Source organism: Methanococcoides alaskense, assembly GCF_027594145.1.
In the GTDB taxonomy this organism is placed as follows: Archaea; Halobacteriota; Methanosarcinia; order Methanosarcinales; family Methanosarcinaceae; genus Methanococcoides; species Methanococcoides alaskense.
In genome coordinates this window covers 1-115343 of sequence record NZ_JAQFFK010000001.1, presented here as the reverse complement: position 1 = coordinate 115343, position 115343 = coordinate 1, and the positions used below count along the sequence as shown (strand labels likewise).

The window sequence follows — 115343 nt, the reverse complement described above, 5'->3', positions numbered from 1 at the left end:
ATCCTCCAACACGAGGAGCGTAAGTTTGCGGAAACTCTCGAACGTGGAAGAAGAATGATGGAGAAATCCGCCAGACATTACAAAGAGAGCGGTGAGAAAATGCCATTGGAAACCATCATCGACATGTATGACAGTCACGGTATACCACCAGAGATCTCAAAAGCGGTGGCATCGGATGCGGGTGTCGAGGTTGACCTGCCAGACAATTTCTATTCCCTTGTTGCAGACAAACATAGCCAGTCCGAAGAGAAGGAAGAGAAGGTAGTTCCTTTCGCTGACAGACTCTCAAGGTTGCCCAAGACGAAGAGACTGTTCTACGATGAGCCCAACAGAATGGATTTCGATGCAGTGGTCCTTGATGTGTTCGAGAACCACATAGTGCTTGACAACACCCTGATGTACCCTGAAGGCGGAGGACAGCCAGCAGACCACGGAAGCCTTACGGTCGAAGATGTTGTACTGAAAGTTGTTGACACCCAGATGTATGATGGCGTAGTTGTGCACACCATAGACGAGATAGAGGACGAGCTGCACATACGAAAAGGCGATATGGTGGTCGGCAGAGTTAATGAAAAGCGCCGTATGGCACATGCAAGACATCACACTGCAACCCATATAATCAATGATGCTGCAAGAGAAGTTCTTGGCAGCCACATCTGGCAGACAGGCGCACAGAAGTTCGCAGACCGTGCACGTCTTGACATTTCACATTACAAACGCATCACCCAGGAAGAGGCCAACCAGATAGAGCTTATTGCAAACCGCACGGTCATGAAGAACAAGCGTGTCATAAGCGACTGGATGGACAGGACAGAGGCCGAGCAGAAATACGGGTTCCGCCTGTATCAGGGAGGAGTACCCCCAGGAAAGATGATACGCGTGCTTCAGGTCGGAAACGATATAGAGGCATGCGCAGGTACGCACTGTACGAACACCGGCCTAGTAGGCCCGATAAAGATACTGAAGACAGAGCGCATACAGGATGGCGTAGAACGTCTGGAATATGCAGCCGGTGAAGCAGCAGTTGTTGCCATGCAAGATATTGAATCCCTTGTACGCGATTCATCTGAAACGTTGCGAGTATCTGCAGAACAGCTTCCTTCGACGATCGAGAGATTCTTCGATGAATGGAAGGAACTTAAGAAAGAGAACAACAAGCTCAAGGAAGAACTTGCACACTCAAGGGTCAGCCAGCTTGTCAACGATGCTGAAGATGTGAACGGGATTCGCATTATCACAAAGGCAATACCTCATGCTGACAGCGAAGATCTCACAAAGACAGCCGGAGAGCTTACACAGGAAAATGATGTTGTTGCAATCCTTATCAGTGAGATGGATGGCGTGAAGATCGTTGCAGCTGCCGGAAATGATGCTGTGAAAAAGGGTGTTAACGTTGGTGCCATAGTCAAGGAGATGTCAACGATGGTCGGCGGAGGCGGCGGAGGCCGTCCTAACATGGCACGCGGCGGAGGAACAGACCCTTCAGGCATGGACAATGCATTATCACGCAGTGTCGAGCTTTTGAAAGAACAGCTCAATTGAGAAGTTCACAAAACTTCAGAGATGCCTTTTGGCACTTGAAGCCAAACGCCCACAGGTCAGTGTTCCTGACCTGAAGGCATCTTTTTTACTTTTATATAGTTTTAATGCAAATGCATTCTTTTCTCTTTGAGCCATGTGCCACAAATATATCATTCACAAATGTCTTATCAACATAATGGAACATTTGTTGCCGATCTGAAAGTGTATATTCACATCTGAAAAGATAGGTTTTTTTGAAAAGGTTAATATTACAAAAAAAACAATAATGACCTAAGTAAGTGGATGAGGGTAAGATGTCTGAGGAAGAAACAACTAAGATCATAGAAACACTTTGTGAAGAACTGGCATCGAAGAACACACTGATGCTGGCACCTTTGAATGTGTTTAGCGAGAGAATGATCTATTTCTACACATATTCTGCACTTAAATGCAATCCTGAAAAGAACATTGTGTGGTTATGCCTGAAGACGTCAAGGAAACATGTGCTCGAAAAGTTCGAGGAGTACGGGTTCAAGATCAACGACCAAATTGAGAGAATGTGGTTCATTGATATCGAAGGACCAGGTAAGAACGACCCGAATACATTTTATTGCAAATCTGCAACCGATTACATCAAGATAGGGTCATATTCTTCGAAGATCTTCGACGATAAGCCGGGTTCCATCATGGTCCTTGATGACCTTACAGTACTCTCAAAGGATAACCTACAGGTAATTGAGAATTTTATCAAGTTCCTCGAGAGAAAAGTTCGTGATACTCAGGGAAGTATTATTTCAATGCTTGGCAAAGGCATACTTCCGCCAGAGACAGAAGGACTCATGCGCTCATTCTTCGATATTATAATAGACATTACAGAGAAAGGGAACTTTCACACTGATATTGGAATGAAGAGCCTTGATGTTCATTACGCCATCATTGACGGGAAGATCGATCTCGAATACACCCAGAAGAAGATAGATAAAGAAAGGCTCAAGATACTTGTAGTGGATGATGAGCCGGACATCCCAGAACTTATCAGGCTTTCACTTGCAACCGAACCTTACGATTTCATTGTGGCGTACAATGGAGAGGATGCGGTCAAGAAATCCATTGAGGAGCTTCCCGACCTTATACTATTGGACATCATGATGCCGGACATGGACGGATATGAGGTTGTCAAAAGGTTGAAAGAAGACCCGTATGCAAGGAATATTGCGGTCATAATGATATCTGCAAAGACCGAGATAGAGGACAAGCTTAAGGGAATGGAGCTTGGGATCGATGATTATATCTCAAAACCGTTTGACAAGAGGGAGATCAATGCCCGCATAAAGATGGTCATGAAAAGATTTGGCTGGGAACCGGAACTGGCCGAACAAAATTAATCATCTTTTCAACTTTTTTGGAACAAGCAATGATAATGTGCAATATTTGAGTTCCAACCAGATATTTTAAATATTCTAAAACCTCTCAATCTATCAAAATACATAGATACTTTTCAATAATAATTGGAGTGTTTTAATGACAATTCCTAAAGAATACGATTCTCACGAAATAGAAGAAAAATGGCAAAACGACTGGGATATGTCAATGTATCATTTTGACTGGAAAGACGAAAGCCGTCCCCAGTATATCATTGATACCCCACCCCCATACCCTACTGGAAATTTCCACATAGGGAACTCCCTTAACTGGTGTTATATCGATTTTGTTGCCCGATACAAGAGGATGCAGGGCTTTAATGTGATGTTCCCGCAAGGCTGGGACTGCCACGGCCTCCCTACCGAAGTGAAGGTAGAGGAAACCCACGGCATTACAAAGAATCAGGTACCACGTACAGAATTCAGGCAAATGTGTGAAGAACTGACCGTCGGCAACATCGACAAGATGAGAAAGACAATGCACCGCCTCGGTTTCTCAACTGACTGGAGCAATGAGTTCGTCACAATGGAGCCTGAGTACTACGTCAAGACACAGGCATCTTTTGTCAAGATGAAGGACATGGACCGTTTGTACCAGTCAGAGCACCCTGTCAACTGGTGTCCAAGATGTGAAACAGCTATTGCTTTTGCAGAGGTCGAATACGATTCAAGGGATACCAAGCTTAACTTCCTACACTTCGACAAGCTGGAGATAGCCACGACAAGACCGGAACTGCTTGCGGCATGTGTTGCCATCGCGATCAATCCAGAAGATGAGCGTTATAAGCAATACATCGGACAGACAATGAAAGTACCACTGTTCGGTCATGATGTAGAGGTCATAGCTGACAAGGACGTTGACCCAACATTCGGTACAGGTGCGGTCATGATCTGTACCTTTGGTGATAAACAGGATGTCAGATGGTGGCTAGAACACAAACTCCCGTTAAGGAAGGGAATTGACAAGAGCGGTATCATCACCGAGATAGCCGGGAAATACGCAGGAATGACAATACCTGAATGTAAAGCGGCTATTATCGAAGACCTCAAGAGCGAAGGGCATCTCTACGAGCAGAATACGCTTGAGCAGAATGTTGGAATGTGTTGGAGATGCAAAACTCCTATCGAGATCCTGTCCGAAAAGCAGTGGTTCGTTAAGATCGATAATGATGAGATACTCAGGACAGCAGATGAGATCGAATGGCTGCCTGAATATATGAAGGTCAGACTTCAGAACTGGACCAACACCATGGAGTGGGATTGGTGTATCTCACGCCAGAGGATCTTCGCAACACCAATACCTGTCTGGTATTGTAAGAAATGTGGCGAGGTCATGGTCGCTGAAGAGGAATGGCTTCCTATCGACCCTACACAACAGCAACCACCTGTGGCATGTAAGTGCGGCAGTGAGGATTTCGAACCGGAAGAGGATGTCCTGGATACGTGGATGGATTCATCCATCACTGCGTTACATGTTGCAGGATGGCTCAGCGATAAGGAGATGAGAAACCCAACACAGTTGCGCCCACAGGGACACGACATCATTCGCACATGGTCTTTCTACAGCATACTCCGTTCAATGGCACTTACTGGCAAGAAGCCCTGGGAATCCATACTCGTCAACGGAATGGTTCTCGGAGAGGACGGCCACAAGATGAGCAAATCCCTCGGAAATGTCATCTCACCTGAAGAGGTCATCAAGGACCATAGTGCGGATGCATTCAGGCAGTGGGCAGCAGTAGGTGGCTCCACCGGCTCCGATGTGATGTTCAGATGGAAGGATGTGGTATCAGCATCCCGGTTCTTCACTAAGATGTGGAGTATCTACAGATTCTCCATGTCACATATCGAAGACGAGCTTGCAGAGATCACGTCCGGCAAACCGGAGAAACTCAATGTCATCGATAGATGGCTTTTGAGCAATCTTAACAGGCTCATCAGTTCGGTCACCGCAAGCCTTGATGCATACCAGTTCGACGAGGCATACAAATCCATAAGGGGATTCGCATGGGAGACCCTTGCAGATAACTACATAGAGCTTGTGAAGTCCAGGCTGTATGGTGAGGACAAGGAAGCACGCAGGGCAGCACAGTACACACTGTATGTTGCCATTGATGGACTCTCACGCATGCTTGCACCATTTGCTCCGTTCTTTGCAGAGGAGATGTACTCAAGGATAGGAGAGGGAAGCATACACGTTCAGGAATGGCCAGCTGTTGATGAGACACTCATCGATGAGGATATCGAGAAGGACGGAGAGCTTATCAAGGACCTTGCGGGCAGTATCAGAAGATACAAATCCGAATCTGGTATGGCACTCAACGCACCCCTTGAAATGATCGAGGTATATGCATCCCTTGGAGATGCTTCAGACCTGACAGGTGTCACGAACTCGACCGTAGAGGTAATTAGCGGGGAGCCGGACTTTGAGCATGTGCCTGTGAACGTTAAGCCGAACATGGCCATCATAGGCCCGAAGTTCAGGAAACAGGCAGGGGCCATAATCAAGACCCTGACATCCATGGACCCTGTGGAAGTTGCAGAGATCATCTCAAAAGGGAACATCAACATCAATATAGATGGTGAGGATATCGAGCTTGAGCCGGAAAGTGTGGTCATTGAGAAAGAGGTCATCTCTGCCGGAAGGTCTGTTGATGTCCTTGATGTCAATGGAACTGTCGTAGTGATAGTTCGCTGACCAAAACAGTTATTTTCTGCCCCGCGATAGTTTTCTATAACTATTCGCGGGGGTATTATTACGAATTGTAAAGAATATAAAACTATTTTGATAGCTACCGACGGGTCTGTAAATGCAGAGAAGGCCGTAATGTCAGGATTGAAGATCGCATCCTCATGTGGCGCCAGTGTTCTTGCGCTGTACGTTATGGAGATGGATTCCGTCGGGATAACTCCTGAAACAGTGCACAGAGACTATCTCGCTTCAATGGAAGTCGCCGCCACTGAACACATGACAAGTGAGCAGTGGAGGGAATTTGCCCGTATCGCAGATGAGAAATGGAAAACTGAAAGGCACAAACATCTTATGGAGAAGGGAGAGAGGATCACCGCCTATGTAAAGGACCTAGGAAAGCCCCTCAACATAGATGTAAGGACCATTATCGAAGAAGGACATCCGGCAGCTACGATATTGAACACAGCCAAGAAAGAGAATGTGGACATGGTGGTGATCGGTACGCTTGGAATGACCGCAGACGGAACGTTCAAACTTGGTAGTGTCGCTGATAAAGTTATCAGGAACTCACCGGTGGAAGTATTAGCAGTCAGATAAAAAGAGAAGAAAAATTATAAAGCAGGCATTTAAAAGATCATGCCTGCTCTTTTGTAAGACGTGCTGCGATCTCCAGAGCAATTCCTGCCACTTCCACTGCATCCCTTCCGAGTACACGGACCATTGGTTCCTTGCCCACACCGCCTTCATCATAGATGATGACAGGCACACGACCATACGAGTCGATGGCATATGTCACACCCCAATCCATGGTGTGTGTGTCCTCAGGCTCTTCCTGACGACTGAAAGATGATATGGTAAGTCCCATGTCCTCACAGATGGCAAGCACGTTCTTAGAATAGTAAATATTCACTGCTGCACGCATACTGGGATCGAACTCCATCGCAGCCAATACTATACGTGCCACATGGCTGCTTGCACCCATGCTGACACATCCTACAACCTTGGGTTTGCCCTGAAGCTTCACTATCCTTCCGTTAACTGCAGCTACATCCTTCACTTCCCGGGCATGAGGGATAGCCATGGCGATATTACAACCGACCTCTGCAACAAGGCTGGCGAAGTTAACATCATCTTCCAGCATCCTGACAGCTTCCTCGGCATTCCTCAACACGCTTTCTTTTGCTGCCATTGTATGGAGATAGCCCATCTGGTTCACCGGACCCACGCCTTTGCCAATGTTCTTGCTCAAAAGGATGCCGTATTCTACGAACTCCTTGGCACCAATTGCGGCATCCTGAAGGGAATAGCCTCTTGCAAGATAGGCGGTTAGCGCTGATGAATAAGTACAGCCAGAACCATGGGTCCCACCTTCGATCAACTTGCCAGACACTTCTGTGAACTCATCGGTCACTGAATCGTAGACGAGGTCCACCCCATCGGAATGACCGCCAGTGATGATAACTGCCTTCAACCCGAGGGAAGCTATAGCTTTTGCAGCTTCCATGGCATCCTCACGGGTAGTTATGGACATACCTGAAAGGATCTCTGCTTCAATGATGTTAGGAGTTACAGCATAGCTTATGGGTAAAAGTTCATCTTTAAGGATAGATACAGCATCCTGTTCGAGAAGAACTCCACCTGCCTCTGCGGCCATCACAGGATCAACGACAATTTTAAGGCCATACATTTTCACACGATCTGCAACTGCCCTGACAATATCGGCAGATGAAAGCATACCGGTCTTTGCCCACCTGACGTCCATATCAGTGCATACTGCATCCATCTGGTCGGATACCACGGTTGGAGGTACCCCATAAGCACTCTGAACGCCTGTGGTGTTCTGTGAGGTCACTGAGGTAATAGCACATGCACCATGCACATACAGGGAAGAAAGGGTCTTGATATCAGCTTCAATACCTGCACCGCCGCCGGAGTCAGAACCGGCGATGGTCAATACAACGGGAATGATCCCCATCTCATCCATTTTTAAGCCTTCTCTTATCATAAGGTCTAGGATTGAACTTTTTGGATAAAAAACAAGTGGTTATTTAGAAGTGTAATTAGCAACTCGATGAGGAGGAATGATATATGACCTCAACTATAATAGGTTTGAAATGATATTACGCATTTCGATAGGTTTATATATTGTATTTACAACATTGGAGCTTCAAGTTAAGAACTAAACGCTTATCAAGTTCAAATACAACATAAGGAACTATAAATTATAATTTCATTACCACAATTGGGGCAATAGATATGGGAAACAGACCTCTAGATATATTGAATGATTCATTGAACACATCAGTGATTGTAAGATTGAAAGGCGCAAGAGAATTTAGAGGCGTACTTCAGGGATATGATGTCCACATGAACCTTGTTCTGGACGAAGCAGAAGAATTAAAGGACGGAGAGATCGTTCGCAAAATAGGTGGAGTTGTTATCAGAGGAGACAACGTAGTCTACGTGTCTCCGTAACCTATATGAACAATAGATGCGTCAGGAGAAATCCACGGATATAATTATTACAATTTACCAGCAGTAGAGATAGGCTGCAAAATACATATTATATAATACAAAAGGGTGATTAAAAGATGTCAAAAGGTACTCCATCAATGGGTAAGAGGCAGAAACGCACACATGCAAAATGCAGACGCTGTGGAAGCGTTTCACTCAACATCCATACAAAACAGTGCACGTCATGCGGATTCGGAAGAACATCACGCATGCGAAGCTACCAGTGGCAAAGAAAGTGTAAATTCTAATTGAATTTACTCATTTGGAGCATAAATGAAAGAAGAATGTGGTGTTGTCGGCGTATTGATGCATACAGCTGATACGAAGGCAAAACCCGCTTCACTCCAAATATATTATGCACTCTATGCTTTGCAGCATAGGGGACAGGAGTCCACAGGAATTACGGTAAAGAACGGTGATAAACTCAAGTCCATCAAGGGCATGGGTCTTGTCCCGGAAGTATATTCCAAGGATGAACTGTTGAAGCTCGAAGGTAGGCTCGGTGTCGGACATGTTCGATATTCGACCACCGGAGATTCTAACATAGTCAACTGTCAGCCTTTGATGGTGAACTTCAAGAATGGAAATCTTGCAATTGCGCATAATGGAAATCTTGTGAACGGACAGGAACTTCGGGATGAGCTGGAATCCGAAGGACGCATTTTTATAACTAGTTCTGACACAGAGGTCATAGCTCACCTTCTTGTCAAAGCATTGCTAATACACGACCCCCTTGAATCCATCAAGGAAGTTATGTCAATGCTCAAAGGTTCATATTCACTCGCCATTATGATAGATGATCGACTTTTCGCTGTGAGAGACCCACTGGGATTCAAACCACTATGCGTAGGAGAGATCGACGGCGGATATGTAGTTGCATCGGAAAGCGTTGCCATCGACACACTCAACGGTAAATTAACAAGGGATGTTAAAGCCGGCGAAGTTGTGGAGATAACGGAAAATGGTTTTGAAGGCCATCAGATGTTAACTGAAAAAAACTGTGCTCACTGTGTTTTTGAGTACATCTATTTTGCAAGACCGGATTCCATCATTGATGGTCAGCTTGTTTACAAGGTTCGCGAGCAGATAGGCAGAGAACTTGCAAAAGAACACCCGGTAGATGCGGATATTGTTTCTCCTGTACCAGACTCAGGAATCACCTCTGCAATAGGTTATTCTGATGAGTCAGGCATCAATTATAGAGAAGGATTGATGAAGAACCGTTACATAGGACGTACGTTCATCCTCCCGGGACAGGAAATGCGGGAAACAGCAGTTCGTCTTAAGATGAACACAATAGCTGAGAACCTCAGGGACAGAAAGGTCATCATCCTCGATGACAGTATCGTTCGCGGTACGACGTCCAGACGCATAATCGAGATGGTACGTAACGCAGGTGCAAAAGAGGTACATGCAAGGATAGGAAGCCCTGCCATTATTGCACCATGCTACATGGGCATCGATATGGCTTCAAGAGAAGAGCTCATTGCCGCTAAAAAGCCTCTTATTGACGTGAAAAATGCCATCACAGCAGATTCACTGGGATACCTCAGCATAGAAGGTCTTATCAAATCAATAGGTATTCACAAGGACGAACTTTGCCTGGGATGCCTTACAGAACGATATCCGATAAAGATAGTTGGCGAAAAGTGTTCTCGCTAACAGCTCATATCTGAAATATCAGCGAGCACCATCAATTAATTCATATACTCTTTTTTTGGAAATATGCCTCAATTTGTAACAACAAATAGCCTATCATTATACCGAGCACAGCTCCTGCCATCACGTCAGAAGGGTAATGCACACCTGCAAACACACGACTTAAAGCCATTGCAATTGCACCTGACCAAATAAGAATACCATATTTTTTTGCTACCGGATACAAGAACATAGCTGTTGCAAAGGCAGCTGTCGAATGTGCACTTGGCATGGAATAGCCTGAGGCTTCCACAACAAATCGAACATCTTCCGGACGGAGTACCATTAACTGTGATTTGATCAAGGCAACCGCCCCCACCAAGAACAGCATCATCGAACAATAATAGAGAGCTTTCTCCTTTGAGATCGATAAGAACAGAATAGCAGCTATCAATAGCCACAATATATCAGCTCCTGCCACTGACAAAAATACCACAATGGGGTCAAAACCAGCATAAGAGTTCAGGATGTACAGTATCTGAGCATCCAGGGATGAGAACGACATAAATAATTGTAGGAGCTGTATAGATAAACAATTTTGCAAGATACCGAGGTTGAACATGTCCGTAAAAAACAGATGGCAATTCTGGATAGATAGGGGAGGAACATTTACAGACATTATTGGCAGATCCCCCGAGGGAGAGACCATTACCCATAAACTACTCTCGGAAAACCCGGAACATTATGAAGATGCAGCAATTGAAGGGATACGCCAGATACTTGACCTCGGAGCAGATGAGCAATTGCCAACAAAGGACATTGAATGCATAAAGATGGGAACCACAGTAGGCACAAATGCGCTTCTTGAAAGAAAAGGCGAGAACTTTGCCCTTGTGGTAACCAAAGGGTTCAGGGATACCCTGAGAATAGGATACCAGAACCGACCGGACATATTTGCACTTGACATCAAGCTCCCCGAAGTCCTCTATAAAAGTGTTATCGAAGCTGAAGAGCGCTACAGTTCCAATGGTGAAGAGCTGGCACCCCTTGACGAGGACAGATTAAGGAAAGACCTTAAAGAACTTCATGATTCCGGAATACATTCCCTTGCAGTAGCCCTTATGCACTCTTATCGTTACCCGGAGCATGAGCTTGCCATTGAAAAGATAGCAAAGGAGATAGGATTCACACACATTTCCCTGTCCCATAAGATCAGCCCCCTCATAAAAATAATAGGACGCGGGGAAACGACAATGGTGGATGGGTATCTTTCGCCCGTATTGCAGCGCTATGTTGACAGGATACATTCAGTATTGCGATCCAATGGAGATGACACCAGCCTTTTGTTCATGCAATCCAACGGAGGGCTGACACAGGCGACCTCTTTCAGAGGCAAGGACAGCATCCTGTCAGGTCCTGCCGGAGGTATCGTGGGGGCAGCAACTGTATCAGAAGTTGCCGGATTCAAGGAGATCATAAGTTTCGATATGGGCGGGACTTCCACGGACGTAGCACACTATAACGGGGAATATGAGCGCTCATTTGAGAACGAGATCGATGGGATACACCTCTATTCGCCGATGATGCACATCCACACGGTCGCCGCAGGGGGCGGGTCTATACTGCACTATGAGAATGGAAGATTTCAGGTAGGACCTGATTCTGCAGGATCCGAACCCGGGCCTGCATGCTACAGGAAAGGCGGACCTCTGACGGTCACTGATTGTAATGTGATGCTCTCAAAAGTAATCCCAGAATATTTCCCACAGGTTTTCGGCGAGTCAGGCACATTACCCCTCGATAAAGGAACCGTTCACGCAAAGTTTGAGGAAATGGCATCGAAGGTCTCGGAAGGGTCAGGCAAGAACATATCCCCTGAAGAAGTGGCAGAGGGATTTTTGACGGTCGCTGTCGAGAACATGGGAAATGCCATCAAGAAGATCTCAACACAGAGAGGATACGATCTTAAAAGTTATACACTCTGTTGTTTCGGAGGAGCTGGCGCACAACATGCCTGCCTTGTCGCGGATTCACTGGGAATGAGCACGATCTTCATCCACCCATATGCAGGAGTCCTTTCAGCATATGGAATGGGTCTGGCAGACCAGAGAATGATACTTGAAAGGTCCGTGGAGAAGGACCTGAATGATACCACCATAGAGCAAATACGAGAGCTCTTCACTGAAATGGAAAATGAAGGCCGTCAGTCAATGCAGCAGCAGGGTGTCTCACCTGACAGACTCATCGCCAAAAAGAAAGTGCATGTGAGATACAGCGGCACGGACACTCCCATGGAAATCGAGTTCGGAAGTAGGAAGGAAATAACCACAAGATTCTTTGAGGCCCACAGGAAGCGTTTTGGTTTTGTAATGGAAAAGGAAATTGTGGTTTCAGCAGCATCCGTAGAGATGATCGGAGCAAATGAGATCCATGTGGAAAGAAAAAAGATGGAAACTTCCGAGAATGATTCAGGACCATGCGGAACGGTACAGATGTACACCGATGGAAGATACCAGACCGCAAATGTCTACGAACGCTGCTGTTTAGATGCCGAACATTCCGTAACAGGACCAGCCCTTATCATTGAAGATAATACTACGATAATTGTTGAACCATTATGGAAAGCGGACATAGATGCTCATGGCCATATCGTCCTCACGCGCACGGTGCCTCCAAAGGAGCATGTTGCCCTCGGGACAAAGGTCGATCCGATCATGCTTGAAGTGTTCAACAACCGGTTCATGTCAATTGCGCAGCAGATGGGCTATAGCCTTCAAAACACCGCATATTCGGTCAATATCAAAGAGAGGCTTGATTTTTCCTGTGCGATCTTCGACTAGGAAGGAAATCTCATCGCCAACGCTCCTCACATACCTGTACACCTGGGATCGATGGAAGAGTCCATCAAAGCAGTGATAAGGAACAGAAAGGGGAGAATGAATGAAAAGGATGCATATATGCTGAACTCCCCTTATGCCGGCGGCACACACCTTCCTGACATCACTGTTGTATCCCCGGTATTCTGCGGCTCTGAAAAAGTGCAGTTCTATGTTGCCTCAAGAGGTCACCATGCCGATATCGGAGGGATCAGCCCGGGTTCGATGCCACCTAAGAGCAGTTCCATCTTTGAGGAGGGGATATTGATAGATGATATCAAACTCATGGACAGGGGATATTTCAGGGAGACGGAAGTTATCGAACTCCTTAATAGTGGTGAGTATCCCGTACGCAATCATCACCAGAACATCGCGGACCTCAGGGCACAGGTCGCTGCGAATGAAAAGGGCATACAACAACTCGAGCAGATGGTGGAGAAATATTCGCTGCCAACGGTTGAGGCATATATGCAGCATGTGCAGGATAACGCCGAAGAAGCTGTGAGGAAGGTCATCGAGGTCCTGCATGACGGAGAATTCACTTACAAACTTGATGATGACAGCCATATTCACGCAAGTATCAAGATCGATAAGAGTGAACGCTCGGCAACCATTGACCTTACAGGAACGTCACCGCAACAGGATAATAATTTCAATGCCCCTGCATCCGTATGTAAGGCTGCCGTACTCTATGTTTTCCGCACTCTTGTAAAGGACAATATCCCATTGAATGCAGGATGTCTGAAACCTCTCAATATAATAATACCGGAAGGATGTTTATTGAACCCGTCCCACCCCGCAGCAGTTGCAGCAGGAAATGTGGAAACCTCACAGTATATCGTGGATACCCTCTATGGCGCACTGGGAATTGTAGCCGCATCACAGGGAACCATGAACAATTTCACCTTTGGGAATCAGGAATTCCAGTATTATGAGACCATATGCGGTGGTTCAGGTGCAGGAGACGGATTCAATGGAACCGATGCTGTACAGACCCATATGACGAATTCCAGGATGACCGATCCCGAGGTCCTGGAATTGCGTTTTCCGGTGCTCCTTGAAGAATACTCCATAAGGAAGGGAAGCGGAGGGGAAGGAGAATACTGCGGAGGAAATGGCGTTGTCCGTAAAATGCGATTCCTTGAGGAAATGAAAGCAGCAATAATATCCTCACATCGGAAATATCCTCCTTTTGGCTCGAACGGCGGTTCAGAAGCGAAATGCGGTAAGAATATGGTGATCAGGAAAGACGGAAGGACACAGGAGCTGGAACCAACCGCCGAAGTGGATATGGAAGAAGGGGATGTGTTCGTGATAGAGACTCCCGGTGGCGGCGGTTTTGGTAGAAAGGAATGATACTGATCTATTGAGAAAGCAGATTTTTGCTATCGGTTACACTGAATGGAAAAGGATGGGATTTTCCAAAGTACATTACACTGCATTAAACAGAATGTTAAAAGTGCAAGCCTTTACTTTGAATACTGCCTCCATAAAAGTTAATTAAGAAGAAGAGACCATTATATAGAAGGATAAAAATAAAGGACTTGATCATAATGAAACTTCAAAGTATAACAGTATTTTTTAAGATTATAGCAGTACTCATGTTAGGAATTTATATTGCCTATCATGTTAAACTCGCACTAAGCTAACTTTTGATATTCTGCCAATATCGAAAGAGAAATTGTAGCTAACACAAAGAGTTTTCAGCTCGAAGATTTCATTGTAAAACACTCATCAAGAATCTCATTCAGAGTATAGAGTGGCATATCATTTTTGAAGTATATATTTCATATTCTTTTCTTTCATTAGTGAAATTGGAGTATTGGAAAGGAAGCATGTTCAGGCTGATTCTGTTATTTATATTGGGAAGGAAGCCAATAATATTGAGATGCAGGAGTTGGAGAGCAATACTGTTGAGACGTATCACGATATTGAGAAGTTAAGAGAATTTGTACTTAATTTAACTCCTGTCGAAGCTAGAGAGATTGGGATTAAATACAGGAGTACGTTGAAGAAATTACAGGATAGAGTGAGAGAAGGTGACTTTAATCGTAATACAAAGGAGATACGAAAGATAATAAACAATATCATCTAAAAATACTATGGAAAGACTAATATCTAAGAATAAAGTAGTTTTTCGTATGACTGAAATAGAAGAAACTTCAAAAGCTATTGCGGAAACTGCAATATTTGGAACAAAAGCTCTTGACACTGGTGACAAGTTAGGCGGTTTCCTCTCAAATGTTTTTGGTGTTTCTATTGAAAATGCTGTAGGCATAATGGGCGATAAATTACAATATTTGAGATGGGAACGCCAAACCAGAATGATTGACAAAGTCAATGAATACCAAAAAGAAAATGATATTACAACAGTTAGACCAATTCCCCCTAAATTTGCAATACCTATGATTGAGAATGCGAGTTTGGAAGAAGACAACGATTTACAAGATATTTGGTGCAAACTCATTATAAATAGTTTAGACCCCAATTTTGATTCAGAAATTAGATATGCATTTATTGAAATTATAAAAAACCTTACTTCTACAGATGCAAAGATTCTAAAGTTTACATATGATTCAGCTTTAAAGTATTACTCACCTCAAATAAGCCTATCTGATCGTGATAGAATGATTAGGCGTATTACTAATTGTGGCATTTCTATAAGAGAAATTAAAATTGAATTTGACTTTACACACGAAGAAATTGGAATTAGTATTGACAATTTGTTAAGAGTCCGATGTTTGACAGATAACTCCTTGGAAGAATCATTTAGTGCTTTTGCTGAAGCACTCGACAAGTTGGAAGTGCTAAAAATGTCTTCATTTCCAACTCCTACATTCTCTATGACGAAGTTAGGAATTAATTTTGTGGAAGCCTGTCTAGAATTGTAAATCATATACAAAAGGTATTTTCAGATATTTTTTCAAACTTTCGATTGTGCATTCGGTTCACACAAGCGTAGTGTTTTTTCACGTTACCTATATCCCCGTTAGTTTATGCAAGGGGGTAAATTCAAACTATAGAATTCAAAATCCACACGCAAATATGACGAACATCTAAATTCTAAACACCCTCCACCTTTCACCCAAAAAATAACGCCACCCCCTCAAACATCCCTGAACAATTCCCTAAAATACCTTTCTGGTGCATTAAGGAAATCTTTTGTTATATTGTAGTGATCAGTATCCTCATATTCCACCTCTGCAATCTCATCTCCATCAAAATCAAGTATTTGCGAATTGGGATAGGCCATAAGTATAGGAGAATGTGTAGCAATGATGAACTGTGCCTTGCCACTCGATTCCATGTCATGTATGATCTTCAGCAGCGACAACTGACGCAACGGTGAAAGTGCTGCTTCCGGCTCGTCCAGAAGATATAATCCCTTGTGGAAACGATTGTTGAAAAGAGCCAAAAAAGACTCGCCATGAGAACTTGAATGAAGGGACTTGCCACCGTATGCATCGTATGCCCTCCCATCAGTCTTCTGAAGCTCATCGATATGGGAAGCAAAATTGTAGAACGTTTCCGACCTCAGGAAAAAACCTTCGTTGACCTTTGGCATCCATGATAAACGCAAATTCTTACCCAGAACCGAACCTGCTTTTTCAACATCATACACGTTGTTGCGGCTCCCTCCGGCAGTATTGAAACCAACTTGATCGGCTATGGCTTCTAAAAGTGTTGATTTGCCGGAACCGTTCTCGCCTACGAAGAACGTTACATTATTCTTTAGTTCCAATTCACGGAAATTTCTGACCACTGGTATTGTAAAGGGATAACTGCTAAGATCGACATCGTCTGAATATTTTAGTGAAATTTCCTTCAAAAACATTAACAGCCCTCATACAAATATCAAAAGAACTCAGCCAACGTTTTCTGACCTTTGTTCTCATGCAGGTTCCCCACACGCACACCAATACGGCGGATATTGACAGTACTGCTATCCAGCAATTCCCCCATTATCTTATAGGAAACTTCCCTGAGCACTGCCTTTTCAGCAATGGGATGATTGAGCGTATGGCTTTTGGTGACGGTCTTGAAATTAGAATATATGACTGTTATAGTGATCGACCTGAAAGAAACACTCCTTGCAGTGACCTTACTGAACACATCATCCAGAAGCTCATCAAGCAGGGAGAGCACCAGATCGCTTTTGCGGGTATCATGGGTAAGGGAGGCCATCCTGCCTATCTGGTCAGAACTGGTCTTCTCTTTAACAGGATCGTCATCGATGCCTGATGCAGCCATCTTGAGCCACGTACCCCGAGTCTTCCCGAAAACAGAGATAAGTTCCTGAACATCGCGCCCGGCAAGATCTTCCACAATATCAATACCCATTCCGGCAAGTTTTTCCTCTGTGACCTTTCCGATACCCCATAGTTTTGCCACAGGCATCTTCCTGAGGAAACCATCCACCTCATCCTCCCTTATGACAGTGATACCGTCCGGCTTCTGACGGGATGATGCCATCTTGGCGATTATCTTGTTAGGACCTATACCCACCGAACACGTAAGATCCTCCAGCTCCTTTACATCATCCTTGATGCTCTGTGCGATCTGCTGTGCCTTATCAAGATCTCCTCCTGAGGTAGCCGTCACTTCAAGGAAAACTTCATCGATACCTAACTTCTCAAAAAGTTCCCCGTCATTATCAGCATAGGACCTGATGATCTCCATTATCCTTTCCGAAACCTCAGAATATAACTGTTTTCTCACCGGTAAAAAAACAGCATCCGGTTTGACAGCTTTTGCAAGACGACAGGGCATGGCGGAATGAATGCCTGCATCCCTTGCAGTATAGTTGCAGGTGCTAACAGCACCCCCTTCCTCGCCACGATTGGAATACATACAGACAACAACTGCTTTTCCCTTAAGGGAAAGGTCTTCACGCTCTTCGATGGCAGCGTAGAAGTAATCCATATCTACATGAAGGATAATGCGGGACATTGTAAGAACTAGTATGTGTAAAGGCGGTTTAAAGGATTTGGTATGCGGAGTGAAAGTGAAAAGAACCAGGAACTCGCTCTTAAAAAGTAGAAAAGGAACAAGCATTAACAGAGAAATGCTTGTTGAGGTTCCTGAGGATCACTCTGTTACCACTACACTTGCATCCTTATCGAACGGATTGGTCCTCATTGAAAGTGAGAACAGGTATGGATAATTGACTTTCTGATACTTCATATAGGCCAACCATTCGCGGGAAAGCAAACCGTAGACCCTTTTGACATCCCCTGAAAGATGACGCCTGTCCGACTTGGGAAGGTCTGAAAGGTCCCCACGGAATTCCAGCTCTTCTGTCAGATGGAAAACGGCCCGGAGAAGTTCAGTAAAAGATTCATGCTCGAACATCACAGGATTCTGGAGCAGAGATACCATAAATCCTCTTTTGCTGATAATAGATGAAGCAAAAGGGGCAAGATCGATCTTGTTCATATCGACCTTATAAGTGTAGCTCTTAAGGAAAGTTCCAAGGTTTTTAAACTCATTTTCGGCCCATAGATCCTTTATAGCAAATTTATCCCTTACATCATCAAGCTCGGGATCAGCATCAGAGATGACTGTTAGAAGATCATTACCGATCTCACTGAAAAAACTTCCAATAATCATGTTGAGCTTTTCCATCTTATGCTTGTTCTCGATACTTTCAAGAAAATGATGAATTATCAAAGAAGCCAGCAGTACCTCTATGGGAACGAAGGCTATCCTTCCAATAAGATAGATGGAAATGTGATGCATGTCATGGAAGATCAGATAATGGATCAGGTGGAGGACAGCCGATACCAGCACAAGAGCAGAACCAAATATCACATATTTTGAACGCTTATTCATTTTATTACCCCATGTTATTTTCAACTTACAAAAAATTTATAAATAAATTACAGATGAAACATCATCATTCAAACCAGACTCGAAGGGCATAGCTTCGAAAGCAGACAAACGATACACTGAGGTTTTTTTGCATCACATACCCTGCGCCCATGAAGTATGAGTGTCATTGACAGATCGTCCCAGTCCTTTCGTTCTGCAAGCTTCATAAGATCCTGTTCTATCTTCTTCGGGTCAGTGTTCTCAGTAAGCCCCAACTTGCCGGAAACCCTTTTCACATGCGTGTCCACTGCAATGCCTTCCACCTTACCGAATCCCCTTGCAAGAACGATATTGGCTGTCTTTCGGGCAACTCCCGGAAGAGTTGTAAGCTCTTCCATGGTGTCCGGCACCTTGCCATTGAAATCCGAAATTATCAGTTGTGATGTCCTTTTGATGTTCTTCGATTTGGCACGGTAAAAACCGGTAGAATATATATCTTTTTCAAGTACGTCCAGATCAGCCGCTGCAAGAGACCCCACGTTCGTATATTTCCTGAACAGCTCATTTGTCACTTTATTGACCTGCACATCGGTACACTGTGCTGAAAGGATAGTAGCTATCAAAAGCTCGAACTCATTGCTGTAGTCCAGCTCAGGTTGAGGGTCAGGATATTCTTTTTTCAGGATAGACCATATACGGTCAAATTTTGCAGTATTGTCCATCGCTATCGCCAGAGAAACTTTGTTCACACCATACAAAACGTTTTGCATGATATGCCTGAGACATATTTATAGGATACAACAAAAATAAGTACTGGAGAACAGGGGGATGTTGACGTAGTGATCGAATATGTATTAAACTTCATAGATAACGCTCCAGATAGCCTGACCCTTCTGAAAAGCATTGATGAGACCGTATGGGGAATCCCTCTTCTTTCACTACTGGTCGGGACCGGGATCTATCTTACATTGAGCCTTGGTTTTATCCAGGTATTCAAATTACCATTGGCATTGCGCTATGTCATCAGGCCGGACAGATCGGACAAGAGTTATGCAGGGGACATTAGCAGCTTTGCAGCCCTTAACACCGCCCTTGCAGCTACCATAGGCACAGGCAACATCGTAGGAGTTGCCACAGCCATCAAGGTCGGAGGGCCGGGAGCACTTTTCTGGATGTGGCTGGCAGCATTTTTCGGAATGGCCACCAAATATGCCGAATCCATGCTGGCTGTCAAGTACAGGAAGATAGATGAGAACGGACAGATGTCAGGTGGGCCGATGTATTACATCACAAAGGGACTTGCCGGTAAGTTCTATGCACGCCCTCTTGCAGCTTTCTTTGCACTCAGTGGAATTGGTGTCGCATTCTTTGGCATAGGTATTTTCCCACAGGTCAATGCGATCGCGGATTCAGCTGCCATCACATTCAACATTCCCCCCATCTACACAGCTGTTGTTATCACGGTCCTCGTGGCGCTGGTCACCATCGGAGGGATAAAGAGCATTTCAAGAGTTGCAAAGGTATTTGTTCCGTTCATGGCCATCGCTTATGTTCTTGGTTGTCTTATCATCATCTTTAGCAATCTGGAGCTGCTTCCTGACACCATAAGACTGATAATTATATCTGCGTTCACTCCAACGGCAGCCACAGGAGGCTTTTTAGGAGCTTCGATGTTACTTGCGGTACAGATGGGGATTGCAAGAGGGGTGTTCTCCAATGAATCAGGTCTTGGAAGCGCACCCATAGCAGCCGCAGCAGCAAAGGTGAAAGAACCTGCAAGGCAGGGGCTTATTTCCATGACAGGAACATTCTTTGACACCATCATCGTCTGTACGATGACAGGAATAGTGCTTGTGATGACAGGCTCCTGGACAAGTGAATATGAAGGTGCCTACATGACCTCATACGCATTTTCCACAGGGCTTGAGAACGTTGGAGCCTATATTGTAGGCATAGGTCTGATCTTCTTTGCATTTACCACCATACTTGGATGGAACTATTACGGGGAAAGATGTGTGGAGTTCCTTGTTGGTGTCAAGGGTATAATGCCTTACAAGATAGTTTACATATTGCTGGTTGGAGGTGGGGTCTACCTCACCCTTGAGACCATCTGGATACTGGCAGATATTGTGAACGCATTGATGGTGATACCAAACCTCATCGCTCTTCTTGCTTTGCGGAAGGTGATCATCAGTGAGACCAGGAAATATTTTGAAGGTCTAGAGAAAGAGAGCTAATGCTGCTGGAAATTATTGAGAATTGATAGAACTGAAGGTCCGATAGGAAAAATAAGAAAATAAAAAGAAAAGAGGAACGGGTTTACTGTAACCCGAACTTCTCGATATTAGCGTCAGCGAGTGCCTGTATCTTCTTGATCATCTCGTCTCCGCCTTCCATTGTGAAAAGGTGCTTGAAACGGCGCTGCATCTTAAGATAGTCCTCGACCGGTTTTGGGTTCTTGATCTTCTTAGCCTTTGTGAGCTCACCATCTTCCATCTCATAGAGTGGCCAGAGGCATGTTTCGACTGCCAGCTTTGCGACCTCTATGGTCTTGGAGGTATCGAATCCCCATCCAGTAGTACATGGTGAATGTGCGTGCACGTAGGTAGGACCTTCGACATCGACAGCTTTCTTGACCTTCCTTATCATGTCCTTTGGATATCCGATGGATGTTGTTGTAACGTATGGAGAACCATGTGCAACCATGATAGCTGGCATGTTCTTCTTTGGACGAATGTTACCAAAGGATACCTTACCTGCCGGACTGGTTGTGGTCGAAGCTGCAAATGGCGTTGCACCACTTCTCTGTACACCAGTGTTCATGTATGCCTCATTGTCGATACAGACGTATGTGAAATCATGTCCACGTTCGAATGCACCGGATATGGAACGCATACCAATATCCAAGGTTGCACCGTCACCGCCCATTGCGATGATCTTGGTATTTCCAAACTCGCCCTTTGCTTTGAGAGCTGCCTCAATGCCTGAAGCGACTGCTGCGTTGTTCTCAAAAAGGGAGTGTATAAATGGGACATTCCAGGAAGATTCCGGATATGGAGTGGTCATGACCTCAAGACATCCGGTAGGACTTACAACGATACAGTCCTCGCCTGCTGCCATGAGAGTGAACTTTGCAGCTATTGCATCACAGCAACCTGCGCATCCCCTATGTCCTGCTTGTAAGAGTGGTTTCATAACAATTCCTCCTTCAGGTCGGTGAACTGACTTTCGACAGTGATACCTGAATCAATTACTTTCTTTGCTTCGTCAACGATGGCTTCCATGGTGCTCATTGGGATATCACGACCCCCATGACCTATCATGAAACCGATTATAGGAATATTGACGTTTGTGTTGTACAAACTTCCCTTTGTCTCGGTGAACAGTGCACCCTCATTAAGACCAAGGGAGATGTTCTTGTCCAGTGCAACAATTACTTTAGCGCCCTTGATAGCGTTCTTAATAGCTTCTGCAGGGAACGGACGGAAAGACCGTACCTTTAAGACACCTACCTTGACACCCTGTGCCCTGAGCTTGTCAACTACATCCTTGATGGTACCAACAATAGAGCCCATTGCCATGAGAATGATATCAGCATCTTCTGTCTCGTATGTGTCAATAAGACCACCATAGTGTCTGCCAAAGAGATCATAGAACTCATCTGCAGCATCTTCTATTGTCTTCAATGCCTTGTTCATTGCCTGCTGCTGCAGATATCTGAACTCAGTGTAGGAATGAGGATCTGCGAAAGCACCGAAGGTCTTAGGGTTCTTCGGGTCGAGCTTGAACTCTGGCTCAAAGGCTGGCAGATATTCTGCTACGAGGTCTTCATCAAGGAGGATCACAGGTTCATAGACATGTGACAGGATAAAACCATCCATACATGCCAATACCGGAAGCATGACATCCGGATCTTCAGCGATCTTGAATGCCTGTGCGGTCATGTCAGCTGCTTCCTGAGTATCCTCTGCGTGAAGCTGTATCCATCCGGTATCCCTCTGGGAAATGGAATCCTGTTGGTCGTTCCAGATGTTAATAGGAGCACTTACAGCCCTGTTCACAACGGTCATTACAACAGGTAACCTCATACCTGCGACGTTGAACAGAACCTCGTGCATAAGTTCAAGACCCTGGGAAGTGGTCGCAGAGTAACTCCTTGCACCTGCTGCGGAAGAACCGACAAGTGCGGAAATTGCGGAGAACTCGGATTCCACATTGAGGTACTCACAGTTTGGTATCTCGCCGTCAGCAATGAACTGGGAGAGATCCTCTACAATATGGGTCTGTGGTGTAATAGGATATGCGGAAATGACATTTGGCCTGCATGCCTTTACAGCGTCTGCAACAGCATACGATCCTTCAACAACGACCATATTCTTCTTGTCATCCTCAAAATTTCGTTTCATTTATTTCTCCTCCAGAACCATCTCAATAGCGTTCTTTGGACATTCGTTCGCACAAATACCGCACCCTTTGCAGAAATCGTAGTTGAACTCAAAGAAACCGTCATCCCTTGGATTGACAGACATGTCCGGACAAAGGAGCTCACAGAGTTTGCATTTGATGCATTTGTCATAATCGAAAACTGGTCTGAATGTTCTCCAGCCACCGGTCTTGTTGACAAGAGTGGAGCCTGGTTCACAAACGCCGCCTAGTGTAATTGTCATAAGTTAAGCCTCCGTCATCATATCGTAAGCTTTCTGGATAGCCTCTGCGTTCTTTTCACCGACTTTACCCGGGAAACGCTCCTTAACAGCATCCTTAATGGATTCCGGATCGATAAGACCGGAAGCACCGGCGAAAGCACCTAAAAGAACAGTGTTAACAATAGGTCTGCCGATGATGTCAAGAGCGATCTTCGTAGCGTTGACGGTCATGATCTTTGCATTTGTGTTAAGATCGAAATGTTCCGGCTCAAAGTCACTGTTAATAAGAATAACACCATCATCTTTTGCACCGCTCTCTACACTGACCACTTCAAGAAGGGTCGGGTCCTGAACGATAACATAGTCTGGCTCGTATACCTGTGCCCTTAGCCTGATTGGGTCGTCATTGATCCTGGTGAATGCCTGAACAGGTGCACCACGGCGCTCGACACCAAATGCTGGAAAAGCCTGGCTGAACTTTCCATCAGCGAAAGCTGCAACCGCAAGCAATTCAGCAGCAGTAACGGAGCCCTGTCCACCCCTACCGTGTATTCGTATTTCTTTCATGTATTATTCTCCTATGACAGTGCGTGTATAATTGTACGATAATAGCAGTCAGAGTGTTTTTCAGATGGTAACGCATTGATAGCCAAGAGGGATCGGCAAAAAAGTTACCACCGTGGAGGTGACTGTTCCTCCACATACATCAACTGCCAAAAATATAGATGGTAGTCTAAATGCAACGTTTAATTGTGTACAATCCTAATCTTATTTAGTCTTTTGGTGAATTGATCGAACAAAGTTCTCAAAAAAATCACTCATATTTGCTCAAAAACAAACTGCAAAGACCATGTTAGACAATAACACGTATATACATGGGAATAATATAAAAATAAACCAAATATCACACAAATTCTTTTTCACACATATTCTGAACAAATTCTACAATGGAATCTCGTGAATCCGCATATCCGATCTCGGAACGCATCCTTCGACTTCCCTTCAACCCCCTTGTGAACCACTGGACATGTGCTTTCAAATTAATATGCGAGGACAGGTCGAACTTTTCCAGAAGATCGAGATATTCCAGAAGGTCATCTCTTTTCTGCTCACATCCACACTCGAGAACCTCACCATCATCCAAATATCGTGATATACGATGGAACACGTGAGGGTCACCCATTGCAGCCCTGCCTATCATCAATCCGTCACATCCTGTATATTCCAGCACCTTTTCAGCGGACACCCCATCCCTTATATCGCCATTGGATATCACCGGAATGGAAAGCTCTTCTTTGATAAGCTTTGCATAACTATGGTCAGCAGTCCCGCTATAACCCTGTTCGCGGGTCCTCCCGTGGACAGTGATACCACAAACCCCTGCATCCTCAAGCCTGTGTGCGATATCAAGAGTGGCTGCAGGGCTTTCCAGTACACGTATCTTTGCGGTTACAGGAGTATCCAACCCTTCACAAAGAGTTGAGAGTATATCGCTAACACGTTCAGGAGAATCAAGCAATGCAGAACCACACCCTGCATTAGTGATCACCGGAGCCGGACATCCAAGATTGATATCTATTATAGCCGGATGGAACAGGTCTTCGAGAACAAGTGCAGCTTCCGTGACCACGTCCGGAGAATTGCCGAACAACTGCACAGCGAAAGGACGCTCTTCATCACATGTCATCCCACGCAGAACGGAACTGTCATTTCCATGCACAACAGCTTCCGAACTTATCATTTCGGAAAAACAAAGGGATGCACCATATTTCTTACACATGAGACGAAATGCAAGATTAGTCACCTCAGCCAATGGTGCAAGCAAAAGGTCTCCGGGAAGGTCAACTCTGCCAAGTCTCATGTTCAGTTCACACAAAGACATACTGATATATAAAATCAAATACTTGACAGTTCCATTCACCCTAAGTATACTATAATCCATACAAATGTAGTATAATAAGAGAACTACACGTATAACCATTGCAGGAAGTGCTAAAATAAAGATCATAGCTTTTGTAGGAATGCCAGCATCAGGAAAATCCGTAGCATCCGAAGTAATAGTCGATTCAAATGTCGATGTTGTTAACATGGGCAATGTCATACGCGAAGAAGTGAAAAAGAGAGGACTTGAACCGAACGATAGTAATACAGGCGGTGTTGCGAACGACCTTAGAGCAAAGGAAGGAATGGATGCAGTTGCCAAACGCTGCGTTCCAATGATAGAGGCCCTGGGCAAAGAACTTGTTGTGGTTGACGGAGTAAGAGGCATTGCAGAAGTGGTTTTCTTCAAGGAACACTTCGGAGAGGACTTTACCCTTGTTTTCATCGATGCACCTCTGGAATTGCGGTTTGAAAGAGTTACAAGTCGTGGAAGAAGCGATGACATGACCGATATCGAAGCCCTGAAGCAAAGGGATGAGCGCGAACTTGGATGGGGACTTGCAGAAGCTATCAAAGTAGCCAATGTCACAGTTGATAACATAGGCACCATCGAAGAGTTCAAAGAGAAGATAAATACGATCCTGGAGCAAGCATGATAAACGTCAGGTTAAGTGTTATTGTCAATCCTACAGAAGATCAGGACAAAGTAGCCAGAGCTGCCGGGAACATGTTCCCGGAAATAGAGCTCGAGATGCATGAGAGGAAATATGGCAATTTCCTTGAAGGAGAAGGAGATATCAATTCACTGAAGAACATATACGCTCTTTTCAGAACAGAGAGGATCATTGACACCGCTCGTACCCAGTTACAGAAGAACAGATGGGGAGAGCCTGAAAAGACCTTCTTTATGATCAACAAGCAAGTTGCTACCATCGGAAGACTGAACTTTCCGCCAAAGGAAGAAACCCTCGGCTCCATGCAGATCGAGATAAATGCCGATAATGAAGAAGCAATGGACATTCTCATGGAGTGGCTGACACCACCTACCGAAGATGGAGTTCCCCTCTTTGAGCCGGACATGCCAGAGCTATAAGGTGTTGGCATGAACATCGACAATCTGAGCTTTTCCTCAAATTCCGTCCTTAGCGACCCTTTCGAGTGGGTATATGAGCTAGAAGAGATCGGATATACCGGATGGGAGATGGTTCAGGAAGGAAGCCAGTGCATAACCAGTGAGAACCGGCATAGGATAGAGGAAGTCCTCGAGACGACCAACCTGTACCTCACAATGCATATGCCGTTCTCTGACATGAACATAGCAGGGCTTAATCCTGGCATACATGCCGAGGTGCTCAGGCAGATGAAAAATTACCTGACCCTTGCCTCTGACCTTGTTGAGATCGCAGTAGTTCACCCCGGATATATGTCCCCCTATGGTGGAAAGATACCTGAGAAGGCGTGGGAGATGAACATAAGGTCCATACAGGAACTATGTGATACTGCTGATGAATATGGGATATCCATGGCTGTTGAGAACATGCCAGACTTCCCCAAGATATTCGGCAAGGAACCCGAAGAGATGCTCAGGATGCTTTCAGATATCGACAGGGATAATGTAGGAATGACACTGGATGTCGGGCATGCCAATACCACTGCAATGCTCGAAGGATTCCTGGATAAATGCATCAATAAGATAATTCATGTCCATATCCATGACAACATGGGAAAAAGGGACGAACATCTGCCCACAGGCAGTGGAACTGTCAACTGGGAATATGTGAAAAAGGGATTGGAAAAGTATAAGGGAAGAATGGTGACCGAACTGAGCGATCTCGAGGAAGGAAGAAAGAGCATTGAGTTTCTAAAGCAGCTCTGAAACTGTTATGATCAGTGAACTTGGATCCCAACCACAGATGTCTATAACTATTCAGATGATCGGCTTCAATCATCCATCCTGCCGTGTCGCCTGTCGATATCATCCATCATATCCAGCATCTTCCTGATAGCTGTACGGATGGCATCGGACTGGTTCACGAACTTTTTATCATCGCCAACGTGCTTGTTAAGATCGGCAAGCAATTCCCGGGGGATGTCAACACTTACTTTTGGCATTGTTCTCACCTTAGTTGAAAAGAATTCAAAGGAATTTCGTTCTACATAAACAACGATATATTATAACAATATGCCATAACGGGATGTAACAACTATACGTATTGGTAATTGTAATATGAAAAATGATGACTATAACTTTATGGAACAAAGATAAAAAAACCCACATGAATTAAGCGGGCCGGAAGGGATTTGAACCCTCGGCCGATGGATTAAGAGTCCATCGCTCTGCCTGACTAAGCTACCGGCCCACAGTATGTGTGAGTAGCTCCCCCTACGTATTACCTGTATATATATATATCGGAGTTGAGGAGATAATCCCCTCAAACGTGCTTCACAACACAACTTGAAAGGCCAATTATCTCCACAATATCACTGTTATCCGGACTCTGTATGATCATTTGCCCTTTTTTGAGGTAAGGGATACGCGCCTCATACTCTTTCTTCACTTTCATGGCACTTATCGCAGCATCATTGGAAAGGTTCAGTATAACCCTGGAATTTATCTGCTTGAACACGGTATCATCGATATCCTGAGGGTCCTGTGTGATAAGGAACAAACCGAGTCCCTCTTTACGCCCCTGACGGGCAGCATCTGCGAACTTGGATATTATGCGTTTTGAATGTTCCCCCGAGCCTCTTGCAAGATAACGGTGAGCTTCATCCAGCACAAGTATCAGAGGAGTTTCCTTTACCACCGTATCACCCGATGTGTTCAATTTGTTATCCACAGCTACGGTCATAAGGGTCAAGGTGATGAGATCACGTATCCTCGTACTGGAGATATATTCCGTAGGGAAGACGCATACCTGCCCCTCTTTGAAGATATCAGCAAGCATTTCGGTTATAGGAGTTGCTGGCTGGTCGAACACTCTTTTGAACGAATTGTTCTTTACCTTCCTGACAAGACCGTCATAGGAGGCTTCATGCACCTTACCATTATCAACATAACTGCCTCTGACCCCCTCATCACTGACATGGTCGATGAAACCACCATAGGTATGTGCACCCGGCCTTTTGAAGAAATCCTCAAGCAACAGTTCCAGTCCGATGTTCTGTAGCTCTGTGAGTCCGGCAGCAGCTATGAGCCAGGAATTGTTCCTCACCATCTCGAAAGGAATGGTGAATTCCACTTGCTGTGCACGGGACCTGCCATTGTATGAATGCCCATCCACCTTAGCTACGAAGGTCTTTGTGGAGGGAACGCCACCAAACTCCACGTCCTCGGAGTGCATGTTGTGCTCATCCGAAGAGGTTATTTCAGGATTGTCCTCAAGGAACTGTGAATATTCATCCTGCGGGTCCATTATCACCACACATGGACGCAGCTTCTTCTTGCTGCCGTCACCGGTATCGCGGACATTATATCGGTTATCCGGGCTCATGAACTGGCGCAGGATGTTCTTTGTAAGGAATGTCTTTCCGGTACCTGTACTGCCACAAACGAGCATATGCCTGAATATCAATGGGTCGCCCATTGAGTAGTCGTTCCGGAGATAGTAAGGCACTGTAGGAGGGGAAGCCAAGGTTCGCACGACCTCACCACCGACACTCAAGTGGCCGAGGAATATACCTTCCCTGGGAATGTTCAGACCGGTCTGTATCTTCAATTTTTCCGTCACAGGCAGAATCGGTGTGTTAGGACGCGGTATGCGGTCTGCCATGCGTCGTGTCAATGAATCTTCATTTCCCGGAGACTGTTCGTATAGTATACAGATAGGTTCAAGGTATGCAAGGAACTTGTAGTCCAGTTCTGCCGTGGTATTGCTTTTGAGCATACGGCGTGAATGTATCTCTGTTGCATCATCCACTTCGAACTGCTGTTGATATTGAAGCTTCCATATTCTTGCAAAAAGATTCTCATCCCCATATGGAACGATCACGTATGTCCCCAGACGCACAACATTTCTGTGGGAAGTGGTGATGTAGCCGGCGATCTTTGAGCCCGATTCGGTGACTTCGAGAGGTTCGAAACCTGTGGTCACGATACCGAAAGCAGCATCTACGTCACTTGTATCATGCGTTACTTCAACACTATATTCCTCGAAGTCGAAATTACCGGTCAGCTCCGGTGCATCCTGTGCATCCGCTCCAATGCTACTGCTCTTCGCATAGGCCAGCAGGTCTGAATTATCATTCATCTGTTATGTCACCCCATCTCTCTATATTATAAGTATTGTCGAACTGTTGCCCTTTGAACATACCCTTCACTAGCTCCTTTTCCGACCGCCCGATCTTCGCAAGGGAATCTACCTTCGAGAGAGTTGTCGGAATGCCATTGACCGAAATATCAAAGAGAACTTTACGGGTTATAAGGTCCCGTACAGACTCATCTTTCGTGAAACCGTAGGGAGCCTCTACTTTGAAAAGGACATCAAGCATTGGAACATATATCACAAAGAAAGTTATAGCGTAATCCTCCGGGTCGTGATCATGGCGAAGGTCGATGTCCAACATCGGAGATGTACTTTTTATCATGCCCTCATAGAATTGATTAGGTTGTAGGAACCAGTTGGTATAGGTTATCCAACGACCGTTTCGTCCATTATCGCTTTTTCCGAGGGACAGAACATTCTTAAAGAACTGAGAATCCCTGAGCCAGGGAAGGTGTTTCATTCCTTTTTTGTCCCTGAGCGTTATCATTATCTGCATGTCCTCGGGATTTTTTACAAACCCGATAAGAGGCATGCCTTTTTTCATGTGATGGTCCATGATATCAATGTAGTTCTGGAGGATCTTCTTTGCGACAGGGTCCTCTTTTATCCTCACTTCATTTGATTCCACAACCATCCAGTACATTAACTGTTTAGGATATATCGGGCCATCCATTATGAAGAAGCCCTTGCTGTCAAAACCATCCATCATCCAGAGAATATGCTCCGATTCACAGAGATATAGTGCAACGTTGTGTACCATACGATCCACCCTTGTTTTGAGCAGGTCTGCCCCTATTCGGACTATCTTTGAACGTCCCTGACCCTCATCAAAAGTATCCCATCCGGAAGTCGTGTCGATGGTCACAAGAGGGCTTGGCGAATATGTTGCCGCTACGATGGTTCTTTTGGAATGCAATTCGAGGTCCGAAGGCGTCGATGCAATTCCACCATGGCAGATGTCCACATAAAGCCCGCTTCTAAATGCCATGGGGTTCGTGCTGCCACTATCACAGGAATAGGTTATATCGAACGGGTCATTTGTAAGGGACATGTTATCGATGTTCACTTTTGAACGGAACGTTTTTCCAAGTGATCTAAGTATCAACTTCCCATCATGTTCCAGTTCATTGAGCATATTTAAAAGATCGGGAAGCTCTTCAGTGCTATCATCTTCTGCGGACATCCCTATGCGATCTGCCATTTCCGACATGATCTTTATGTGAACCGGTTCAAGGGTCATGGAATGTAGATGAACAGGAACATAGATATATTTGTTTATTCTGTTATAGAATACAAATATATGGCAATATGACACTAATTGATGTCAGAACACAATACAAAAGTCCCGTAAAGTTTAACTATAAACATTACATCTAAAGGGAACCTATAGCATTGAGTTTACCGGTCACATTTGTATATTTGTGACCATTAATACAATAATGGACATCCAGAGGCACTGAGTGCCTCAAACATATATTAATAATAAAATCATAATGAGGAATGATAATGGGTAAAACAGGTAGCATAAATTGGGTTAAGGTAAAAGGAAGGAAAGGAAAAATAATCAAAGTGCAGAGAGCTTTCGGAGCAAAAGCACACCCAGGGCCAGCACAGAGATTCACCTCCAGCGGTGCTAAGAGAAGGTTCCTTAAGAGATCACCAAAATCAATTGTAAACTGATCTTACTATTTTAGAGGACTGCATTGCAGTCCTTTACAATATAGTTCCCTAAATGGGGCTAAACTTTTTTTGACCGGAAAGATTCCGATTATCGCATTTCTATTAGCAGCTGCTTTGCAGCATTAGCAGTAGTCAGACCACAGATAGAGAACACTCTGGCAATATATCCGAAGGAAGTTTCTTAAAGTTATCATAGATCACAGAGTCAGTAAGCTTTATATAGAACTACAAACATGTAAAAACGACCTGTATTCCAGGGAATTATATTGATCTATGTTTAATATAGGAGGTTAAAACACATGGCAGGACAGATGTCAGGACAGCCTATCTTCATTTTAAGAGAAGGTAACCAGAGAACAAGAGGCAGAGATGCCCAGAGCAACAACATTATGGCTGCAAAGGCAGTCGCTGAGGCAGTAAGAACAACACTTGGTCCAAAAGGTATGGACAAGATGCTTGTCGACTCCCTTGGAGATGTAGTTATCACAAACGATGGCGCAACTATCCTTAAGGAAATGGATATCGAGCACCCAGCAGCAAAGATGATCGTAGAGGTCGCTAAAACACAGGACGATGAAGTCGGAGACGGAACAACTACCGCCGCTGTCATTACCGGTGAGCTCCTCAAGAAAGCAGAAGAGATGATCGAGCAGGATGTACATCCAACAATCATCGCAGCTGGTTACAGAATGGCTTCAGTAAAGGCAGGAGAGATCCTCAAGGCCCTTGCAAAGAAGGTAACCATCGACAACAAGGATATCCTTACCAGCATTTCCGACACAGCAATGACCGGAAAGGGCGCAGAGGCAACAAAGGACGTACTCTCAAAGATCGCTGTTGACGCGATCGTAAGCATCGTTGACAGAGACAATGGAAACACTGTCGAGATCGAGAATGTCAAGGTAGAGAAGAAGGTCGGCGGACGTATCGATGACTCCGAGCTTATCGAAGGAATGATCCTTGATAAAGAAAGGGTACACGCTAACATGCCAAAGAAGGTAGAAGGCGCAAAGATCGCACTCCTCAACAGTGCTATCGAGCTCAAGGAAACAGAGGTTGACGCTGAGATCTCTATCACATCTCCAGAACAGCTCCAGTCATTCCTCGACCAGGAAGAATCAATGCTCAAGAGCCTTGTTACCAGTATTACAAAGACCGGTGCAAACGTTGTATTCTGCCAGAAAGGTATCGATGATATGGCACAGCACTACCTTGCAAAGGAAGGTATCTTTGCAGTAAGGCGTGTCAAGAAGAGCGATATGGAGAAACTTGTACGCTCCACCAGTGCTAAGCTCGTAACCAACATCGAAGAGATGACAGCAGAAGACCTTGGTGCAGCAGAACTTGTGGAAGAGAAGAAGATCGGCGGCGACAGCATGACCTTCATCACAGGCTGTGTCAATCCAAAGTCAGTATCCATCCTCCTTCGTGGCGGTACAGAGCACGTTATCGACAACATCGAGAGAGCACTCACCGATGCACTTCGTGTAGTCGCTGTAGCTATCGAAGATGAAGAGCTTGTTGCTGGCGGCGGAGCACCTGAAGTTGAGGTTGCGCTCAGACTCAACGAGTATGCATCAACCCTTAGCGGAAGAGAGCAGCTTGCAGTCAAAGCATTCGCAGAAGCACTTGAGGTAGTTCCAAGAACACTTGCAGAGAACGCAGGTCTTGACCCCATAGACATGCTCGTAGAACTTCGCGCACACCACGAGAGAGGCATAAAGACCGCTGGTCTTAATGTTTACTCCGGCACTGTCATTGACATGTGGGAAGAAGGCGTTGTAGAGCCACTCAGGGTAAAGACCCAGGCGATCAACTCAGGTACAGAAGCAGCAGTAATGATCCTCAGGATCGACGACATCATTGCATCATCCAGAGCACCACCAATGCCAGACGGCGGTATGGGCGGAATGCCTCCAATGATGTAAGTTCAATAGAACAATAACATATCAGGGCGTATTTTACGCCCTTACCTACTTTTTTTTATTAATACAAAGCTGAGCAAGTAGCTGTAGCTTTATATTTCCAATAAAGCAAAGAAAAACAGATAAAAAACGTAAATTGGAAACAGTTTATAGAATATATCCAGTTTCCAACTCGATCCCAATGGGACAGTGGTCCGAACCCATCACATCAGACAGAATATAAGCAGACCTTATCCTATCCCTCAGGCCTCCGCTAGCAAAGAAATAATCGATCCTCCAACCAACATTCCTATCCCTTGCCCGGGTCTTCATGTCCCACCAGGTATAATTTCCAGGGCCCTGCTCGAACATACGTAAGGTATCAAGATAGCCATGATCCAGGAATGTATCGATCCACTCCCTCTCCTGCGGAAGAAAACCCGATGACCTCTCGTTCTGTTTAGGGCGTGCGAGATCGATCTCCTTGTGAGCAGTGTTCACATCCCCACAAACGATTACGTTCTTACCGGTATCTTTCATTGAATCGGCAACTTCCATGAACGCAGTATAGAAATCCATCTTATATTCCAATCGTTCATCCGAAGCCTTTCCATTTGGAAAATATATATTGAACAAAACAAAATCCTCGAACTCTGCAATGAGGGTCCTTCCTTCCCTATCGAACCGTGGAACTCCAAGCCCATACTTTACCTCGAGCGGCGGGACCTTAGTATAGATCCCAACACCACTGTAGCCCTTTCGTTCAGCAGAGAAAAAATAAGGCACATAGCCATGAATATGCCTCAGCTCTTTTGGCAATTGTGTTTCTGTAGCCTTAGTCTCCTGAAGACAGAGAATATCCGGCTGTGTGGATTCCATCCATTCGACAAAGCCTTTCTTTAACATTGACCTCAGGCCATTCACATTCCATGAAAGAATATCTATAGAAGCCATTTACTCGCCCCCATCTACCGTTCCACTTTTCATTCCAGCCTTGCCATCCGCTTTTGCCAGAACTACTTCCGTGGACTTTATAATTGCAAATACCTCATCGCCTTCCTGAACATCGAGTCTATCCAGCATATCGGAAGTGATGATAGATGTCAGAACTTCAGGATCTATCTCGATCCTCACTTTAGAAATGAGATCCCCTTTCTCAATATAGACAACCCGTCCAGACAACTTGTTGTGTGCAGACAATTTGAAAGAGATGTTTTCCAGAGAAGTTTCATCCCCAAAGGTCATATCAAGAAAGGACCTGCTTTCCTCATACTCACCAATGAGCTGTTTCCCGTAATCGGTCAGAAAGGTTCCCTGCCCTTTACCACCCCTTACAGTGGTCACCACTTCATGCCCAACGCGCTCGTTCATTTTTTTAAGGATCAGCCATGCATGTTTGTAGGACATGCCAAGTGTTGAGCATGCCTTCCTTAATGAACGCTCTTCATCAATGGCCTTTAGGAGTTTTACCTTCCCAGCACCAATGATAGGTTTTCCATCTTCGGTCAGCCAGACCTTAGTTCTCATTTCCAGAAACAACATCCCCCTTTCACTCAAGGCACTTAAGAATATCTTCCGGCTGATATCTTGGTTTTATTATACGGGTCCTGCCACGCATACCCTTACCGGAAAAATCAGCATCCACATACCGTGCTTCACTAAGCTTATTGACCATATCATAAAAACGTGTGTACCCAAGATCGGTCTTTTCGTGGAAAAGTTTGTAAAGGTCACCTGTCTGCACATCCCGGATCTCTGCTATCAGGCAGAGCAATGTCCTCTCATCCTGTGTGAGGGACTGAATACTTCTGCGAAGATGCAGTAATCTGGAGGTCTCATAAGCCCTTTCCACATCTTCGACCAGGATGGTCTTGCTTGCACGCCTCTCGGCATTCAGGCCAGCACGCTTCAAAAGATCGATGCCCACACGCAGATCCCCTGAAAGATCGACATATTCAACTATCGCATCCCTCACATCATCCAGCATCACATTAGGATAGAATGCGAGATCTATTCTGCCCCCGATAATATCCTGAAGTTCACTGTAATTGTACCGGGGGAAAGCTATCTCTTCAGGAAGAAAAACGGAATTGACCTTAGGGTCGAACTGATAGAGCTTCCCCGTATCACTCACAATTGCAATGACACCTACTTTTGCTCCCGGATATTGTTCATGTGCCCTGAGAAGGGAATACATGACCTCATCCGCATGCCCTTCATGATAGAGATAATTGATATCATCAAGACAAAGCACAAGCGTCTTTTCCTTCTCGATAAGATAGTTCATCACCTTTTCGAAAAGTTTAATGAAAGCAACACCAGAAGACGGAGGGGACACGTTAAAGAGACCTTGGTATACCCTCGTGATCACAGCAAATTTCGTAGAATCCATCTGGCAGTTCACTTTGATGAATACAATATCATCCGAATGCTTTTTCATCTCTTTAAAGACCTTCAACACAGTTGTGGTCTTTCCAGTACCAGGAGGACCACTTATCAAACTGTTTATCGGACGCATGCCACGAAGGGCCGGACGCAGACTGTACATCAGAGACTGCATCTGCGACTCACGGTGTGAAAAATGGTCGGGAAGGTAATCAAGTTCAAGCACATTCCCATCCTTGAACAAAGTCTCATCCCACATCAACATATCCTTACCCATGTACAGTATCTCCTAAAATTAAAGTTCTAATATATTAACTGTGAAAATACATAATAGCCTTTTGCCTCTCCGGGATAAAAACGTTCATTCAAACTCTGAAAATTGACCAAATATCAATGTTTTTAAACGTATGTGAAGAAATATAAAAAGCTTTTGGGAATTTATTATATAGAAGTTAGAAGATGGGAATACAAGATGTTATGACATGCAGAGGAAGACCAAAAAACCCTAGAAGAGTGGAATGTAACCCCGATATACTCTATTTCAAACCAAGAGGAGTAAAACTTATTGAACTGGAAGTAGTTTCTCTTGCATTAGAAGAGCTGGAAGCCCTGAGGCTAGTAGATCTTGAAGACTTGCAACAACAGGAAGCAGCAACAAAAATGGGGATCTCAAGGCGTGCATTCTGGGAAGACCTGAAAAATGCAAGGAAAAAGATCGCACTGGCATTGACCACAGGTAAAGCTATTGAGATAAAGGGCGGAAACTATGTCGACATCAACAACCAGAAACGGTCAGAATAACCTATAACAGGAACAACATTATCACAAGGAGAATGAAAATGTCATCCAATATCCAATCATCAGAAAGTCTACTAAATGCCAAGCCTGAGGAACCAAAGCTCGTTACCAACCTCAGAGGGATCAAGAATAAGATAATGGTAATGAGCGGAAAAGGAGGCGTTGGAAAAAGCACGGTCTCAGCCAACCTTGCTGCAGCCCTTGCAGAACGCGGATACTCAGTGGGACTCCTTGACAGTGACATTCACGGACCGACCATACCAAAGATGTTCGGTGTGGAGAATGAAAAACCCATGGTCAGTGAAAAAGGTATTGTTCCCGTAAAAGTTAATGATTATCTGAAAATAATGTCAATAGGACTTCTCCTTGACAGCAACGATTCTCCAGTCATCTGGAGAGGACCGGCAAAGATGAGTGCCATCAAGCAGTTCCTTGAAGAAGTGGACTGGGGAGTGCTCGACTACCTTATCATTGACCTTCCGCCTGGAACAGGAGATGAACCACTGAGCATCTCACAACTGATCGGTAACATGACCGGTGCTATTGTGGTCACAACTCCACAGGAAGTAGCCCTCACAAGTGTCCGAAAATCGCTCAATTTCGCCAAAATAATCAAAGTACCAGTAATTGGAATGGTCGAGAACATGAGCGGAATCGTCTGCCCACACTGTAATGAGAAGATATATGTGTTCGGCTCAGGCGGAGTTGCAAAAGCAGCCGAGGACTTTGGTGTGAAAGTGCTTGGTACATTACCCATCGAGACAGAAGTTGCAGCTGCCGGAGACAGCGGACACGTACACATTGATATCAAGAGCGATTCAGAATGGTACATCCACTTTAACAAGGTCGTAGACGCTGTGGAAGAGTTTGTTAAATGATATTAAGAAGACATGTACTTTGTAAAACGAGTGCATGTCATCAATTTCTTTCTTTATTTCTTTTATTCAACCATTCTTTTGACCACGATCCCCATCTCCATTAATCTCCATCATATACTTATTCTATACCATCCGATCACCAAAATATATATCACAACATAAACTTCCAGAGTAAAAACACTAAATAACGATGTAGACATCTTTTAGCACATGGAAGGGATGATACAAGATGCATTTGGGTGGATAAGAGAACAGGAGATATCCACTGCAAAGGAATTATCACGCCTCATTACTGCATTCAAACTATGGGGTGTGGAAAATGAATTTCCTACAAAACTTATCCAGCTTAAAAGTAAAAACAACTGGGACAATTCAATAAGAGAGACTGCAAGAGCTTGTTCCAGCCTTGCATCTTCCAACTTCGACCTTGAGAAATATGGGCAATGGTTGCTTTCAAAAAGGGAGAACAACGGTTCATGGGAGAACAATGTTTACGACACAACCTATGCATTAATAGCCCTTGCAGAGATGGGCATCCCTGAAATGAAAGGGTGCAAGTGGCTTGTTGAGAACTATGGTGAAAAATGGGAACATGTAGGCACTACATCCCTTATCATCACCACTCTTGTAAAGCAGGAAGATCTGACAAAAGAGAAGCCTTTCACTGACTTTATAGAAGAACGTGTCAAATGGATCTTGTCGGAGAGAGATGAAGACGGTGGTTGGAAATTCATCTCGACCAGCAATCTGGTAATACAGGCATTGGCTATTGTCGGTTTGAAAGAAGAACTTGACACATCGCTCAAATGGCTAATGTCCAGACAGAACAGCAATGGTTCATGGGGAAAGAATGATGGAAATATTACTGCAACCGCACTTTCACTTATCACTTTGGGATACGCACATAGACAGTAGTCCCAACAGACTCCTTACTTTCCACATGCACATCCCCACCATGCATATCAGCGAACTGCTTGACAAGTGTAAGACCAAGACCAGCTCCACCATACTGGCGTGAAGAGGAAGCATCCGCCTGATAGAATTGATCGAACAGATGACCCATCTTGTCCTCTGGAATACCAACCCCATTATCCCGAACACATAGTTCCAGCATGTCATCGATTATCTCTGTGTGGATTTTCACATAACCATTTTTGGTCGAAAACTTCAATGAGTTATTCAGGAGGTTGTACAGTATCTGCTTGAACTTTGTCCTGTCAGCAGTGATCATGTCAACTCCATTATTGTGAACCGTGACAGAAACCTGTTTGCTCTTAGCAAAGTCCGACATCGACAACACAACTTCATTTATCGTGGGCGGGACAGAGAACTTCTCATAGGTAAGTCCAAGCTTTCCAGCCTCTATTTTGGAGATGTCAAGGATGTCCTGGATCAGATTGAGCAGATGAGTTCCACTGGAAGAAATATTCTTCATATACTTGGTCTGTTTATCGTTCAACTGACCAAAGTTCTCAGTTAAAAGCACATCCGAAAACCCTATGACAGAATTAAGAGGAGTTCTGAGTTCATGGCTCATGTTAGCAAGAAATTCACTTTTTGTCCGGTTTGCATTTTCAGCCACTTCCATTGCCTGATGAGTGATAAGCTCGGACCTTTTACGTTCAGTTATGTCGATCACGGTGTTCGAGAAATATACAGGTTCGTTGCTATCATCCATGATCACAAAGCAATTCATGAGGGCCGGGAATTCACTGCCATCTTTTCGGACCCTGAGAACTTCATTCATATCATAACCTTTTGAAGCTTTTTGAGGCCCACCTTCACAGACCGCATTATCATTTCGAAGTAAAGAAATATGTGAGTCCATAAGCTCATCAGTATCAAAGCCATGCATTTGTGCAAAGATTTCATTCACATAAATGATCTTGCCAGTGACATCTTTTATGGATACACCATATCCAGCCCCATCAACGATGGTCTTGAAAAGCCGAATTTTCTGGCCCATCTCTTTCTGATCACTTATATCAAAGATGATACCATCAAAGAACATCAACTTCCCATTCTCAAAGATACCCCTGCCTCTTTCGAACACATGATGAACATTACTCTGAGAATCAAGAACACGATACAGGATCGTAAAATAAGGACGTTCTTCTGTAAGGGACCTATCTATGGCATTAGCTACCATTTCAACGTCATCTGGATGGATAAGACTGGCAAAAGTGCGGACTGAACTCCCAATGAGGTCCGATGCAGGATAACCTGTCATCGCAGTTATTTCTTTGCTGATATACTCCATGGTATAATCCGCATCATGTTTGCAACGATATGTTGCACCCGGAATGTTAGCAACCAATGCTTCAAAACGATTTTCTTTTTCCTGAAGCTCTTTTTCTGCATTTTTTCGCTCAGTGATATCGCGGACAATTCCCTGCATGATCTTTGTATCTTCATCGATAACTGAAACGCTTACCTCGACATCAATAATGCTATCATCGGCTTTCTTGAAACGAGATTCAAATCTGGACGAACTGTTTCCAATAACATCATCCAGATGTTCTTTTGCCTCGTATTCAAGACCATCAGGAAGTAGAAACCGAAGATCTTTGGTTTTGAAGACATCCTTTGAATAACCAATGAGTTCACATGCTTTGTTGTTCACATCGAGAATAGTACCATCAAAGGTGTGAATGAAGATCGCATCGTTTGAGTTCTCGAACAAGGACCTGAACCGATTGTTCCTATCAAGCAAAGCATTCCTTGCTTCAACATATGCACTTATGTCCCTTGTCCTACCCTGAATACAGATAGGAAGCTGGTTTTCATTAAGAACAATCTTGCCAGTAATATCAATTGGAAGCAAAGTACCATCTTTGCGGATAAGATATGTTTCAAAAGAAAGAATTTCGCCTTTTTTACACTTTTCATTATTGATAAGGCTAATAACTCTGCCAAATTCTTCCGGTGTAAAAAGCATCGAAAGTTTAGAGCCTATCACTTCATCTACCGAGTACCCTGTAACATCGAGCACTGAACGATTGACATAAGTAAAATACAAAGACATATCCAGTTGCCAGATGACATCGATCGTATTATCAGCAAGGAGACGATACTTTTTTTCACTTTCAACAAGCTTATTATGAGTTGACAGTTGTTCTGTTACATCCTTTATGATCACTATAAGACGGTCTTTGCTTTCAAGAACGAATGTAGCTTCAAGATCATGCAATTCTCCCCCTAACTGAAGTTGATATTGCATATCGCGCATATCGCCTGTGATCATAACGTCTTTGATGCAGCTTTTCGCTTTCTCGGAAACGTCTGAAGGTAAAATATCACTTATGTTCTTGCCCATGAAATATTCAGGCTCTACGAGTAATTGCACGCATTCAGAAGAGTTGTAGCTTAATATGGTCCCATCTGCACTTACATGAAATAATATAAGATTTCTTGTCACCAATGATCCATCCAATATCAATTACTGTTAGAGAACATAGTTAACCACGTATATATCAACATTTAAACCTACATTAGTAGTAGATCAAAATTTAGATGTACCGTATGTAATATTATTCACATAATATATTAGGACATAGGAGAACAATTTAAAATACCTCAAGAGACCTAAAAATAGATTTTAAAGTCTATAGTAATGTATCTAGTGTTTTAACTAATATCTATTCAGATCACTCAACCAAATGACAATATGAGGTGAACAAATGCTAAGTGAACTTGTTCTCAGGACAAGATGTTATAGAAGATTTAAACAGAGCGATGTTATTTCAAAAGAAATGTTAACAGAACTTATCAATATTGCAAGAGTCTCAGCTTCAGCTACCAACAGCCAGCCACTGAAATATATCATTTCATCCGATCCGGGAACAAACGCAATAATATTCGAACAGCTTGGATGGGCAGGATATCTTCACGAATGGAAAGGACCTGCTGAAGGTGAAAGACCAGCCGCTTACATCATCATACTCGATGATACGAGAATAAGACCCGATGCAAGATATGACACAGGAATTGCTTTGCAGAACATACGCCTTGCGGCCATGGAGAAAGGTATTGGAAGCTGTGTCATTGGTTCTGTTAACAAGGAAGTGCTGAGAGATGAACTTGAGGTACCTCCCGAACTCGAGATCATGCTGGTACTGGCAATGGGCATCCCGGCAGAAGAGATCGTTATCGAGGAAACCGGAGAAGAGCATGATATTAGATACTGGCGTGATGAGAACGGATGCCATCATGTTCCAAAGAGAGAACTGGAAGAAGTTCTGTTTAAAGCATACTGAGATCGATGCTGATAGAAAACAATAGAATATATAAAGAAAAAGACAGTAACTAAAGCACTGATAGAACATATATATGAGATAGAGCTATCACCCTTTCAAGATCACGGATGTGGATATAGATGGATGAGAAATTTATCAGATACCATGCAGATACAAATACTTACATTATCCGTAGAAAAGCCTTCTTTGAAAATAGCATCAAGATAGATGGTAACATGATCGTAGGGTTTGGTGCGAACTTCTGGAAAGATCTGGAAGTAAGTGGATCACTACAACTTGGAAAAGAATCATTGGTTAAAGGTAATATCAAAGCAAATGATGCCCTCATAAGCACACGTTGTGAGATAAGCGGGAACATTGAGATTGTGAATGATCTTACAATGCTTGACAACGTAAAGGTTGGAGGATCGGCAATATGTGGAAATGGAATGTCCATCAGACCAGGTTGTCAGGTAAAGTTCGTTAAAGCTGCTACTGCTTTAGAGCTTATAGGAAAGGTCGCTATAAAAGAAATAGAATCCGGAACAAAGCTTATTGTTCGTTCCGAGATGTAATACATTTGTTAAAGTTAGTTACGCCGCTCTTCTGCCAGCATTTTCAAAAGCTGGTTACGTAACTCATTTGCCTCGGAACTTGTCCTTTCCCTAGGTCTTGGAAGATCAACGTTTATGACTTTCTTGATCCTGCCAGGTCTTGCGCTCATCACAACGATCTTGTCCGCAAGGAAAACCGCTTCGTCCACACTATGGGTCACAAAAACGATTGTTATCTGGTACTTTGCCCAAACCTGAAGCAGCTCTTTTTGCAAGGTGTTCCTTGTCTGTGCATCCAGAGCCCCGAACGGTTCGTCCATAAGAAGGACCTTGGGCTCGTTCGCAAGAGCTCGTGCAATGGCCACCCTTTGCCGCATTCCACCGGAGAGTTCATACGGATAGCTGTTCCGGAACTGTTCAAGGCCTACGAGCTTTAAGTATTTTTCAGCCACTTCAAGTGTTTTGTTCTTGGAGATACCCTTCATATGAGGCCCAAAGGTAATGTTCTGGATGACAGTCCTCCAGGGGAAAAGAGAATACTCCTGAAATACCATCCCTCTTGTCGAATCCGGAATGGTAATATCCTCACCATCAAGGGTTATCTGCCCCTTATCCGGTCTTTCAAGCCCTGCGATGGTCCTGAGAAGTGTTGTTTTTCCACAGCCCGAAGGACCTATGAAACAGACAAATTCCTTGTCCTTTATTTCAAGGTCAACATTATCAAGTGCAAGGGTGGACTCACCGTTCTCTTTCTCAAACGCCACCGAGATACCGGAGACTTTTACCTCACCCATTATACCACAACTCCTGCACGCCATTTAAGAAGATGTCCATCAACATACCACCTGAACAGTCTATCAATGAAAAGGCCCAGGAAGCCAAGTATCAGCATATAAACAAGAACGAAATCCATCTGGTGCAGATAGTAGTGCCACCAGATCTTGTAACCAAGCCCGTTCGTACTTACGCCGAACATCTCCGCTGCGACCAGACACATCCAACCGACACCCATTGAAATACGGATGCCTGAAGCAATTGAAGGCAGGGCAGACGGTAATGCAACGTGGCGTATAAGCGACCCACTGCTCATGCAGCCCAGCACTTTGGCAGCTTCCACATAGATCTTCGGAACACTTTTGAAGCCATCGAATGTGTTGATAATAACAGGGAAGACCGCCCCAATAAAGACCACGAACCCTGCGGAAGTGTGGGTCAGACCGAACCAGACTATGGCAAAGGGGATCCATGCAAGTGGTGGAATAGGACGAATTATCTCGATCAGAGGGTCCAATGCACGGTTCACAGTCTTGAACCAGCCCATGGCCACCCCTATGGGAATCCCTATTAAAAGTGCAGAAATAATTCCAATTCCAAAATGAAGCAGACTTGTTGCAAGATCAGTGAAGAGGACACCCCCTTCAATTATCCTGATAAAAGCGAACAGAACATCAGTAAAGCTTGGCAGGATGAACTTATTGTTTACCACGAGGTCTGCTATCAGTTGCCATATGATAATGGCTACCGTAACGGATAATATTTCAATCCCTCTTTCACGTAGTCCTTTTGTGCCGGCTTTACTCATGATACCTCCTTCGATGATCGAGGGACATAACCCTCAATTCCGGCGGTTAAATGTTCTGTTCATTAATGTATGTTGCTATTTACTCTTCAGAGACCTTCTCGTAGAAGCTCACGTCAAAGATATCCTCTTCTGTAAGCTGGCTGTCGATATAACCAAGCTCATACTGGAAGTTTGCGTATTCTACTGTAGAATTCACAAGCGGACGTGGGTCAGCTGACCAGACACCATCCCAGTTTTCAAGGGACTGAAGGACAGTTGCATTGTCAACACCCTGCTTGTTAGCAAATGTGTTCGCTGCATCTTCGATGTTGATATTATCATACTCTATAGCCTTGATGTGGGTCTTTACGATCTGTTCGACCAGTTCAGGGTTGTTCCTGATAAGATCCCCACTGACCACAAGCACACAACATGCATGGTCTGCAAGTATTTCCCCGGATGCAACAACTGAACGACCGGAACCTTCCGCTTCAATGAACGTTGGTGCAGGGTGTGGCAGGAATACACCGTCTACCTGACCTGCTGCAAGAGCAGCGGTTGCGTCCCCAGGACCCATTGCGACAACTTCGACATCTGTACCAAGTTCAAGACCGTTCTCGATCAACCAGTCCTTGAAGATGGTATCCTGTATCGTTCCCGGTGGGAAAGTTGCGATCTTTAGACCTTTAAGGTCTGCAGGACCATCATACTTGAACTCATTTCTGAGTACAAGATCGGAACCCTGTGTGTTCACTGCTGCGACGATCTTTGCATCAAGTCCAGTACTGAGTGCGGAAATAACAGGTGCTGCACCAACGTATGCAACATCAATGTTTCCTGCGATCATTGAATGCATTTCAGGAGTGCCGGTAGGAAACTCAAATTCATTTATGGTCGTGATGCCAAATGGTGCAAGATCCTCATGCCACCAGCCATTCTCGAAAGCCGTCATGTATGATATCTGGTGTGTGCTTGGCTGATAGCCAATGTTAATTTCGGTCAAAGTTCCATCATCTGGTGCAGAAGTGCATCCTGACAGGAATACTGCTGCAACCAGCATGATAGATATGAATGTAATTGCTGTGATTTTTTTCAGATCGATCCCTCCATTAATAAATATGTTACTATCATGCTATTTCATCAGAAGACCCTATTTATAGATTGTTGTATCAACCGGGATTATTTCCTAAAAGTAGTAATACAAAGCTTAATATATCCTAAAAGAGTTAATATATTTTATTGGAGGAATGAGTATAAGCGTTGCAAATAAAGTGATAGATGCGGCTTTTGAGTCGGATGAAGCATTCCAGCATACATTGTTGAAAGTCATCAAGGAAGACCTTGAACTTACAGCCATTGAGTTCTCGGAGTATGCGAACATTCCACCAAGTACACTTTATAAGCTCATGTCAGGAAACAGGGAACCGAACATGAGAACACTCCGCCAGATAGTTAAAACCATCAGAACCATCGAAGGTTCCGACAAGGGAGATTTCATTGCAGTCATCGCTGCACGTCCTGTGCTGGATAATATCAGTGAGACAAAGAGGAAGATCGGAGGGACGCTTTGCACCATCAGAGAATATTCCGCCACCACAATGGAAGAGGCCATCATCGCCGCTGTCCGTGCTGAAAGGGAAGGAGCGAAAGCCCTTGTATGTGCGCCGATAGTAAGCCCCACAATAGAAAAGATCATCCGCATCCCTGTTGCGACAATAATGCCGAAGAACAGTGTTATCGAGGCTATAGAAGCTGTTGCACGCAAGATAGAGTAAAGAATCTTAAATTTCTACTTTTTTTAATAGATTGAAACTATACGATCAGCTTTGCTTATCGCTAAATGAAAACAGAGAAGATCAGAAATAAAAAAAGAGAGTATGCCGACACCTTTGCCGGCAACATCATATATATGTATCCTTACTTGCCCCTTGAAAGCAAGCTGGATAGCTTCTCAGAAAGTACTGCTGCTGCCTCACCTGCTTTTGCACCTGCTGTTGATACGGTCCAGCCACCTGCAGTAAACAGATAGGCGGCCCCACCAAGAACCGCAATTGCTACACCACCGATCAGGTAGGTAACTGTGCTTGTTCCCTTAACCACTTCAACTGTTGCGGTCATGCCACCTACTTTCACAAGATATGTCCCCGGTTCACCGGCAGTGTACTCGAACTCCACCGGAGTGGATTCGCCAACACCGAGTGAGATCTCCTGTGTAGTAGTAGTGTTGTCATTGACAAGGAGCTCTACTGTGTAAGATCCTGCAGCCTTGCCATTGTTGACAGCATCCAAATTGACCTTCACATCCTTTCCGGTCTTGACCTCAAGAGGAGTGACCAAAAGGTTGCTAAACTCGAACTTTGCTTCAAGCTCCTTGACCTCGAGATTTTCCTCTGCTTTAAGGAAACCCTCCTTCTCGGCAGTTATCTTGTGCATGCCGATCTCCCTCAGGACATCGGTCACAACACCGTCACCGTCAGTCCCACCAATAGATTTTCCGTCTATGGTAACATTCACATCTTCAAGGGCATCTCCACCAATGGATTTGACAACTGTGAAAGTTACCAGATTGCCTTCATAGATTACTTCAGGTAAAAATTCAATGCTCATCTTCCTCGACTCATCATCCGGAGAGATCACTTCGAGGGATGCTTCACCGTTAGTATAACCATCCTTTTCAGCAGTAATAGTGTAATCCCCATCTGCATGGAAAGTATAGTCAACCTCACCTTCATCGTCAGTGGTGCCAAGCACGATATTTCCCGACTTCACGGTTACACCGTTGACAAGGGAACCACGTGATGTCACGATCACAGTTATCTTGTCACCTTCACTGACAATTTCAGGCTCGACCTCCACATCAAGTGAATCGGCAGGTGCTGTGCTTATCTCAACGAATGGATAATAGCGCACATCATCATTAGTATCTGCCACCTTGAACTTGATCTCGCCCATGATCTCGATCTCTTCTCCCTCTGAGAGAGAGATGGAATCATCGTTCCTCATTTCGATCTTTGTGGAGCTGATAGATTTTACTTCCATCTCACCATAGTTATCGCCAGTGTTTATCTCGTCATATTCATCAGAGATCTGGAAGATACCTTCTACGAAAACAGCAGTTGATTCCTGTCCACTGAATATTTCTTTGAAATATACTGCAATAATAGGCACATCATCAACGTCCCCTAGGTCTTTTTCGTAGACATATGTCTTACCAGAGGAAACTACCAATTCATCGACTTCATCCCCATCCTTGGAGAGAGAAACGAAAACTCGTTCACCATTCATGTCCACTTCAACAATGTCCAGTGAATATCCTTCTTCAAGGATGATCGATGAACCACCAAAAATTGATCTTTTATCATCATCATCGATCAGTACCTTTGAAAGCTGACCCTTAGAAATCATGCTTACATCATTAGTGAACTCGTTATCCGGATACCCTGCAAAGAACTTCTCTGCCATGAAACCAATAACATTGTATGAACCCCAGTCAGAATGTTCAAAGCTGACATTTGAAGGACTGGTTGAGTAAACAAGCTTATCATCACCAATTGTTCTGCCGGTGTAAGTCAGATTGAGTTTTTCAGTGCCGATACCCTCATCGATGTTGTAATAGAACCCTTCGAAATTAAGAGGAGTCCATGTGAGACCTTCATTTTCAGCAATTGTACCCCTGAGTTCATATGTTCCCGGCTCGGACATGTCGACAAATGGTGCAAATCGGAGGTCATTGTCGTCTGCAACGATGAACTTGAGCTTGCCCATAATATCGGCAATATCGCCTTTGTCAAGATCGATAGTGTCTTCATTCTCCATCCTGATCTTTTCAGAACTTATGGTTTTGACTTCCATTGAACCGTATTCATCGCCCCTGTTAATGTCCTCGTATTCATCAGATATCTGGAAGATACCCTCAATGAAAACAGCGCTCGTCTCGGTTCCACTGAATATTTCAGCGAAGTTCACTGCTATTATAGGCACATCATCAACATCTCCGAGATCTTTTTCGTAGACATATGGATTGCCAGAGGAGACTACCAATTCATCCACCTCATCCCCATCCTTGGAGAGAGAAACGAAGACCCGGTCACCATTCACATCAAGCTCTACAATATTAAGCACATAGCCTTCCTCAAGTACAAGACCTGCACCGCCATAGACGGACTGCTTATCATCGGTATCGATGAGCACCTTTGCCAGATGACCTTTGGACATCAGGCTTATTGATTCATCTGAAATGTCTGAATCGGAAGTATATCCTGCAAAGTACTTCTCCGCCATGAAACCAATGACCTCGTAAGATCCCCAGTCATCATACTCGAAATCAGTTTCCACAGGAGTTGTTTCATATTCAAGATCCCCGTCTCCGATGTTCCTGTCGGAATCACTGTCAAGATGGATGGTCATCGTTTCTGAACCAAGACCGGATTCAAGGTCATAGAAGAAACCGGAATAACTTAGTGCATCCCAGGTGTAATCAAGGGACTGTCCAGCATTTACATCCCAGATACGGTCACCAGAGTAGTAAGTTACTGGATGGACCGTCCATGCCCATTCTTCAGAATCAACACCATTTACATTGGAAACATTTACACTAACATTATAAGTTCCAGTCGAAGGATTCGTAATATTATAGAAAGACGATGTCACAGAGGATTCAGTTACAGGTGAACCACCATCCACATACCATGTAACATCGCAAACCTGATCAATTTCTATGCTAAATTCCTGAAGAGTCCCTTCTATAGATTCAAAACTCAAATCCGATGGATCAAAAGAGGTTATCTGTGGACCAGGAATTGCAGATACTGTCCAATCCCATATAGCTTGGTCAGTTCCATTAGCATTGGTCACAAATGCAGTAAGATTGTAAGTACCAATTTCTGCAGAATTATTAGTGTAAGAAGAAGTTGTCACAGAAGAATTACTGGAAACTAAATTTCCATCTAAAAGCCAATTTACATCAACAGTCTGATCAATATCAATCGTGAATATCTGGGAATCACCTACATTGTTACTGAAAGTCAAAGATGGATCATTAGAGGTTATCTCCGGTGCAGCAGTATCGACAGTCCAATCCCATATAGCTTGGTCAGTTCCATTAGCATTGGTCACAAATGCAGTAAGATTGTAAATACCAGATTCTGCAGAGTTATTAGTGTAAGAAGAAGTGATCACAGAAGAGTTACTGGAAACTAAATTTCCATCTAAAAGCCAATTTACATCAACAGTCTGATCAATATCAATCGTGAATGTCTGGGAATCACCTACATTATTACTGAAAGTCAAAGATGGATCATTCGAAGTTATCAGCGGTGCAGGTATAGCTGTAACTGTCCAAGCCCAGGGTTCTTCAGTACTACCAGTTGCAGATGTAGCATTTGCAACTACTGTATGAGGACCAACTGATGCGGTACTATTAGAATATGTACTATCAGTTACCCCAATTACAGTCGCCATGGATATACCATCCACATACCATGTAACATTAGAAGTTTCAGTTATATTGATAAAAAAATCTACTTGCACTCCAACCTCACTAGCGTGAGGTGACGGAGGAGTCGCACCATCTATTGTGGGTGCAGCCATTGCCACCCCACAACCCATTCCAAGAATGAGCAAGCTTATTAGTATAAATTTAAAATGTTTATTCATTGATAATTTCTCCAAATATTATATGATTATAAGTTATCAAATCTCCCCATATGTACATAACCCTTTCGATTTATCGAAACCTCGAGCCCATCGCTCTTCATTATAGATATTAAAGTGTCGTCAGTAACTTCGCCTACAACATTTAAATAACAAACGGATTTGATCTTGTCCAGCATTGGGGGTGAAACAGTGAACAACAGCTCAAAATCCCCGCCGTTGTAGAGTCCGAGTTCAAGGGCATCGTCATGTCCGACAAGGGCTAGAACCTCATCATCGATAGGAAGAGCCTCTACGAATATTTTGAAACCGATGCTATTAGCCTCTGCCAGATCATATAATGACATGGCCAGACCATCGCTGGTATCCATCATGGAGGTGACACCACCGGTGCTGGCAAGCATCTGTCCTTCTTTTATACGCGGTACGGGTTCCAGTAAAGTGTTCAGCAAATTATCGGTTACATCAAATCCTTGCTGTAAGGCCAGCAGTGCAGCACCGGCTGAGCCGACATTCCCGGTAACACAGACAAGGTCGCCAGGTCTTGCACCACTTCTTCTCAAAAGATGTTCTTTTTTCACCCTGCCAAGAGCAGTACCTGTGATGGTAAGTTCATCATGAAGGTCGATATCACCGCCTATCACAGAAGTATCACAAAAGCTTGCACAGGCATCCATACCGCGTGCAATGTCCTCAGCGAATCCAAGTTCCATATCATCCGTGATACCAAGGGCGGAAAGGAAACCCACAGGAGTTGCACCCATGGAAGCTATGTCGCTTAAGTTCACAGCAGCAGCCATCCAGCCTATCTGCCATGCACTCATGACCTCAGGAAAATCGGTCTTGCGATGCAACATATCGGTCGTAATCACCAGACAGTCCTCATCAGAGATATCTATAACAGCGCAATCATCCGAGCCCGCGCCCTCCATGACGGCAGGGTTTTTCTTCGTAGAAAAAACAGAACACAGATGACCTATGAGCTCACGTTCGTTTATCCCTGATATCAGGTCTGACCTTTCCATACGCTTATCCTATATTCTTAATATTTAGTAGTAATGTCTAAAAAGAGGATCATCTCCAGACCCTCCTCTTAAGTAAAATAAGCATTACTCCCACAATACTTACAAATATCACGATTGGGATAGCAACTCCGATGAACACGATGATACCATTGACACTGCCTATGAAACCACGTACTGAATCGGACAAAGCATCACGTAGTCCCCATGAATGTGTAATATTACGAGGCTCACTCACATCGACATTGATGGTCGCAAGATCGATACGATCATTAAGATAATTGAGCCTGCCAGTCAGACTTTCTATCTCACCACGCACACGTCCGAGTTCCTTCTCAACTGAAAGGACCTCTTCCACGGTCGTGGACATCTCAAGGATCTCACCAAGACGAGTCTCCTGCTTCTCCAGATTGGAAAGGCGTGCACTCACATCGATATATTCCTCAGTAACATCAGAAGCAGTTGTGCTTTCGGAGGTCACTTTACCAAGGTCACCCATAGTATCCAGCACCTTGTCAAGTTCAGACGAAGGAACGCGTATAGTGATATAACCATACATACCCTCATCATCCCCGTATCGGGTATAAACAGAAGAGGAAGACACATATCCATCGAACTCATCCGCGATATCGCTTATATCATCCAGCGCTTCAGGAGTGTTCTTTACCTCAATGGAAACAGAAGATGTGGTAATTACCTTACGTGTGACACTGCTTTGAGATGCTGCGCCGTTGTCAGTCACCTTAAAAGATGAGGCATCATCAAAAGTAGATGTTTCTTCAAGATCATACGACAACATATCACTTTCAGGATAGACAGATTGTTCGCTGGAACTCTCATAGCCCGTGCAACCTGCTGCTATGACCGAAAGAGATAGTAGAATAAAAAGGAATAGATGTGTTCGTTTCATGGATACATTCCCCTTGACTTCATAAACAAAGAGATATCCCGAACATATAAAGTTTTTACTTAAACTTCAGTTTGATTCGAAGTTAACCTTCTCATTACCCTTCTCTTTTGTGCGTATCCACACATTATCGACAAATTCATGGGCACGCCCTGCAAGTTCCAGCATCTCATCGCGTGAAAAAGGCACAATATCCCGCATGTTCTCATCCATTGCGTTTGCAGGTATTCCCTGCTGAATCACATAGGTAGCACTCGACATGGACAGATATGGAGCTATCGAACTTGCGATCTTTGCAATATCATCCGGCTCGCCTATGAAACCGCGTATCGCTGTGGTGCGAAGTTCATACTCCATACCTTTTTCAGTAATTATAGAGAGACTTCTCCTGACCTTTTCCACAACATCGACAGGATCGGGAACAACAGAATATTTACCATATCCGATAGCCTTTCCATACATTTCCGGATCGTCAAGAGGGGCTTTTACATCAATGAAGAACTTGTCCACAAGACCTAGATCCATCAATTCTTCCACGACATCAGGATAATAGCCATTCGTATGGATACCCACGAACAGCTTCTTTTTCTTTGCATAGGAAGCAAGATGCATAATTGCATTCTTCTGAGCCAGTGGTTCCCCACCGGAAAATACAACACTGCTTACAAAAATAAGAGAATTCTCTATCTTTTTCTCAAGCTCTTTCACATCGACCATATCGGGAACTGTCAATATCTCATAGTTATGACAGTAAGGACACCTGAAAGGGCAGCCACGTAAAAAAAGAACGACTGACGCTTTTCCATGCCAGTCAATGGTTGATATGGGGATTACCTCCCCAAAATTTACATCCATTTAATATCAAGCAACCTGAACTTCAGACCATATCGGCTGAATTGTAGCGTTTTCTGTCTTCCAGTTCCTGCTTCTTTGCAGCGTTCCAGCCACCCACTGCCTGAATATAACCGGTGACCCTTGAAAGCTGCTCGATGTTATCAGAACCACAGTTCTCACAGACATCTTTCAGGCCAGCCATCATATGGAAATCATCCATACAAACACTCATATCCTTAGTAAAGGCAAAATATCCTAGTTGAGTGTTCTTCGCAAGGTTCATAGCGAAATCTTTCAGACCCTTAGCATCCGGTGAACCTTCACCCATCCAGATATGCATGATATCTCCGCCGTCCACTATAGGGAAAAACACATGTTCGATGTTGATCCTGTCGACCAGTGAAACATCAGCTCCTGGTGGCACATGAGTACCATTGGTGTAATAGATGGGCAGGTCATGAGTATTATTTACACCCTCAACTGCTGCTTTTACATCACCCTTGACGACTGAGATAACCTTGTCCCTGAACTCTTCATGAAGCAGATCGGAAACAGAGAATCTCTGACCGGTAGTCTCGGCAGGTGTCCTTGCAAGAGCTATCTCCATACCAAATTTCTGGGAAAGTTCCTTGCTATATATATCCATCTCGGTCATTGCCCTGATAGCCAGCTTAAAAGCATCCCTGGATTCATGCATCTGTGAACCGGTGTGATATTGGACCATTTCATTGATACCAATAACACCAATGGTGAACACCAGTGAATCTATATCGACCGCTATCGCACCTTTCTTACCAGTAACAGGGTCCTTTGGCTGTTGGGTTGCGAATGGCATCCTGCCATTTTCAATGATAGGCTTTAACCATTTGACCTTTGTCTGGAAGATCTCCATGGCCTCATCCATGAGGTGTTTCAGGTGAGAGAACAGTTTCTCATCATCGTTCTCTGCCAGATATGCAGCTCTTGGACAGTTCAGTGAAATTACCTGCCAGGATCCCATTGAGAAATGTTTTCCCTCATTGAAGTACATTTTCTCATCGAAATCTGAATCTGAATCTGCGTTTGCTGAGAACTGGTAAGCACAGCACTGGTAACAGGAGATGCCTTCTCCAGCACCACGGTATTCAGGAAGCTGATTATCAAAGTAGGGAGTACCATACTTTGCGGTCAGTTCGAATGTCATGGTGTAAAGTTCATCATAGGTTGGGAGTTCCGGATTTGCACGGTTGAACATCTCATCCTCTTCCATGAAATCCGGTTCAATGGAGATCTCAGGTTTCGGGAAATTGAACGGCTTGCCCCAGTAATCGCCCTCGAGCATGACGTTCATCATTGCCTTGAACCCCAGCCTTACCTCACGTTCATAGTCACCATAGACACGCTTGTCGGTACCATTGGTACCATCCCAGACACGACCCCTGTAAACAACAGGCTTGTCCCTCCACATCTTTGGAACACCTGGAGATAGCTGTACCGATGAGAACACAAGTTGTCCGCCACGGGCAACCATCATCTGTGTCATCTCATAGACGAACATCTGCATCAACTGTTCGATCTCCTTGTAGGGCTTGCCCTCGAAGAACGGAGCACAGAAAGTCAGGAAATTGTAGAATCCCTGTCCGCCTGCAAAATTGGTCTGGGCACTTCCCAGAGCCTTGACAGCGTGCAACATTGCGACCTCGGCCTTCATTGCCGGACCTGCAACACTTGCCTTTGCACCTGATCCATCGGGCATCAGACCATAGTAGAAGAAATACCTCAGGTCCCAGTCCTGACAGAAAGCACGGGTACCAAAGTACTCAAGATCGTGAATGTGAAGATCACCATTAAGGTGAAGATCGGCTATCTTTGGAGGAAGCAATAGGAGATACTGTTCCTTGGAGATCTTGTCAGCCTTCTTCTTGTGGGATGTTTCCGCATTTTCCTGAAGGTTGGCGTTCTCATTGGCCTCAAAGCCTGAACCTTGGTCGATCTCACATGCATCGAAAACAGGTGAACCTACTCTTGTAGAGACATTACGCCATTCAAGATGACCACGTTCAAGCAGGATCATATTCACAAGTTCTCTGATAAGAGGACCAGAGAGGAACTTGATGTTCATGCCACGAATACGCTTTTCCGTTTCCTTTGCGATATCATGTGCCTCATCTTTTGAAATTGAAGAAATGTTATGATACCACTCACTAAGAGTTGTCTCTTTTAATAGTTGATTGACCACGATGTTGCGGTCCCAGTTCACCATATGGCCATCAGTGGTACGAACCTTTGGCATGGTCGAAATGAAATGACCGTCAAGAGTCTGCTGCAAAGACTGTGGCTCTGTAAGTGGCATCATTGTAGCCTCTAATGACCCTTTATCCTGTGCAGATCCCACTGCACCGTTCTCAAATCCCTTATCGGGATCAACTATAGCTTTTGTATCCGATTGCACATGACCACATCCCTTATAATATACTCTTCAGTGATCCAAGATCGACCCCATCACTGTTGAATAGCTCTTCATACGTAAGAAAGTCATCATCTATCTGTAATACCGGAGCAGTTACAGTGAAAACACCGTTTAAGCGTAGTTCTGTAAGGGACTCAGGAGTTGACATGTCCGCTTCAGTGAAAGCTACGTTGTTGGACTTCAATACATTTTTCAATTGAACGCATTTCGGGCATGTTTCCGTTGTATAAATTATAATATCAGACATTGATCATCCTTCCATTAGATTTTAATACGTAAGCAAGAGACCTTTCACATCCATTCCCCATGAAGGCATTAAATGATTAAACGCCACCAATAGCCCGCATATAATGTGGGAAAGGTCTCTACTTGAGCAAATTAGCATTATAGTCCTCTCACTTAATAATGCTTTTTGCCCCCATGATTGGATACTAATAGATCATAACTGGTAACAAATGTGATAATGAATACATGAATAACTCATCATTATAATGAAAAAATTGAATTATTGATTACCATGTTTGTTACCACATGTAATATCGAATAGATAACCATATTTGTTAAAGAGGAGTACACAATCTACATAACAGAACTACCATAAGAGAACATCCCTTTGCCAAAAGATGTATATCATAAATTCCATAATAGCAGTTAATCCATATCGAGGTGAAGACAATAAAAGAACAGTTACCATCAAGCTGCAAGCCTCTAGATGAGCTCCTGGGAGGCGGTTTCGAATCAGGGGTCGTTACTCAGATATTCGGAGAAGCAGGTAGCGGAAAGACCAATATTTGTCTGCAACTTGCCATCGAATGTGTTAAGAAAGGGAAAAAAGCAATATTCATCGATACCGAAGGCCTCTCTGCAGATCGATTCAAACAGATAGCCGGCGAGAACGCAAGAAAGATCGCCCAGGACATAATCATTTTTGAGCCCCATAGCTTTGAAGAGCAGTATTCTGCGGTCAGGGAAACCGAGAAGATAAGCACAGAGAACGTCGGGGTCATTATTGTTGACTCTGCAACAGCATATTATAGGTTCGAACTTGATGATGAGGATTCAAGCATAAGGACCAGAAGAGAGCTCTCAAATCAGATAGGATTCCTCCACAGTCTCGCACGAAAACGCGACATAGTTGTGGTCATAACCAATCAGGTCTATTCAGACATCAAATCAAATTCATTAAAACCAATAGGCGGCAGTAGTCTTGAGCATATCTCGAAAACAATAATTCAGTTTGAGAAGACCGGAACGGGAAGACGCAGAGCAAAGATATGGAAACATCGATCCCGCCCGGAAGGAACCACCTGCGAATTCACCATAACCGCAGATGGGGTCAGATAATATCCTCACAATCTGGCAATGGTGATATATCCGGTATGCCCGACCCTGGATGTTGAAGGACGTGTACCACGATCTGAAAAGGACATTGCACGTTCGATACATTCAATCGTCCTCACCTCAAAGAAATCAATCTCAGCTATTGCTTTTCTGATCTGTGCCGTCTGTTCCAGGAAAGGCGAATACGTGACAAGAAAACCACCGGGATTCAGTATAGAAGGAATATAAGGCACAATTGTCGCTGAATCGATGGTATCAAGCGTCACAATATCGAATTTCTCATCGAGTTCCTTAACTTCATCAACGATATTACCGCATCGCACTTCCACATTATCGAGACCTGCACGTCGGATATTTTCACGAGCAACCTCCGCGAAATCATCCCTTACCTCAAAACTGAGCACCCTTTTTGCAATAGAGCCCAGATACATGGCAAGAATACCGGAGCCTGTGCCGGCATCAAGTACAGTATCGTTCTTGTTGAGACCGGTATAGCCCAATATCATACCAATATCCTTGGGCATGATAGGCGTTCCAGTACGTTTTGCATGCCTGAAGAAATCCGGCATCCTTGGAAGCTGGATGACAAAGGTCTGGCCCATATGAGATTCCACCGTATCCCCTTCGTTCTTTTCCAGCAACTCTGACATTTCTATCATGCCAAAATCCGAGTGGAACTTCTCATCAGATACCGATGTGATAAATTCTCTGATCTTACCCTTATGGCTGGTCTTTAACAGCACTATCTCGCCTAATTTCATTTTTTCGCACCTGATGTTCTCTTTTCCCGATCGCTCTGAAATCTTGCCAATGGCATTGTAACGATATCACGGGGAATGGAATGTTTGTTCATTGTAAGATCGGAAGTGATTATTTTATAATCACGTTGATAGGGATCAACAAGATCTGCCGCATATTGCACACCTGCATCTGTCAACACATATTCATACCGCTGCCTGAACCTGCCATCCTTCTCAAAATAACGCAGGTCCTCATCCACGATCCCCATAGCTACCAGCAACTGAATGTCCTCATAGACCTTGTTGCTGTAAAGGAAACCATATCTTGTGTGGAACTCATAGTCGAACAGGTATTTTAACCTGATGTCCTCTGTGAAAAATGCAACCTTCTTGTACAACCAGGTGATGTTCCTTATACGCGGGATAGAGACAAAGCCATCGTGGACTTCCTCGAACATTTCATGAATAGCATAAAGAAGAAGGATCAAGCCCTCTATGGGAAGGTACTGCTCCCCCCTGATGAAATGAAGCAGTTTCGGCGAGAGGTCATCCACAATATCATGCATTACCACCTGGGCAGAAGAGAGTTCCGAGGTAATGGCAACATCGGGATGAGTGAAAACGGTCAATGACATCTGCCGGGATATCGCACGGACCAGACCGTTTGCCAGAGCAGACTCATCGTAGAAGAAATTCTCGCTCCCGCCAACCATCACCCTGGCACTTTTAGGGACCCCCGTTGCGATGCTCAGATCGACAAGCACATCCCCCAACCTCTTTTCCAGCTCATTTTCGAACATCCTTGTAGCCTTGCCACTGCGTGCAATGGTCGAAAGTGCCATCCTTGTACCCGGAAATAGCGTCTTCTGATTGGACCGGGCAACCGGAACATAGATCTGCCCATCACGAATATCCTGCAACAGACCCCTTGCCACCTCACCCCCCTTCGCATTGATAAAATTCAGCAGATCTGCATCATTATAGGTAGTAAAGAAATCCGCGACCATATTTCCAACGGCCTCATCCCCAAATAACTCCTTCTGCTGCTGAAGGGTCATCTCCAGCGCATAAAGAAGCATGACCCTGACAGCTTGAGTACGAGGATGATGAATGATCGCAGTATAATGATGAGAACGTGCGATAAGCATCGATTCCGCTGCTGCCAATGTAAGTTCCTCATCAAAACTACCCGAGCCAGGAGAACCGAACACCACATTATCATTCACAATGCACAGACTTTGCATTATCTGATCGACATCAATAAGCCCGAGGGATACCCCTGTATGGTAAGAATCGCGAAGTAAAAAATCGATACGATCAGCATCTATATCCCCTGAAATCAACTGAGAAAGATAGGGCTTTTCAATGGATAGATCACCCGTAGCGATCTTCGACACCTCATTGAAGAACTCAAAGGGATCATACCCCAGTTCATCACGAACATATCTCGCAATTATGTTGTCCTCAGGAATTACCTCTGATATGATATATTTTGTAAAAGCTTCATGATCAACAAAACAATTCTCACACATCTTTAGCTGTATCGCAGGATCCCTTTTCAATACACTTTCCACAGCATGTGAAAAAGCGGAATGACCTACATCGTGAAGAAGGCCTGCAAGCCTTAGTTTCATAATATCTTCATTGTCGAGTCCTACCGACCTGCCCAGAAGAGCTGCCGTATGCATTGTTCCAAGACTATGTTCAAAACGGGAGTGGTTCGCACCCGGAAATACTACATCGGCAAGACCAAGCTGCTGAATGCCACGAAGTCTTTGAAGTTGAGGCGTACCGATAAGAAGCTGTTCCAATTCAGAGAGGATGATGGTCTTATGAACTGGATCGTGAACTACCAGAGTTTTTGTCATCAGAGATAATAGGTCAGCTGAGATATATAAATGAAGTGTGGTAAGTAACAGAAGAAATCCGAGCGAAGAAGCATGGACCATTCAGAACAAACGTCCAAGCTTGAATACTTTTTTATTCGGAAACTTCGTTAAGGTCTTGAGTGATCCACATGAGAACAATAGACTGGAACGATGAATCCAAAAGTGTCGTGATGATCGATCAGACATTACTGCCAGTAGAACTTAATGTCATTGAATGTAAGAACCTTGCTTCCCTTTGTGAAGCTATAAGGTCCCTCCGGGTAAGAGGTGCTCCGGCACTTGCAGCCGCAGGAGGGTTTGGAATGGCACTTGCGGTCACACTTAGCAGTGCGGACTCAATGGAAAAGCTGCTCAATGACCTGAAAGTAGCTGCTTCCACTCTCATAGCCACACGCCCGACAGCAGTTAATCTTGCATGGGCCGTGAACAGGGTCTTAAAGGCCACAGAAGATTCCTACGATCTTGAAAGCATCAAGGACATCGTTGTCTTCGAGGCGATCAGGATAGCAGACGAAGATGTGGAGATAAACAAGGCCATAGGAAAGTATGGACAGAAGTTGCTGGATGACGGCGACACTGTGATGACACACTGCAATGCAGGAAGAATGGCTTGTGTTGATTGGGGGACTGCCCTGGGAGTAATTCGATCGGCAGTTGAGAAAGGGAAGGAGATCAGTGTCATAGCCTGTGAGACAAGACCCCTGAACCAGGGCGGCCGTATAACCACATGGGAACTTATGCAGGATAAAATTCCGGTAAAGCTGATAACCGATTCCATGTCAGGGCATGTAATGAGACATGGAATGGTCGATAAGATGATAGTGGGCGCCGACAGGATAACACAGGACGTTGTTTTCAATAAGATAGGGACCTACACCCATTCCATCGTAGCAAGGGAACATGAGATACCTTTCTATGTTGCAGCACCGGTCTCGACCTTTGATCCTAATGGCTGGGAGGATACCGTGACAATAGAACAGAGAGATGCGGACGAGTTACGATATATTGGTGATGTCCAGATAGCACCTAAGAATGTGGATGTTTATAATCCGGCCTTTGATGCAACTCCCATGGAGAACATCACAGCACTTATTACTGAAAAGGGCATATTTGAACCACCTGTTCTTATTGATGAGATATTGATGTAACGGGCACAAAGCTTAAAAATTTAAAGAACTAATTGAGGAACTATGGCAGAAAAGAAGAAAACAAGTGGAAGTGGATTGATGTCATCTGCAGGTCTTATGACGTACTATGATGCGGATAAAAGAGCTGTTCACGTACAACCAAGGACCGTCTTCATCTTTGGCGCAATTTGCGGCATCGTTATCCTTGCACTTAGCGCAGGTTTTGGCCTCTGGCCCTAACCTGATAAGATCTTTTTTTGAATTCGTTCTTTTTCATAATCACTGATTAGTTCTCTTCAGAGAGAGTTGAGACTATCGTATTTAAAAGAGCATAAATAATTTTTAACTAAATTTAAAGATTAAAAAGGCAGTGAACCTGATCCGATGATCAGCCACCACGCGCTCCCTTGATGGCCTTTGCGATCTTTCTTGCGACCATGGTCTTAGCTTCATTGTTATCCACAAGGATACGACCGCTTGATTCCCACCATGTACGGGGATACTTTTTATCAGCTTCCACTTCAGGGTTCAGGTTCAATTTCTCAGCTGCTGCTGTCAATTCCCTGAGTAACGGAGCTTCAAGAGAGCTCTTTCTGGAAATTATCCTACCACCTTTCCGTGATCGGGATTTGTCCAGATTTGCAGGCCAAATGACCAGTTTGCCTTTTTCACGCATCATCATGCTGAATAGATTAGAACTCATATAATTTAAACTTGGTCAAGTGAATGTCTCAAAAATATAAAATAGATTCAGCGACCATACTAGTAAAATATTTGAAGAGGAGATACAAAATGGGTTTTTTTGGAACTAACGGAGTAAGAGGGATCGCTAACGAATATATCACACCACAGCTTGCGATAGATGTCGCAAAGAGCCTTGGGACATATATGGGTTCAAAGGGTACAGTCGTTGTCGGGAGAGATACCCGCAAATCAGGAGACATGCTGAAATCGGCTGCTATCGCCGGTGCGTTGTCCACAGGTGTTACTGTAATTGATATCGGCATAGCACCGATACCGGCTATCCAATATTATGTAAGAGAACATGCCGATGCAGGTATTGGTGTCACCGCATCACATAACCCAAGGGAGTACAACGGAATTAAACTGGTTGCCGGAGACGGAAGCGAGTTCTCAAGGGAAGGAGAGAAAGAGGTCGAAAAGATCTACATGTCAAAGGATTTCGCAGCAGCCAGCTGGGAAAGGACGGGCGACCTCTTCAAAGATACGAACGCAAATGAACAATATATCAATGCCATTATCAATTCCGTGGATGCGGAAAGCATACGTGAAAAGCGCTTCAAGGTAGTGGTGGATACCGGTTGCGGTGCCGGCTCTTTGACATTGCCTTTCCTGCTCCAGAAACTTGGATGTGAGGTAATGGCACTCAACGCCCAGATAGACGGAACGTTCCCATGGCGCAATCCAGAACCTACCGAAGATGTCCTGACCGAGCTTTCCGATATTGTGAAAAGTAGGGGTGCGGACATGGGTGTTGCCCAGGACGGAGATGCGGACAGGGCGGTGTTCTTTGATGAGAACGGGAATTTCATCGATGAAGAGGTCCTTTTGGCGATGATGGCTAAGTGCATCCTCGAAGACAAGAAAGGAGACCTCGTCACACCTGTCAGCTCATCACAGCGCATGCTGGATGTGGCAGAGGAAGCAGGAGTTAAACTTCACTGGACGGCTGTCGGTTCCATCAATGTCGCGAGAAAGATGATGGAAATAGGTGCAGTGTTCGGAGGAGAGGGTAACGGAGGACTTATTTTCCCGGAACACCAATATTGCCGCGATGGAGCCATGGCATGTGCAAAACTTCTTGAGATAATGGCCTCGGGCAGGAAGCTCTCACACCTTGCAGAGAACGTACCGACATATTTCAACTCAAAGACGAAGGTCCATTGCAGTGACCTCGACACCACCATGGAGAAGATAAAAGAAAGCGTGGTCGGAGGAGAAATGGAGGTAGATACTACCGATGGTGTAAAGATATGGCACAACGACGGCTGGATGCTTATACGCCCATCAGGGACTGAACCTATCATAAGGATATTTGCAGAAGCAAAGACACTGGACAGAGCTGAGACCCTTATGGAAGAAGGTGTAAAGCTAACAGACAATTGCATGCAAAAATGAGATCAGGCCTTGCCGCGTGATTCGCCACAGATAATACCTGTGGCGATCATGTGTGCCACTCTGAGAGGTTCAGGAACATTGCCCCTTGTTGAAGACAAACGTACGACCTCACCTGCTTTTTCAGTATCGATACCGGCACACTGAATGAATATAGGATTCAAAAGGTCTTTTGAGACCACTCTTGTAATTGCACCTGCCCTGAGTATGATCCGAGACCTCTCTTCAGGATCAGGAAGATTTGACAGGGCATCTTTTATTTTTTCAAGGTCAGGGACCTCACGCATTATGACGATGACAGGTATTTCAGTTCCTTCATACAGACTGACGATGTCAACCGGATTGAAACCACCATATGTCACACCATCAAGCATTATCACTTTTATCTGACCATAGTGTTTGCTTGAGGTCACCATCTTAGCTATCCTTTCCGTAGCGTCCATACCATCACGACGGATGCTGGAACGCATCACGCCATCAAGCCATTGCCCGCCACGAAAGAAAGCTCCCACTATCAGAATATCATCACTTATCAATGCTGAATCATCGATACCAAGTATCCTGATCTCAGGCTTGATATGAAATGCCAATGCAACACGACCTTTTGCTCACCAGAACATGTTCTCCGAATGATCGACATTGTTCGCTTTGGGGACCATGACCTTTGTAACTGCATCAAGCAGGTCAGACATGCCTATGTGGTCACTATCATTGCGTACAGCAAGCATTCCAGCTTCCATGACTATGGCCCCTATATCGGCACCACTTGCCCCTTCTGTAAGATCTGACAGCTTTTTGACATCTACATCGCTGCCGATGTTAAGCCTCTCTGTATGGATACGGAAGATCGTTTCACGACCATCCTTATCAGGCAATGGTATCTCGATGATACGGTCAAGCCTTCCCGGCCTTACAATTGCCGGGTCGAGCACATCCGCTCTGTTGGTGGCAGCAATTATGCGTACGTCACCCCTGTTGTCAAAGCCATCCATCTCAGCAAGAAGTTGCATAAGGGTCCTTTGAACTTCCCTATCCGCACCGTTCGTATCTTCCAGACGTGTCGCTGCGATCGCATCCAGCTCATCGATAAAGATGATTGCAGGTGCTTTCTTCCTTGCCATCTCGAAGATATCACGAACAAGCTTTGCGCCATCGCCAATATATTTCTGTACAAGTTCAGAACCCACCACCCTTATGAAAGTGGCATTCGTCCTATGCGCCACCGCTTTGGCAAGCAATGTCTTTCCCGTGCCAGGTGGTCCGAAAAGCAGGACCCCTTTGGGAGGGGTTATACCAATGCGTTCAAAAACTTCCGGTTTTGTGATCGGCAATTCGACAGATTCACTTATCTCCATTATCTGTTGGTCCAGACCACCTATCTCCGAATAGTCTACTTCCTGTGAGTCGATAACCTCCATAGCCGTGATAAGCGGTTCGTCTGATTCAGGAATGATGTCGACAACTGCCAGAGTCTGCTGGTTCAACCCCACCCTGACCCCCGGAACAAGCTGACCACCATCATCGAGGTCCTGTGAAACTTTCACAAGGAACTGAGGACCTGTACTGCTCCTGATCAGAGCTTTATCGCCATCAAACATATCCACTATACTCGCAACCACAAGTGGAGGAGACTTTAACCTATCAATTTCTGACTGAAGGCGGTGCGTCTCACGTTCATACTTGAGTTTTTGTGATTCGATATAGCGCTTATCGGATTCTATCTGTTCACATTGTTCTTTCAGGAGATTGTTTCGCGATTCAAGCTGCTTCATCCGATCCAGCAGATATTTTGAAAAATCCTCATCGCTTTCGGAAACAATATCCCCATTACCAATGCCACTGAAGCTATAATCATTGCTTCTTGGCTTATCGTCGATCGTTTCTGTCATAGCTCTGAATAATTATTTAAGTAGAGACGATATATAGCACTTTCGTAAAGGGCAATTAAAATAGCCTTTAAGAGATGATACCGATGCAATGTGAAATATGTGGTGCAGAGATCAAAGAAAAGCCGATAGATGTCACTATTGACGGAAGCCAGCTTAAGGTGTGCAGTAAGTGTTCACAATATGGAAATGCAGCAAGAGCACGCTCACCTGTATCCAGAAAGATATCACCTGTATCTGCAAAACCAATTCGGAATGTTCAAAAAAGGACAACATCAAGACGCGATCCTTTTGCTGAGCTGGATGACGAACTCGTGGAAGAGTACGAGACCGTCATGCGTGAAGCTCGTGAAAAACGCGGATGGACACAAGAAGTGCTTGCCACTAAGATCAAAGAGAAGGCTTCCCTGATAAAAAAGATAGAAAGGGGAGAGATAACCCCGGAAGATTCCGTCAGGAAGAAGATAGAAAAAGCACTCAATGTGAATCTTATGGAGCGTCAGGGCAAAGATGAATGGAATGATGACCGTTTGAACAGCGGTACAACTCTTGGGGACATCGTCACAATAAAAAGGAAATGAAAATGTGATCTCAGCCAGCTATGGCTGAAATAAACTATTGTACACTGCCCATATCAAGAGACAGAAAAGGGAACTAAAATGCATCTTACAGAAAAAAGGATCGGATTCATAGGCACAGGCAAGATGGGAGAATCACTTATAAGAGGAATTCTCGCATCACATAGCGAAATAACTCTGAATGCAAGTGATGTTTACAAGCCTGCTCTTGAAAGACTCAACAATGAATTGGGTATTAACGTCTCAACTGACAACACTGAGACCATAGGAGACTCTGATGTTGTTGTACTTGCAGTCAAGCCACAGATACTAAAAGGCGTGCTTGCAGCCATCAAGGACAGCATTACTGCTGACAAGCTAGTTATCTCCATCGCAGCAGGAGTTCCAGTAGCAGCAATTGAAGATGAACTGAATGAGGGCACAAGGGTCGTACGAGTCATGCCAAACATCGCAGCAACAGTTGCAGAAGCTGCATCTGCTGTTTGCGCAGGTACGAATGCCACTGATGAGGATATGGAGATCGCACTTGAGATGTTCCAGTCCATTGGAAGTGCAATAACGATCCCTGAGAAGCTCATGGATGCAGTCACCGGCCTATCCGGAAGCGGACCTGCATACATATTCCCAGTGATAGAAGCATTGGCAGACGGTGCAGTCTATGAAGGACTTGACCGTGCAAATGCGATCACACTGGCTGCACAGACAGTCCTTGGTGCTGCAAAAATGGTACTTGAAACAGGAATGCACCCCGGAGAGCTTAAGGATATGGTAACATCCCCTGCAGGAACGACCATCAGAGCAATACGCACTCTTGAAGAGAGCGGGATAAGAGCTGCTTTCATGAATGCGGTCATTGAATCTTCAACGCGTTCAAAAGAACTTGGGGACTGATCCCAAGGATCTTTTTTGAAAAACGTAACAAAATACCATACATTATCCAAACGTTAATATAATTGGAAACCTTAAACCGTTCCATTAAATTTTAATTAAGTTTGGTGTGGGGACTAAAAATGAAATCTTTTGCTGTAATTCGAGCGGAGGACCCGAACAAGGTCAAAATCGCTTTGCACGACCTAGAACACTATGGAAGTATGAAATTCGGATCAAACCCGAAAAGGATCGAGCCTAATTATGCAGATCAACTTCTTGTAAGTGTCTCAGGAGTAGAACTTAAAACTAAATGTAATTCTGCAGCTTTGGTAGAACTTGATACGAATGCTGGTGCCGCAATAAGCAAGTTGAGAAAGATACATCCTCCTGCACATGTTGTGATCGTAAGTCCAAGGCACGATGCATTTGAAGAACTTTTGGAAAGCTCTGAACTTTATCCAGAGTTTGATAGAACATTCGACATCTAAAAGGATAAGATACCTTTTTTTCTTTTTTTCAGTGATTTGCAGATCTTTTTATCAAACATATAGAATTTTTTCCCGGACCTATAGACCACGAAGCTATTGAATTACAATTCCATAGAGATTTACTTGTAAGATCCCAAAAGACCACGAAACAATTGTACATATAAGGATGAGCAAGCAAGAGGAGAACAAGGTGGTAACTTATTTAGAGATAACATGAGCTCTAAAACTTGTTACAATCCCTTAAAAGTACTAGTAGTGATGATCAGATCAAACAGAATAATCAGAATCAGAATGGGGCCGGGACCGAGAGTCGAACTCGGATCGTAGCCTCCACAAGGCTACAGGATAACCGCTACCCTACCCCGGCACGGAATAGGTAGTGCTTCAATATGAAGCACCCTATACTAGTATTTTTATTAGATAAACGTTTTGGTCCAAATCAGCCATAGAAAGATTATCCAAGCCTTTCGATGATAAGCTCTGCGACCTGTTTGCCCGAAAGAAGCATTCCACCAAAGACAGGGCCCATACGAGGTGCGCCTGCAACAGCATTAGCGGCCATCCCTGCAACGTAAAGGTTTGGATAGACTTCCTTTGTGGTCTCCAGGAGCATCTTTTCCCCGACATCGGCCCACATTGGCTTCTCACCCACTACACCAAGTTCGCCGAGCTTTGCCCCAGGAACCTTGCGCTGGACAGTGGAACAAATGACTGCAGGATGACCAGTACCATCGACAACGACCTTAGAACGTATTGCCAGAGGATCAACATGCAACTTTCCGATCTCAACAGCAGTCCAATTGATAACAAGACCACATATCTCATCATTTTCCCTGATCATAACATCCTCGACATTTACGAGGTTGAATATCTCAGCACCTGCAGATGTTGCACCACTGATGAGCTTACCAACAGATTCCACAGAATTTGCGATATAATAGCCCTTTTCGTACTCATGGTATGAGATACCGAACTCATCAAGAATGTGACGTGCATCTTCCTGTACGACAATGCGCGGGAACATCATACCGCCAGCCCACATGCCGCCGCCAACAGACAGTTTCTTCTCGTAGATGACCGTCTTCAGGCCTGCTTCTGCGAGATATTTTGCTGCTACAAGGTTAGCAGGGCCGCCGCCCACAAGCGCTACATCAACATCGGTGTAATCAAGGAAGACCTTTGAGAACTCGTCTATAATCGCTCTTGAAATCGTGACCTCATCCAGTTTCATATTAGTACCTCATTGTAAATTAAAAGCAAGAGCTCATTGGATACATGTACCTTAAAGTTATTGGAACCGGTAATTTCAGTATACAAACCGGATAATGAAAAGAATTACACGAACTAAAAAAAACAAGAGATAAATTATCCCGAAAGATCATGCCTTATTAAGGGTCACCCAGAACACACTTCCTTTTTCGTAAGGATTGTCACCCACCCCAACTTTGCCACCATGCAAGTCAACTATTCTCTTGACTATCGCAAGACCCAGACCCGTACCTTTGATACCGCCTTTATCCAGCCTCTTGAACCGCTCGAAGACCAACGGCTTATCTTCATCGGAGATACCGAATCCCTGGTCCTGAACCTCTACCTTCCACTCCTTGCCAATATCATATATTTCCACAGTAATACGAGTGTCCTCTGGACTATATTTTACTGCATTGGAAAGCAGATTAAAGAACACCTCTTCTATCGTCGTATCAACTGATGCAGAATAAACACCCTCTTGTGGCAGAGATACCTCAATGCCAGTCTCTTTCAACTGTGACTCAAGGGAGTGTACAACATTTCTTAATATTACAGTCAGGTCCATTGGCTTTAGCTTCACCTGTGAAACCGACTCCACCTTTGCAAATGCAGCTGCACTCTCGATCATATCGATAAGTTTGGCATTTGCACGCTTGATGGCCTGGAGCATCTTAAGGTTCTCACCTTCAAAATTACCCCTTTTTAGAAGGATATCGGTAAAACCTTTGACACCACCCGCTGGATTCATCAGGTCATGCCTGATAATGTCAATAAAGAGATCCTTTAGCTCATTGGAATGTTCAAGTTCCACCGCATACCCCTTTAAAGCAACTTCTGCCCTCCTACGTTCGGTGACATCTTCGCCAGAGCTCAGAATAGAGGTATTTTCCCCCACTTCATCCCATATAAGGACATGATGCCAACTGATAAGGCGTTCTTCACCATCAAAGGTACGGATCGATCTTTCGGTGTACTCGTAGGTATTTGCATCACCTTCGAGCAAACTGGAAAAAATAGCCTTTGCACTTTCAACATGTTCTGCGGGAATGAAAGTATCAAACCAGTCCTTACCAAGGATATCGTCTTCAGTGCCCCCAAGAATCTCACAGCCTTTTTTGTTGATAAGAGTGATATTTTGTGATTTATCAACTACCACAAGAATTACACCTGCAACATCAAGATAGTTCTGTGCCTGATCCCTTTGTTGCACCAACCGGTCATTCAACTGCCTTATCCTTAAAAGAGAACGCACCCGGGTAGCAAGTTCCAGTCTGTCGACCGGTTTGGAAAGAAAATCATCAGCCCCCGCATCAATGCTCCGGATCTTATCATCCTTACCGGAAAGTGCGGTAACCATTATAATAGGTATCAATTGATAACGCGGATCGGCCTTCAACTGTTCGCATACTTCAAAACCACTGACATCGGGCATCATTATGTCCAGAAGTATAAGGTCCACATCTTCAGTTGCAACCTTCTCAAGACCTTCCAGACCACCATATGCAGAAATCATTTCATAATCAGGGGAGAGATATATCTCCATCAGTTCTACATTCAAAGGTTCGTCATCAACGACCAGTATCCTCGGAGCGGTATCACCGCGCATTATCACACCAAACTCCTCAGATCAAGCAGTTTTACCGAGATATTCCGGAATTTGCTTCTTGAACTCGTGGATATCGATAGGTTTTGAAATATATCCAGTACATCCTGCATCAAGGAATTTAGCCTCATCCCCTGCCATTGAATGAGCAGTAAGAGCTACAACCGAAATATCTGCGGTATCCGGGTCCTTCTTTAAGTGAGAAAGCACCTCAAGTCCATCCATTCTCGGAAGTTGCATGTCCAGAAGAATCAGATCGTATCTAACCTCTTTTACTTTATCAAGAGCTTCCGGACCATCTTCTGCCTGACCTACTTCATACCCCCAGGATTCTAAAAGATCAACTGTTAATTCCATGTTCATGGGATTATCTTCTACAACCAATATTTGAGCCATTATTGCCACCTTATTAATAATCTTGATTTAAATTCCGTTGAGTTTTCTATTGCACACAGCCTTAAGTGCCGCATTTAGAAAGATAAACAATAAATCAGCAGGAATGTGGATAAAGGGATCATGACCATGATCAACCAACTCCCAGCAATTTATATTTGATAAATGATATTATAACATAATATATTTACCAACTCAATATATATTAATTATCCCGTTAAAGTCATATATTGAGATGTTATAGTTCGCATCCTTAGAAATAATAATTTGAAACGGACCTTCGGTAGAATTCGCAGACCATCAGGAAACAGATTCGATCCAATAGATCTCTTATATTTATAACAAAAAGAGCTGATAACATGGTCAGATCAACCCAGAAGACCACACAACAAAGAGATAGGGAAGAGAATTCAGACCCTACTGAACACACTGCAGAGCTAGTCATATTGAAACCGCAGGGATATCCACTTAGCAGCATGCTTGATGAATATCCGGAGATAGACAACGCAGAGGTCTTTGAACACTATGCAAGGAAACAGTGGAACGGTTTTGTGGCAAATGAAGGAGAATATTTGTTCGACCGCCGGATGTATCCGGATTTTGCGTATAAGATAATCGAAGTAGTACCACCGGATTCTGCCATAGGAATAAAAACCACCATAGTCATCAATGACGAAGAAAAAGCATCGATCATTCCCGGACTCAAGTCAGACGTCACTTTTGATGATGTGGTGGGGCAGAGCTCAGCAAGACAGAAATGTAAACTCATCGAGAGGTTCCTGGAAGAGCCGGAGAAGTTTGGCAAATGGGCTCCCAGGAACGTACTGTTCTTCGGACCATCCGGCACAGGGAAGACAATGCTTGCAAAGGCCCTTGCAAATAAAACGGACGTTCCATTACTACCCATCAAAGCAACCCAACTGATAGGAGAGTTCGTAGGAGAAGGTGCCCGACAGATCCATCACCTTTACGAAAGGGCTGAAGAGATGCAGCCATGCATCATTTTTATCGATGAGCTGGATGCAATAGCACTGGACAGGCGAAACCAGGAACTGAGAGGCGATGTCGCAGAGATAGTCAATGCATTGCTTACGGAAATGGATGGGATCGTGGAACGCCGGGGAGTTTGCACCATTGGCGCGACCAACCGCCCCAACAGCCTTGATCCGGCGGTTAGGAGCAGGTTCGAAGAAGAGATAGAGTTTGCACTTCCTGATGAGCAGAACCGTTATGCGATAATAGAGAAGAACATCAGTACGTTCCCGCTACCCGCAGAGGATATTGATATGAAAAAGATAGCAAAACTCACAGCGGGGCTTTCAGGAAGAGATATTGTTGAGAAGGTTCTGAAAACCGCATTGCACCAGGCAATAATGAATGATGAAGAAGTTGTAAGGCAGGATTATTTTGAGGGTGTCATTTCCAAACTGACTAAAAAAGGAGACACTGCTGCCTTGGATAGACTTTATATATGAAAGATGGAACTTTCAACCATTATAACTCAAATGTGATATCATGAGCACCATAGAGGAAACTGACAGGTTTGAATGCAAGATCGTGAACATAATTGATAATCTGAAACGATGGAAAGGTGTCGTTGTCGAAGATATTGACTCCGGCGGACGTGTCTATTTTGCCAGGGTCAAAGCAGAAGGGTTCACCAAGGAGATAGGAGATTCACTCTTTCTTAGCGTGAAGGAACTACCATACGATATCGAAGAGATGTCCATTGAGGTCCACCTTTACGATGAGAATGATACCGAAATTGACTGGACCATACTTTGAACGTATGAGAACAGATCTTATTCATCGATCCATTCGATCTCATAAGTGTGCATGATACCTTTCTCATCCACACTACTTATTTTTTGGACAGTGTGTTTCATTAGCAGATCGAAGCAGACCGGATCGAAGAGGTTGAGACCACCACCCCATCCCTGAATAAGTGAATCCATATCAAAGAACTCATTGATGTTCACAACTCCTGCATTTGATCCATATTCCAGTCCTGCAGAAAGCATTTCCGGCGCCAGTTCAAATCTTGGTCTTGTGCTAAGCTCAAACCATTCGTGATTTATGATCAGGTTCCATTTATCCTGAGAAGCTTGTTGTGCAAAAAAGGCTTCAATGGCATAATTGATGTTTATACCAAGTTTCTTGTTCTCCGGTACTTTACGGAGAACGAGATCTTTTTTACGATTCCGATCATAGCGGAACTTTTCAGGATAGTGGAACATCTGTCCCAAATTCATCTTTTCGGATATCATCCTGTTAATATCATGCTCAATTTCCTTCGAACTGGCAAAATTCAGAGTGATAGCCTGATCGATAAGATTCAAAGGAATATCATCAGCTTCTTTTGCAAGTTTTACTGCAGTGTTACAGACTTTGACAGTAAGTTTATTGATGCCTTTTGAGATCTGGACATCCCTGTCCCCCATAGATGCCATCTTTGAGATGATATCGTTGAACTCATCTATATGATAAGGATCGACCATCTGTTTTCGAATCGTTTCCCCATTGCCCCCCTCAACTCCATTTTGAATATTTTTAGACTCACACGTATGATCCTCATTTAGCATAGGCTGCCCCCCAACCGATCTCTGATACTTTATTGGGCAGTCTAGTAAAAAAGTTTAATCCACGTCCCCACGTATCAATCATCACTAAGAGGAACTTCGATCACCAGAAGGTCTTCGGCAAGTATCACGTCTTCAAACAACTCTTTTGCATCATTTAGGAGCGGAGTTGCATCGTCTGAATATCTTGAACTCAGGTGGGTCAGGACAAGCTTTTTGACACCGGCCTTCTTTGCCAGGGCAGCGGCTTCACCTGCTGTCGAATGCATGGACTCTTTTGCCCAGTCGATCATATTGTCAGCAAGGGTGCTGTCATGTATCAACAGGTCAGCGCCATCACTTGCTTTGAGAACGTCAAGGCATGGGCGCGTATCACCAGAATAGACGATTTTCCTACCGGGCCGGGGTTCACCTACTACATCCTCAGCTGATATAACCCTGCCATCCACCTCGACCGAGCCACCGTGATGCAGTTTTGAAAAGAGAGGGCCTACCGGAACACCAAGTTCAATGGCCTTATCACGATCGAACCTTCCTGGACGCTCATCCTCAACAAGAGCATAGCCGATGCTTGGGACGTTATGCTCGGTCTTTAAAGCTACAATGGAATAACCATCACGCTTTATGGATTCCCCACTTTTGAGCCTTACTGCATTTATTTCAAACTTCAATTTGTAATAACCCATTGCAGTGAGAAATGTTATGAATTCTTCCACCCATTCAGGACCATATATGGTAAGGGGTTCGGTACGCCCCTGAAAAGACATTGTCTGGACCAGACCGGGTATCCCGAGTATGTGGTCTGCGTGGAAATGAGTTATGAATATGGAAGATAAGTTCATCATTCCAGTCTTTGCCCGCATCATCTGCTGTTGGGCACCCTCACCGCAATCGAACATTAGAAGTTCTCCATCCCTGTTGACCATGATAGCTGAAGGATTACGGTTCGTTGTCGGCAAAGAACCACCGGTACCTAAGAATGTAACTTTGAGCATATACATATCACTATGCGATAGAATTATTTATCTGTTATCACCACTAACAGGGAATGATCAATTGAATGGACAAAGCCGCTGGCTCGAAAAGTTCATATAGAATCCTATTAGTAAAGGAAATCCTATTAACCTATATTATAATAATAAAAATTCACATTACTTATAATAAATAAGAGGACTAATTATGCAATTCCAGGGAAGATCAAAAAGAAAATACACAGGAGCAAAGATCAAATCCGCACGCGGAAAGAGGAAGTTCGAGCTTGGCCGTGAGCCTGCAGCTACTCACGTGAACGACACAAAGAGGAAGAACGTTCCAACACGTGGCGGAAACAGAAAAGTAAGGCTCCTTCAGGCAAACATCGCAAATGTGACAAACCCATCTGATGGGAGAACAGTTGTATCTGCTATCGAAACTGTTGTAGAGAACACAGCAAGCGGGCACTACGTCAGGCGTAACATCATCACAAAGGGAGCAGTCATCAAGACCGCTGCTGGCAATGCACGTGTCACAAGCCGTCCAGGTCAGGACGGAGTGATCAACGCAGTATTGATCGAGTAAATTACTCGATCATTCTTTTTTTTACACCCGAAGGTGTTCAAGGCATGGACGAGCAAACACGCAACATACTGGACATCCTTGATGACGATGCAAGGACAAGCCCAGAAGAAATAGCAACACTCACTGGCATGACAGCCGATGAGGTCAGTAGGAAGATCGAGCAACTTGAAAAAGCAAAGATCATTCGCAAATACAAGACCATCATCGATTGGGACCTAGCAGGAGATCACTATGTGTACGCCATCATCCAGCTTAAGATAAGCCTTGAACGCAAACTTGGATATCAGGCAATTGCCGAGAGACTTTACAAGTTCCCCGAAGTACGTTCAGTAAGATTACTTTCGGGTGAACATGACATAGCAATGACAGTGCGAGGCAATTCCATGAAACAGGTCGCCTTCTTTGTAGCAGAGAAGATAGCGACACAGGAACAGGTCCAGAGCACTTCCACACACTTTGTTTTGAAGACCTACAAGGAAGACGGATTGATCCTTGATGAACCAGAGCAAGTGAAAAAGCTCGTTGTCTCACCATAAGATCTCCCCGTAGATCTGCTTTTTCTAATTAGATCGGAGGAATCGATCTTGAGAACACAATGCAAACCCTCTCAATTCATAGCAAACAGTATGCAAAAGGTACCAGCATCGGGCATCCGAAAGTTCTTTGACCTGGTATCCGATAGCGAAGATGTGATCACCCTAGGAGTGGGAGAACCGGATTATGTGACACCATGGCACATAAGGGAAGCGTGCATACATTCCATCGAGCATGGAGAAACCTCCTACACTTCCAACTATGGACTTCTGGAACTTCGCGAAGAGCTCTCAAAACACTATACTCGAAGACATAATGTTTATTATGAACCTGAGACTGAGATCCTTGTCACCACTGGAGTCAGCGAAGGACTCGACCTTGCGATCAGAGCGATAGTCAACCCCGGGGACGAGGTAATAGTCGTACAGCCTTCATATGTCGCCTACGTGCCATCTATCATCTTTGCAGGCGGAGTCCCTGTGACCCTTGGGGCCAGGCCAGAGAATGACTTCAAGATCACAGCAGATGAAATAAAAGCCTCAATAACGAACAAGACAAAAGCGGTCATCATCAATTATCCCAATAACCCTACCGGCGCTACAATGGACAGAAGTGACCTCGAGGCTATAGCAGACGTCATTGTGGAACACGACATCCTGATGATATCGGATGAAGTGTATGAAAGGCTTACCTACGAAGGAACCCATACCTGCTTCTCCTCACTTGAAGGCATGCGCGACCGCACAATTCTACTTAATGGATTTTCAAAAGCATATGCAATGACAGGTTTCAGGATGGCATACGCCCTTGCGCCAAAAGAGATCATTGATGCAATGATGCTTATCCACCAGTACACCATGCTTTGTGCCCCGATAACTGCCCAGGTGGGAGCTATCGAAGCCCTTCGCAATGGCGAAGAAGAAGTGGAGAAGATGGCCAGAGAGTACAATCGCCGCAGAAAACTTATTGTCAGTGGTCTGAACAACATCGGACTTGATTGCTTCAACCCAAGAGGTGCATTCTACGCATTCCCATCAATAAGCAGCACAGGACTTTCAGCGGATGAATTTGCAGAAAGGCTGCTTACCGAGTATAAGGTCGTAACCATCCCGGGGAATATCTTTGGAGATACAGGAGAGGGCTTCCTCAGATGTGCATACGCAGCATCAAGAGAGGATATCAAGGAAGCACTTGAGAGGATCGGTAATTTTGTAGATGGATTATGAATTAATCCATATTTTTTTCAACAACTTTATTTTAACAACGTTCTTTCAATGATCTATTACAATTATCTGTTACAAACCATACAGATCACTCACCCAGGAGTTCCTTATCGATATTTGCGACCAGACCGGTCACTTTTTCATACCACTTATCGATATTTTCCTGGATCATTTCTTTGACCCTTGTGGGATCAACAGCCACATATTCATAGAAATAGCCACCTATATCGATGGTCTTGGTCTCACGATAAACAAGACCACAGGAGATGAGGTTCTGCAGTGAACGATAAGCTGTACTGCGCTCCCGGTTAAGGAACTCACCGAGATTTTCAGCTGTCATTGGGCCGTTTGCAAGAAGGGATTTATATGCCTCCATATCAAGTGTTTTAAGCCCCAATATACACTTTGCCACATCGTCACATTGACAATTGGCCCTTAACATTTCCCGGATCGATGTTGTCATATTTTACCACTTAATATATTAGAACTTAGAGAGTACTTTTGTATAGTTTATACAAAACCATAACATTCACGTAGTTAATTATATATATAGTTTATTAGAATCCATCACATGTTGAAAACTATAATCCCTGAAGATGAACGCTCCAATGAGCCCCTTGATACCGAACGCCTGATATATCACCCGGACATGATACGTGCCAATGAATGGGTATTATCAGAATATAAGCCACCGACAAGGGATTTTTGTATATTTGTCCCATGTGCAATGAGAAAACCATACCATACCAGTCCGTCACACAAAATGTATGACCGCATAATTTTTGGCATTCTCGAACAGGAAGATGCACATGTGGTCGTTTTCGGGACCTGCGGGATAACACCCCGAGAGATCGATACAGAATATCCATTCACAGACTACAAGTTCATGATGGGAAAATGCAATGTGGCAAAGATAAAACGAGATTTTATAAAGATGGAAAGCGAGAGGCTTGCAAGATATCTCGAAAAAACACGTGATAACTACAAGCACAGGGTAGCCTACTGCATAGGAGACTTCAGAACAGCAATGGAAAAAGCTGTTGAGATGACAAATATAGAAGTCTCGATCATTCCTAAAAAAGAAACAATGGAAGAACTTGCCAACCCTGACAAGCGTTTCGTCTATGGCAGCCTGAGCCAGCAACAGTACCTTCAGGATTTTTCAGATTCCATCACAGAAAAAATGAACATCGACGCACGCACTGTTGGCGTTCACGAAGACCTGTCCACCAATGATATGGACTGGTACCTTTTGTAAAGCAGATCAATTATCAAAAAAAGTTTAAAATCAGGTACCTTAAAAGGTACCTTCTTGTTCTGTAAAATATTATTTCTCGAGGTATGGAGACTGTGGAAGTACTGCCATTCCGCTGTCGGAAATGTTGAGCACCCTTACTTCATTGATAGTGCCTGAACCCCTTAGCTTCATAACATAGACAGTGCGCTGCAAGTTACTTCCAATAATCTCACGACCGAGCTTGATAACAGAATCAGCACCATACTCGACCATCTCATCAAGACCGAACATTGAGCCTACTGTGACAAGGGCAGTGACCTCGCGTTTCCTGAAGACACCAAAGACATCATCGATCAATGTGCGAAGCTTATAATTGGACTCGATAGCAAGGAACATTGCCTCAACGGAATCGATAAAGACCCTATCAGGTTTTATCTCCTCAAGTTTGCTCTCAATAAGCTTCTTGAAGCTCTTGATAAGTTCCGTAGGAGCGATCTCCACACTTTTCTGAAGACGAAGACTTGGATCTGTAATATCTACAAATACAAGTTTTCCATCCTTTACCAGACCATCAAGATCCCATCCGAAAGAAGATTGCATTTCACGTACAAGAGACTTTGACTCTTCAGAGGTGATGATACACATCGTAGTTTCGCCCTTGTTGAGACCTTCCATCAGGAACTGAGTGCCGAAAATGGTTTTGCCGGTACCGGATTTTCCAGAAACTACATTAGCAGTCCCTTTGAAAAAACCACCTTTCAACATCTCATCCAGCCCACGAATTCCCGTACTGACCCTTTCTTGAATTACTTCATCAGCCATATTTACACCTGATAGTTATATTAGATTATGTTGAATATTTTTAAAAGAATTATGAGAACCATACAGCAATGAAAAGATGCACCCCTATCGATCGAACATCTTAGAAACAACTGTATTGAAACATCAATATGTCTTGTTATGATATAAAAAATGATTTATGCCATGTAAAAAATGATGGGAACTTAGCCCTCCACAACTTCTGCCTCCCCTTCCTGTAGAACCTCAAGGAAAATATCCCTGAACAACAATTTCTCGACCGTCCTCGCAACATATCCTCGATGCTGGTGTTTCTGTATATCCTCATTAAGACGAAGATCAGAATCCACCTGAATACGTATCAGACATAATCTGAATCCTTCAGCATCCTTTAGTTCAAAGGAATAAAAACGATCCAATAAATAAGGAAGTATATATGGATCATCTATAGCTTCACAAAGAAGCAATTGCTCCTCAGATATCTCAGTAACATCCGCATCTAGGGACAGATCACCTGTTATCAATCGGAGACTTTTCAAAGAATATTTCTTATTATCAATCGTTGTATACTCGACCATATGACCCCGCCTGATCAGTTAGAGAACAAATTCTTCATAAGGAGATCTTCACACCGCTTCATATCATCTATCGTATTGATGTTCAATGCGACCTCAGGATCATCCAACATATAATTGTGATATTCCTGCTCCTCGTTAATGAATTTCCCATCAAGGATATTGATGCCTGCAGGCACAATAAGATTCCCCTCCCAATTAAATACGGTATCAGGCCTGATACCAACTTTCTTGCAAAGGGAGATTGGAACGAAAACAGACATCGAAGAACTATCACAATCCTGATAGGCCTCAATGATGGAATCAATTAATTTCGGGGTCACCATTGGAAGATCAGACATGATTATCATAACAGGTTCCCTGATATTAGAGCTCTCCACCGCATATACCATGTCACCCACGTAATTGTCACCATTGGTTTTGATCGCCTGTATGTGATCCCCATATTTTTCATTCACAAGTTCTTCGGTAGCAGGGGTTGAGGGAGAGACCGCTACAAATATGCGATCAATGTAAGAGGACCTCTCAAGCGAATCGATCACATAACTTATGAGAGGCTTGCCTAGAAGCTCGACACAGGGTTTTTCACCCATACCGAGCCGAAGTCCCTGCCCACCAGCCATTATAACGGCGTCCAAAAGAGACCCCCGTAACCATTATTGACCGCAGTGATAGCAACTGTAAGCACCATCAATACGATAATCCTTGCAATTTCATTCGAAGTACCGATACAATCCCCATTTACACCTTTGAAATGGCGGTTGGATATGTTCAGTATTACAAAAGCTGTAACGATCGCAGAGATATAACCTATGATACCAAGGGTTCCAAATGCCAGCACACATGCCAATGCACCAAGCACAAAGGATACAGCATATCTTGGAAATGTAGTGTTATTGATTATCATGGAACCAAGACCTTCATGGATAGGCTTGCCGAACGCAGCCACGGTCAGCATAGCCTGTTTTGCGCCGATCTCAGCTATAAGAAGAGAGATGGGAACGAGGAGTGCAGCATTGTCCGAGAAGAACAGGGCTTCTGCCTGCAGGGAAGATATCGAGGCATACAAGGCGATCAATGCCAAAACCGTATAACTGACTCCCCCGATACCAAGAGACAGGTCCTTAAGGGCATTGACCTTCTTTTCCAAAGAACCATGTGCTGTTGCGCCATCGCCAAAATCACCCAGACCATCAAGGTGGTTCAATCCTGTAATATAATAGATGAACACCATTATCAGTACCGCACTTATGGTCGAAGGGAGATAGGATTCAGTCAAATATGCAAAAATCCCGATCATGGCCCCAAGGACAATGCCTGCAAAGGTCTGGAGATAACTGCGCTTTACAAGTTCATCGAGCCCTTCCATGGACATACCCACAGGTATTGTGGAAAGAAAACCAAAGCTTGTCCTGAGGGCAAGTAAAAATCCGCTCATCCTGCTATCACACCACTATTCTCGAGATTCTTCTTTGGCTTCCTTTCATTTACAGCTGCTTCTGCCATGCCCCTTGTGTACATGCTAGCAGAAACACCACCGATAAGGCCTCCAATGACATCATCCATGAAAGGCCCCAGTTTTGAAAGGATACCAGGTTTTTGTTTGTCGAACCTCACAAACTCGAAAATACCCTTATCCCCACTGATATATTTAGCAATGCTCATTCCAATGACCTCATCGGCAATGATGAACGTCAGGTCCTTCTCATAGGAACTTCTGCTTATATTCGGAAGTTTGCCTTTTTCGCCCTCCTTCTCCAGCAATATGCCGGAATATATCAGAAGACACAGGTTAGCATCGGAGATAGCGATATCCAGTTCCCTCCTGAAGCGTTCCTCTGCAATCTCACGGGTCTCAAGCCCGGGATGAGGAGCATAAAGCTCAAGAGCAGTATCAACAAGCATATCCACGGTGATACCTTCTTCTTCCAGTATTTCGATGATATTATGAGTAATATCGCCTTCCAATTCCTTTGGTTGGTCTTTTTTGAGATCCTGAGAGTCTATATCTGACAATTTCATAATTATCACTTACAAGGTTCGATTATAGATAGTTGATTAAATTCGATATTATATAGATTAAAGCTACAAATATTATTACAACAAGTATTGAAGACATACCGATAACTTCTGCTGCCTTTTTAATATCTTCTGCCTTTGGCAATGAGAGGCCCTTGCCTATAACATAGGTATTGGGTTTCTCAAGCCGGACACCAAGAGCCCCTGCAATTGCAGCCATTGGATAACCGGAATTAGGAGAAGGCGTTGTCATACAGTCTGTTGATGCACACCTGAACGCCCCAATATGGTCCAGTCCTTTGCTCTTTAGAAGAACACTTGAAAGGAAAGAACCTGCCATGATGAACACCACACATATACGTGCAGGTATCCAGTTAAGCACATCATCGGTCTTTGCTGAGAAATAACCAATGTCCCTGTACTTCTCATTCATGTAGCCCACCATTGAATCAAGCGTACTTACCGCTTTGAATATATAAGCACCTATAAGGCCGTAAGGGCCGAATATCACATAGTAGAACAACGGACTCAATATCCCGTCAACGAAGTTCTCGGAGCAGGTCTCAATGACAGAAGAGGACACTTGGCTTTCGGTTAATTGTGAAGTATCCCTGCTCACATACATTGAGAGCTTTTTACGTGCAGATACAAGATCACCCTTTTCCAGTTCACCATAGACCTCCATTGCAGCTTCCAGTAATCTGCGAATGGCGAACGTGGATTTAAGGAAATAGGCCTCGATGAGAAGCACTACGAATTCCGGAATGAACGATAGATTTGCGATAAGAAGCACAACATAAGCTATAGAAGCTGCAAATAAGATGACAATGAGAGCAAATACCACACCATATGCTTTTTTATGTGTGGCTGGCACTTTTTTCTTGAAGAATCCGATAAGATTGCCTATCCAGACCACCGGATGCAATGCTGTAGGTGGCTCACCTATCAACAGATCAAAACCTGTTGCCAGAAGGAGCACGAATATCAGATGCCCCGCATCAGGCAGGAAAGGTTCGATCATAAACGAGGCTCCAGCACCTTATCCCACGCTTTTTTCAATTTACGGTCCATATCCCCATCCTCTGAAAGCACATCGAGAAGCTCTTTTACAACATCCTTTTCATGAACAAGGACGCAATCCTCACAGCTCCAGACCTGACCACCACTGGAGCGGTCGACCCACTTACCTCCCGTACGTTCATCCTCACATCTATAGAATGGACAGAAGCATAAGGTGCAGTCCTGGTCCTCACAACTGTGACATGGGTAATAAGGGCAATCAAGATTCCCACCACAAGGAGAAGCATCCCCACTTTCAAGCATTGAAACAAGATCAGCCTTCGCATCCTCTCTTGCTTTTTCAACAACTACATTTCCTATTGCCTGTGAAAGTATGTCAGTCTCCTCCTTGGGACGGACAGCGATCCTTATAAAATCCGTACCCATGGACGGGAAAGAACTGCAATCCCTAATAAGCACCCCATGTGCAGCCAGACGCTGTGAGAGTTCAACAGAATCGAGAGAGGAAGCACTGATATCAACGAGGATATAGTTCACGGTGCTTGGAAGCGGTTTGAACTTGCGTATCCTTGAGATGCGCTCAGTAAGATAATTGCGGTCATTTACAATGGCCTTGCGTGATGCCACAAGATACGGACTGTTGCAACCACCTTCCATGTTAAGCATTGCTATTCCGATTTCCTCGGGAATGGAACCCAGGTTCCACGAAAGTCTTGCAGTGTTCAATGCATTTGCAATTGTCTTTGAAGCCACGCCGAACCCGAGACGAACACCCGGTATGGCAAAATCTTTAGTAAGAGAGCGAAGAATGAAAAGATGATCGTTATCTATCACAGTATCAGTGATCGTTTGTGAAGGATCGTCAGCAAGTTCGATGAAGGCTTCATCGACGAACAGGAGAGTGTTATTGCTAACACATCTTTTTGCCAGTGACAGAATATCCTCTCTTTTATGGAGCTTACCGGTAGGGTTGTTCGGATTACATACGAAAAGGATCTTTGCACTCCCAAGCACATCATCGGAGAGATCAAAGATATCATCCTGACCTATGTAACGAACGTCGGCACCTGCTACGTTGCATTGTTGCTCATATTCCGTGAACGTAGGGTGAGGTATCAGTACAATATCGCCCTGATCAACTATTGACTCTGCCACAAGCCTGATGATCTCACAGGAACCATTACCCGGAACTATGTTCTCGACAGACAGCCCGTTGTCCAGAAAACGAACAGCAGCCTTTCTAAATTCAAAATAACGGTTATCAGGATATTGCCCAAATCGCTCCATGGCATGCTCTAGCAAGCTGTCAAGGTCAAGCCCGCCTAAAGGATGGTCGAAGGGACTTCCGAGGGGGTTAAGGCTGGCGCTCAGTTCCAGCATCTCCGATGCCGGGATGCCATACTTGCCAGCCATTTCACGAATAAGCCCACCATGTGAAGGACAGGCCAATTCTATAATGTTTTCTTTTAGAGGGAGTTCTTTTTCTTGTGACACGCTGATCTAATAATGTAAAGAACCGAAAATATATTAAGTTATTCAATTTAGCTTTCTTTAAGGAAATACATAATTGAATAAAAACCAATGCTGCGAACATAAAAAGGCAACATTATAAATAAAATAATAAAAAAAAGAAAAGCAGGTTGGTTTGATTCGATCCCTTTATACCATTCTGGCCAATAGCATTTCCTCACACTTTGCCAGTTCAACGACCGAGTCCACATTGATCGCAACTTCAGGAATAGTGGTCAGATGATCGAAATCCACCTGCTCTTCCTCTATCTTAGCAGAATCAAGGACATTTATCCCCACCGGGATCAGCATTTCGCCGTTCTTGTTGAACACTGTACCCGGCCGCAACCCCAGCTCCCGGAAAAGCCCAATAGGAGCATAAACGGACATTGCCGGAATGGAACGTTCCTCATAGCTTTCAACTATGGTATCAATATGTCCTGATTCGACCAGAGGGAGGTCGGGCATCAATATCATGACAGGACCGGTGCTGCCAGCATCTTTGACAGCATTTACCATATCCCCAACATAATTATCACCAGAAGTACGGAGAATGAGAACATCATCCCCATAGCGATCCCTGACACACGATTCGGTTTCAGGAGAATATGGAGAGGTCTGAACGAAAACACGTTCGATGTGTTCTGCACCAAGAAGCGAGTCAAGAAGATAGCTGATAAGTGGCCTGTCGATAAGCATCACACATGCTTTTTCCTCCACACCAAGCCTCTGGGCAAGACCGCCTGCCATAATAATAGCATCCATTTTAGTCCTCCAAAATCAAAAATATGAGACCGACATCTAAAGATATCGGCGCTTAGAACACTACAAACACATCAGAGATGAGGCACTACTACCTTTTCCCAAGATACTTTTAGGTTATCCTCGGTATCGCTGTCACTCATGAGAATCTGGAGAACTTCCTGAACAACTTCAGGTTTGTGTAATATTATGCACTTCTCACAGCTCCAGACTTCACTCCCGGTAGTACTTTCAATCCAGCAACCCCCTGTTTTAGGGTTTTCACAAGGGTAGAAAGGACAGAAACAGAACGTACAATCCTGACCGCTGAAATGACAGGGGTAATATTCACATGTATTCCTGCAGGCAGGCAGGCCAGTCCCGGCACACTCTATGGTCTTTTTCAGGCGTTCCTCGGCATAATCCTTGCCAGCCTCGGTAAGGACATCACCTATGGCCTGTATGAGACGGTCGGTCTCCCCCCTTGTGCGGACCGCGATCCTGATGTAATCATTGTCAAGCAGGTAGAAGGAACTGCAATCCCTTACAAGGATACCATGGGAAGCAAGACGGGAGGTCAGCTCCTGGGAATCCATAAGAAGTTCCCTTATATCCACAAAAACATAATTAACAGTACTTGGAAGCGGTTCGAACCCATAGATACCAGAGAGGCGCTCTGTCAGATATTCCCGCTCTTCTGCGATCATTTCACGGGAAGCCACGAAATATTTGCTGTAGCATCCACCCTCCATGTTCAGCAAAGCAGTACCCACAACATCAGGCACTGAGCCCAGGTTCCACGATAGCCTGGCAGTATTGAGTGCTTTTGCCATCTCCAGGGATGCAACACCGAACCCCAAACGAATACCGGGGATAGCGAAGTTCTTGGTAAGGGAACGAAGGACAAATAAATGGTTATTAGTGGCTGCCACGTCCGCGACGCTCTGGGACGGGTCAGCAAGTTCACTGAACGCCTCATCGACGAACAATAGGGTGGAGTTCATCTCACACCTTTTGGCAAGTTCAAGGATGGAATCCCTTGAAAGTAGTTTGCCAGTAGGATTATTTGGATTGCATACGAAAAGGATCTTTACTTCCTTTAGTGCCTCATCGGTAATATCCATCAAGCCTTCATGCTCAAAATAACGGATACTGGCACCCATTATCCTGCACTGCTGCTCATATTCATCGAAAGTTGGCTGCGGAATACCTACAACATCACCGCTATTGATCATGCATTCTGCAACAAGACGGATGGTCTCACATGAGCCATTACCAGGTATGATGTTATCAGCGCTTATCCCATCGCCCAGAAAACCGGCTGCAGCTTCCCTGTAGTCGAGATAGCGGTTGTCAGGATAATTGTACATCCCGTCCCTTGCACTGATAAAAAGTGCCTTGAGGTCAAGACCGTATTCGGAATGTTCGAACGGGCTGCCATACGGATTGAGGCTTGCGCTCATATCGATAATATCAGATTCAGCGATCCCGTATTCCTGCGAAGCCTTGCGGACAAGACCGCCATGGGATGCAGGCACAAGACCGATTATGTGCTTTTTGAGGGGTAAATTGATTTTTTTGTCCACATTCATCGCCACGCTTTATCGTGCAAAGATAGGAAGAAAACATATATTAAGTTATGTAAAGTTTACTTTAGGAGAGATGTCAGACAAATTACTGAACAGCACAAGAATATACAAAAACGAGATTAATAGGCACATTGGTCAGTAATTACCTTTCAATATATGATCATCACCATAAATGATTCATAGGCAATATTACAAGATGTCGTATAGATTAGCCCGAAATTCTTAAATATAGACCGCATCTATCAAAGATACTACAAACGTGGTGGCACATGTATTACCCTATACAAAGTGCTTGCCATTATGTCAGGAAAGCCGATGTTCCCATAACTACATGGAGACTTGATCATGTAGATCGAACGGACTCTAAATCCGTTCAGCCGGGTTAGATTCCCGGAGTTTCCGCCAAATGGACATGGCTTTCCATTAGGACATTATATTTTATTTATGATGATGGACACCCATCAATTTTTAAAAGGAAGATAATAGAATGAAGTGTTTCGCAATAGGAGCCTAGAACTATGGAAAAGCAATTACTGGACGTTCTAGTAGAGCTCAACGGAGTATGGCTATCGCGAAGCGGGTTGCTTCATGGAATAAGGAACTTTGAGATAACCACTAAACATATTCACATTGAGACCGACTGTGGTGCAAGGTTCACTGTGAGAAATTCCAGGTCAAGCCGTTCTGCAAGATCATTAAGGCATAACAAATATCGCAAACCCTGCAAACGCTGTCGTCCGGCAGATGAGCAGATAGACCGTTTTGTTAAGAAGACCTTTAAAGAGAAAAGGCAGGCTGTCAGCGTATTCTCCAGTCCGAAGAAACAGGTCCCAAAAAAGCCAAAAGCGGCTGTCATTAGATCCGTTTCCATTTCTACACCCAGCCCTAAGGAGGCAAGTGTGTCAAACTCAATACCAACTCCTTCTACAAGTGTTATAAAAGATGAAGTGAAAGTACCAGAGGTTAAGTACACCCCTTCACAGATCGAGAGACTGAAGACCCTGATGTCCCCTGATGACAAGATACCCATCCAGGGCGAGTTGCCTGAGTTCAAGGTGCTCGAGAAAGAACTGATACAGAGGCGACGTGACGACCTTAAGAAGATGTACGAAGAAGACAGGGAAGACCGTCTTGGCAAACTTGAGAGGACGATAACCGAATTCTTCGTGGACAGGGGATATCTGGAGATAAAATCACCCATAATGATACCTTTCGAATATATCGAAAGGATGGGGATAGACAAGGATGACCACCTCCACAAGCAGATATTCCGCATTGATGAGAACATGTGCCTGCGACCTATGCTGGCACCATGCCTTTACAATTACCTGCGCAAGCTTGACAAAGTGCTTCCGGACCCCATAAGGATATTCGAGATAGGACCATGCTACCGCAAAGAATCGGATGGTAGCAGCCATCTTGAAGAGTTTACCATGGTGAACTTCTGCCAGATGGGATCAGGATGTACAAGAGAGAACCTTGAAGGCCTCATAGATGAGTTCCTTGAGCATCTTGGAATAGAATATGAGATCGAAGCTGACAACTGCATGACATATGGAGATACCATTGACATCATGCATGGTGACCTTGAGCTGTCATCTGCAGTGGTAGGACCGAACCCGCTTGACAGAGAATGGGGCGTGAATAAACCGTGGATAGGTGCCGGATTCGGTCTTGAAAGACTGCTAAAGGTCAGGCACAATTACACGAACATACGCCGTGCAGGCCGTTCTGAACTATACTACAACGGAATCAATACGAATCTATGAGGTGAACATCTTGTTTGAGAAAATGGACCAAAATGATCTGGAAGACTATGCTGAGCAGATAATTTCCGGATCTGAGATTTCCGATGAGAACCTCAGGGAAATGCTGCAGATAAGCGATCCTTCTGAAATAGAAAAACTGCATTATGTGGCACGCCATATACGGGATAATTTCTTTGGGAACAAAGTGTTCATGTACAGTTTCGTGTACTTTTCCACACACTGCAAGAACAATTGCGCTTTCTGTTATTACAACCGTGAAAATGACATCGAGAGGTATCGCCTGACACTTGAGGACATAAAGAAGATATGCCAGGTCCTCAAGACAGAAGAGATACACATGGTTGACCTCACCATGGGAGAGGACCCCTATTTCCATAACAATCCTGAACGTCTGGTAGAACTTGTCAGAACAGTGAAGGAAGAAGTAGGAAAACCAATAATGGTATCCCCGGGAGTTGTTGATAATGAGACCCTTATGCTGTTGAAGGAGAACGGGGCAGACTTCCTTGCACTATACCAGGAGACCTATGATAAGGACCTTTTTGGAAAGCTGAGGGTGGAACAATCCTTTGAAGAGAGGATCAACTCCAGGAACCATGCAAAGAAGATAGGTTATTGCGTTGAGGACGGCATCCTGACAGCAGTGGAACCGGATATAGAATCCACACTGGTCTCACTGAGAGGACTTGGAACATCCAATCCCGACATGGTGAGGGTCATGACATTCCTGCCTCAAAAGGGAACACCCCTGGAAGGAAAGGATGTTGAGGGAAGTGAAGCAGAGCTCAAGATAATCTCAATACTTCGATTGATGTATCCAAATCTGCTCATTCCGGCATCTTTAGACCTTGAAGGTATTGACGGAATGGTGCACAGACTAAACTCCGGTGCAAATGTGGTCACCTCTATAATATCATCCAATTCAGCCATTGAAGGCGTTGTGAACTATGACAGAGAACATGCCGAGAGGGACAGAGATGTTAAGAGCGTCATAAAACGGCTTAAGACGATGGGAATGGAACCTGCCGAACAAAGCGATTTTGAGAAGTTGTTGGGGCAATAGGGTGACGACAGTATGTCTTATAGGGGGGAAACTTCAGGGCTTCGAAGTGACCTATCTTGCAAAGAAAGCGGGGATGAGAGTTGTTCTGATAGACAGGAACAAGAAGCCCCTTATTTGGAATGTTGTTGATGAGCTGCTATGCTTTGACATAACCCAGGAGCCGGACAGGTTCATCGAAGTATCAAAGAATGTCGATGCCATTATTCCGGTAAATGAGAACCTTGATACACTGAACTTTATAAGGGACATCAGCAGCCAACTTGATTGTCCTGTTCTTTTTGATTTTGATGCGTACCATATCAGTATGGATAAGAAGCGCTCAAAGGAATATTTTGTTTCCATCGACATACCGACCCCTGGCGACAGACCTTCGCAACCACCCTATTTTGTGAAACCACCCTGCGAGAGCAGCAGTATTGGCACACGTATAATCTATGATGATAGCGAACTTGCCTATGTCGGACCGGATATGCTTGTTGAGGAATACCTTGAAGGCGATGTTATCTCCCTTGAGATAATCGGGGACGGCAAACATTTTGCAGTGGTGAAGGAAACGAAAGTCCATATAGATGATACTTATGACTGCCACAGGATAACCCCGGTAGAGCATGATCCGAAGTTCAGGGAAATATCATACAAACTTGCCCAAGGGCTCAACCTTAAGGGTATCATGGATGTGGAAGCCATTGATTCTAAAAAAGGATTGAAGGTCCTTGAGATAGATGCACGATTCCCAAGCCAGACGCCTACGGCGGTCTACCATTCAAGTGGTGTGAACCTTGTAGAATTACTTATGCAGGCTTTCACCGAAGGCGTGAAAGAGATCGAAAAGGCGTCTGAGAAAGGATATTGTATATTCGAACATCTGAAATGGGACAGTCCGGGATTGACACCTGTGGGAGAACACATACTTTCCATGGGCGATCGATACGAACTATTCCATGAGGAAGAGAACCTTGAAATATTCCATTCAAGTGGAAAGAACGATGTGTTCACACTTATCTCAAGGGGCAAGGACAAGGAAAGTACAGAAGAGGTTCGCAGCAGAGGCATGATGCGGATCGATGATCATTTTAATGGGGAGTGGTGAGCTTTATGGCATTATTAACACCTGAGGATCTGGAAGATCTTTTGAACAAACTTAGGCAGAGCAATGAAACGATCAAGGCATCTACCGGAAAAGGCATAACAGAGATCTGTGAAGATGTCTATGGCACACGCCCAGCCTCGCAAAAGGTTGCAATAGTGCCCATAACAGCAGGCAATGGGGTAATAGGCAATTTTTCTTCATCGCTGCTCGCAATAACCGAATATTTCGGACTTGAAGGCTATATTACAGAACATCCCGACATAACCGGGTATCATCAGGCAGTTTCCGATGGTGCGGACATACTTCTAATGGCGGATGACCACATGTTCATCGCCCACAACCTGAAAAGCAGAAAGATAGCGGCCAACCATATATGTACAGGTGTGATCTATTCCGAGATAGCCTCAAGGTTCATACACGCAGGATCAAAGGATGTGCTGGTAATCGGTCTTGGTCGTGTAGGGTATGCCGGTACCGAACATCTGGTGAAGAAAGGGTTCAATGTGTATGCTTATGACCCGAACACCGAATTCATGGAAAAGGCAATTGAAGAGCTTGGGGTTAACGCTTATGATAGTGCAGACCCTAAGAAGTTCTCCATGGTCTTTGAGGCCACCCCTAACGCCAATACGATATCAGAAGGAATGATCGCAGAAAGATGCCTTGTATCGACTCCGGGAATACCCTGCGCGCTTCCACCCGAACTCGCTGAGAACGGTGATATAGACCTGGTCATGGAACCACTGGTCATAGGTGCCGCAGCAATGCTCTATTCAGTGTTCTGAAAAAGAGAAGAATATTTCACGTTCACAAACAGGAAGAAAGCTTGCAAAAAATTCAAAGAAACGTTGACATGACAAAACCACAAAACTTGTCTAATGCGACTATTGCAAGCGTTTTTCCCAAATAAAAAGGTATATATATGCTAAGTACATAGCGTAATTACCTTTTTAGTGATTATAAAGGATTGATATATAGGAGAATTTAAATGACTGAATACACACCAAAGACAAGATTAGCAGCTGTACTTAATCAGACCGAGAAAGTTGACAGGATGCCAGCTGTCTGTGTTACACAGACCGGTACCGTAGACCTGATGGAAGCATCCGGCATATTCTGGCCAGAAGCAAACTACGATGCAAAGATGCTTGCAGGACTCGCAGCAGCTGCACACACCGAAATCGGATTCGAAGCTATCCGCGTTCCATTCGACATCACCGCAGAAGCTGAGTTCTTCGGCTGTGGCATCAAGGAAGGTACAAAGGTACAGCAGCCATCCGTCATCAACCACGTTGTAAACAGCCTTGATGACCTCAAGCAATTCGAAGGCTATGACATCAATGATTCATCAAAGAGAACCTCAATTATCCTCGAGTCCATCAAGATCGTCGCTGAGAAATATGGAGCTGAACTTCCAATCATCGGCAGTATGATCGGTCCTTTCTCCCTTGCACAGCACATCACCGGCGACTCCTGGTTCATGGACATCATGACAAAGGAAGAGTACGGTCTTGCGATCATGGAGTTCACAACCGAGTTCGGAATCGCATACGCAAATGCACAGGTCGACAACGGTGCAGACACATTGTCCATCATCGACCCAACAGCAAGCTACTCACTCATTGGCGGCGAATTCTACAAGAAATTCGTTGTACCATTCCATGCAAAGCTCGTTGAAGCAATGCACGCACGCAATGTTCCTGTAGTTCTCCACGTCTGTGGCGACACAACCGAAGGTCTTGCTATCATGGAGCTCGCAGGCATAGACGCGATCAGTGTTGACCAGAACGTAAACGCTGCAACCGCTGTATCAAAGGTAGAGAAAACACTCATTGTCGGTAACCTCGACCCAGTAAACTGTCTCTGGAACACAGATGTTGAGACAGTCACAGCAGAGTCCAAGAGAGTACTTAAGGAACTCGACGGCAAGGGACTTCTCGCACCTGGATGTGGTATTGTAAGCCAGACCCCAACCGCACACCTTCGTGCAATGGTCGAAGTCGCAAAGAGCTACAAATACTAATCATATCATATTCTGAAAAGTAGAGAAGTGGACTTAATAAGTCCAATTCTTTTTCTTTTCTTTCTTTTTTTAGACGGTCAAAACTTGTTTAACCCTGAGCTTTGCTTTTGGAAGGCCGGCATTAAAGGAACATGGCCAGAACACTTAGAATACCAAGCCCGATGCAAAAATAAGAGAAATCTACTTTCTTCGCAACTTTCAGGAAAAGGTCGATGGTGACCAGACCGAAAGCAAAAGCGAAGAACAGAGCTACAAAAGAGTAGACATCCAGTTCTACCATATCCATCAGTCCAACTCCTATCTCTGCCACAAGGACAGCAGGGATGCTCATGAGAAAGCTCAACCTTATGGCATCCGCAGCATCGAATTTACGCAGCAATAGTGCGGACATCGTGACACCCGATCTACTGATCCCAGGTATTGCTGCAAATCCCTGTGAAATCCCCGCGACAAGAGAATCGGACATACCAGGAATTCTGGCAAGGGATACGTCCTTTGAGATCGTCCTCTGTAGAAGACCCGTAAATATCAACATTATACCGATCACAGCTGTTGCAGAGCCACCGGACATCTCAGCCTTGTCGGTGACGAACAATAACAAAGGAAGTCCCACGATCCCCGTCAGTATCGTGGAGATAAGGAGAAAACTGATGATAGGGTCATGAGGCTCTTTTTTAGAGAAGCTACGAACATAATCAGGTATTCCGGAAAGGAGCTTTTTCACATCATCTCTGAAATAAACAGTGGCTGCAAGCAATGTTCCCAGATGAAGCCAGATAGAGATAGGAATGGCTTCAGAAAGGGAACGGTCAAAGAAAGTGACCATAACAAGCGAGGTCATGCCTTCACTACTTATTGGAAGCCATTCTGCCAGACCCTGTACAATGCCAAGTATGATAGCTTCGGAGAGGGATAACATGAGAAGTAAACATACTTCATCTGTATAAATAATATCCGCTGTTTGAAAAAAGAAGAGTTTTTTGTGCCCATTGAGAATTAATATATAAGTGTTTTCCAATAAGATTAAATAATTTCTCACTTATGTGCATAATACATTAGGATAAAAGTGGTGAGAAATTATCAAAATATGCATAACATCCAGAGGAACTGACCTTTTCAGCCAGTGTGACCCTCGTTTTGGCAGATGTCCTTATTTTGTCATTGTAGATGATGATACCATGACCTTTGAAGCTCTTGAGAACCCGGGACCCTTAGCAGATGGGGGTGCAGGCATAAAGGCTGCACAGGCATTGACCACCCTTGGCATTGATGCCCTTCTCACAGGAAATATGGGACCAAACGCATTATCAGTGCTAAATGCAGCCGGGATCAAAGTATTTACAGGCATTAATGGCGCAGTTGAGGAAACGGTTTCACAATATAGGCAAGGACAGCTGGATCTTATTGAAGATGCCACCACTTCTGCTCACACAGGATCAAGACCGGAACTTCCCGGACCAAAATAAAATAAGAGGTAATTAAAATGAAAGTATGTGTACCTTCAGCAAATAATGGCGGATTAGAAGATCTCGTAGGTCAGCACTTCGGAATGGTTCCGACATATACAGTACTGGATATCGAAAATAACTCAGTAGAGATATTAGAGAACACAAGCGAGCATAATGGTGGTGTAGGATTACCACCAGAACTTCTCTCAAAAGCAGGCGTGAACATAATGCTTTGCGGAGGTCTTGGACAAAAGGCCGTGAACATGTTCTGCGAATATGGGATCGATGTTTTTGTCGGTGCACAGGGAACTGTGGAGACAGCCATCAATGACTGGAAAGAAGGAAATCTTGTCAGCCCGACCAGCGAAAATGTCTGTCAGGGTCATGGACATGACGAAGACCATCACCAACACTGAAATAGTATGAAAATAGCTATCGCAAGTGGAAAAGGCGGCACCGGTAAAACCACCGTTGCCGTAAACCTTGCACTTTCAATACCTGATGCACAGCTGATCGACTGCGATGTCGAAGAACCTAATTGCAATCTATTTTTGAACAAAGAGTTGGAGCACATCGCTGAATCAATTATCACTGCTCCGAATATAGATGAAGAACTTTGCACACACTGCGGAAAATGTTCCGAAATGTGCCGTTTCAATGCAATTGCGACACTACCAGAAAAAGTGCTTCTGTTCCCAACTCTCTGCCACAGCTGTGGAGGGTGTATTCTAGCTTGCCCGGAAAATGCCATTTCCGGAAAGGAAAAGATTACAGGCATCATCAACAGATCCTCCAATAAGAAAGATCACCCCATGCTCTATGAAGGAGTACTAAATATTGGAGAAAGCATGGCATCCCCGGTCATAACTGAACTAAAGAGAAGCATTGAACCGGGAATTCCAACAATAATCGATTCCCCACCTGGAACTGGGTGCCCTGTTATGACCACATTAGAAGATACGGATCACTGTATACTCGTAACAGAACCAACTCCATTTGGATTACATGACCTGAAACTTGCAGTGAAAATGGTAAAAATTATGAATATACCATTCGGAGTCATCATAAACCGAAGTGAACAAGAAAATTGTATCATAGATGAATATTGCAATCAGGAAAACATTGAGGTCCTAATGAGAATACCCCTCAATAAACGCATTGCAGAACTATATTCAGATGGAATTCCCTTTGTCGAGGAAATGCCTGAGTGGAAAGAAAGATTCACTAATTTATTTGAGAGAATAGTCAACAAAAAGGAGCTGGCATGAAGGAACTCGTAGTTATCAGTGGAAAAGGTGGAACCGGTAAAACCACAATAACAGCTTCATTTGCAGCAATGGCACAAAATGCAGTGATAGCTGACTGTGATGTCGATGCACCGAACCTTCATCTTGTTCTAAGACCAAGGATTGTAGAAACGAACCCTTTCTATGGCATGGATAAAGCAGAAATATGCCTTGACAGATGTATCAAATGTTACAGATGTCAAACTGCCTGCAAATTTAATGCTATCGATGATGACCTGATCGTAAATCAACATAAATGTGAAGGCTGCGGAGTATGTGAATATGTTTGCAACTCCAGTGCTATAAATATGATCAAAAGCCGATCAGGCGATGTTCATTCATCCATCACTGACCATGGAACAATGGTCCACGCAGAACTGGAGATCGGGGAAGAAGCAAGCGGAAAACTTGTAAGTGCTGTCAAAGAACGTACACGTTCGATAGCACTGGAAAATAAAGCCGAACTTATAATAACGGACGGTCCGCCGGGTACAGGTTGCCCTGTACTTGCAACGATAACAGGAGCAGACCTTGCATTGATCGTGACCGAACCCAGCTTATCGGGAATGCATGATCTCGAAAGGGTCTTGCAGGTTACAGAACACTTCGACATTCCTTCCATTGTCTGCATCAACAAGTATGATATCAATGAGAAGAACGCAGGGAAAATAGAAGAGTTCTGTAATGAAAGAGGGGTAGAGGTTGTAGGAAAGCTTCCTTATGACCCATCACCCAATATGGCAATGAGGGAAGAGACAACCGTTGTTGAATACAGGAAGAATGTTCTTTCAGAAGGGGTCAAAGCATTATGGGAACGTGTCGTTTCAGAGCTTGATCAGAAAGAAGTAACACTGCTTCCAACGAGATGATAAAATGAAATGTGCTGATTGTGACAGTAAGGATTGTTACCAGGGAAAGAATTGCGCCCCCAGGGACATTCTTGCAGATTATGAAAACGAAGACTTGGAGATCATGAAAGTTGCTTCAGGAATAGAAGCAAAATACTACATGCAGAAAACAAGGCTTGAAGAGATCCTCCTTTTTACAAAAGAACTTGGATATGAAAAAATCGGAGTTGCTTTTTGTATAGGTCTTGAAAAGGAAGCTAAGTCATTCTGTGAGATAATGGAGAAACATCTTACAGTGGAATCTGTTTGTTGTAAGGTCTGTGGTGTGGAGAAAGATACCTATGATCTGGATAAGATACGGGAAGAAAGCATAGAGATAGCCTGCAACCCTATAGCCCAGGCAAATGTGCTGAACCGTGCAGGGACACAACTGAACATCATAATTGGCCTGTGTCTTGGTCACGACATACTTTTCAACAAGTACAGTGAAGCACCTGTTACAACATTCATCGTCAAGGACAGGGTACTTGCACACAACCCCGCAGGAGCCCTTTATTCAAACTATTATATGAAGAACGTGTTTAAAATGGGGAAGCAATAATGGAGATAACTGTTGTCTATGACAACAATGCCGGAAGAGGATTGGGAAAAGGCTGGGGATTTTCCTGTTCCATCGAGACCGATGAACAGAAGATCTTGTTCGATACCGGCTGGGATGGCGGGCTTTTGTTAGAGAACATGGCAGCTCTTGGAATTGATATAAAAGAATACGATATTCTGCTATTATCTCATCAGCATTGGGACCATATCGGAGGATTACCAACCGTTCTGAATGCGAATCCCAATATAGAAGTATACGCATTGGCATCGTTCTCTAAAAAGCTCAAGAACGAGATACAAAAGCGTGCAAAACTCAATGAGATAAACGGAATGTGCAAGATCGCAGAAGGAGTATATTCCACCGGCGAACTTGGAGACAGTATCAAGGAACAGGCACTATTGCTGGATACTGACAAAGGCGTCTATATCATAAGCGGCTGTGCGCATCCCGGCTTACCAGCGATAATAGAGGTTGCATCTTCAATTGGAAATGTTCGTGGCATCATCGGAGGATTACACGACTGCCAGGATATTGAAGCGATGCAGGATCTCGAACTCATAGGTGCAGGACACTGCACATCGAACATTGATGCCATTAAAGAAAAGTATAAGAAAAGTTATGTTCATATTGAAGCAGGTTATCGTATAACCATCTGAATGATGCCTATATATTAAAGAAGCGGAGCAGTGGTGAGGTATATCAATTAGGTTTTCCATATTGATATGAAGAGTTGAAAATATGAAAGTTGCCATACCATCTTCAGAGACCGGGGGATTAGAGGACTACGTTGAACTTCATTTTGGAAAAGCTCCTACATATACCATATATGATACAGAGACCGAAACTGTCGAGATAATCAAGAATACAAGTGTGCATATGGGTGGAAAAGGCATACCTCCCGAACTGCTAAAAGATGCAGGAGTGGATATTGTCCTCTGTTCAGGTGTCGGACAGAAGATCGTTGACCTTCTTGACAAGAACGGGATAGAGATATTCGTGGGTGCTGATGAAACTGTGAAAGAGGCCATCACTTCGTGGAAAGCGGGAAAGCTCTACAAGCCAAAGACCATAAATCTTGAAAAGGAACGTGGCCTTGGACTTACAAAGCATCAATTGTGACTTTTTTATTTTATTTTATTTATTTTATCCCGATCACCTGAAACTGCCCAGGGGAGGGAACACATAATACATTCAGGACCATAACCTGCAGCATTATAACCGGTCATTCCACCAGCTACATTGTAGACATCACTAAATCCATTCTGCTGTAAGATACTGGCACCCATACTTGAACGCTGCCCACTTCCACAGATAACAACGGTCTTTGTATCGGGATCAAGGTTTTTGTGGGAATTCCGCAGTTCAGGAACAGGGATATTGATGGAGTTCTGTATATGACCTTCCCGGTGTTCTGCTTCCGACCTTACATCTATCAGTACCAGTTCTTCACCACTGGAGAGAAGATCATGGAGCTCTTCAGCTGAAAGCTGGCAAACATGTTGTGTCGAAAGGCCTGCCAGGGACCATGCGGCCATTCCACCTTCGAGGAAATATCCAATCCTGTCAAGTCCTACCCTGTGAAGCCACAGGGATGCTTTGCGAACCTGATCCGGAGAATCAACCACCAACATAATGGTCCTGTCCTCAGGCAAAAGCCAGCCCGAAAATGTTGCAAAATTGCTGTTAATATCAATACTGTATGCACCCGGAACATGTCGGCCACCAAATGCTTCATAGCACCTGGCATCAAGAACCATATTTTCAGTATCTTCACTCATCTTTTTGAACTCAAGAGGAGGTAACGCTTCAGCAGATGCAAGCTGTGAAAGAAGAACGGGACCCGTAGCATTCACTTTACTACACCGTTTAAAATTATCTGGTGCAGGAAGCATCTCATTGGTCAAGGATGAAATGAATTCGGCCTTTTCACCGATGTTGAGAGCATGATTATAAAGGCGTTCATAACCGATGGTAGAACTTCTTTTTGCAGCCATTGCCCTGCCACAGAGAGAACCTGTACCATGTGCAGGATATACCTCACAAAAGTCAGGGAGGCAGAGAAGTTTGTCATGAAGACTATCATAGAGTTCTGATGCCAGTTCTTCAGCTTTTCCAGGGAACAGATCAGGTCTGCCCACATCCCCAACAAAAAGAGTGTCACCGCAAAAAACACATACTGGCTCAACTCCCCTTGCACGATCGGTCACCACATAGGAAACGTGTTCAGGGGTGTGACCGGGAGTTTCCATTACTCTAATGGACATATCCTCTATCTCGAATATATCGCCTTCTGAAACACCCACTGCATCGAATTCACAATTCGCAGAACCGGGAACAAAAATGTTCGCACCTGTCCCTTTCATCAGGTCCATATGCCCGGAGATGAAATCCGCATGAAGATGTGTTTCCAGTATGTGGGTTATTTTCCATCCCATATCAGAGGCCATATCGAGATATACGTCGACATCCCGGGACGGATCGATCACTGCACAGAATTTATCGCCACCAAGCAAATAAGAACTGTGCGCTATTCCTTTTACGAATACCTGCTGAACTATCAAATTATAACCCCACTTTTCCCTTTGAGATTTATAAGAATTAAAATTGGGAACAAGTAACCAATGTTAAAAAATAATATAAAGGTTCATGAGATATATATTACTACTATACAGGAAAGCATATAGTAGAATATAGATGCCTGCTCTTTCGGAAAACTGATAATATGAATATTTATGAAGAGGGTCGTAACAGTGTTGGCATTTGATCTGGGCATAGACCCGATACTGTATGATTTTCTCACAAAGGTCGTACTGTCCTTAATGATAGGCATCCTTATAGGAATCGAGCGTGAACACCACCGTCAGGATCAGGAAGTGTTTGCAGGAGTACGTACTTTCGCAATAGTATGTATCTGTGGCATGCTTGCGACATTTGTAGCCCAACTGATAGATATAATGATCCTCCAGATAACTACTGCACTCATTGCAGTTTCTTGTTTTTTCCTTATATACAGAGTATATATGATCAGTGGTAAACTGGGGATGACAAGTTCCATCGCCCTTTTTCTGACCTACCTTCTGGGAGTGCTCGTTGCAATGGGACATTATCTCTTTGCCATAATTATAGGGGTCATAATAACGTTCCTACTTATTGAAAAGAAGCCTTTGCATTCTTTTGCCGAACATCTTACAGATGATGAGATACTCAATGGTGTTCAGTTCCTCGCAGTTGCTTTTATACTATACCCGCTCATGCCGGAAGAGCCTATAATGGGTGTACTGAACCTTAAATCCGCCATACTCATTGTGGTACTTGTGATGTTCATAGGATTCATCAGCTATGTATCGCTCAAGAGGTTCGGTACTAAAGGCGGGATGTCCTATTCAGGTCTTTTTGGAGGATTTATCAGCAGCGAAGCCACCACTGCTGCACTAGCTGCAATGTCGAAGAACCAGTCCAGCCTTATCCATGCCCTTTACATCGGCATCCTCATGTCAAACATATCAATGATAATCAGTAACACCCTTATTGCATTGATAGTCGATCCCACCGGAAGAACAATGCTGGCAATGATCCCCCCACAGCTCGCAATGCTTGTTATTGTTCTTATGATCATAGCAATACGAAGGAAGAGCTATGATCTAATGACAGAACCACTGGAGATAGGTTCACCCTTCGCATTGAAACCTGCCTTCAAGTTCGGTGCCCTTTTCTCCATCCTTCTGGTGATCACAAGCCTTGCAGGAGAGTTCGCAGGAAGTACAGGTATCTACATTACAGCTCTTGGAGGACTTGTAAGCAGTTCCGCTGTTGTGGCATCCGTTGCAGCATTGGCTTTTACAGGCAATGTTCCCTATACTGTGGCTGCCCAGACCGCTGTGATGGCAGGGATCATCAGCACCCTTAATAAAATAATGATTATAAAGATGTCAGGTTCAAAGGAACTTTATTACCATTCAAGGAATACCTTTGTCCTTATAGCAATAGTTGGAACGGTCGTACTCTACCTCTGGAGCTACTTCGATCTTGCAGGTCTTTAAGGAGCTTTAACCGAAAGGCTATGGTCCAGAGACCGAACTTCTATGAGAAATACAGGTGTGAAACTATGAAACCATATTATAATCCTTCTTTTGCTACCGAAGAACTCGAATTCCACGGAATGGAAGATAATCCAGAAAGTAAAGCCCTATATTTCCCGGTACGAAGCCGGAAGGTGCTGGTCGAGAACGGTATCGATGCTGAAGAGTATTTTAAGTACATCCCTGAAAGAAGTGTTCTTGAGAGTACAGAGATCATCTACATCGGAACGCTTGGTGACATACCCTGCCATTGTTTTGAAATACCGGAAGAAGCAGAGTTCGAGGATATGGAATTCCTTGAACTGAATGATCTGTATGGTATCGTCGATGAAGAGATGCTTGGCATTACTTCAAGAGCGGTACAGATGGCAGATTTCTACCGCACACACCAATACTGCGGGCTCTGTGGGAATTACACACATTATGTGCCCAAAGAAACAGGGATGCAATGTGGCAGTTGTGCACATATCGCATATCCAAGGATAAGTCCTGCTATTGTGGTCCTTATAGAAAAGGAAGAGCAATTGCTCATGGCAAGGTCACATCATTTCAAGGAAGGTATGTACGGCCTTGTTGCAGGATTTGTGGAAGCCGGAGAGACCATAGAACACGCAGTACACAGGGAGGTCAAAGAAGAGGTTGGTGTATCCATAAAGGAACTTTCATATTTTGGGAGCCAGCCCTGGCCATTTCCTTCTTCTTTGATGATAGGATTCACCGCGACCTATAAAAGCGGAGATATAGAGATAGATGCCAATGAGATAGAGGATGCAAAATGGTTTCCCATAGATAAGATCCCCACACCCCCTTCCAAGAAAAGCATTACGGGATCACTCATCGAACTGTTCATTGAAAAGCATGGTCCAAAATGAGAATGGGTATTTTTGGTATGTACGCAAATTTTAAATAAACAGGGGATCAATCAGGTCTATGGAGAACATAACAGGGCTTGAGCTATCTCCGAAAAAGATAGAGTACCTGAAATTCCTGCTTGAGAAAGGCGATAATGTGCGCACCACGGATATTTCCAGACACATGAAAGTAGATCCCTCAACGACAACGAAAGCTATCAATGAACTGGATTCCACAGGATATGTGAAACATATACCTTACAGAGGTGTCAGCCTTACTGAGAAAGGGAAGAAATACACACATTTCATTCTGAGAAGACACCGTATTTTAAGCCTTATGTTAAACCATTACGGATTTACACCGGAAGAATCCTGTAAAGAGGTTGCACGTTTTGAAGGTTTTGTATCAAAGGATGCCATTGATGCGATCTGCAATTCAATGGGACATCCAACTTTCGGGGTTTGTGGCAGGATAGAACATGATGGTTGCGAACTTGACCATGAAGACCACGCATGAGCTTACTTTTTCATAAGCTCTTTTATCTTTTCAAGAACGAGTATAGCATCAGCTCTTTTGACATCGGTCTCGTTGTTCAGACAATAATTTAATAACGGCTCTTTTTCGGAAAGTATACCTTTATCAACAGCTGTTTTTATAATACCAAGATAACTTCTGAGAGGATAGTGTAGCTCCATTGCTATATTAAGCAGGGAGAGACGGATACTCTCATCGATGACACCTTCATCGTATGCTGCCTGTAAGGTCTCCCTGATGTTAACAAGGGGAACAGATACAGGTTCAAAGGTTTCGGGATTTGTGGTTACAGCCACCTCATCGTCAGATTCGAGAACACCGTCACGATACCATTCATATATCTTGCCGACACCGATCATCCCATGCACATCAAGTTCGGATGCACGGAGTGCACCCATGCTGCAACCACCTACTACGGCGATGCCTTTCTTCATTGCATGGAGGATCTCTTTGTGTGCAACAGCGGCCCTATCGAAGAACATGCCATCTATAATGCCTATGATATCATAGCCCTGGGACACGACCTTTTCCATATCACCCCTTGCCACAGGAGGCAGATAGACAGCATCAAGTATGGCTTTTGCATCTTCATGGCAGATACTTGTACCTGCAAATACCACTGCTCTCATGGGATCACTTGTTACGCCCGAACTTTCTCTTCCAGGGCTTTTCAGATGAAGCCAGGGACTTGCGACCTTGTCTTAAACGTTTACCCACACGTTCGCGGTCAAGGGTATATTGTTCGAATCCGGGAATGATGACCCTCACCACAGGAACACCGATACTTTCACGGGACAGGTCCACCACTATTGCGCTGTCTGTAACTTTACGTAGCTCATTGAGGACCACATCAATGTTCTCAGCAGGAGTTGATGCGGAAATATCATTTATCTGGTCGATCGTTATGGACTCACCTTCGTCATACCAGAACCGGTTCATCCTTTTCATGCGGTCATATCCGATCTGCCTCACAAATGATTCCCTGTCAGTATCCTCACGTGCGCCGTGTATCTGTACGACCCTTGATTGTGCAGCTTCTGTAATTGCCCTTCGTACAGCGATCTCCGGCTTGAGATGGGAGCCTGCACCCATGACAAGCAATGCGGCATCTTTCAGTTCAAGGTCATCGGTAGCCGCTACGATGGTGGTGATAGCGGTATCATGTCCCAGATACCATAATTTTATCTGCACGCCGGTATCTTCGAACTTCTTTACGAGCTCATAGTTGATACCGTCATTTTCAGTAAGAACGAGTTCCTTGCCCGGATTCCTGTTAAACTCAGATATGCTCAGAGCATCACGTTCTATCACTTCAAGCAAGCCGTGGAGAATGGCCTCCTCGATAACGTTACCGGAAGCAAGTCCATTGGTATTGCTTCGGAAAAGTTTTGCTGACATTCCCGGTGAATCGTATGGGTGATGGACAGCATTTGAGGGAACATAGATCTCCTTCTCCTGCAACATATCCCAGCCTTTGATCCATTCGACCAGTTTATCGGAGGCTATCGGTTCAAAGAGAAGTAAAGAATCTACGTCCAGTAGCTCATGCCCTTCACTTGCTTTATCTGAGCTCTCGATAAATTCATCGGCTGCGATCTCTTCATCGATATCCGCATTTACACTTACACGTTCAGCAAGACATCTTTCGAAGCTTTCCATCATGGCCGAGATCCTTGCCTGTGCCTCTGAAGCTCCTTTGCCGGAATAGATGGATATCGCACCATCGGCTGCGGAAGGTCTTATGGCTGAAAAAACAGGTATCCCGATACGATCAAGCTCGGTTATGCTTGCGATCCTGGTTACACCTATTCTTTTAAGATGAGGTTGAGTATTCTCAAGAGTAGCCCCCTCATCGAGAACGCGCTGCGTACCTTCTATATATTGCAATGATCTATCGATCATGATGTGACACATGGTAAGGTGACTCTTTTGTAACATTATATTCCTTACGACAATAACAACACAAAAACTCCCATATAAATAGAAAAATATAAATAAGATTAACTCGTTGTTAAGAGTTCGGCTCTGCTAGGCAGGCCAAATTCTATAACTACAATTGAAGAGACAGGAGGAATTAAATTATGAGAAATATCATGAAAATAGATGATATATCTGCCAGAAATGGAGAAGACAGGTACTTTGCGGTTGTAAGTGGCCAGACCACTGAAAGACTGGATGCTGATGAGCGGGAACTTTGCAATTTCATGCTCGGTGGATTTCTATCTAAATAAATAAGCTGCAAAACCTATTTTTAGCAATCTTGCGTATGAAACGAATATGTATGATATTCTTTCTGTACGCAAAGATTTCCCCGTTCTTGAGGAAGTTATCTACCTTGATAGCGGTGCCACAACACAGACGCCGGTGCAAGCCGTCAACTCCATGAACGATTATTTTTTCAAATATGCTGCAAATCATGGCAGAGGAGCTCACAGGCTTGCCCGTCAGACCACTGACCACTATGAGGATGCAAGGGATACAGTCGCTGAATTCCTGAATATCGGGTCAGAGGGAACCATATTTACCAAAAATGCCACAGAAAGCATCAATATGGTATCAATAGGACTGAAATGGGAAGCTGGCGACCATGTGGTGACAACTGTTGTCGAACATCATTCAAATCTTCTCCCCTGGATGAGGCTAAGAGAACAGGGTGTTGAAGTCACAGTCGTCGGATCGGACAGGGAAGGAAATGTTGATCCAAAGGATATCGATGAGGCCATTACGGACAGAACAAGACTGGTGAGTGTCAACCATGTTTCTAATGTTTTCGGTTCTGTCAGGGATGTCAAGAAAATAACTCAGATAGCACACCGATCCGATGTATTGACACTTGTTGACGGCTCACAGTCTGCCGGACATATGCCAGTGGATATCAAAGATATCGGATGTGACTTTTTCATTACCCCAGGTCATAAAGGTTTGCTCGGACCACAGGGAACTGGAGTGCTCTGCATAAAGGACCCGGACATCCTTGAGCCCGTTTATGTAGGTGGCGGAACCGTTCATGCAGTGACCACTGAAAGTTATGAGCTTGAGCCATCCCCATCAAAGTTCGAAGCCGGAACCCCGAACATCCCAGGGGTCATAGGTCTTGGACGAGCCGTGGAATATGTGAAGGATATTGGCGTGGAAGCCATAGAGAAACATGAGAAAGAGCTGGCACAAGATACTGCAACGCGCCTTGCAGAGATAGATGGGGTGGAGGTATACGGACCAAAGGACAGGACCGGAGTCGTGCCTTTTAATGTGCAGAGCATGAACCCGCATGATGTCGCCATGATCCTTGACGAGACAAGAAAGATATGTGTTCGAAGCGGTTACCATTGCGCCATGCCATCAGTGGACCTGATCGGTGTCGAAGGTACCGTAAGAGCTTCATTTGCCCTGTACAATACCAAAGAAGAGGTCGATTCTTTGATAAAAGGAGTTGAGCAGATCACAATGCTGGCATGAGACCAGCATCTTCTTTTATGGATGACAGGACCTGGAGCTATATCAGGGAGATCATCTTCTTTTTTCAAACTCACTTCTCACCTGCGATAGTATTGAATTATATTCTTCATATAAATATAGACATCGAGTGGAAACGCCTTAAGGCAAATGACAAAAAGGATAAAGTTTTACAAAAATAGAACTTCAATATAAAGTTCTAAAATGAAAAAGAAGATAATGGAAATTATTCCATCATCAGTTTTGTAAGAGATGTCCTTGCATCTGATATCTCCTCAAGGGAGAGTGAAATATCGAATCCTTCACCTTTGATGCTCAGGTTGTTACCGCCTACGGATCCAATGACAGTATGCGATACATCGGAAAGCATTTCTGTGACCTTTTCAGGAGAGGATGTTACAAGAATTGCTCTTGCATGGGATTCGGAGAAAAGGATATCGTCAGCACGCAGGTTGTCGCCTACGGTGCTCAGATCGATATCTGCACCCATGGAGTCACACATCTCAGAGAGGGCCACAACAAGACCACCGGCAGATACATCGTGAGCAGACACTACATTTCCATCCCTCACCACATTGATGAGCTTTTCAATGACCTTTACTGAATCATCGGTTACCTTTGGCACATTACCGTTGAGCCTTAGCCCGACCATGTTGTAATATTCCGAGCCACCCATCTCATCAAGGGTGTTGCCTACGAGGATGATGGTGTTGCCTTCTCCTGTAAAGTGGCTTTGAGGAACTGTTTCAAGCTCTCCGGTGATACCGATAAGACCAATGGATGGTGTTGGTGCGATGGCAGTGCCATATTCTCCGCTTTCGTTGTAAAGGGAAACGTTCCCTCCGACCACCGGAATGGACAGGCTTCTTGCAGCGTCACCGAGACCGAGGATAGCCTGTTTGAACTGCCAGTAGATGTCAGGTCTTTCAGGGTTTCCGAAGTTCAGGCAATCCACGAGTGCGATACCTTCTGCACCTTTTACTGCAAGGTTCATACTATTCTCGATGAGCGTGCCTTTTCCACCTTCGTATGGATCAAGAAGTGTGTGGCGCGGGTTGCATCCGCATGACATGGCAAGTCCCTTTCCATCGCCTATGCGAAGAACTGCTGCATCTGAGCCGGGTTTTTCCACAGTACGCACCTGCACTTCGTGGTCATACTGGCGATAGATCCATTCTTTTGAAGCGATGTTGTGGGAGGAGAGGATATCGAGAACGACCTTTTTCAGGTCTGCAGGAAGGTCTGGTTTTTCACCGATATCACGCTCTGGAGGAGCAGTGGATGGTCTTTCGAACGTTGGCGCACCTTCGGTGAGCAGCATTACCGGAATGTCAGCTACCATTTCACCTTCGAACTCAACAGTATAATAGAGACGTTCTGTAAGTTCACCTATCATGCTTGCATGGAGGTCGTACTTCTTTCCGATCGCAAGGACAGCATCGACATTTTCAGGTTCGACTTCCATTAGTATGCGTTCCTGAGATTCGGCGATCATGATCTCGTAAGGAGTCATGCCGTCTTCCCTGAGGATAACTTTGTCAGCTTCCAGACGCATACCGAGTTTACCCTTTGATGCCATTTCAGAACTTGCACCTGCAAGACCTGCTGCACCAAGGTCCCTGCATGAGAGAACATAGCCTGCACCGATAGCTTCCAGTGTTGCTTCGATCGCAAGCTTTTCGGTGAATGGGTCACCGATCTGTATACTTGGGCGGTCCTCGGCTTCAGCCTCTTCTGAAAGGTCGCGGGACGCAAAGGATGCACCGCCAAGACCGTCACGGCCTGTGGTCGAACCTATGAGGACAAGTTTGTTGCCTGCTTTCTGTGCACATGCGGTCACGATGTTCTCTTCGCGTGCCAGACCCACACAGACAACGTTCACCAGAGGGTTTCCGCTGTAGGATTCATCGAAGTATGTTTCACCCCTGACAACAGGAACACCAATGCAGTTACCGTAACCTGCGATACCTTCAATGATATGCTCAAAAAGGTAAAGGTTCTTGGGAGTGTCCAGAGGACCGAAATACAATGGATCCATAAGCGCTATTGGGCGGGCACCCATGGAAATTATATCACGCACAATTCCGCCAACACCGGTTGCTGATCCGTTATAGGGATCGACATATGAAGGATGGTTGTGGCTTTCCATTCCAATGGCAAGTACCCAGCCTTCTCCGAAGCGGATGATCGCTGCATCGTCGCCAGGACCTATGATAACACGATCTCCCACAGTGGTAAAGGTTTTTAGCAGGGGAGCACTGGAACGGTAGGAGCAGTGTTCGCTCCAAAGATTCAAAAAGCATCCCTGTTCAACAAGGTTTGGTTCTCTGCCCATCTCTTCTGTTATGATCTTCAGGTCATTTTCAGGTAACATTTGTGCGCCTCATTATATAAGGAGTATGATTTAGGCTTAAATAAACCATAGATTAGATAAAGATTTCCAGCGAGAGAGAAGTTCAAGGTTCATCGAACATCAGATCATCCCCAACCTTGAGCTCGTTGGAAGAGATGGTACCTGAAGGTAGTTCTATGACGTACCTGATCTTTTCACCGGAATCAGTGATACCGATCCAGGGCCTGAGAGTGGTGGTCTTGACTATCCTTTTATCTTCATTGAGAAAAAGGACATCCAGAGGAAATGGTACAAACAGCATGTGGAGAGATATTTTCTTGAGAGAGGAAAAAATAAAGACCATAGCATAGCTATCAGGGACAGAGCGCCTGAACATGAGGCCTTTAGCCTGCTTGAACATGCTTTTTGCATATTCGACATCAGATGATATAACATCACCATTAGATTTTAATAGCATAGTGGGATACATAAAAGACATCTATTTATTACCTATAAATAACATACATTATAATAATTTATGGATATGACGCAATAAATTTGCGGAGGAAAAACTAGAAGATGAGTTCAGAAATGTGCCCGGTTTGCGGTTTGCCATCAGAGCTATGTATTTGTGAAGAAGTGGCAAAAGAGCAACAAAGAATTACAGTGAAAGTGAATAGACGAAGATACGGTAAAGAAGTTACAGTTGTAGAAGGATTCGATGCTAATGAGATCGACCTCCACGAACTGTCCACATACCTTAAATCAAAGTTTGCGTGTGGCGGAACTGTAAAAGGTAGTGCCGTAGAATTGCAGGGCAACCATCTGAGTCGCATGAAAGCCGTTCTTGTAAAGAAAGGGTTCTCCCCCGAACAGATCAAGGACTGAAATTGACTTTGAATAACAGGACTGTCAGACAGACCTGATGTTCGTATTAAAAATTAATAATGAACGGAACATGGCCATACCAATGCTGGTATTGAATGCTATGTCCTTTTTTTGAATTATGAGCGTCCGTTCGAGTGCAGATCTGCTTATCATTAGTGCTGCCAAAAAAATCAAATAGGACGAGTGAAGGATATAATATTATGAAACCTACCTGCGAGATAATGGTTCAGAGAGTTTTGCCAGCAATACGAGCCGGACTTGCACGTACCATGATGATCGACCACGGATGCACACAGCAACAGGTTGCCGACATTCTCGGATTGTCCAGAGCTGCCGTTTCCCAGTACGTGAGTGAGAAAAGGGGAGCAGAAGTAGGATTTTCAGAAGAGACCAATGAAGAGATAAGGAAATTTGCCACCAACCTTGTCAATGGGATGCCTGCAAAGGCCATGAACGAGGGAATGTGCAATGTATGCAAGTTCGTACAGCGTTCAGGTTGGTTGTTCAAAAATGCACCGGAAGCAGAATATTGCATATTATGTAAAGATGATGAAGATTGAGCAAAAGTCTATGCATCCAATGTAAAGGAAAAGGACTTTGCGGAAGACCTCGGTGTCCTATTCTTGAGAAGTTCAGATCTGCCGAGAGCACTGCAACTTCGATATCTTCAGACGGTTCTATTTTTGGTGCTTCCCCGCCAGCGGTCTTTGTGGGAAGATATGGTTACCCCCAGGTCAAGGCCGGACCCATGATCCCACCACAGGTGGATTCTAAGGATGCAATGGCACTGGAAGACCCCAAACATTGGCTTTCCATGGACATCCAGGACATCATATCTGCCAGATGCCAGCTTGTTCGGGCAAATACGACCATGGATGTGAAAAATGCGAACAGACCAGATAAACTCCTGGAAAAATCGCAGGAACTCGCATTGTCAAAGTCACCCATCGATACAGAAGCCTGGTTCACAAAACCATTGAAACAGGACCTGAAGTTCGACAGCGTACTTACCCCCATGGGCCCTTCCGGAACCATGAAGGACTTTGATATTGCAGAGAATCCGAAGGTCCCGAAAAAAGTGGATCATCTGGCATACGACACTGATGCCCTTGCAAAGGATGCTGTGTGTGAACTCTTTAAAGGGGACATCCCCACGGAACATATCACAAGATTGCTTTCCATAGGCTTGTTGGGACAGGAACGGAAACTTGTACCTACCCGCTGGGCAATTACAGCCACGGATGATATGGTCGGGAAGGACATTACTGACCGTGTGATAGACCTGCCCCTCATCAGTGAGATATCAGTGTTCAGCGGAGGATGTTTCGGAAACTATTTTGAGATACTCATGACCCCCCGTAGATATTCTTACGAGCTGCTCGAGATATGGATGAAAAGCTCGGCCTGGTCAGGAGATTCTTCATGGATAGGGCAGGACATGGAAGACATTAACGGTAAAAAAGGATATTCGAACCTTGCCGGAGGATATTATGCCGCCCGTATGGCCGCCCTGGAACATCTTGAGAAGATACAAAAGCAAGCATCGGTATTCATGATACGGGAAATAACGCCTGAATACTGGGCACCGCTTGGGGTATGGGTGGTCCGCGAGGCTGCCAGAAATGCATTGTCCTCCATCCCACGCACGTTTGAGACCATTGAAGAAGCACTGGATGACATGGCAACACGAGTGAGAACACCTTCGGAGCAATGGAAAGCAAAGGCAAAGATGCTTTCAGACATGCGTTTCCAGAAAACACTTGACTCTTTTTTCTGAATCCTCCGCAAGACATTAAAATGGTATTGCACAATTGGTGATTATGTCCGAACCTAAAAGTGATATGTCACCTCAAGAACTGGCAGATTTTCTGATAAACAAAGTAATGTCATTATGCAGGGAAAGCCATCTCGATCAGGCACTGGAAGTTGTGGAACAGGCGATCAACCATGCACCTGACCCAACTCATGCCCTGCTTATCAAAGCGCGGATACTCACCGGACTTCATCTCTATGATGATGCCCTTGAGACCACCAATGAGGCATTGGACCTTAGAGAAGATATCGAGGCACTCAAATTGAAAGGTAATATCCTTGCCATCAAGGATGACCTTGAGGGAGCACTGGAGATATTCACGAATATCACAGAGATAGCGCCAAAGGATGCTGAAAGCTATTTCCTAAAAGGTGGTATCCTTGCGGAAATGGGAAGGGCTCAAGAGGGTATTGAGGAATTTGAACGCTCCATAGAGATAGACCCGAGCATTGCACATGTATGGCACAGCAAAGGAATGTTACTTCTCGAATCTGAAAGATACGGTGCTGCCATTTCAGCTTTTGAGGAGACAATGGGACTGACAGAAGACTTTGTCGAGCCCATCTTCTTCACAGGTATTGCTCACAGGAAGCTTGGGCAGGCAAAGGAAGCAGTAAAATGTTTCCAGGAAGCAGCCGAGATGTGGGAGTTGAAAGCCCTTATGAGCAGGAGTATTGAGACATACGAGAAGGCACTCGGAGCGATAGAGAATGCCCTTGAACTCGATGTTGCCAACATCGACATGTGGAGAACAAGAGGTAAACTGCTTTACACACTTGGGCACAAACAGGAAGCAAACGCAATACTGACAAATGCTGCCGAACTCAGTGTACAGGAAGATAATTATAATGATGCCATTAAGACATACGATCTGCTCATCGAGCTGGACCCCGAGGACGGGGATGCTAAAAAGGCACGTGAAGAGATTATTTCCATAGCAAAAAATAATGATTGATACATTTATCACAAGTGTGACATTATCAGCTTTAGTACTTGATCAAAGGAAGGAAATATGATAGATCTATTAAATCCAATTGTGGTTCTTTTGGTAATCGCAGGCCTCTACATGGCTTGGAATATCGGAGCGAACGATCTTGCTAATGCAATGGGAACATCAGTAGGGAGTGGAGCACTCTCACTGAAACAGGTAATACTTGTGGCAGCTGTCTTTGAATTCGTGGGTGCTATCTTTTTTGGTCAGAGAGTCACATCGACCATTGCAAAAGGCATCGTACCTATTGACAGTATTAAGCTGTTAGATCCGAACCTTGTAGCAGTAGGAATGCTGGCAGCTATCCTTGCAGCCGGATTCTGGATCACTTTCGCTACATTTTACAACCTGCCGGTCTCCACCACACACTCAATTGTTGGATCAGTACTTGGTTTTGGACTTGTGTCTGCATATCAGGGAATTATCGCTTATAGCGATATCAACTGGATAGTACTCACAAAGATCGTGGGCAGCTGGTTGGTCTCACCCATATTAGGTGCCGTCCTCGCATACATTATATTCACGATCATACGGCTGACGTTATTACAGAAGACGGACAATCCATATAATATAGAAAAGAAATTTGTGATACTTCAGATAGGTACTGCATGTTTTATTGCATTCGCACATGGTTCTAACGATGTAGCAAACGCTGTCGGACCACTCTACGCAGGACTTAACGCCCTCGGATTCGCAGACCTGACCATACCCGCATGGGTCTTAATGGTCGGTGGTGTCGGAATGGTCATCGGACTTGCTACATGGGGATACCGCGTTATAGAGACGATAGGTACAAAGATAACTGAACTGACACCTACAAGGGGATTCTCTGCAGAACTCGCTACAGCATCCGTTGTTGTCCTTCATAGCTACAGTTCAATACCAATCTCTACAACGCATACACTAGTTGGTTCTGTGATAGGGGTCGGACTTGCAGGCGGTCTTGCTGCAGTCGATCTTAGTGTTATTGGAAAGATAGCCATGTCATGGATAATCACAGTGCCGATAGCAGCAGTAACATCAGCACTTATATTCCTGGGATTAAGGGGAGTTGGATTATAATGAAAAGGGAATACATTCGTTCGGTACTTAGCGTATTTGCGAAATCGCCTTTTAAGCCACTTTACCTGCACGCATCAAAAGGTGTGGAGACGGTAAGAAAGCTCGATCAGGCGGTCAATGCATATTGCACCAATATGCCCCTTGTTGAAGAGCTTAGCCATGAGATCGACAACATCGAGCATGAAGCGGATATTATCAAACAGACGATAAGAGGACAGCTTTCGTCTTCGATAATGCTGCCTGTGAACGCAGAGGACCTGCTAAACTTTTTAAAGCCACAGGATTCCATCGCCGATGTGGCACAGGAAGCGGCATATATGCTTACCCTGAGACAATGCGATATGCCCGAGGGGATAAAGGACCAGCTATGTCAACTGAGTGCAGAGACAGTGAAAACAGTGGAAATATACGAAAAGCTGGTAGATTCGTTGAGCGAACTCCTTGAAACATCCTTTAGCAAACGTGAGGTCGAGGAGACCCTGGCCCTTGTTCCGCAGATAGAAGAGATGGAACATATCACAGACCTTATCGAGAAGGACCTTGTCAAAGACATATATGCTCATGAAAAGGAACTAGGGGCTGTCGGGGTGTTCTATTTTATCGAACTTGTCAGAACTATTGCAGACATTGCAGATAAGACCGAACATGCAGCCGACAGACTCAGAACAATGATAATCAGACGGTGATCAGTGAAGATTACCGTCCTCGTTCAACACTTTTAACATTTCAAGTATAGAATATGCAGCCCGGGTCACTCCCATGCTGCGTTTATCGGTATCCGTCCCTGCAACATAAAGATTCTTTACCGGAGTACGGATATCAGCAAATTTTCCATTGAGCGTCACTGCAGCTTTTTCAGGAACGATCACCTGATGATGCTTCATTTCTATGCGATCCTCGATGTTTGGGATAGCACGGTAGATCGTCTCATAGGCGTTCTTTAGATCTTTGGACTCATCATTGTCCTCATCCATGAAGAAAGCAAACCCTATCAGCTGTTTTCCTTTAGGTGCAAGGGAAGGATCATAATTGCTTGTGGGCATCGCCCAGTAAGGGGTGTCCTTGAACCATATCTCAGACCCGACATATTTGAACTCATCCATCATCCTGTCAAGGCCAAGCCATAATGTGAGACTTTTAGAATGAACGATACCGTCAAGCAGCTCTTTGTAAGATGCCGGAAGGTCTTCGACCAGAGTGGGAAGGGATGTTGCAAATCCTGTGTATATCACAAGATCAGCACTATATGCATTGTCCGCTTCGACACCCCAGGCCTTTCCATTATCAGTGAATATCTTATGGACCTCACATCCGGTCTTAATTTCCACGGTCGAGGGAAGAGAATAAAGAATTGCATTGAGCAGGGATTTTAGGCCTTTTCGCGGATATCCCTGGGAAAGACTGACCTTGTTGGAAGCAAGTCTTCCGAGGCAAGATAGGTTTATCCTTGAATGAAGTGAGAGATGGAGATTGGATGGGAGGACAGACTGGAGTATGGATTCGGTTTGAGGAGTGGATTCCTGTTTGATGATCTCTTCGAACTGTTCCTGAGTCACACTATCCCTTACAAAACTGCTTCCTGCCAGCACCCTCTGTGCAGATGTTTCTTTCATACAACGTCCGGAAAGGAAGTAGGATATAGCATCTGCGAAGTCGTAAGTGTCCTTTGAAAGGTTTGCAGGAAGGGAATCATAGACCGATTGGTCCGAGAGATCGATACCAAAGGAAGCCATTGTGAGAGACTTCGTGATGGCCTGAGTAATTGCAAGGCGGTCAAGTTTGGGAAAAACGTCAAATGTGACGAATTCTTTGATCGTTGAGGGAACTTTTACAAAACGTTCCTCGGTCCTTACATAATACTGACCGTAGTCCTCGAATACCGGCTGGTAATCAAAATAATTGTCCATGAGCCGCCTAAGCGGACCTTCTGCAAGATGAGTGATCGCATGCGGACCGGTGTCTACTTGATAACCATCCACTGTGTAACTGTTACAGTTTCCCCCCACAGAGTCCTGTTTTTCAAGCACCAGCACTTTTTTGCCGTGCTTTGATAATGTAAGTGCGGCCAGAAGACCGGTCACACCGGCTCCGACCACAATAACATCATATTTATCCATTTACTCCTCGAATATTTCAGGGACAAGTCTGTGCGCAACTTTTTCATATGCTTTTGAAAGGTCACCCTTATCGAATCTGAACAGGTCCTTGTCCATGGATTCACCGGTCTCAACGTCCCAGAACCTGCAGGTGTCACAAGAAATTTCGTCAGCAAGGACGATCTCACCGTCCACCCTACCGAACTCAAGTTTGAAGTCAGGAAGCAGGAAGCCATTGCTCTCAAGATAGCTCTTGAGAATAGCGTTGATCTTCAATGCCATGCTACGAATGAAATCGATCTCTTCACGTGTTGCAACACCCATCGCAACTGCGATATCATCATTGATCATAGGATCACCGAATTCATCGCTCTTGTAATCGAATACAAGAACGGGCTCTTTGAAGACCGTACCTTCTTCAACAGGATATTTACGAGTGATAGAACCTGCTGCAATGTTCCTTGGAATTACTTCGATGAGAATTATCTCAACCTTCTTTACGAGCATCTCATTGCCAGACACCATACCGAGGTAGTGTGTTTTAATACCCTCTTCTTCGAGCATCTCAAAGATCTTCTTTGATATCTGAGCATTGTAATAACCTTTATTCTTTGCTTCACTTTTCTTCTTGCCGTCAAAAGCTGTGAGGCTGTCCCTGAACTCTGAGATAAGTTCATTTGGGTTTTCGGTCTTATAGATGGTCTTTGCTTTGCCTGAGTAAAGTTCTTCCGTTTTCATGAAATTTGGTCTCCAAATATGGATAGTCTATATTTTGTTAATTATGAATACCATATAGCACACTTAAATATAAATATATATTCTAGTGCGTTTTTCGAGATTAAATAACAACTAAAATAATAAGAATGGTACAAAATGTTATTACCTTTTATGTCTATTTTAGTGCAGGTGAAATCATGGAACATGAACTAATGAGAATAGGAGTTTCACTTCCCGACAATCTGTTGAATAAATTTGATTCAATTATAGAGAGCAGAGGATATTCTTCACGTTCAGAAGGTATTAGGGATGCGATACGCAACTACATCACTCAGTATGAATGGATGAGCGACATAAGGGGAAGGCGCGTAGGAACTATTACCGTTATCTACGACCATACCAAAAGAGGACTTTCAAATGCTATCGCGGATATCCAGCATGATTATTCAGACCTGATCAAGTCCTCAGTGCATATCCACCTTGACCATGATAACTGCCTTGAGGTCGTTATCTTTGATGGAGAAGGAGAACTTGTCAAGGAGATGGACGAGAGATTAATGGCACTAAAGGGTGTTAAGTACGTGAAATTGAACACCGCACCTCCGGCAGAGAAGATTTGAAGATACTGCCACATTTCTTTTTTGACATATTTTCGATCAGAATTATGTTTCTGAGCGTTATTGAGAGTAAAGGACATTGAGAAAAGTAGAGGGGATGATGGGGGCACAGTGTGCCCCCTGGTCCGGTGCATAGTAATGACACAAACCAAATCGTTTTTCTTGTACGACATCACCACCGGGTCAATTCAGTAGCTTTAAGCGTACAATCAAATGAAACACACAGTAATGGCATATTAACTTATGGAATGAATTTTTGAAGTTATGATTACAATCATAATGATGCTTTTTGATACCAAAGTGAAAATTGAAAGCGAGAAAAGCACCCAACCGAGATAATAAGATATCTGCTTGAACAAATTGGACAGGAAATGAGCCATAACAAAGAATGAGAAAAAGAGGGGATGTAAGCGGGCCTCACCACAAAGCCCGCTTTGGTTTCGATAATATCGACACAAACAAAAGCCGTACCACCACAACCTTTGTTTCGATTTTGTACCACACCACATGTAATGTAGAGGGGAGAGAACTGCAATTATTCTCTAAATATACAAATGGCACAATACTATATTAACATTATGAAAGACTTGCATAAGTGATTATACTCATAATAATGAAATATTCACATATTAATCTCAAATGCACAGAGACCATAGAAAAGAGAACTATTTTGAGAGATATTCAATGGGGTATTGTTGAGGATCAGGTCGGGAGCGATCTTGTCGATCGCCAGAAAATTCGAAAGAACATGGTGACCACAATTTGATGACCGAAAATAATCCATAACAAAGAATGAGAAAGAGGGGATGTAAGCGGGCCTCACCACAAAGCCCGCTTTGGTTTCAATAATATCGACATCAACAAAGGACGTACCACCGCAACCTTTGTTTCGATTTTGTACCACACCACATGTAATGTAGAGAGGAGAGAACTACAATGGCCCTCAAAATATACAAGTGACACAATACTATATTAACATTATGAAAGACTTGCATAAGTGATTATACTCATAATAATGAAATATTCACATATTAAACCCAGATTCACAAAGTCCATATAAAAGAAAACCATTTTCAGAGATATGCAAAGAGTTCTTATTACCGGTGGTTTGGGCCAGGTCGGAAGCTATCTTGTCGATCACCTCCATGAAGATAACGAAGTGACTGTACTCGATAACTATTCCTCCACGACAAGAGAGATGCTTCCTGAAGATGTACCTGTGATAAAAGCAGATATAAGGGAAGATGTTTCAGAATACGTACAAGATGCAGATGTGATCATACATACTGCCGCCCAGATAAGCGTTGTAAGGTCGATGAACGAACCTCTTTTCGATGCACAAAACAATATTATGGGTACGTTGAACCTGCTTGAGGAAGCACGCCATGCGGATATTGAAAGATTTGTGTATTTCAGTTCAGCTGCTACCTACGGAAACCCTGTTGAGTTGCCAATACCTGAAACACATACGCAAGAGCCATTATCACCATATGGTGCCAGTAAGCTTGCAGGAGAAAAATATTGCCTTATGTATAACAAGGCATACGGACTACCAACGACCTGTATAAGGCCTTTCAACATATACAGCCCCAGACAGGACCCCTCGAATCCGTATTCAGGAGTTATCTCAAAGTTCATGGATAAAGTTTCAGGAGGGACTGTCCCGATTATCTTCGGTGACGGAGAGCAGACCAGGGATTTCATCCATGTCCAGGATGTTGTGGATCTGGTGGATCTTATGATCTCGAAGAAAGCGGCCATTGGAAATGTTTTCAATGCAGCTACAGGCAAAGCCACAACTATCAATGAGCTTGCAGAGATCATAATAGAACTATTCGAAAAGGATGTCAAGCCAGACCATAAAGAACCAATTGCAGGAGATATAAAACATAGTGTGGCCGATATTTCAAAGGCTGAGAAACTGGGATTCGCCCCGAAAGAGAGTTTGAGAAAAGGACTTGAACAATTCTTGGA

Annotated in this window: 115 protein-coding genes, 2 tRNA genes and 1 pseudogene (1 of these 118 running past the window's edge); 61 read left to right on the top strand and 57 right to left on the bottom strand. The window is 44.3% G+C overall.

Annotated features, from left to right (window positions below; all coding sequences use genetic code 11):
* The 4 genes from alaS to PBV53_RS00575 form a co-directional block, all read left to right on the top strand.
* Positions 1-1542 carry the 3' portion of an alanine--tRNA ligase gene (gene alaS, locus PBV53_RS00590; protein WP_270095264.1) on the top strand. It extends 1230 nt beyond the left edge of the window, so 1542 of the gene's 2772 nt are visible here — the last part of the coding sequence; the start codon falls outside the window, past its left edge; the stop codon is at positions 1540-1542.
* A 293-nt stretch (positions 1543-1835) separates the two neighbouring features.
* Positions 1836-2906 carry a response regulator transcription factor gene (locus PBV53_RS00585; RefSeq protein WP_270095263.1) on the top strand — a complete coding sequence of 357 codons (1071 nt, stop codon included), beginning with the start codon at positions 1836-1838 and terminating at the stop codon, positions 2904-2906.
* A gap of 136 nt (positions 2907-3042) precedes the next feature.
* Positions 3043-5640 carry a valine--tRNA ligase gene (locus PBV53_RS00580; protein WP_270095262.1) on the top strand — a complete coding sequence of 866 codons (2598 nt, stop codon included), beginning with the start codon at positions 3043-3045 and terminating at the stop codon, positions 5638-5640.
* An 87-nt stretch (positions 5641-5727) separates the two neighbouring features.
* Positions 5728-6231 carry a universal stress protein gene (locus tag PBV53_RS00575; protein ID WP_270095261.1) on the top strand — a complete coding sequence of 168 codons (504 nt, stop codon included), beginning with the start codon at positions 5728-5730 and terminating at the stop codon, positions 6229-6231.
* A 37-nt stretch (positions 6232-6268) separates the two neighbouring features.
* Here PBV53_RS00575 and thiD read toward each other — a convergent pair whose 3' ends face one another.
* Positions 6269-7618 carry a bifunctional hydroxymethylpyrimidine kinase/phosphomethylpyrimidine kinase gene (gene thiD / locus PBV53_RS00570; RefSeq protein WP_333482259.1) on the bottom strand — a complete coding sequence of 450 codons (1350 nt, stop codon included), beginning with the start codon at positions 7616-7618 and terminating at the stop codon, positions 6269-6271.
* A gap of 272 nt (positions 7619-7890) precedes the next feature.
* On the opposite strand from thiD, the gene PBV53_RS00565 reads away from it, so the two are divergent.
* The 3 genes from PBV53_RS00565 (at position 7891) to purF (ending at position 9810) form a co-directional block, all read left to right on the top strand.
* Positions 7891-8109 (top strand): LSm family protein, encoded by a 219-nt coding sequence (locus PBV53_RS00565; RefSeq protein ID WP_250867132.1) that lies wholly within the window; start codon positions 7891-7893, stop codon positions 8107-8109.
* A gap of 116 nt (positions 8110-8225) precedes the next feature.
* Positions 8226-8396 carry a 50S ribosomal protein L37e gene (locus PBV53_RS00560; RefSeq protein ID WP_011500181.1) on the top strand — a complete coding sequence of 57 codons (171 nt, stop codon included), beginning with the start codon at positions 8226-8228 and terminating at the stop codon, positions 8394-8396.
* Positions 8397-8421: 25 nt separating this feature from the next.
* Positions 8422-9810 carry an amidophosphoribosyltransferase gene (gene purF, locus PBV53_RS00555; RefSeq protein WP_270095260.1) on the top strand — a complete coding sequence of 463 codons (1389 nt, stop codon included), beginning with the start codon at positions 8422-8424 and terminating at the stop codon, positions 9808-9810.
* 40 nt (positions 9811-9850) lie between these two features.
* Here the strand turns inward: purF and PBV53_RS00550 are convergent, their stop codons facing one another.
* Complete coding sequence (locus PBV53_RS00550) at positions 9851-10351, bottom strand: phosphatase PAP2 family protein (protein WP_270095259.1); 501 nt, start codon at positions 10349-10351, stop codon at positions 9851-9853.
* Positions 10352-10406: 55 nt separating this feature from the next.
* Between PBV53_RS00550 and PBV53_RS00545 the strand changes: the two are divergent.
* From PBV53_RS00545 to PBV53_RS00535, 3 genes and pseudogenes are all read left to right on the top strand, one after another.
* Positions 10407-14018 (top strand): annotated as a pseudogene (locus tag PBV53_RS00545) (hydantoinase B/oxoprolinase family protein).
* Between the two features lie 466 nt (positions 14019-14484).
* Positions 14485-14757 (top strand): hypothetical protein, encoded by a 273-nt coding sequence (locus PBV53_RS00540; protein WP_270095258.1) that lies wholly within the window; start codon positions 14485-14487, stop codon positions 14755-14757.
* Between the two features lie 46 nt (positions 14758-14803).
* On the top strand, positions 14804-15553 hold the full coding sequence (locus tag PBV53_RS00535; RefSeq protein ID WP_270095257.1) for an Abi-alpha family protein: 750 nt from the start codon (positions 14804-14806) through the stop codon (positions 15551-15553).
* 215 nt (positions 15554-15768) lie between these two features.
* Here PBV53_RS00535 and PBV53_RS00530 read toward each other — a convergent pair whose 3' ends face one another.
* From PBV53_RS00530 to nth, 4 genes are all read right to left on the bottom strand, one after another.
* Positions 15769-16497 carry an AAA family ATPase gene (locus tag PBV53_RS00530; RefSeq protein ID WP_270095256.1) on the bottom strand — a complete coding sequence of 243 codons (729 nt, stop codon included), beginning with the start codon at positions 16495-16497 and terminating at the stop codon, positions 15769-15771.
* A gap of 20 nt (positions 16498-16517) precedes the next feature.
* Positions 16518-17612: a DNA polymerase IV gene (dinB, locus tag PBV53_RS00525; RefSeq protein ID WP_270095255.1), complete on the bottom strand. Its 1095-nt coding sequence runs from the start codon at positions 17610-17612 to the stop codon at positions 16518-16520.
* A 138-nt stretch (positions 17613-17750) separates the two neighbouring features.
* Positions 17751-18494: an MJ1433 family protein gene (locus tag PBV53_RS00520; RefSeq protein WP_270095254.1), complete on the bottom strand. Its 744-nt coding sequence runs from the start codon at positions 18492-18494 to the stop codon at positions 17751-17753.
* A 68-nt stretch (positions 18495-18562) separates the two neighbouring features.
* Entirely contained in the window at positions 18563-19243 is a 681-nt protein-coding gene (gene nth, locus PBV53_RS00515; RefSeq protein WP_374708521.1) for an endonuclease III, read from the bottom strand.
* 69 nt (positions 19244-19312) lie between these two features.
* Here nth and PBV53_RS00510 point away from each other — a divergent pair, with 69 nt between their 5' ends.
* On the top strand, positions 19313-20710 hold the full coding sequence (locus PBV53_RS00510) for an alanine/glycine:cation symporter family protein (RefSeq protein WP_270095253.1): 1398 nt from the start codon (positions 19313-19315) through the stop codon (positions 20708-20710).
* 82 nt (positions 20711-20792) lie between these two features.
* Here the strand turns inward: PBV53_RS00510 and porB are convergent, their stop codons facing one another.
* The 5 genes from porB to PBV53_RS00485 form a co-directional block, all read right to left on the bottom strand.
* Positions 20793-21668 (bottom strand): pyruvate synthase subunit PorB, encoded by an 876-nt coding sequence (gene porB / locus PBV53_RS00505; protein WP_270095252.1) that lies wholly within the window; start codon positions 21666-21668, stop codon positions 20793-20795.
* Positions 21665-22879, bottom strand: a complete 1215-nt coding sequence (gene porA / locus PBV53_RS00500; RefSeq protein ID WP_270095251.1) for a pyruvate synthase subunit PorA — start codon at positions 22877-22879, stop codon at positions 21665-21667. The genes porB and porA overlap by 4 nt, the downstream gene beginning before the upstream one ends.
* Positions 22880-23140, bottom strand: coding sequence for a pyruvate synthase subunit PorD (porD, locus tag PBV53_RS00495; protein ID WP_270095250.1), 261 nt, complete (start codon positions 23138-23140; stop codon positions 22880-22882). It lies immediately after the preceding gene.
* A 3-nt stretch (positions 23141-23143) separates the two neighbouring features.
* Positions 23144-23686 carry a pyruvate ferredoxin oxidoreductase subunit gamma gene (locus PBV53_RS00490; RefSeq protein WP_270095249.1) on the bottom strand — a complete coding sequence of 181 codons (543 nt, stop codon included), beginning with the start codon at positions 23684-23686 and terminating at the stop codon, positions 23144-23146.
* 337 nt (positions 23687-24023) lie between these two features.
* The gene (locus PBV53_RS00485; RefSeq protein WP_270095248.1) at positions 24024-24980 is read right to left on the bottom strand and encodes a tRNA dihydrouridine synthase; all 957 of its coding nucleotides are present in this window, start codon (positions 24978-24980) and stop codon (positions 24024-24026) included.
* Between the two features lie 136 nt (positions 24981-25116).
* On the opposite strand from PBV53_RS00485, the gene PBV53_RS00480 reads away from it, so the two are divergent.
* Genes PBV53_RS00480 through PBV53_RS00470 form a run of 3 tightly spaced genes read left to right on the top strand, consistent with a single transcriptional unit; the run spans position 25117 to position 26876 of the window.
* Entirely contained in the window at positions 25117-25656 is a 540-nt protein-coding gene (locus PBV53_RS00480; protein WP_270095745.1) for a dephospho-CoA kinase, read from the top strand.
* Positions 25653-26093 carry an RNA-binding domain-containing protein gene (locus PBV53_RS00475; protein ID WP_270095247.1) on the top strand — a complete coding sequence of 147 codons (441 nt, stop codon included), beginning with the start codon at positions 25653-25655 and terminating at the stop codon, positions 26091-26093. The genes PBV53_RS00480 and PBV53_RS00475 overlap by 4 nt, the downstream gene beginning before the upstream one ends.
* A 9-nt stretch (positions 26094-26102) precedes the next feature.
* On the top strand, positions 26103-26876 hold the full coding sequence (locus PBV53_RS00470) for a sugar phosphate isomerase/epimerase family protein (RefSeq protein WP_270095246.1): 774 nt from the start codon (positions 26103-26105) through the stop codon (positions 26874-26876).
* Positions 26877-26941: 65 nt separating this feature from the next.
* Here PBV53_RS00470 and PBV53_RS00465 read toward each other — a convergent pair whose 3' ends face one another.
* From PBV53_RS00465 to PBV53_RS00450, 4 genes are all read right to left on the bottom strand, one after another.
* A complete protein-coding gene (locus PBV53_RS00465; RefSeq protein WP_270095245.1) occupies positions 26942-27112 on the bottom strand; it encodes a ribbon-helix-helix domain-containing protein in 171 nt (56 codons plus the stop codon).
* 174 nt (positions 27113-27286) lie between these two features.
* Positions 27287-27360, bottom strand: a tRNA-Lys gene (locus tag PBV53_RS00460).
* A 72-nt stretch (positions 27361-27432) separates the two neighbouring features.
* Positions 27433-29250 (bottom strand): ATP-binding protein, encoded by a 1818-nt coding sequence (locus PBV53_RS00455; RefSeq protein WP_270095244.1) that lies wholly within the window; start codon positions 29248-29250, stop codon positions 27433-27435.
* On the bottom strand, positions 29243-30505 hold the full coding sequence (locus PBV53_RS00450) for a DNA double-strand break repair nuclease NurA (RefSeq protein WP_270095243.1): 1263 nt from the start codon (positions 30503-30505) through the stop codon (positions 29243-29245). Before PBV53_RS00450 ends, PBV53_RS00455 begins: the two co-directional genes overlap by 8 nt.
* Before the next feature lie 266 nt (positions 30506-30771).
* Between PBV53_RS00450 and PBV53_RS00445 the strand changes: the two genes are divergently transcribed.
* Together PBV53_RS00445 and thsA are read left to right on the top strand one after the other, a co-directional pair.
* On the top strand, positions 30772-30945 hold the full coding sequence (locus PBV53_RS00445) for a DUF5350 domain-containing protein (RefSeq protein ID WP_270095242.1): 174 nt from the start codon (positions 30772-30774) through the stop codon (positions 30943-30945).
* Positions 30946-31244: 299 nt separating this feature from the next.
* Entirely contained in the window at positions 31245-32873 is a 1629-nt protein-coding gene (gene thsA, locus PBV53_RS00440) for a thermosome subunit alpha (protein WP_270095241.1), read from the top strand.
* Between the two features lie 144 nt (positions 32874-33017).
* Here the strand turns inward: thsA and PBV53_RS00435 are convergent, their stop codons facing one another.
* The 3 genes from PBV53_RS00435 to PBV53_RS00425 are packed head-to-tail and all read right to left on the bottom strand — an operon-like array spanning position 33018 to position 35511.
* Positions 33018-33803, bottom strand: a complete 786-nt coding sequence (locus tag PBV53_RS00435) for an exodeoxyribonuclease III (RefSeq protein ID WP_270095240.1) — start codon at positions 33801-33803, stop codon at positions 33018-33020.
* The gene (locus PBV53_RS00430) at positions 33804-34406 is read right to left on the bottom strand and encodes a TOBE domain-containing protein (protein WP_333482258.1); all 603 of its coding nucleotides are present in this window, start codon (positions 34404-34406) and stop codon (positions 33804-33806) included.
* The gene (locus tag PBV53_RS00425; protein ID WP_270095239.1) at positions 34399-35511 is read right to left on the bottom strand and encodes an ORC1-type DNA replication protein; all 1113 of its coding nucleotides are present in this window, start codon (positions 35509-35511) and stop codon (positions 34399-34401) included. Before PBV53_RS00425 ends, PBV53_RS00430 begins: the two co-directional genes overlap by 8 nt.
* 200 nt (positions 35512-35711) lie before the next feature.
* On the opposite strand from PBV53_RS00425, the gene PBV53_RS00420 reads away from it, so the two are divergent.
* The 3 genes from PBV53_RS00420 to PBV53_RS00410 all read left to right on the top strand — a co-directional run bounded on the left by PBV53_RS00420 (position 35712) and on the right by PBV53_RS00410 (position 37825).
* A complete protein-coding gene (locus tag PBV53_RS00420; protein ID WP_374708522.1) occupies positions 35712-36035 on the top strand; it encodes a DUF134 domain-containing protein in 324 nt (107 codons plus the stop codon).
* A 38-nt stretch (positions 36036-36073) separates the two neighbouring features.
* Positions 36074-36910, top strand: coding sequence for an Mrp/NBP35 family ATP-binding protein (locus tag PBV53_RS00415; protein WP_270095237.1), 837 nt, complete (start codon positions 36074-36076; stop codon positions 36908-36910).
* Positions 36911-37120: 210 nt separating this feature from the next.
* On the top strand, positions 37121-37825 hold the full coding sequence (locus PBV53_RS00410) for a prenyltransferase/squalene oxidase repeat-containing protein (RefSeq protein WP_270095236.1): 705 nt from the start codon (positions 37121-37123) through the stop codon (positions 37823-37825).
* Here PBV53_RS00410 and PBV53_RS00405 read toward each other — a convergent pair.
* Positions 37797-40328 carry a PAS domain S-box protein gene (locus PBV53_RS00405; RefSeq protein ID WP_270095235.1) on the bottom strand — a complete coding sequence of 844 codons (2532 nt, stop codon included), beginning with the start codon at positions 40326-40328 and terminating at the stop codon, positions 37797-37799. The two genes, PBV53_RS00410 and PBV53_RS00405, sit on opposite strands and share 29 nt — an antisense overlap.
* 262 nt (positions 40329-40590) lie before the next feature.
* On the opposite strand from PBV53_RS00405, the gene PBV53_RS00400 reads away from it, so the two are divergent.
* Both PBV53_RS00400 and PBV53_RS00395 read left to right on the top strand, forming a co-directional pair.
* Positions 40591-41166, top strand: a complete 576-nt coding sequence (locus PBV53_RS00400; protein ID WP_270095234.1) for a nitroreductase family protein — start codon at positions 40591-40593, stop codon at positions 41164-41166.
* A 119-nt stretch (positions 41167-41285) separates the two neighbouring features.
* Positions 41286-41720 (top strand): bactofilin family protein, encoded by a 435-nt coding sequence (locus PBV53_RS00395; protein WP_270095233.1) that lies wholly within the window; start codon positions 41286-41288, stop codon positions 41718-41720.
* Positions 41721-41734: 14 nt separating this feature from the next.
* On the opposite strand, the gene PBV53_RS00390 is transcribed toward PBV53_RS00395, so the two are convergent.
* From PBV53_RS00390 to PBV53_RS00380, 3 genes are all read right to left on the bottom strand, one after another.
* Positions 41735-42493 (bottom strand): ABC transporter ATP-binding protein, encoded by a 759-nt coding sequence (locus PBV53_RS00390; protein WP_270095232.1) that lies wholly within the window; start codon positions 42491-42493, stop codon positions 41735-41737.
* The gene (locus tag PBV53_RS00385; protein ID WP_270095231.1) at positions 42493-43281 is read right to left on the bottom strand and encodes an ABC transporter permease; all 789 of its coding nucleotides are present in this window, start codon (positions 43279-43281) and stop codon (positions 42493-42495) included. The genes PBV53_RS00390 and PBV53_RS00385 overlap by 1 nt, the downstream gene beginning before the upstream one ends.
* A 79-nt stretch (positions 43282-43360) precedes the next feature.
* Complete coding sequence (locus PBV53_RS00380; RefSeq protein WP_270095230.1) at positions 43361-44320, bottom strand: ABC transporter substrate-binding protein; 960 nt, start codon at positions 44318-44320, stop codon at positions 43361-43363.
* A gap of 193 nt (positions 44321-44513) precedes the next feature.
* Between PBV53_RS00380 and PBV53_RS00375 the strand changes: the two genes are divergently transcribed.
* Positions 44514-45035 (top strand): helix-turn-helix domain-containing protein, encoded by a 522-nt coding sequence (locus PBV53_RS00375; RefSeq protein WP_270095743.1) that lies wholly within the window; start codon positions 44514-44516, stop codon positions 45033-45035.
* A 142-nt stretch (positions 45036-45177) separates the two neighbouring features.
* On the opposite strand, the gene PBV53_RS00370 is transcribed toward PBV53_RS00375, so the two are convergent.
* The 6 genes from PBV53_RS00370 to PBV53_RS00345 all read right to left on the bottom strand — a co-directional run bounded on the left by PBV53_RS00370 (position 45178) and on the right by PBV53_RS00345 (position 54371).
* Entirely contained in the window at positions 45178-48915 is a 3738-nt protein-coding gene (locus PBV53_RS00370) for an MA0829/MM1976 family S-layer protein (protein WP_270095229.1), read from the bottom strand.
* A 26-nt stretch (positions 48916-48941) separates the two neighbouring features.
* A complete protein-coding gene (thiL, locus tag PBV53_RS00365; RefSeq protein ID WP_270095228.1) occupies positions 48942-49937 on the bottom strand; it encodes a thiamine-phosphate kinase in 996 nt (331 codons plus the stop codon).
* A gap of 49 nt (positions 49938-49986) precedes the next feature.
* Positions 49987-50844 (bottom strand): DUF4349 domain-containing protein, encoded by an 858-nt coding sequence (locus tag PBV53_RS00360; protein ID WP_270095227.1) that lies wholly within the window; start codon positions 50842-50844, stop codon positions 49987-49989.
* A 66-nt stretch (positions 50845-50910) separates the two neighbouring features.
* Positions 50911-51696: an anaerobic ribonucleoside-triphosphate reductase activating protein gene (locus PBV53_RS00355; protein ID WP_270095226.1), complete on the bottom strand. Its 786-nt coding sequence runs from the start codon at positions 51694-51696 to the stop codon at positions 50911-50913.
* 22 nt (positions 51697-51718) lie between these two features.
* Positions 51719-54010 carry an anaerobic ribonucleoside-triphosphate reductase gene (gene nrdD, locus PBV53_RS00350; RefSeq protein WP_270095742.1) on the bottom strand — a complete coding sequence of 764 codons (2292 nt, stop codon included), beginning with the start codon at positions 54008-54010 and terminating at the stop codon, positions 51719-51721.
* Positions 54011-54119: 109 nt separating this feature from the next.
* Positions 54120-54371: a glutaredoxin family protein gene (locus PBV53_RS00345; protein ID WP_250866796.1), complete on the bottom strand. Its 252-nt coding sequence runs from the start codon at positions 54369-54371 to the stop codon at positions 54120-54122.
* A 419-nt stretch (positions 54372-54790) separates the two neighbouring features.
* Here PBV53_RS00345 and radB point away from each other — a divergent pair, with 419 nt between their 5' ends.
* A complete protein-coding gene (gene radB / locus PBV53_RS00340) occupies positions 54791-55468 on the top strand; it encodes a DNA repair and recombination protein RadB (RefSeq protein ID WP_270095225.1) in 678 nt (225 codons plus the stop codon).
* Positions 55469-55473: 5 nt separating this feature from the next.
* Here radB and PBV53_RS00335 read toward each other — a convergent pair whose 3' ends face one another.
* Both PBV53_RS00335 and PBV53_RS00330 read right to left on the bottom strand, forming a co-directional pair.
* Positions 55474-56226, bottom strand: coding sequence for a tRNA (adenine-N1)-methyltransferase (locus tag PBV53_RS00335; protein ID WP_270095224.1), 753 nt, complete (start codon positions 56224-56226; stop codon positions 55474-55476).
* Entirely contained in the window at positions 56223-58073 is a 1851-nt protein-coding gene (locus tag PBV53_RS00330) for an HD domain-containing protein (protein ID WP_270095223.1), read from the bottom strand. The genes PBV53_RS00335 and PBV53_RS00330 overlap by 4 nt, the downstream gene beginning before the upstream one ends.
* Positions 58074-58222: 149 nt before the next feature.
* On the opposite strand from PBV53_RS00330, the gene PBV53_RS00325 reads away from it, so the two are divergent.
* A complete protein-coding gene (locus PBV53_RS00325; protein ID WP_270095222.1) occupies positions 58223-59242 on the top strand; it encodes an S-methyl-5-thioribose-1-phosphate isomerase in 1020 nt (339 codons plus the stop codon).
* A gap of 42 nt (positions 59243-59284) precedes the next feature.
* Entirely contained in the window at positions 59285-59461 is a 177-nt protein-coding gene (locus tag PBV53_RS00320; protein ID WP_270095221.1) for a preprotein translocase subunit Sec61beta, read from the top strand.
* A 148-nt stretch (positions 59462-59609) separates the two neighbouring features.
* Here the strand turns inward: PBV53_RS00320 and PBV53_RS00315 are convergent, their stop codons facing one another.
* Positions 59610-59924 carry a signal recognition particle protein Srp19 gene (locus PBV53_RS00315; protein WP_270095220.1) on the bottom strand — a complete coding sequence of 105 codons (315 nt, stop codon included), beginning with the start codon at positions 59922-59924 and terminating at the stop codon, positions 59610-59612.
* An 89-nt stretch (positions 59925-60013) separates the two neighbouring features.
* Between PBV53_RS00315 and glmM the strand changes: the two genes are divergently transcribed.
* Entirely contained in the window at positions 60014-61360 is a 1347-nt protein-coding gene (gene glmM, locus PBV53_RS00310) for a phosphoglucosamine mutase (protein ID WP_270095219.1), read from the top strand.
* Positions 61361-61362: 2 nt separating this feature from the next.
* On the opposite strand, the gene PBV53_RS00305 is transcribed toward glmM, so the two are convergent.
* Positions 61363-61947, bottom strand: coding sequence for an endonuclease dU (locus PBV53_RS00305; protein WP_270095218.1), 585 nt, complete (start codon positions 61945-61947; stop codon positions 61363-61365).
* Positions 61948-61965: 18 nt separating this feature from the next.
* The gene (locus PBV53_RS00300) at positions 61966-63246 is read right to left on the bottom strand and encodes a proteasome-activating nucleotidase (RefSeq protein WP_270095217.1); all 1281 of its coding nucleotides are present in this window, start codon (positions 63244-63246) and stop codon (positions 61966-61968) included.
* Between the two features lie 83 nt (positions 63247-63329).
* On the opposite strand from PBV53_RS00300, the gene PBV53_RS00295 reads away from it, so the two are divergent.
* From PBV53_RS00295 to PBV53_RS00285, 3 genes are all read left to right on the top strand, one after another.
* Complete coding sequence (locus tag PBV53_RS00295) at positions 63330-63824, top strand: multiprotein bridging factor aMBF1 (protein WP_270095216.1); 495 nt, start codon at positions 63330-63332, stop codon at positions 63822-63824.
* 78 nt (positions 63825-63902) lie between these two features.
* A complete protein-coding gene (gene proC, locus PBV53_RS00290; protein WP_270095215.1) occupies positions 63903-64712 on the top strand; it encodes a pyrroline-5-carboxylate reductase in 810 nt (269 codons plus the stop codon).
* Positions 64713-64831: 119 nt separating this feature from the next.
* Complete coding sequence (locus PBV53_RS00285; protein ID WP_270095214.1) at positions 64832-65179, top strand: DUF356 domain-containing protein; 348 nt, start codon at positions 64832-64834, stop codon at positions 65177-65179.
* 292 nt (positions 65180-65471) lie between these two features.
* Here PBV53_RS00285 and PBV53_RS00280 read toward each other — a convergent pair.
* The 4 genes from PBV53_RS00280 to PBV53_RS00265 all read right to left on the bottom strand — a co-directional run bounded on the left by PBV53_RS00280 (position 65472) and on the right by PBV53_RS00265 (position 68429).
* Positions 65472-65546, bottom strand: a tRNA-His gene (locus tag PBV53_RS00280).
* A gap of 87 nt (positions 65547-65633) precedes the next feature.
* Complete coding sequence (locus tag PBV53_RS00275) at positions 65634-66410, bottom strand: sulfide-dependent adenosine diphosphate thiazole synthase (RefSeq protein ID WP_270095213.1); 777 nt, start codon at positions 66408-66410, stop codon at positions 65634-65636.
* A 147-nt stretch (positions 66411-66557) separates the two neighbouring features.
* Positions 66558-68036 carry a response regulator gene (locus PBV53_RS00270; RefSeq protein ID WP_270095212.1) on the bottom strand — a complete coding sequence of 493 codons (1479 nt, stop codon included), beginning with the start codon at positions 68034-68036 and terminating at the stop codon, positions 66558-66560.
* A gap of 21 nt (positions 68037-68057) precedes the next feature.
* A complete protein-coding gene (locus tag PBV53_RS00265; RefSeq protein ID WP_270095211.1) occupies positions 68058-68429 on the bottom strand; it encodes a response regulator in 372 nt (123 codons plus the stop codon).
* A gap of 356 nt (positions 68430-68785) precedes the next feature.
* Here PBV53_RS00265 and PBV53_RS00260 point away from each other — a divergent pair, with 356 nt between their 5' ends.
* The gene (locus tag PBV53_RS00260; protein ID WP_270095210.1) at positions 68786-69901 is read left to right on the top strand and encodes an AAA family ATPase; all 1116 of its coding nucleotides are present in this window, start codon (positions 68786-68788) and stop codon (positions 69899-69901) included.
* Positions 69902-69941: 40 nt separating this feature from the next.
* Positions 69942-70211 carry a hypothetical protein gene (locus tag PBV53_RS00255; RefSeq protein ID WP_270095209.1) on the top strand — a complete coding sequence of 90 codons (270 nt, stop codon included), beginning with the start codon at positions 69942-69944 and terminating at the stop codon, positions 70209-70211.
* A gap of 17 nt (positions 70212-70228) precedes the next feature.
* Here the strand turns inward: PBV53_RS00255 and PBV53_RS00250 are convergent, their stop codons facing one another.
* Both PBV53_RS00250 and rnz read right to left on the bottom strand, forming a co-directional pair.
* The gene (locus PBV53_RS00250) at positions 70229-71008 is read right to left on the bottom strand and encodes a hypothetical protein (protein ID WP_270095208.1); all 780 of its coding nucleotides are present in this window, start codon (positions 71006-71008) and stop codon (positions 70229-70231) included.
* A gap of 74 nt (positions 71009-71082) precedes the next feature.
* The gene (gene rnz, locus PBV53_RS00245; protein ID WP_270095207.1) at positions 71083-72000 is read right to left on the bottom strand and encodes a ribonuclease Z; all 918 of its coding nucleotides are present in this window, start codon (positions 71998-72000) and stop codon (positions 71083-71085) included.
* Between the two features lie 184 nt (positions 72001-72184).
* Between rnz and PBV53_RS00240 the strand changes: the two genes are divergently transcribed.
* Genes PBV53_RS00240 through PBV53_RS00230 form a run of 3 tightly spaced genes read left to right on the top strand, consistent with a single transcriptional unit; the run spans position 72185 to position 74322 of the window.
* A complete protein-coding gene (locus PBV53_RS00240) occupies positions 72185-72562 on the top strand; it encodes a 30S ribosomal protein S8e (protein ID WP_270095206.1) in 378 nt (125 codons plus the stop codon).
* Between the two features lie 44 nt (positions 72563-72606).
* Positions 72607-73098, top strand: a complete 492-nt coding sequence (locus PBV53_RS00235; protein WP_270095205.1) for an Lrp/AsnC family transcriptional regulator — start codon at positions 72607-72609, stop codon at positions 73096-73098.
* 48 nt (positions 73099-73146) lie between these two features.
* Positions 73147-74322, top strand: a complete 1176-nt coding sequence (locus PBV53_RS00230; protein WP_270095204.1) for an aminotransferase class I/II-fold pyridoxal phosphate-dependent enzyme — start codon at positions 73147-73149, stop codon at positions 74320-74322.
* 85 nt (positions 74323-74407) lie between these two features.
* Here PBV53_RS00230 and PBV53_RS00225 read toward each other — a convergent pair whose 3' ends face one another.
* Positions 74408-74782, bottom strand: a complete 375-nt coding sequence (locus PBV53_RS00225) for a helix-turn-helix domain-containing protein (protein WP_172367688.1) — start codon at positions 74780-74782, stop codon at positions 74408-74410.
* 108 nt (positions 74783-74890) lie between these two features.
* Here PBV53_RS00225 and PBV53_RS00220 point away from each other — a divergent pair, with 108 nt between their 5' ends.
* The gene (locus PBV53_RS00220; RefSeq protein ID WP_270095203.1) at positions 74891-75577 is read left to right on the top strand and encodes a DUF5591 domain-containing protein; all 687 of its coding nucleotides are present in this window, start codon (positions 74891-74893) and stop codon (positions 75575-75577) included.
* Positions 75578-75646: 69 nt separating this feature from the next.
* Here the strand turns inward: PBV53_RS00220 and PBV53_RS00215 are convergent, their stop codons facing one another.
* The 9 genes from PBV53_RS00215 to cobD all read right to left on the bottom strand — a co-directional run bounded on the left by PBV53_RS00215 (position 75647) and on the right by cobD (position 83810).
* The gene (locus PBV53_RS00215) at positions 75647-76378 is read right to left on the bottom strand and encodes an RAD55 family ATPase (protein WP_270095202.1); all 732 of its coding nucleotides are present in this window, start codon (positions 76376-76378) and stop codon (positions 75647-75649) included.
* 182 nt (positions 76379-76560) lie between these two features.
* Positions 76561-76932 (bottom strand): hypothetical protein, encoded by a 372-nt coding sequence (locus PBV53_RS00210; RefSeq protein WP_270095201.1) that lies wholly within the window; start codon positions 76930-76932, stop codon positions 76561-76563.
* 14 nt (positions 76933-76946) lie between these two features.
* Positions 76947-77567, bottom strand: coding sequence for an NTP transferase domain-containing protein (locus tag PBV53_RS00205; protein ID WP_270095200.1), 621 nt, complete (start codon positions 77565-77567; stop codon positions 76947-76949).
* Positions 77552-78367, bottom strand: coding sequence for an adenosylcobinamide-GDP ribazoletransferase (gene cobS, locus PBV53_RS00200; protein WP_270095199.1), 816 nt, complete (start codon positions 78365-78367; stop codon positions 77552-77554). Before cobS ends, PBV53_RS00205 begins: the two co-directional genes overlap by 16 nt.
* A complete protein-coding gene (gene cobZ, locus PBV53_RS00195; protein WP_270095198.1) occupies positions 78364-78951 on the bottom strand; it encodes an alpha-ribazole phosphatase CobZ in 588 nt (195 codons plus the stop codon). Before cobZ ends, cobS begins: the two co-directional genes overlap by 4 nt.
* A gap of 22 nt (positions 78952-78973) precedes the next feature.
* Entirely contained in the window at positions 78974-79969 is a 996-nt protein-coding gene (locus PBV53_RS00190; protein WP_270095197.1) for a cobalamin biosynthesis protein, read from the bottom strand.
* Positions 79966-81462, bottom strand: coding sequence for an aminotransferase class I/II-fold pyridoxal phosphate-dependent enzyme (locus PBV53_RS00185; RefSeq protein WP_270095196.1), 1497 nt, complete (start codon positions 81460-81462; stop codon positions 79966-79968). The genes PBV53_RS00190 and PBV53_RS00185 overlap by 4 nt, the downstream gene beginning before the upstream one ends.
* A 165-nt stretch (positions 81463-81627) precedes the next feature.
* On the bottom strand, positions 81628-82242 hold the full coding sequence (locus tag PBV53_RS00180) for an NTP transferase domain-containing protein (protein WP_270095195.1): 615 nt from the start codon (positions 82240-82242) through the stop codon (positions 81628-81630).
* Positions 82243-82313: 71 nt separating this feature from the next.
* The gene (gene cobD / locus PBV53_RS00175) at positions 82314-83810 is read right to left on the bottom strand and encodes a threonine-phosphate decarboxylase CobD (protein WP_270095741.1); all 1497 of its coding nucleotides are present in this window, start codon (positions 83808-83810) and stop codon (positions 82314-82316) included.
* Positions 83811-84325: 515 nt separating this feature from the next.
* On the opposite strand from cobD, the gene pylS reads away from it, so the two are divergent.
* The 5 genes from pylS (at position 84326) to mtbA (ending at position 89752) form a co-directional block, all read left to right on the top strand.
* Positions 84326-85576: a pyrrolysine--tRNA(Pyl) ligase gene (pylS, locus tag PBV53_RS00170; protein ID WP_270095194.1), complete on the top strand. Its 1251-nt coding sequence runs from the start codon at positions 84326-84328 to the stop codon at positions 85574-85576.
* Between the two features lie 10 nt (positions 85577-85586).
* Complete coding sequence (gene pylB, locus PBV53_RS00165) at positions 85587-86639, top strand: methylornithine synthase PylB (protein WP_270095193.1); 1053 nt, start codon at positions 85587-85589, stop codon at positions 86637-86639.
* A 1-nt stretch (position 86640) separates the two neighbouring features.
* Positions 86641-87729: a 3-methylornithine--L-lysine ligase PylC gene (gene pylC / locus PBV53_RS00160; RefSeq protein WP_270095192.1), complete on the top strand. Its 1089-nt coding sequence runs from the start codon at positions 86641-86643 to the stop codon at positions 87727-87729.
* 5 nt (positions 87730-87734) lie between these two features.
* Positions 87735-88514, top strand: coding sequence for a 3-methylornithyl-N6-L-lysine dehydrogenase PylD (pylD, locus tag PBV53_RS00155; protein WP_270095191.1), 780 nt, complete (start codon positions 87735-87737; stop codon positions 88512-88514).
* A gap of 203 nt (positions 88515-88717) precedes the next feature.
* Positions 88718-89752, top strand: a complete 1035-nt coding sequence (gene mtbA / locus PBV53_RS00150; RefSeq protein WP_270095190.1) for a methylcobamide:CoM methyltransferase MtbA — start codon at positions 88718-88720, stop codon at positions 89750-89752.
* A gap of 121 nt (positions 89753-89873) precedes the next feature.
* Here mtbA and PBV53_RS00145 read toward each other — a convergent pair whose 3' ends face one another.
* On the bottom strand, positions 89874-90671 hold the full coding sequence (locus tag PBV53_RS00145) for an undecaprenyl-diphosphate phosphatase (protein ID WP_270095189.1): 798 nt from the start codon (positions 90669-90671) through the stop codon (positions 89874-89876).
* A 157-nt stretch (positions 90672-90828) separates the two neighbouring features.
* On the opposite strand from PBV53_RS00145, the gene PBV53_RS00140 reads away from it, so the two are divergent.
* The 7 genes from PBV53_RS00140 to PBV53_RS00110 all read left to right on the top strand — a co-directional run bounded on the left by PBV53_RS00140 (position 90829) and on the right by PBV53_RS00110 (position 95054).
* Positions 90829-91218 (top strand): NifB/NifX family molybdenum-iron cluster-binding protein, encoded by a 390-nt coding sequence (locus PBV53_RS00140; protein WP_309739598.1) that lies wholly within the window; start codon positions 90829-90831, stop codon positions 91216-91218.
* 17 nt (positions 91219-91235) lie between these two features.
* Positions 91236-91616: a NifB/NifX family molybdenum-iron cluster-binding protein gene (locus tag PBV53_RS00135; protein WP_270095188.1), complete on the top strand. Its 381-nt coding sequence runs from the start codon at positions 91236-91238 to the stop codon at positions 91614-91616.
* 6 nt (positions 91617-91622) lie between these two features.
* Entirely contained in the window at positions 91623-92468 is an 846-nt protein-coding gene (locus PBV53_RS00130) for an ATP-binding protein (protein ID WP_270095187.1), read from the top strand.
* Positions 92465-93355, top strand: coding sequence for an ATP-binding protein (locus PBV53_RS00125; protein ID WP_270095186.1), 891 nt, complete (start codon positions 92465-92467; stop codon positions 93353-93355). The genes PBV53_RS00130 and PBV53_RS00125 overlap by 4 nt, the downstream gene beginning before the upstream one ends.
* Before the next feature lie 4 nt (positions 93356-93359).
* Positions 93360-93935, top strand: coding sequence for a DUF1847 domain-containing protein (locus tag PBV53_RS00120; protein WP_270095185.1), 576 nt, complete (start codon positions 93360-93362; stop codon positions 93933-93935).
* Positions 93935-94591 carry an MBL fold metallo-hydrolase gene (locus PBV53_RS00115; RefSeq protein WP_270095184.1) on the top strand — a complete coding sequence of 219 codons (657 nt, stop codon included), beginning with the start codon at positions 93935-93937 and terminating at the stop codon, positions 94589-94591. Before PBV53_RS00120 ends, PBV53_RS00115 begins: the two co-directional genes overlap by 1 nt.
* Before the next feature lie 82 nt (positions 94592-94673).
* Positions 94674-95054: a NifB/NifX family molybdenum-iron cluster-binding protein gene (locus PBV53_RS00110; protein WP_270095183.1), complete on the top strand. Its 381-nt coding sequence runs from the start codon at positions 94674-94676 to the stop codon at positions 95052-95054.
* A 5-nt stretch (positions 95055-95059) separates the two neighbouring features.
* Here PBV53_RS00110 and PBV53_RS00105 read toward each other — a convergent pair whose 3' ends face one another.
* Positions 95060-96496: an MBL fold metallo-hydrolase gene (locus PBV53_RS00105; protein ID WP_270095182.1), complete on the bottom strand. Its 1437-nt coding sequence runs from the start codon at positions 96494-96496 to the stop codon at positions 95060-95062.
* Positions 96497-96667: 171 nt separating this feature from the next.
* Between PBV53_RS00105 and PBV53_RS00100 the strand changes: the two genes are divergently transcribed.
* The 3 genes from PBV53_RS00100 (at position 96668) to PBV53_RS00090 (ending at position 99382) form a co-directional block, all read left to right on the top strand.
* Positions 96668-97975 (top strand): MgtC/SapB family protein, encoded by a 1308-nt coding sequence (locus PBV53_RS00100; RefSeq protein WP_270095181.1) that lies wholly within the window; start codon positions 96668-96670, stop codon positions 97973-97975.
* A gap of 65 nt (positions 97976-98040) precedes the next feature.
* A complete protein-coding gene (gene nudC / locus PBV53_RS00095; RefSeq protein WP_270095180.1) occupies positions 98041-98886 on the top strand; it encodes an NAD(+) diphosphatase in 846 nt (281 codons plus the stop codon).
* 58 nt (positions 98887-98944) lie between these two features.
* The gene (locus PBV53_RS00090) at positions 98945-99382 is read left to right on the top strand and encodes a metal-dependent transcriptional regulator (RefSeq protein ID WP_270095179.1); all 438 of its coding nucleotides are present in this window, start codon (positions 98945-98947) and stop codon (positions 99380-99382) included.
* 2 nt (positions 99383-99384) lie between these two features.
* Here PBV53_RS00090 and PBV53_RS00085 read toward each other — a convergent pair whose 3' ends face one another.
* Positions 99385-100029: a TfuA-related McrA-glycine thioamidation protein gene (locus tag PBV53_RS00085; protein ID WP_270095178.1), complete on the bottom strand. Its 645-nt coding sequence runs from the start codon at positions 100027-100029 to the stop codon at positions 99385-99387.
* 4 nt (positions 100030-100033) lie between these two features.
* The gene (locus tag PBV53_RS00080) at positions 100034-101314 is read right to left on the bottom strand and encodes a YcaO-related McrA-glycine thioamidation protein (protein ID WP_270095177.1); all 1281 of its coding nucleotides are present in this window, start codon (positions 101312-101314) and stop codon (positions 100034-100036) included.
* 167 nt (positions 101315-101481) lie between these two features.
* Between PBV53_RS00080 and PBV53_RS00075 the strand changes: the two genes are divergently transcribed.
* Positions 101482-101631, top strand: a complete 150-nt coding sequence (locus PBV53_RS00075; RefSeq protein ID WP_270095176.1) for a hypothetical protein — start codon at positions 101482-101484, stop codon at positions 101629-101631.
* A gap of 46 nt (positions 101632-101677) precedes the next feature.
* Positions 101678-102856: a cysteine desulfurase gene (locus tag PBV53_RS00070; protein WP_270095175.1), complete on the top strand. Its 1179-nt coding sequence runs from the start codon at positions 101678-101680 to the stop codon at positions 102854-102856.
* 223 nt (positions 102857-103079) lie between these two features.
* Here PBV53_RS00070 and purL read toward each other — a convergent pair whose 3' ends face one another.
* Both purL and PBV53_RS00060 read right to left on the bottom strand, forming a co-directional pair.
* Entirely contained in the window at positions 103080-105227 is a 2148-nt protein-coding gene (purL, locus tag PBV53_RS00065; protein WP_270095174.1) for a phosphoribosylformylglycinamidine synthase subunit PurL, read from the bottom strand.
* Between the two features lie 82 nt (positions 105228-105309).
* Positions 105310-105663 (bottom strand): DUF192 domain-containing protein, encoded by a 354-nt coding sequence (locus PBV53_RS00060; RefSeq protein WP_270095173.1) that lies wholly within the window; start codon positions 105661-105663, stop codon positions 105310-105312.
* A gap of 101 nt (positions 105664-105764) precedes the next feature.
* Between PBV53_RS00060 and yciH the strand changes: the two genes are divergently transcribed.
* The 6 genes from yciH (at position 105765) to PBV53_RS00030 (ending at position 110625) form a co-directional block, all read left to right on the top strand.
* Positions 105765-106073 (top strand): stress response translation initiation inhibitor YciH, encoded by a 309-nt coding sequence (yciH, locus tag PBV53_RS00055; protein WP_011500065.1) that lies wholly within the window; start codon positions 105765-105767, stop codon positions 106071-106073.
* 200 nt (positions 106074-106273) lie between these two features.
* Positions 106274-106633, top strand: coding sequence for a transcriptional regulator (locus tag PBV53_RS00050; protein ID WP_270095172.1), 360 nt, complete (start codon positions 106274-106276; stop codon positions 106631-106633).
* Complete coding sequence (locus PBV53_RS00045) at positions 106630-107850, top strand: Nre family DNA repair protein (protein WP_270095171.1); 1221 nt, start codon at positions 106630-106632, stop codon at positions 107848-107850. The genes PBV53_RS00050 and PBV53_RS00045 overlap by 4 nt, the downstream gene beginning before the upstream one ends.
* Positions 107851-107893: 43 nt before the next feature.
* Positions 107894-108841 (top strand): tetratricopeptide repeat protein, encoded by a 948-nt coding sequence (locus PBV53_RS00040; protein ID WP_270095170.1) that lies wholly within the window; start codon positions 107894-107896, stop codon positions 108839-108841.
* 57 nt (positions 108842-108898) lie between these two features.
* A complete protein-coding gene (locus tag PBV53_RS00035) occupies positions 108899-109939 on the top strand; it encodes an inorganic phosphate transporter (protein ID WP_270095169.1) in 1041 nt (346 codons plus the stop codon).
* The gene (locus PBV53_RS00030; protein WP_270095168.1) at positions 109939-110625 is read left to right on the top strand and encodes a TIGR00153 family protein; all 687 of its coding nucleotides are present in this window, start codon (positions 109939-109941) and stop codon (positions 110623-110625) included. The genes PBV53_RS00035 and PBV53_RS00030 overlap by 1 nt, the downstream gene beginning before the upstream one ends.
* Here the strand turns inward: PBV53_RS00030 and PBV53_RS00025 are convergent, their stop codons facing one another.
* Positions 110626-112056, bottom strand: coding sequence for a phytoene desaturase family protein (locus PBV53_RS00025; protein ID WP_270095167.1), 1431 nt, complete (start codon positions 112054-112056; stop codon positions 110626-110628).
* Positions 112057-112773: a phosphoribosylaminoimidazolesuccinocarboxamide synthase gene (gene purC, locus PBV53_RS00020; RefSeq protein ID WP_270095166.1), complete on the bottom strand. Its 717-nt coding sequence runs from the start codon at positions 112771-112773 to the stop codon at positions 112057-112059.
* Between the two features lie 176 nt (positions 112774-112949).
* On the opposite strand from purC, the gene nikR reads away from it, so the two are divergent.
* The 3 genes from nikR to PBV53_RS00005 form a co-directional block, all read left to right on the top strand.
* Positions 112950-113372 (top strand): nickel-responsive transcriptional regulator NikR, encoded by a 423-nt coding sequence (gene nikR, locus PBV53_RS00015; RefSeq protein WP_270095165.1) that lies wholly within the window; start codon positions 112950-112952, stop codon positions 113370-113372.
* Positions 113373-113982: 610 nt separating this feature from the next.
* Positions 113983-114135, top strand: a complete 153-nt coding sequence (locus PBV53_RS00010) for a hypothetical protein (protein WP_270095164.1) — start codon at positions 113983-113985, stop codon at positions 114133-114135.
* Between the two features lie 315 nt (positions 114136-114450).
* Positions 114451-115343, top strand: an 893-nt coding sequence (locus tag PBV53_RS00005; RefSeq protein WP_270095163.1) for an NAD-dependent epimerase/dehydratase family protein, incomplete at its 3' end; no start/stop codon positions are given.

Bases quoted from the DNA above. Each gene is read 5' to 3' on its own strand.
- purC (WP_270095166.1), bottom strand. From the start codon at position 112,773: ATGAAAACGGAAGAACTTTACTCAGGCAAAGCAAAGACCATCTATAAG.
- PBV53_RS00240 (WP_270095206.1), top strand. From the start codon at position 72,185: ATGCAATTCCAGGGAAGATCAAAAAGAAAATACACAGGAGCAAAGATC.
- nth (WP_374708521.1), bottom strand. From the start codon at position 19,243: ATGCAAAACGTTTTGTATGGTGTGAACAAAGTTTCTCTGGCGATAGCG.
- thiL (WP_270095228.1), bottom strand. From the start codon at position 49,937: ATGGAAAGGTCAGACCTGATATCAGGGATAAACGAACGTGAGCTCATA.
- PBV53_RS00360 (WP_270095227.1), bottom strand. From the start codon at position 50,844: ATGAAACGAACACATCTATTCCTTTTTATTCTACTATCTCTTTCGGTC.
- pylS (WP_270095194.1), top strand. From the start codon at position 84,326: ATGGAAAAGCAATTACTGGACGTTCTAGTAGAGCTCAACGGAGTATGG.
- PBV53_RS00035 (WP_270095169.1), top strand. From the start codon at position 108,899: ATGATAGATCTATTAAATCCAATTGTGGTTCTTTTGGTAATCGCAGGC.
- PBV53_RS00130 (WP_270095187.1), top strand. From the start codon at position 91,623: ATGAAAATAGCTATCGCAAGTGGAAAAGGCGGCACCGGTAAAACCACC.
- PBV53_RS00115 (WP_270095184.1), top strand. From the start codon at position 93,935: ATGGAGATAACTGTTGTCTATGACAACAATGCCGGAAGAGGATTGGGA.
- PBV53_RS00220 (WP_270095203.1), top strand. From the start codon at position 74,891: ATGTTGAAAACTATAATCCCTGAAGATGAACGCTCCAATGAGCCCCTT.
- dinB (WP_270095255.1), bottom strand. From the start codon at position 17,612: ATGTCCCGCATTATCCTTCATGTAGATATGGATTACTTCTACGCTGCC.
- PBV53_RS00475 (WP_270095247.1), top strand. From the start codon at position 25,653: ATGATAAACGTCAGGTTAAGTGTTATTGTCAATCCTACAGAAGATCAG.
- rnz (WP_270095207.1), bottom strand. From the start codon at position 72,000: ATGCTCAAAGTTACATTCTTAGGTACCGGTGGTTCTTTGCCGACAACG.
- thsA (WP_270095241.1), top strand. From the start codon at position 31,245: ATGGCAGGACAGATGTCAGGACAGCCTATCTTCATTTTAAGAGAAGGT.
- PBV53_RS00415 (WP_270095237.1), top strand. From the start codon at position 36,074: ATGTCATCCAATATCCAATCATCAGAAAGTCTACTAAATGCCAAGCCT.
- PBV53_RS00300 (WP_270095217.1), bottom strand. From the start codon at position 63,246: ATGACAGAAACGATCGACGATAAGCCAAGAAGCAATGATTATAGCTTC.
- PBV53_RS00385 (WP_270095231.1), bottom strand. From the start codon at position 43,281: ATGAGTAAAGCCGGCACAAAAGGACTACGTGAAAGAGGGATTGAAATA.
- PBV53_RS00120 (WP_270095185.1), top strand. From the start codon at position 93,360: ATGAAATGTGCTGATTGTGACAGTAAGGATTGTTACCAGGGAAAGAAT.
- PBV53_RS00320 (WP_270095221.1), top strand. From the start codon at position 59,285: ATGGCAGAAAAGAAGAAAACAAGTGGAAGTGGATTGATGTCATCTGCA.
- PBV53_RS00190 (WP_270095197.1), bottom strand. From the start codon at position 79,969: ATGATCGAACCTTTCCTGCCTGATGCGGGGCATCTGATATTCGTGCTC.
- PBV53_RS00040 (WP_270095170.1), top strand. From the start codon at position 107,894: ATGTCCGAACCTAAAAGTGATATGTCACCTCAAGAACTGGCAGATTTT.
- PBV53_RS00135 (WP_270095188.1), top strand. From the start codon at position 91,236: ATGAAAGTATGTGTACCTTCAGCAAATAATGGCGGATTAGAAGATCTC.
- cobD (WP_270095741.1), bottom strand. From the start codon at position 83,810: ATGAATGTGGACAAAAAAATCAATTTACCCCTCAAAAAGCACATAATC.
- thiD (WP_333482259.1), bottom strand. From the start codon at position 7,618: ATGGATGAGATGGGGATCATTCCCGTTGTATTGACCATCGCCGGTTCT.
- purL (WP_270095174.1), bottom strand. From the start codon at position 105,227: ATGTTACCTGAAAATGACCTGAAGATCATAACAGAAGAGATGGGCAGA.
- porD (WP_270095250.1), bottom strand. From the start codon at position 23,140: ATGACAATTACACTAGGCGGCGTTTGTGAACCAGGCTCCACTCTTGTC.
- PBV53_RS00030 (WP_270095168.1), top strand. From the start codon at position 109,939: ATGAAAAGGGAATACATTCGTTCGGTACTTAGCGTATTTGCGAAATCG.
- PBV53_RS00315 (WP_270095220.1), bottom strand. From the start codon at position 59,924: ATGAGTTCTAATCTATTCAGCATGATGATGCGTGAAAAAGGCAAACTG.
- PBV53_RS00075 (WP_270095176.1), top strand. From the start codon at position 101,482: ATGAGAAATATCATGAAAATAGATGATATATCTGCCAGAAATGGAGAA.
- PBV53_RS00550 (WP_270095259.1), bottom strand. From the start codon at position 10,351: ATGTCGTTCTCATCCCTGGATGCTCAGATACTGTACATCCTGAACTCT.
- PBV53_RS00445 (WP_270095242.1), top strand. From the start codon at position 30,772: ATGGGTAAAACAGGTAGCATAAATTGGGTTAAGGTAAAAGGAAGGAAA.
- PBV53_RS00490 (WP_270095249.1), bottom strand. From the start codon at position 23,686: ATGAAAGAAATACGAATACACGGTAGGGGTGGACAGGGCTCCGTTACT.
- PBV53_RS00145 (WP_270095189.1), bottom strand. From the start codon at position 90,671: ATGTTATCCCTCTCCGAAGCTATCATACTTGGCATTGTACAGGGTCTG.
- PBV53_RS00395 (WP_270095233.1), top strand. From the start codon at position 41,286: ATGGATGAGAAATTTATCAGATACCATGCAGATACAAATACTTACATT.
- PBV53_RS00265 (WP_270095211.1), bottom strand. From the start codon at position 68,429: ATGGCTCAAATATTGGTTGTAGAAGATAATCCCATGAACATGGAATTA.
- nikR (WP_270095165.1), top strand. From the start codon at position 112,950: ATGGAACATGAACTAATGAGAATAGGAGTTTCACTTCCCGACAATCTG.
- PBV53_RS00260 (WP_270095210.1), top strand. From the start codon at position 68,786: ATGGTCAGATCAACCCAGAAGACCACACAACAAAGAGATAGGGAAGAG.
- proC (WP_270095215.1), top strand. From the start codon at position 63,903: ATGCATCTTACAGAAAAAAGGATCGGATTCATAGGCACAGGCAAGATG.
- PBV53_RS00470 (WP_270095246.1), top strand. From the start codon at position 26,103: ATGAACATCGACAATCTGAGCTTTTCCTCAAATTCCGTCCTTAGCGAC.
- mtbA (WP_270095190.1), top strand. From the start codon at position 88,718: ATGACTGAATACACACCAAAGACAAGATTAGCAGCTGTACTTAATCAG.
- PBV53_RS00520 (WP_270095254.1), bottom strand. From the start codon at position 18,494: ATGAATAAGCGTTCAAAATATGTGATATTTGGTTCTGCTCTTGTGCTG.
- PBV53_RS00585 (WP_270095263.1), top strand. From the start codon at position 1,836: ATGTCTGAGGAAGAAACAACTAAGATCATAGAAACACTTTGTGAAGAA.
- yciH (WP_011500065.1), top strand. From the start codon at position 105,765: ATGAGTTCAGAAATGTGCCCGGTTTGCGGTTTGCCATCAGAGCTATGT.
- PBV53_RS00235 (WP_270095205.1), top strand. From the start codon at position 72,607: ATGGACGAGCAAACACGCAACATACTGGACATCCTTGATGACGATGCA.
- PBV53_RS00420 (WP_374708522.1), top strand. From the start codon at position 35,712: ATGACATGCAGAGGAAGACCAAAAAACCCTAGAAGAGTGGAATGTAAC.
- pylD (WP_270095191.1), top strand. From the start codon at position 87,735: ATGGCATTATTAACACCTGAGGATCTGGAAGATCTTTTGAACAAACTT.
- PBV53_RS00100 (WP_270095181.1), top strand. From the start codon at position 96,668: ATGAAGAGGGTCGTAACAGTGTTGGCATTTGATCTGGGCATAGACCCG.
- PBV53_RS00090 (WP_270095179.1), top strand. From the start codon at position 98,945: ATGGAGAACATAACAGGGCTTGAGCTATCTCCGAAAAAGATAGAGTAC.
- PBV53_RS00295 (WP_270095216.1), top strand. From the start codon at position 63,330: ATGCAATGTGAAATATGTGGTGCAGAGATCAAAGAAAAGCCGATAGAT.
- PBV53_RS00465 (WP_270095245.1), bottom strand. From the start codon at position 27,112: ATGCCAAAAGTAAGTGTTGACATCCCCCGGGAATTGCTTGCCGATCTT.
- cobS (WP_270095199.1), bottom strand. From the start codon at position 78,367: ATGAGCGGATTTTTACTTGCCCTCAGGACAAGCTTTGGTTTTCTTTCC.
- PBV53_RS00060 (WP_270095173.1), bottom strand. From the start codon at position 105,663: ATGCTATTAAAATCTAATGGTGATGTTATATCATCTGATGTCGAATAT.
- nudC (WP_270095180.1), top strand. From the start codon at position 98,041: ATGAAACCATATTATAATCCTTCTTTTGCTACCGAAGAACTCGAATTC.
- PBV53_RS00580 (WP_270095262.1), top strand. From the start codon at position 3,043: ATGACAATTCCTAAAGAATACGATTCTCACGAAATAGAAGAAAAATGG.
- PBV53_RS00390 (WP_270095232.1), bottom strand. From the start codon at position 42,493: ATGGGTGAGGTAAAAGTCTCCGGTATCTCGGTGGCGTTTGAGAAAGAG.
- PBV53_RS00215 (WP_270095202.1), bottom strand. From the start codon at position 76,378: ATGGCTGATGAAGTAATTCAAGAAAGGGTCAGTACGGGAATTCGTGGG.
- porB (WP_270095252.1), bottom strand. From the start codon at position 21,668: ATGAAACCACTCTTACAAGCAGGACATAGGGGATGCGCAGGTTGCTGT.
- PBV53_RS00285 (WP_270095214.1), top strand. From the start codon at position 64,832: ATGAAATCTTTTGCTGTAATTCGAGCGGAGGACCCGAACAAGGTCAAA.
- PBV53_RS00050 (WP_270095172.1), top strand. From the start codon at position 106,274: ATGAAACCTACCTGCGAGATAATGGTTCAGAGAGTTTTGCCAGCAATA.
- PBV53_RS00370 (WP_270095229.1), bottom strand. From the start codon at position 48,915: ATGAATAAACATTTTAAATTTATACTAATAAGCTTGCTCATTCTTGGA.
- PBV53_RS00355 (WP_270095226.1), bottom strand. From the start codon at position 51,696: ATGGATGTAAATTTTGGGGAGGTAATCCCCATATCAACCATTGACTGG.
- PBV53_RS00425 (WP_270095239.1), bottom strand. From the start codon at position 35,511: ATGGGTAAGGATATGTTGATGTGGGATGAGACTTTGTTCAAGGATGGG.
- PBV53_RS00485 (WP_270095248.1), bottom strand. From the start codon at position 24,980: ATGAGACTTGGCAGAGTTGACCTTCCCGGAGACCTTTTGCTTGCACCA.
- PBV53_RS00435 (WP_270095240.1), bottom strand. From the start codon at position 33,803: ATGGCTTCTATAGATATTCTTTCATGGAATGTGAATGGCCTGAGGTCA.
- PBV53_RS00565 (WP_250867132.1), top strand. From the start codon at position 7,891: ATGGGAAACAGACCTCTAGATATATTGAATGATTCATTGAACACATCA.
- PBV53_RS00255 (WP_270095209.1), top strand. From the start codon at position 69,942: ATGAGCACCATAGAGGAAACTGACAGGTTTGAATGCAAGATCGTGAAC.
- PBV53_RS00225 (WP_172367688.1), bottom strand. From the start codon at position 74,782: ATGACAACATCGATCCGGGAAATGTTAAGGGCCAATTGTCAATGTGAC.
- PBV53_RS00450 (WP_270095243.1), bottom strand. From the start codon at position 30,505: ATGACCCTTGAACCGGTTCACATAAAGATCATGTCGGAAATGGCAGAT.
- PBV53_RS00530 (WP_270095256.1), bottom strand. From the start codon at position 16,497: ATGTTTTTGAAGGAAATTTCACTAAAATATTCAGACGATGTCGATCTT.
- PBV53_RS00010 (WP_270095164.1), top strand. From the start codon at position 113,983: ATGAAATATTCACATATTAATCTCAAATGCACAGAGACCATAGAAAAG.
- PBV53_RS00330 (WP_270095223.1), bottom strand. From the start codon at position 58,073: ATGACAAAAACTCTGGTAGTTCACGATCCAGTTCATAAGACCATCATC.
- PBV53_RS00325 (WP_270095222.1), top strand. From the start codon at position 58,223: ATGAGAACAATAGACTGGAACGATGAATCCAAAAGTGTCGTGATGATC.
- PBV53_RS00070 (WP_270095175.1), top strand. From the start codon at position 101,678: ATGTATGATATTCTTTCTGTACGCAAAGATTTCCCCGTTCTTGAGGAA.
- PBV53_RS00125 (WP_270095186.1), top strand. From the start codon at position 92,465: ATGAAGGAACTCGTAGTTATCAGTGGAAAAGGTGGAACCGGTAAAACC.
- glmM (WP_270095219.1), top strand. From the start codon at position 60,014: ATGGGTTTTTTTGGAACTAACGGAGTAAGAGGGATCGCTAACGAATAT.
- PBV53_RS00335 (WP_270095224.1), bottom strand. From the start codon at position 56,226: ATGAAATTAGGCGAGATAGTGCTGTTAAAGACCAGCCATAAGGGTAAG.
- cobZ (WP_270095198.1), bottom strand. From the start codon at position 78,951: ATGAAATTGTCAGATATAGACTCTCAGGATCTCAAAAAAGACCAACCA.
- PBV53_RS00110 (WP_270095183.1), top strand. From the start codon at position 94,674: ATGAAAGTTGCCATACCATCTTCAGAGACCGGGGGATTAGAGGACTAC.
- PBV53_RS00025 (WP_270095167.1), bottom strand. From the start codon at position 112,056: ATGGATAAATATGATGTTATTGTGGTCGGAGCCGGTGTGACCGGTCTT.
- PBV53_RS00345 (WP_250866796.1), bottom strand. From the start codon at position 54,371: ATGTCTGATATTATAATTTATACAACGGAAACATGCCCGAAATGCGTT.
- PBV53_RS00560 (WP_011500181.1), top strand. From the start codon at position 8,226: ATGTCAAAAGGTACTCCATCAATGGGTAAGAGGCAGAAACGCACACAT.
- PBV53_RS00535 (WP_270095257.1), top strand. From the start codon at position 14,804: ATGACTGAAATAGAAGAAACTTCAAAAGCTATTGCGGAAACTGCAATA.
- porA (WP_270095251.1), bottom strand. From the start codon at position 22,879: ATGAAACGAAATTTTGAGGATGACAAGAAGAATATGGTCGTTGTTGAA.
- PBV53_RS00380 (WP_270095230.1), bottom strand. From the start codon at position 44,320: ATGCTGGTTGCAGCAGTATTCCTGTCAGGATGCACTTCTGCACCAGAT.
- PBV53_RS00400 (WP_270095234.1), top strand. From the start codon at position 40,591: ATGCTAAGTGAACTTGTTCTCAGGACAAGATGTTATAGAAGATTTAAA.
- PBV53_RS00250 (WP_270095208.1), bottom strand. From the start codon at position 71,008: ATGCTAAATGAGGATCATACGTGTGAGTCTAAAAATATTCAAAATGGA.
- PBV53_RS00180 (WP_270095195.1), bottom strand. From the start codon at position 82,242: ATGGATGCTATTATTATGGCAGGCGGTCTTGCCCAGAGGCTTGGTGTG.
- PBV53_RS00210 (WP_270095201.1), bottom strand. From the start codon at position 76,932: ATGGTCGAGTATACAACGATTGATAATAAGAAATATTCTTTGAAAAGT.
- purF (WP_270095260.1), top strand. From the start codon at position 8,422: ATGAAAGAAGAATGTGGTGTTGTCGGCGTATTGATGCATACAGCTGAT.
- PBV53_RS00410 (WP_270095236.1), top strand. From the start codon at position 37,121: ATGGAAGGGATGATACAAGATGCATTTGGGTGGATAAGAGAACAGGAG.
- PBV53_RS00275 (WP_270095213.1), bottom strand. From the start codon at position 66,410: ATGAAACTGGATGAGGTCACGATTTCAAGAGCGATTATAGACGAGTTC.
- PBV53_RS00080 (WP_270095177.1), bottom strand. From the start codon at position 101,314: ATGTGTCACATCATGATCGATAGATCATTGCAATATATAGAAGGTACG.
- PBV53_RS00455 (WP_270095244.1), bottom strand. From the start codon at position 29,250: ATGAATGATAATTCAGACCTGCTGGCCTATGCGAAGAGCAGTAGCATT.
- PBV53_RS00085 (WP_270095178.1), bottom strand. From the start codon at position 100,029: ATGAGAGCAGTGGTATTTGCAGGTACAAGTATCTGCCATGAAGATGCA.
- nrdD (WP_270095742.1), bottom strand. From the start codon at position 54,010: ATGATGCCACTTACAGAGCCACAGTCTTTGCAGCAGACTCTTGACGGT.
- PBV53_RS00270 (WP_270095212.1), bottom strand. From the start codon at position 68,036: ATGCGCGGTGATACCGCTCCGAGGATACTGGTCGTTGATGACGAACCT.